This is a genomic window from Cohnella sp. 56 (genome assembly GCF_037963805.1).
GTDB lineage: Bacteria > Bacillota > Bacilli > Paenibacillales > Paenibacillaceae > Cohnella.
Genome location: NZ_JAZDQE010000005.1, coordinates 1 through 115,343, shown reverse-complemented (window position 1 = coordinate 115,343; position 115,343 = coordinate 1). Strand labels below are relative to the sequence as shown.

The following is a 115,343-nucleotide window of genomic DNA, read 5'->3' as shown; positions in this document are numbered from 1 at the left end:
ACCACGGACAGACGAACAGCCGTACCCCTGGCGCCGGCGAGGCGTGAGGGTACGGCTGTTGCGATGAATGTCGACTGTCGGCTAAGTGTCGTCCAGCGTGTACTTCTCCTGATGCGCCCTTATGCTGAACACCAGTCCGATGGAGATCATATTGAGCAAGAGCGAAGTGCCGCCATAGCTGACGAACGGCAGCGTGATGCCCGTGAGCGGCATCAGTCCGATCATCATGCCGATATTCTGGAAGATCTGGAATACGAGCATGGAGGCGATACCGATGATAATGAACGAGCCGCGAATGTCGATGCACTGGTAGGCGATAATAATCATCCGGTAAATGAATATAAAATACAGCAGCAGCAGAATCGCCGCGCCCTGAAAACCGAATTCCTCCCCGACGACCACGAAAATCGAATCCGAGTACGTATAGGGAATGAACTTGCGGTTTTTGGACTCGCCCTGCATGTAGCCGTCGCCTGCAAGCCCGCCGGAGCCGATCGCGATCTTGGCGTATTCGGTCTGGCGTCGGGCGTCATCCGATGCCTGCTCCGGATGAATGTAGGTGTTGATGCGTTCGTACCAGTGTGTCTTGTGATGGTCTACCAGATACGTCTTGATCTCTTCGTTGTAAGTATTGAACAGCGAGGCGAACAACACCAGGCCGCCCACGACTGCGGCGAGACCGATCAACACGTACGTATACCGCACATTGCCGATCCACAGCATTCCGAGCACGATAAAAACGTAGATCGTCGCATTCCCGAGGTCCGGCTGGATCATGACGAGCACAAACGGCACGAACGAAACCGCCGCGACCAGCAGCACATCCTTGCGCATGGACAACGGATCGCCTTGTCTGCGGCCCATCAGCCAGGCGACAGCCAGGATGAGGAAGATCTTCACGATCTCCGCAGGCTGGAACAGCATGCCACTCGTGCCGGGAATCTCGAACCAGCTCCTGGCTCCGTTGATCGGCGGCGCCAGGAAATAAACCGCAACGAGCAGCGCAAGACCGATTCCGTACCATACATACCAGGTTTTCAGCAGCAGCCGGTAATCGAACAGCGTGGCGAGTACGATCAGCACGAACCCCGCTCCGTAAAACACGATCTGCTGCATGTCCTTGCCCGAGTACCCGCCTTCGACATTTGTCGCGCTGCGCACCAGCAGCGCGCTGACCGCCATGAAGCCGAAAAGGCAGAGCAGCATAATTAAATCGATTTTTTTAAGTCGGTTAAGCAATTCAGATCAACCCATTCCGAGAAACTTGCGCATGCGCTTGAATACGCCCGCCTTCTCGTCCAGATGCATCAGCGGCACCGTCTCGCCGAGAATGCGGCGCGCGACGTTGCGGTAGGCCATCGCGGCCCGCGAGTTCGGATTCATGACCGTCGGCTCGCCCTGGTTCGCAGCCTTGATCACGTCCTCGTCGTCCGGCACGATCCCGATCAGGTCGATGGCCAGCACCTGGATAATATCATCGACCTCCAGCATGTCCCCGCTCTTCAGCAGGTTCGGGCGGATCCGGTTGATGACAAGCCTGGGCTGCGAGATGCTCGTCTTCTCCAGCAGTCCGATGACGCGGTCGGCGTCGCGGACGGCCGCATTCTCCGGCGTGGTCACCACGATGGCGTGATCGGCGCCGGCGATCGCATTGCGAAAGCCCTGCTCGATGCCGGCCGGACAATCGATGATTACATAATCGAAATCGGGCTTCAGCTCTTCGACGATCTTGCGCACCTGGTCCGGCGAGATGTCGTTCTTGTCCTTCGTCTGAGCGGCCGGCAGCATGTACAGCTCGTCGAACCGCTTGTCCTTGACGAGCGCTTGGTTCAGGCGGCAGCGGCCTTCGGCAACGTCGATCAGATCGTAGATGATCCGATTCTCGAGTCCCATGACGACGTCGAGATTGCGCAGTCCGATATCCGTATCGATCATGCATACCTTCTTGCCCATGAGCGCCAGGGCCGTGCCGACATTCGCGGATGTCGTCGTCTTGCCGACGCCGCCTTTGCCCGAAGTTACGACTATCGCCTCACCCATCGTTCTACACTCCTTTGGCCTGCAAGGCACGATTGCGATTGTGATGCAGATGAGCCATCTTGTCGATCTGCATATTGCCGTCTTGCAAATAAGCGTACTCCATCCAGGGTTCGCTGCTGGCCCATTCGTCGGGCGGCCTGCTGATGACCTCCGCGATGCGCAGCTGCGTCGGCTTCATGAGCGAAGCGGTAATGATGGCTTCGGTATGACCGGCGCAGCCGGCGTGGGCGACGCCCCGCAGCGCTCCCATAATATAAATATCTCCCGTACTCCGCACGGTGCCGCCGGGATTGACGTCGCCGAGCAGAAGCAGATGGCCCTCGTGCTCGAGCGTCTGGCCCGAACGGACCATGCCCGTAACCGTCTGCACCTTGTAGGCGCTGTAGTCGGCGGGACCGACCGGCACGGGATCGCTCTCGATCGACTGCACGACGAAGTTGCCCTGCTTGCGGATGATGCTGCGGATGCGTTCCTTGTCTTCCTCAGTGAGCTGCCTGGAGCCCAGCTTGATCTGTATGTGTACGATCGGGCCGGCGAGCTGCTGCTCGTGCCTCGCGAGCTTGGCTTCGAGCTCGTCCAGCAGCTCGTCCAGCTCGCAGGCATCGTCCAGCAAAAATACGAGCCCGTCCTTGATTCCCTTGATCGTCACTAGCGATTTGACATTCACGCCTCTCGTCCCTCCTACTGCTAACCAATTCGGCCGCGCCGGACCGAATTCCTGCCTGACGCGCAAGATGCGGACGCGATGCGTGCTGCCGTGCCGAGATCAGGCGCCTTCGGCCTCCTCGGCGGCCGAAGCGATATGCTTGACCAGGAACCGCCTCGCGGGCAAATACAGCGCCAGCGCGACCAGCATGTGCAGCAGCAGCGTAGGCAGCACCTGCCAGTAGAAAACAAAGGCGGCCCCGAGATGCGTCAATGAGAACAGCTTATAAACAAAATACGCCAGCATGTCCAGCAGGCCGCTGCCGATGCCCGTCAAGAGCAGCACGTATGCCAGCGTGTTCAGCCTGCGCTCGAAGGCAAGGCCGATCAGATAGCCGAGCAGCGCCATGCCGAAGGCGTAAGCACCGATCATATGCCCATAGAAAAGAAGGTCCTCCAGCAGACCGAAGCCGAGCCCGAACGAAAAAGCGCGGTGTCTGCCGCCCAGCAGCGCGACAAAAATCGTCATGATGAAGGGCAGATGAAGCAGCAGCCGGCCGCCCCAGGCCGTCGGAATCAGCCAGGGCACGACCGAGGTCTGGATCAACAGCAGGATCAGCGCGGCCACGACGGCCCGGTTCATTCTCAGCTTCGTCATGGCTTGTCCGGATCCGGCGTCATGACGACGAAGACTTCGTACAGATGATCGAACTTGGCCGCCGGGGCGATCGTCGCCGTGTGAGTGAGGCCGAAGTCGCCGACCTGGTTGCTCAGCACGGTGCCGATCACGAGTCCTTTGGGCAGCAGATTGCCTTGTCCGGAGGTGACGACGATGTCTCCTTCGGCCACGTTGGCATTCTCGTCGATCTTGCTCATCCGCATGACGCCGTTTTCCTTGTCGTAGTCGACGATGCCGAATACTTGCTGCTCCTTGCCCGATACGGTCGCGGATATCAGAATCGTATCCGAGGACGTGGAGTCCAGCTCGGTGATCGGCATCACGGTAGACGTGAACTCGGATACTTGGCTGACGAGGCCGACGAGGCCGTCTATCGTGACGACGGCCATGCGCGGCTTGACGCCGTCGCGCGAGCCTCTGTCGATCTTGATCGTCTTGTCGTACGGATTGGAGCCGCTTGCGATGACCTGCGCGATCGCATACTTGTAACTGTATAATTGCTTTTGCCGATCGGTGAACCCTAGCTCTTCCTTGTAGCGCCGGTTGTCGTTCTCGATGTCATTGTAACGAATCTGGTCCTGCGTATAGCGGGCGACCGTGCGGCGCAGCTCTTCGTTCTCCTTGTAGACGTCGGAAAGCCGGCCGAGGTCGCGGAAAAAGCCCGCGACCGCCCCGACCGGCCGATACAATGCGCCCTGCGCAGTCCCGAACGCGTCGTTCACGAAGCGTTCGGGCCAGGTCAAGCCGCTGCGGCGCAAGGTAAAGCCCATGATCGCGATAAAAAGGATCAAGCCGATCATGAGGATAAATAAACGTTTGGTCCCGAATAATTTAAAAATAACGATCACCTGCTTCTGGCATGCCGCCGCCTGGCGGAATCCGGCCTATCAACGGCCGCGAGAACCCTTGGTCTTGAACAGATGAATATTCTCGAGCGCTCTGCCCGTACCGATGGCGACGCAATCGAGCGGATTCTCCGCGACAATGACCGGCATGCCGGTCTCTCTGGCCAGCAGCTTGTCCAGATTGCGGAGCAGGCCGCCGCCGCCGGTCAGTACGATGCCGCGGTCCATGATGTCCGCCGACAGCTCGGGCGGGCACTTCTCGAGCGTGACCTTGACGGCGTCCACGATCGCGTTCACCGTGTCGGCGAGCGCTTCGGTGATCTCGTCCGACGTGATGGCGAGGGTCTTCGGGAGGCCCGACACCAGATCGCGGCCGCGGATCTCGATCGACTCCATCTTGTCGAGCGGCAGCGCCGAGCCGATCTCCATCTTGAGCTGCTCGCTCGTGCGCTCGCCGATCATCAGGTTGTACAGCCGCTTGATGTACTGCATGATCGCTTCGTCCATCTCGTCGCCCGCCACGCGGATCGAACGGCTCGTGACGATGCCGCCGAGCGAGATGACCGCGACCTCGGTCGTACCGCCGCCGATATCGACGACCATGCTGCCGGTCGGCTCCCAGACGGGCAGATCGGCGCCGATCGCCGCCGCGAACGGCTCTTCAATCGTGACGGCATCGCGTGCGCCGGCTTGCTTGGCGGCGTCTTCAACCGCGCGCTTCTCGACGGCGGTGATGCCGGAAGGCACGCATACCATCACATTGGGATGGCGGGGCGGAAAAGAGCGCTGCTTCTGGGCGCGGTTCAAAAAGTACTTGATCATCGTGGCAGTCGTGTCGAAGTCGGCGATGACGCCGTCCTTCATCGGCCTGATGGCGCGAATGTTGCCGGGGGTGCGCCCGATCATTTTTTTGGCGGCTTCGCCGACAGCTTCGATCTTTTTTGTATCGGTACGCAGGGCGACCACGGAAGGTTCCCTGACAACGATGCCTTTGCCTTTGACGTATACGAGTGTGTTAGCTGTACCCAGGTCGATACCCAGGTCCCGAGTGAATCCACCGAACATGCTTTGTAACCTCCTGTTGGGACAATCCTGTTTATTATATTACAAGGAGCCCAGTTCCTTCAAACTTACAAAGCGATTGTCACCGATTACCAAATGATCCAGCAGTTCAATGCCGATCAACTTGCCCGCTTCGGCCAGCCGTCCGGTGAGCGCGATATCCTCGCCGCTGGGCGTCGGATCGCCGCTCGGATGGTTGTGCGCGCAGATGATGGAGGCGCTGCTGCGGCGGATGGCGGCCCGGTATACTTCCCGCGGATGGACGATCGCCGCGCTGAGCGTGCCGACCGATAGCGTCTCCATGGCGATGACCTGGTTTTTGGTATCGAGAAAAAGGCAGACGAAGCGCTCCTCCCGCAGATGGCGCATCTCCTCCATCAGCAGCTCGGAAGCGTCCTGCGGACGGCTGATCCTCGGCATCTCCGGCAGTCGCGCGCGCGCCATCCGTCTGCCGAGCTCGATCGCCGCCTGCAGCTCGAGCGCCTTGACGCTGCCGATGCCCTTGATATGCGTCAGCTCGTCCCACGAGCGCTCGGCCAGCCGGCGCAGCCCGCCGCATTCGTTCAGAATCCGCTGCGCGAGATAGACTGCGGATTCGTTTTTTGTCCCCGTCCGCAGCAGGATGGCGAGCAGCTCGGCATGGCTGAGCGCGGCTGAGCCCCGGCTCTGCATCCGCTCGCGCGGTCTTTCGTTCTCCGGCATCTCCCGAAGCATATAGGCACGTTGTTCCATGTGGCCATTCCCTCTTCCCTACGCCCGCATCGGCTGCGGATATCGGCTTAAGGTCGTCCGGATGGACGCTACCCCGCAGCCTGGTCGCGGCTTGCGTGCGTCGGTCCGTGCGATCGATAGGGAAGCGCGGTCAGGGCAGCTCCAGGCCGAACGCCGCGAGCTGCTCCGCCAGCAGAGATACCGGCAGCCCGACGACGGTGAAGAAGTCTCCTTCGATGCGGTCTATGAGCGCCGCGCCGATCTCCTGGATGCCGTACGCGCCGGCCTTGTCCATAGGCTCCCCGCTGTCGACGTAACGGGCGATCTGGCCGTCCGTCAGCTGCCGCATGAACACGCGCGTCGAACGATGCGAGACGACGGCGCGTCCTGTCGCGGCCTCGATGCAGCATACGCCGGTATACACCTCGTGCCCGCGTCCCGACAGACGGCCGAGCATGGCCGCCGCATCCTGCTCGTCCCTCGGCTTGCCGAGCACGTCGCCGTCCAGCACGACGATCGTATCGCTGCCGACGACGATCGCGCCGCCGATTCCGGCTGCGCGGTCCAGCACGGCCGACGCCTTGCGGCGAGCCAGCTCCTCCACGATGCGCACCGGGTCCCAGTCGGCCGGCGTATCCTCGTCGACATGGCTGGGCATGATCTCGACCGGCAGTCCCAGCAGCCCGATCAGCTGCTGCCTGCGGGGCGAAGTCGAAGCAAGTACGAGCGTGGTCTTGCGGTCTTGCTTGGCGTTGTGCGGCATAGATGCTGTCTTCCTCTCGATTACATTTTGCGATAGATCCAGATCGCCAGCGCGATGCCGACGATGCTGAGCAGACTGACGTTCAGCGCGATATTGATATTATAGGTTAGGACGAGCAGATCGGCGGAAGGCGACCAATGCACCTTCACGGTCCGCGTGAGAAAATCCATGCCGGGGACGCTCTTCAGCCAGTTCGCGGCGAGCGCGCCGGCGATCATGCCCAGAAACACAAATAAAAGCAGTATCCATCCATTCTTTTTCACGCGCTCTACGTCTCCCGCCATTTTTTGACACTTGCTTCATTATTATACGTGGCTGACGCGGCAGGCACAATGGAAAGCGTAAAGACAGCCTCTCGAGGAGAGGCCGCCCGCGACAAAACTTCTAATCCCCGTCCTCGCCCAGCTCCTCCCGCAGCGTGCGGGCGATCAGCGCCGCCTTCATCGCGGACGTCTGTGCAGCCCGAAGCTTCGCGGGGGACGGCTCGGACTTGTAGCCGGATATTTGCTCCGCCGAGCTCTTGAGCTCGGCTGCGAGAGTGGCGGCCGCATCGCGGCGGCTGCCCGACCAGCCGTCCATGCCGGCGGTCGATTGTTCCCACTGCCGCTGCGCCGACTTGATATCTGCGGCGGCCTGTTCGCCGAGCGGCTTGCGTCCGCCCTGCGCCAGCAGCTTGGCCGATTCCCCGCCCAGCAGACGTCCGAGGCCGTCGCTTGCTTCGAGATAGGCCGCCCAGGATACCGCCGCAGCCGTCTGCGGCAAGTCGAGCGCCCTGTTGTCCAGCGCCTTGACGTAAAGCTCCGAATCGGTCAGCACCGCCGCCAGCTGCTCGGCATCGGCCTTGGTAGCCGCGATGCCTGCATACACGCGGAACCCGTCCGACGTATCCGTTGCGGCCGCAATGCCTTGGGCGGCAAGCTCCTTCACCGCCTCGTTCATGCTGTCCCCGTTCTGGAAGACGCCGTACTGCAGCAAGTAGCTGACGGACGAGGGGACCTTGGCATCGCGCACGGTGTCTGTCGTACCGCCTTGCGGCTCCTTGGCAGCCCCTTCCTTGGTCGCTGCGGTCGCGGTCGCCTTCGCCGCGCCGGCAGTGGACGGCGCGCCGCCTGCTCCGGCAGGCGATGCCGCAGGCGAAGGCGCGATGCTCCCTCCGGCCTGCACGGCCGCAGAGGACGTCGGATCGTCCCCGCCGCCCACCGGCAGGAGCGGCTCGCCCGTGAACAGCGCCAGCACGATATAGCCGAACAAGGCGCCTGTCACGATCGCGCCGGCGACCGACAGGAAGATGCGAAGCCATGACGGCCCCCCGCGGCGTCTCGTCTCGTATCCATGCCCGAACGAATCGTCGTCCGCTGCCTCCGCGCCTGGCCGAGCGCGATTGCCCATATCGTCATCGCGGCCGTAATGTCCGTATTCCCCGTAATCGTCATAGACATCTTCCGAAGGATAAGCGTCCGAAAAGGGGGCTGCGTCCCGCCCCGCGCCGTATTCCGGCAGCTCGCGCCGATCGCGAGGCGCCGGCGCAGCCGGAGGATAGCCGCCGGTTGATTTGCGGAAGCCCGCGACACGTTCGGCCGGTGCGGCGGTCCGAGGTGCGCGGTTGCGCGGCGCGGCGGTCAGCAGCGGAGCCGGCGCGGCCATTTGCGGTGCAGCTGGCGCCGCGATGCGCTCCGGGGCGGGCGGCGCATCCGCAGGAGCGGTCTGTCGAGCGGCGCGCGAAGCGGCCGGTCTGCCGGCCCGCTGGACCTCGGCGCCCGTCTCGGGGTCGTACGCAGTCCCTCGCGCCTTCCGGTCCGCCCTGATCGTTTTGTCGGGCTGAACGCGACCTGTCCCCGTCCCGTCCGTCCCGCGTATCATATCCTCGAGCGCCTCGACGTCGTCCTGGTAGGGACTCTGCCACGAATTGCGGGCATCGGGCGCGCCGGCATGCGAATTTGCATAGCCGTCCCGCTTGCCGGCCGGAGCCGGAACGGGACGCTCCCCCGCCAAGTGCGCGCTTTTTCCCGGCAGCCGGTACCCGCCCGCCACAGCGCCGACGGCAGCCCGATCGGGTTTTTGCGAGAATCCCCGCGGTCTGAAGACGGTATGCTTGTCCGCACTGACGGTCGCGGCGCCCCGGCCGTCCGTCGCAGTTCCGGACGATTGATTTTCAAGATGAGGCGCGTTATCGGTACTCCTGACTTCCCGTGGAAGATTGCCGTCGAATTTGAAGGTCATTCTGGCGGGTGGCTGCATCTCTCGCTTCTCTCCCTGCTTCGTAATCTATTAATTCGATTCTATGAGCGGGAGAGAGAAAATATGATTGCGGACGATTCAAAGAACAATGAATAAAGACCGTGCCCTCACATTCAAAACCGCGCCATGCAGCCTAGCGCTGCGCTAATATAAAAGAACCGCCAGGAAGCTTGCATCCCAGACGGTCCTTTGCCTTGCGATACAACCTTAAACGTGCCGCGCGACAGAACGCGAGAGCAGATTGCCGGCACGTCTTATTTCCCCGCGCGGTCGCGCAATATTTGGGCCAGCTCGTCGGCCGTCTTCCAGATATCGCCGGCGCCCATCGTCAGCACCAGATCGCCCGGCCGCACCCGCTCGGCGAGCAGGTCTCGCACCTGCTCGCGGGTCGGCACATAGGTGACGTTGGCATTGCTGTTCTCGGCGATCAGCTGTACGAGGCGGGAGGAGGTCACGCCCTCGATCTGCTTTTCTCCCGCAGGAGAGTAAATGTCGGTGATATATACTTCATCCGCCTCCGCGAACGCACGGCTGAACGCATCCAGCAGGAAAAACGTCCGCGTATACCGCTGCGGCTGGAAAACCGCAATGATCCGCTTGCCCGTGGCCTTCGCCGCCAGGATGGTCGCCTGAATCTCCGTCGGATGATGCGCATAATCGTCGATGACCAGCATATCGTCGACGTCCCCGAGCACCTGGAATCTTCGCTTCGCGCCTCTGAACTCGACGATCGAATCCGCAATCCGCTCGAACGGCACGCCGGCGCGCAGACAGACGACAACCGTCGCGAGCGCGTTGTATACGTTGTGCAATCCCGGTACGGACAAGCGAATGACGCCGAGCGCCGTGCCGTTCTCTTCGACGGTGAAGGCGGCCTGACGGTCGCCCAGCTCGATCGAGACGGCCTTGTAGTTCGCATCCGTATCGATGCCGAACGTGATGACGTCCGTGTCCGCGACCTGCGGCAGCAGCTCCTGCACGTTGGCGTCGTCCGCGCAGACGACGGCGCAGCCGCCAGAGCGCACCTGCTTCAGAAACTGCACATAGGCGGCCTTGAGCTTGCCGAAGTCGCCTTCGTAATTTTCCAGATGATCCGCCTCGATGTTCGTGACGACCGCCACCGCGGGCTCGTACTGGAGGAAGGAGCCGTCGCTCTCATCCGCTTCGGCTACGACATGCTCGCCTTTGCCGGCCTTCGCGTTCGTGCCGACGTTCACGATCTCTCCGCCGATGATGTAGGTCGGGTCCAGTCCCGACAGCTCCATCACGAGCGCGATCATGGAGGAGGTCGTCGTCTTGCCGTGCGCCCCGGCCACGGCGATGCCCGTGCGGCTGTTCAACAGACGTGCCAGCATCTGGGCGCGGTGAAGCGTCGGAATGTTCAGGCTCTCCGCCTCGACGCGCTCTACGTTGTCCCTCGCGAGCGCAGTCGAATAGACGACCAGGTCGGCGCCGCGCACATGGTCCTTCTCGTGTCCGATGTAGATCCGGGCGCCTTTGCTGGCCAGTTTGTCCGTTAATTCCTGACGGGCGACGTCCGATCCCGTCACTTGGTACCCCATCTCCAGCATCACTCTGGCAATGGCGCTCATCCCATAGCCGCCGATGCCGATAAAATGTACGTGCTCAGCCGTTGCCAACGACGCTTCACCAGCCTTTGTCAGATGTCTTGCGATCGACGAGCCAGGAACGGACGTCGGCGATCAGATATAGCGTGCCTGTGACGAGCGTCAGCGGCTCCGCCTCGGCATCAGCTGCCGCGAGGCTTTGTATCGTATCAAGCGCCCTGCGCCAATCCGGCTCCACGATGATGGTAGCCGGGCCGCCGGCCGCAAGGGCCGTATTCCGTGCGACCGACGCCAGCTCGTCTGCGGCCATCTTGCGATGATGGTCCGGTTCCGTAACGACAAGCGTGTTCACCATTGGTAGTATATGCCTTAAGGTGTCTTCATGATTCTTGTTCGGCATCATGGCGATCAGCACATTTAGCTTGCTATAGTTGTACAGGCTCCGGAGCGCCTCCGCCAGCGCGGCCATCCCTTCGGGATTGTGGGCGCCGTCCAGCAGAATGCGCGGCTCGCGGCTGACCAGCTCGAGACGGCCGGGCCAGAACGCGCTGCGCAGCCCCTCCCGCAGCTGCTCTTCGTCGACGATGAGCGCATAGTAGGTTCGGAGCACGTCGATCGTCATGAGGGCGGCGGACGCATTCATCAGCTGGTGCGGGCCGGCGAGGCCGAGCTCGAGATCGTCCAGTCTGCGGAACGTATCGGTAAACGAAAACGACTGCGACGCATCCCCCGCCGCTCCAGCCTCGTACGAAAATTGATCGCCCAGCTGATACAGCGTGGCCTTGCGCGCCGCAGCGGTCTCGCGCACGATGGCGGCCGCCTCCGGCTGCAGCACGGTCGAGACGACCGGCACGCCGGATTTGATGATGCCCGCCTTCTCCCTCGCAATATCGGAGATCGCAGGTCCGAGCAGGTCCATATGGTCATGCCCGACGTTCGTGATGACGCTGATGACCGGCGTGACGACATTGGTCACGTCGAGCCGGCCGCCAAGACCCGTCTCCCATACGACATAATCGGGGAACGTCACCGTCGCGTAATAAAGAATCGCCAGCGCGGTCGTCAGCTCAAAAGCCGTCAGCGGTCCCCACTCGGAAGACGCCAGCTCGTCGGACAGCGGCTTCAGCCGGTTCGCCAGACGCACGATCGCCTCCTCGGGCATCGCTTGGTTGTTGTAGTCGATCCGGTCGGCGAACGACGTCAGATAAGGCGAAGTAAACAAACCGACGTCGTAGCCGCTCTGGCGCAGTACGGATGCCAGCAGGGCGCATACCGAGCCCTTGCCGTTCGTGCCCGCGACGTGGATGAACCGGAGCCGCCGGTGCGGATGGCCGAGACGCTCGAGCAGCAGCTCCATCCGCTCGAGGCCCGGCTTGATGCCGACGACCGGGGCGAGCCCGGAGATCCAGGCGATCGCTTCGTCGGCCGTTTCAAACGCCTTGCCGGAGCCGCTGTCGCCGGCTGCAAGGTCATGATGATGATGGTGGGCGGTTTGATCTAGCGGTTCAGTCATGCCTGCACGGGCCTCCCATCAGCTCTTCAGTTCCTCGATCCGCGCCAGCACTTTGTCGCGCTTGTCGCGGTAGTCCGCGCCCTTGGCGCGCTCCTGCTCGACGACATGGGCCGGCGCCTTGGCGATATAGCCTTCGTTCGCCAGCTTCTTTTCCACGCGGTCGACTTCGGCGTTCAGCGATGCCAGCTCCTTGGTCAGACGCGCGATCTCCTGGCCGATGTCGATCAGACCCGCGATCGGCAGGTACAGCTCGACGCCCGTCACGATCGCGGTCATCGCCTTCTCCGGCGCCGCGAGCGCCGGATCGAGCGTGAGGCTGGACGTGTTGCAGAACCGGCGCAAGTATTCTTCGTTGCGCATCAAGATGCCTGCGGACGCTTCCGTCGTCGGCTTGGCGAGCAGCTCGATCTTTTTGCCCGGCGTCACGCCGACCTCTGCACGCACATTGCGGACCGCGCGGATCGCGTCCATGAGCAGGCCCATCTCCGCGACCGCATCCGGCGCTTCGAAGGCTGCGTCGTAGGACGGCCAGGAGGCGAGGACGATCGTCGCTCCGGCTTCGTGCGGCAGATGCTGCCAGATCTCCTCCGACAGATACGGCATGAACGGATGCAGCAGGCGAAGCGTGCGGTCGAGCACATAGGCGATGACCGATTGCGTGCTCTTCTTCGAGGCGGCGTCTTCGCCGTACAGCGTCAGCTTGGCGAATTCGATGTACCAGTCGCACAGATCGTCCCAGATGAAGTTGTAGAGCAAGCGGCCCGTCTCTCCGAACTCGTACGTCTCCATCAGGCGGGTCACGTCGCGGGCCGTCTCGTGGAACCGGTGCAAAATCCAGCGATCGGCCGTCGACAGGCTGCCGCTCAAGTCGATGTCTTCGACCTTGAAGCCTTCGAGGTTCATCAGCGCGAAGCGAGACGCATTCCAGATCTTGTTGGCGAAGTTGCGCGCCTGCTCGACCTTCTCCCAGCGGAAGCGCAGATCCTGGCCGGGCGTATTGCCCGTGGACAGCATGTAGCGCATCGCATCCGCGCCGTACTTTTCGATGACCTCGAACGGGTCGACCCCGTTGCCGAGCGACTTGGACATCTTGCGGCCTTCGGCGTCGCGGACGAGACCATGGATGAGCACGTCCTTGAACGGCACTTCTCCCGTAAACTCCAGGGCGGTAAAAATCATCCGGGCGACCCAGAAATAAATGATGTCGTAGCCCGTAACGAGCACATCCGTCGGGTAGAAGCGCTTCAGATCGTCCGTGCTGTCCGGCCAGCCGAGCGTCGAGAACGGCCACAGCGCGGAGCTGAACCACGTATCCAGCACGTCCTCGTCCTGCGTCCAGCCTTCGCCCTCGGGCGCCTCGACGCCAACGTAAATCTCGCCCGTGCCCTCTTGATACCATGCCGGAATCCGGTGTCCCCACCAGAGCTGGCGCGAGATGCACCAGTCGCGTACGTTCTCGATCCAGTGCAAATAAATCTTCTCGAAGCGGTCCGGCACGAAGTTCACGCCCTCGCCCGAACGCTGCGCATTAATGGCCGCTTCGGCGAGCGGCTTCATGGACACGAACCACTGCGTCGACAGGTAAGGCTCGACGACGGCGCCGCTGCGCTCGCTGTGGCCGACCTGGTGCACATGATCCTCGATGCGAATCAGCACGCCCTGCTCCTGCAGATCCTTGACGATGGCCTTGCGGCAATCGGCGCGGTCCATCCCCTCGTAGGGGCCGGCCTGGTCGTTCATCCGCCCGCTCTCGTCCATGACGATAATCTGCGGCAGATCGTGGCGTCCGCCGACCTCGAAGTCGTTCGGATCATGCGCGGGCGTGATCTTGACCGCGCCGCTGCCGAAGTCCTTGTCGACGTATTCGTCGCCGACGATCGGAATGTCGCGGCCTACGATCGGCAGACACAGCGTCTTGCCGATGAGGTGCTTGTAGCGCTCGTCCTCCGGATGAACCGCAACCGCCGTATCGCCCAGCATCGTCTCGGGACGCGTCGTCGCGACCGTCAGATGGCCGCTGCCGTCCGTGAGCGGATATTGCAGGTGATACAGGTGGCCGTTCACTTCCTTGTATTCGACCTCGATGTCGGAGAGCGCCGTCCTCGCAGCCGGATCCCAGTTGATGATCCGCTTGCCGCGGTAGATCAAGCCCTTGTCGTACAAGCGCTTGAACACCTCGCGCACCGACTTGGACAGGCCTTCGTCGAGCGTGAAGCGCTCGCGGGAGTAGTCGAGGCTAAGCCCCATCTTGGCCCACTGCTTGCGGATCGAGCCTGCATACTGCTCCTTCCAGTCCCAGACGCGCTCCAGGAACTTCTCGCGGCCCAGATCGTAGCGGGACACGCCCTCTTCGCGGAGCTTGGCCTCGACCTTGGACTGCGTGGCGATGCCCGCATGGTCGGTGCCGGGCACCCACAGCGCGTCGAAGCCCTGCATCCGCTTGAAGCGGATGAGAATGTCCTGCAGCGTCAGGTCGAGCGCATGCCCGATGTGCAGCATGCCCGTCACGTTCGGCGGCGGGATGACGATCGTATATTTAGGTGCGTCTGGCCGCAGGCCCGCCTTGAAGTAGCCTCCCGCCAGCCAAGCGTCATACCACTTCTGCTCGGCGCCTGTCGGATCGTACGTCGTAGGCAGCTCGAGGGGTTTGCTTTGATTCGTATCGCTCATTTTCGTTCACAACCTCCAAAAGGGACATGGATCGGACGCTTCGTTCAATGCTTAAAAAACACAAAAACCTCCCGCCGCAAAGGACGAAAGGTTGAACTTCCGTGGTACCACCTTCATTCCGCGGCTCCGGCACATGCGAAGCGGCGGCTCTTGAACGCAGGATAACGGCTGCTGCCGTCCCGATCTACGCAGTTGGTTCGAACGGGAGACTCCAGGGCGACTTCGGCAGCTTACTTCCTGCGGAACCTCGCAGCGCTGCTCATGCAGCGGTTCCGCTCTCTGAAGGGTAGGACTGCTTACTGATCCCTATCCGTGTCTTTATTTCCCTATCATACCTGTACGGTCACATGCAGTCAACCTGCCACGACCGTGCCGCGCTCTCGGCGGACCGACCCGGCGCTGCCGCCGGCGAGCCCCGGAGAAGCGATCCGGGCGCGCGCAATCCGCCGGCATTATATTACGGAGCATCTCGACCAGGACCTGACGCGAAGCGATCCGGGCGTGCGTGCGATCCGCCGGTTCGAGGACAACGGACAAAAACCTGCCGATTGGCATCCTTTCAAGTCCGCGCCCCGCCCCGGTGCGACTAAAGCTGCAAAACAGCAGGCTTTGAAACGCGATCCCCCTCCCGGGTTCGAAAATCGCGTCCAAAAGGATGCCGATTGGCAGGCATTTTAGCATTTCGGCTCGTCGCACGGCTTCAAGCATGCTGAAATGCAGGCTTTTATGCGACGGTCCTCAAAAAAGAGAAGGCGGAAAAATCCGCCTCCTCCGATGATGCGCCGTATCTTCAAGGAATGTACAGCACTTGCCCTTCGGCAAGATGGGCATCCGACAGTCTGTTGTACAACTGGAGCTCGCGCGTCTGCAGCTGGTATCGGCCTGCGATCGCATCGAGCGTATCCTCCCGCTGCACGATCGCCAGCTTGACCTTGCGGAACGATTGACCCGACTCCTGCGCGAGGAACAGCCGCGTCCATTCGAGCTCGTCGCCGGAGGCACGCTCCTTGTTCTCCGCCGGAGCGGCCAGCCTGGCTTCTTCGGCCGCCTGCAAGGCGGACTGGCGGATCGCGCCCTTGTCGCCCAGCTGCGACAGGATGCCCACCCCGAAGTCGGAGCCGGAGCCGTCGGCGCCCTTGCCGGATAGGCCGAGCTTCGGGCCGGTCTGCTCGGGCCGGTCGTATGCGTCGGGCGCCGATGCGGCGGGCTGGACTTCGGCAGCGGCAGGTCCGGCCTGGGGCGCGGCGCCATGCGAGTAGGCCGGCTCCGTCTGGGCGGGCTGCTGCGCCTCGCCTTGACTCTCCGCCGAAGCGGGCCATGCCGCCGGGATCGGGATCGCCGTGTCGTATACTTGCGGGTAGTCGGACGGCTGTGGCTGCTGCGAGACCGTCTCGGGCGGCTGTGGCTGCTGCGGCTGCTGTGAGACCATCTCGGCCGGCTGCACCGCTTCTTCTTCAAGACGCTGATAGGCGAGCAGCCGCTCCCAAGCCTCGGCCTCCTCCTGCCTGTCGCGCTCCGCAGCCTGCTGTCGCAGCAGCTCGGCCTGCTCCAGCGCACGCCATGCCTCCTGCTCCGCCCGCTCCCGCTCGGCCGCTTCGCGGGCCTGGGCTTCGGCCGCCCGCACCGCCTCCGCTCTCGCAGATTCGGCCAGCTGGCGCTCGAGTGCCTCGGCGGCGACCTGCGCGAGCTCCTGCTGCCGCAGCAGCGCCTCCTCGCGCGCACGCGCCTCGGCCTCGGCACGGACGCGCTGCTGCTCGTACCAGACCGGCGAGGCGGCAGCCTCGGACACCCTGCCCGGACCTGCGGCAGCCTGCGTCGGCGGCAGGTAGACCGGGCCGGGCTGCGAATAAGCGGGCGGTTGCTGCTGATCGCCGAAGGCTGCCGCACCCGAATTGTCGCCTGCCAATTGGTCGAAGCGGCTCGAAGCGGCCGCCCCGGCGTCGGCGGCTTCGGCATAGCCCGCTTCGCCCAGCGGAGGCAGGGCGGCGATCGGATCGGCCGCCTCCTGCGAGAATACGCGCTCGGGCGCCTCGTGCGCGACCGTGAAGCCGTCTTCGACCCATACCGGCGCTTCGCGCACTTCCGTCTGTACGCCCCGAAGTCCCAGCACGCCCGTCACGTTCAGCGATCTGTCCGTCAGCAGGTCGACGTCAAAGTGATCGATTTCCACATCCAGCTCCTCGATCTGCCTGACCCGGCTCAGCGGCAAAGAGATCTCCACCGGTATCCGATGCTCCAGCTTGCCGACGCCGCCCTCCGCATCGGCCGCTCTATACGTGCCGCTCAGCAGCAAATCCCCTCGCAGCAGGATGCTGTCCTCCTGCTCCGCCGCCTCGATGAGCGGCGACAGCTCGATCTCCTCCAGCGCTTCGATGGCCGGGGCATCGTCCGATAGCTGCACCCGCTCATAAATATCGAATCTAAGTCCGTTTGACGAATCCGTCACGACAGGTCTCCCCCTCTCGGCATAGAGTTCCCGCATCCATTAATCTCGCCCGGAAGCAGGCATTACTCCCTATCTATCTATATGCCTCAAAAAGGTGGGCATGCCTACGGACTTCGGGAATCCCGCCTTAAAACTTGGAAAGCGCCGTACGATGCGCCGCGATCGTCTCGTCGATGTCGGCCTCCGAGTGCGCGATGGAGAGGAACCAGCCCTCGAATTGGGAGGGAGGCAGGTTGACGCCCAGGTCGAGCATCCGGCCGAACAGCGTGCTGAAGCGCTCCGTATTGGACTGCTTGGCCGTCTCGAAGTTGATGACCTGCTTGTCCGTCAGAAACGGGCAGACCATCGAGCCGACGCGGTTGATCGTCATCGCGATGCCGTATTCCCGGGCATTGGCTTCAAGGCCGGCCTGCAGCCGCACCGCCAGCCGTTCGAGCCGCTGATACGCCGCCTCGTCGAGCAGGCTCAGCGTCGCGTAGCCCGCGGCCATCGCCAGCGGATTGCCGGACAGCGTACCCGCCTGGTAGATCGGGCCGACCGGCGCCATCCGCTCCATCAGTTCTCTGCGGCCGCCGTACGCGCCGACGGGGAGTCCGCCGCCGATGACTTTGCCGAGGCAGGTCAGGTCGGGCGTGATGCCGTACAGCCCTTGGGCGCAATTCAGATGCACGCGGAACCCCGTCATCACCTCGTCGAAAATAAGCAGGCTGCCGTACTGCAAGGTCACGTCTCTCAGCCCTTGGAGGAAGCCCGGCAGCGGCGGCACGACGCCCATATTGCCGGCGACCGGCTCAACGATGACGGCCGCGATCTCCTCGCCGTACCGCTCGAAGGCGAGCTTGACGGAAGCCAGGTCGTTGTATGGCACCGTAATCGTGTGGGAGGCGATGCTCTCGGGTACGCCCGGGCTGTCCGGGAGACCGAGCGTCGCTACACCCGAGCCGGCCTTGATGAGCAGGCTGTCCGCATGTCCGTGGTACGAGCCCTCGAACTTCAGAATCCGGCTGCGCCCGGTGTAGCCGCGGGCCAGGCGGATCGCGCTCATCGTCGCCTCGGTGCCGGAGTTGACCATGCGGACGACCTCGACCGACGGCACGCGGGCGCATACGAGCTCGGCCATCTCCGTCTCCAGCTCGGTCGGCGCGCCGAAGCTCGTTCCTTTTTCCGCCGTGGACTTGATCGCTTCGACGACGACAGGGTGAGCATGGCCCGCGATGAGCGGTCCCCACGACAACACATAATCGATATAGCTCTGTCCGTCGATGTCGGTGATCCGGCTGCCCTGGCCGCGCTCGATGACGACCGGCGTGAGCCCGACCGATTTGAACGCCCGGACGGGGCTGTTGACGCCGCCGGGAATCGAGCGCTTGGCCCGTTCGAAGGCGGCTTTGGACCTGGAATCCGTGCGATGCTGGCGAGTTTCGGACATATGACGACACATCCCTACTATCTAGATTGGAAAAGACTATGGTAGACTGAAGCATCATTGGTGTAATCGGAGGCATGACGATGATTCAATGGCTCAAGCAGGTGTCCTTGTTCGATAAATTAAACGACGCGCAGTTGGAGCAAATATTGCGGATCGCCCAAAGGCGCAGCTTCGCCGCGGGCAGCACGCTTTTCAAGGAAAAAGATCCGGGCGACATCTTCTACGTCGTGCTGAGCGGCTCGATCAAGCTGTTCACGCGAAGCGCAGGCGGCGACGAAAAGGTGCTGTCCGTCGTGGCCGCGGGCGACAGCTTCGGCGAGTTGTCCCTGCTGGACGGGCTGCCGCGCTCGGCGTCGGCGCAGACGCTTGAGCCGACGCTCGTGCTCGAGATTCCAAGCGCCGGCTTCATGAAGCTGCTGCAGGAGCACTTCGATATTACGAAGGGCATACTGGCCGAGCTCAGCCGACGCCTCAGGCAGACCAACGAGCATGTCAACGATCTGACATTTCTGGACGACCGCACGCGCGTCATGAAAAACCTGATTCAGCTGGCCAACCAGCACGGCAAGCGGGACGGCGTCTTCATCCGCATCCGCCTGGCGCTCAACTATGACGAGCTGGCCCAGATGGCGGGCGTGTCCAAGCAAGTGCTGTCCGACGTGCTGCGCGAGCTCGAGGCCAAAGGCGTCCTCGCATTTGGCCACAACGAATATACGCTCGACTTGACCAAGCTGCGGGGCTGACGGGATTAGCGCATAGCGGCCTTTTTGTCCGCTATTGCGCCAATCCCAGGCTCCGCGGCCGCACATAGCGGCCTTTTTGTCCGCTATCGCCTCGAGATGCGCTGCTGCTCACGCACATAGCGGACTTTTTGTCCGCTATTGCCTCGAGATGCGCCGCTGCCCACGCACATAGCGGACTTTTTGTCCGCTATCGCCCCGAGATGCGCCGCTGCTCACGCACATAGCGGACTTTTTGTCCGCTATCGCCCCGAGATGCGCCGCTGCTCCTGCACATAGCGGATTTTTTGTCCGCTATTGCCTCGAGAAGCGCTGCCGCTCACGCACATAGCGGACTTTTTGTCCGCTATCGCCCCGAGATGCGCCGCTGCTCACGCACATAGCGGACTTTTTTTCCGCTATCGCCTCGAGACGCGCCGCTGCTCACGCTCATAGCGGTCTTTTTGTCCGCTATTGCCCCGAGACGCGCCGCTGCTCCTGCACATAGCGGCCTTTTTGTCCGCTATTGCCTCGAGATGCGCCGCTGCTCACGCACATAGCGGATTTTTTGTCCGCTATTGCCTCGAGACGCGCCGCTGCTCACGCACATAGCGGACGTTTTGTCCGCTATCGCCCCGAGATGTGCCGCTGCTCACGCACGTAGCGGACTTTTTGTCCGCTATTGCCCCGAGATGCGCTGCTGCTCACGCACATAGCGGACTTTTTGTCCGCTATTGCCCCGAGATGCGCCGCTGCCCACGCATATAGCGGACTTTTTGTCCGCTATTGCCTCGAGATGCGCCGTCGCTCACGCACATAGCGGACTTTTTGTCCGCTATCCGCAGCATGCGCCTACGACCGGCCGCGCCTCGGCAGCCGGTGCGCGCCCGCGATCGCCCGCCGCTCCTACTGCTCGCTCAACCAGCGCGCCGCGTCTTTGGCATGGTACGTGATGATCATGTCCGCGCCGGCCCGCTTCATGCCGGTCAGCGTCTCCATCACAATCGCGCGCTCGTCGATCCACCCCTGCATAGCCGCCGCCTTCACCATCGCGTACTCCGCACTGACGTTGTACACGACGAGCGGCAGGTCGAACTTGTCCTTCAGCAGCCTCACGATATCCAGGTACGCCAGGCCGGGCTTGACCATCAGCATGTCCGCGCCCTCGCGCACGTCCGTCTCCGCTTCGCGCAGCGCCTCGCGCACATTGGCCGCGTCCATCTGGTACGTCTTGCGGTCCCCGAACTTCGGCGCCGACTGCGCCGCCTCGCGGAACGGGCCGTAATACGCCGACGAATACTTGACCGCATAGGACATGATCGGGATGTCCGTGAAGCCCGCTTCGTCCAGCCCGTCGCGGATCGCGCCGACGAAGCCGTCCATCATATTGGACGGCGCGATGATGTCCGCGCCCGCGCGCGCCTGGGATACGGCCGTGCGGACGAGCAGCGCGAGCGATTCGTCGTTGTCCACGACCGCGCCGCAATCGCCTTCGTGCACGACGCCGCAGTGCCCGTGATCCGTAAACTCGCACAGACAGGTGTCCGCGATGACGACCAGGTTCGGCGCGAGCCGCTTGATCCGGCGCGTCGCCTGCTGCACGATGCCGTCGTCCGCGTAGGCGCCTGTGCCGACGGCGTCCTTGGCCGCCGGTATGCCGAACAGCAGCACGGCCTGAATGCCGAGCGACACGATATCGTCGATCTCCTCGTCCAGCCGGTCGAGCGACAGGTTGAAGACGCCCGGCATCGAGGAGATCTCGGTCTTGACATTGTCGCCGTGGGCGACGAAGATCGGCATGATGAGATCGTGCACATGCAGACGCGTCTCCCGGACGAGATTGCGGATGCCGGCGGACCGGCGCAGGCGCCGATGGCGCGTGATGGAAGTGTTCATATATCGATCATACCTTTCTGTCGCTATATTCTAGACGCGAGACGCGGCGCGATACTTCGTCATCGCTTCGAGCAAGCTCTCGATCGTCGCTTCCTCCGCGGTCAGCGTCACCTGGAGCCCCAGCTCCTCCGCCGTGCGGGCGGTTATCGGCCCGATACATGCGACGACGCATCCCTGCAACTTCTCTGCCGGGCGGTCTATCCCTATACGCCGCAGCGCCTCCAGCAGATTGACGACGGTAGACGAGCTCGTAAATGTAATCGCGTGGATCTCCCCGTTCGCCAGCATCTCGGCGAGCGTGTCGTCCTCCTGGACGACCAGACGGTTCTCGTAGACGTCCAGTTCCACGGCTTCGACGCCCGCCTTGGTCAGCTCGGCCGGCAGCACCTCGCGGGCGAGATCGCCACGCGGCAGCAGCGCGCGCTGTCCCGGCGCCAGCTGACCGCCAAGGCTGTCCAGCAGCCCCTCGGCCTGATACTTGGCCGGGAGCGCCTCGGAGATGACGCCTCTGGCGAGCAGCGCCTCGGCGGTCTTGGGGCCGACCGCGGCGAAGCGCGCCTTCGCGAAGCGGCGAATGTCGGTACGCGTCTCTGCGAGCCATGCCCAGAAGTGCTCGACGCCGCTCACGCTCGTCAGAATCACCCAGTCGTAGCTCCCGGCTTCGGCGAGCGCCGCATGGATCCGCGCGATCTCAGCCGGCTGCTGCTGGCGAACCGTCTCGATCACGGGAAACACATAAGGCTCCCCGCCCAGATCGTCGATCCGCTCCGCCAGCTCGCTCGCCTGCGAACGGGCGCGCGTGACGAGCACGCGCCAGCCGAACAGCGGCTTCGACTCGATCCACTTCAGCGTCTCGCGCTGCCGTACGACTTCGCCGACGACGATGACGGCGGGCGGCTCGAAGCCGGCTGCGCGCACCTTTTCCTCAATATCGCCCAGCGTCCCTGTAAGAGTCGCCTGCTCGGCGCGTGTGCCCCATCTGACGAGCGCCACTGGCGTAGACGCCGGCCTGCCATGCTTCATGAGCTGCTCGCTGATATAACCGATCTTGGCGACGCCCATCAGGAACAGCAGCGTCCCCGTCGCGTTCGTCACCTTGTCCCACTGGATCGTACGATCCAGCTTGTCCGGGCTCTCATGACCGGTCACGATCGAAAAGGAAGATGCCATGTCGCGGTGCGTGACCGGGATGCCCGCATATGCAGGGACGGCGATGGCCGAGGTGATGCCGGGGACGATCTCGTACGGCACGCCATGCCTTTGCAGCAGCTCGGCCTCCTCGCCGACCCGCCCGAATACCGTCGGATCGCCGCCTTTCAGTCTGCATACGACCTTGCCTTCGAGCGCCAGATCGAGCAGCAGCCGATTGATCTCCTCCTGCTTCATCGTGTGGCGGTCCGGCCGCTTGCCGACGTAGATTCGCTCCGCGTCCGGCCGCGTCTCCTGCAGCAGCTGCGGGCCTGCCAATCGATCGTATACGACGACGTCGCAGCGCTGCAGCGCCTTGAGCCCGCGCACCGTGATAAGCTTCGGATCTCCCGGACCGGCGCCGACCAGATACACTTTTCCGCGATCCATCTATTCTCTCGCCTCCGCAAGAATCGTATCCGCGCCGCGGCCGAGCAGCGCCTCCGCTACCTCCCGGCCTACCAGCGCGGGATCGATGCCCGAAGCCGAAGCTTTGAGGAGCTTAACGCCGTCGGGCGAAGCCACCATGCCGGTCATCGAGACGACGGCATCGGGCAAGTCCGAGTCGACCGTCGCATAGGCCCCGATCGGGACCTGGCAGCCCCCGTTCAGCAGTCCGAGGAACACGCGCTCCGCCGCCACCGCACGCGCTGTGGCCGTATCGTTGAACAGCGTCAGCAGCGCACGGACCTCGTCGTCCGATACGCGGCATTCGATGGCCAATGCGCCCTGACCGACGGCGGGCAGGCAATCTTCAGGCTCGATAAAGGCGGTGATCCGGTCGCTCCATCCCATTCGGCGCAGCCCCGCCGCAGCCAGCACGATCGCATCAAGCCCCTCGGTCTCCAGCTTGCGCAGACGCGTATCGATGTTGCCGCGCAGCGATTCGATGCGCAGATCGGGTCTGCGCGCCTGCAGCTGCGCGGCCCGGCGCAGGCTGCTCGTGCCGACCCGTGCGCCCGGCGGCAGATCGCCGAGCGTGCTCGCAGTCAGATTCACGAGCGCGTCGCGCGGATCCTCCCGCTTCGGCACGCAGCCGATCATCAGCCCTTCGGGCAGCTCGAACGGCATGTCCTTCATACTGTGAATCGCCATATCGATCTCCCCGCCGAGCAGCGCTTCCTCGATCTCCTTGACGAACAACCCTTTGCCGCCGACCTTGGACAGGGTCACATCGACGATTCTGTCGCCCCGGGTCACAATCGGCACGACTTCGAACGCAAGCGCCAGGCCCGCTTCCTGTACCAATGTCTTCAACGCATCGATGGCCTGGCCGCTCTGCGTCATGGCCAGTGCGCTCTGCCTCGTTCCTACCTTGATCGTCCGCATGCTTTGAATTCCCCCAATGTATGCTTCCTTGCCGCCATTCCTCGAACGACAAATATTTATCATTGTCTCATATTCCGGAGCCGCACCCAAGCTGCCGGCAGCGCCGTCCTCCGCGGGTCAGGGCGTGTCCGCCCATTCTCGCAGCAGCCCCAGCAGGCGCTCGGCCTCCGGCGGCTCGGCATCGGACAGCCAAGCCTCGATCGCCCGATCGCTCACCGCCGCCCGGAGCAGCCGGCGGCGCTCCGACTTGTCCGCGACGCCGGCTTTGATCTCGGCGCGCACGGCGTCCAGCCTGCTCGTCAGGCCCGCATACTCGGGGCCGTAACGCGCCCTCAGCTCCTCCGCGATGCGGGATGCCAACGCCGGCCCTGCGCCGGACGCCGTGACTGCCAGCAGCAAGCCGCCTCTGCGTACGGATGCCGGCACGATGAAGCTGCCGCGCCCCGCATCCGAAGCCGAGTTCGCCGGTATGTTGCGAAGACGCGCTTCGTCGCAGATCCAATCGTTCAACTCGTCCTTGTCGGTCGCCGCGACGACGAGCAAGACGCCTTCGAGGTCTTCGGGCGCGAACGGCTTGGGCAGATGACGGATCGCGCCCGCTTCCTTCCATTCCGACAGCCTGGGCGATACGATCTCCGGACAGATCAGGCTCACCGACGCGCCTGCTTCGAGCAGACCGCCGACCCGCCGTTCCCCCACCGCACCTCCGCCGACGACGAGGCACGGCTTGCTTTCTACGGATATCATCATCGGATAATACCGCTTCATCGCGGTTCACTCCTCGTATTATAGCGATTAATGAAAGGAAGAGAGCGAATTGGCGAACAGGTCGAGGACAAGCAACAAATAGCCTAGCGAATTCCACAGAATGCAGCGTCCGGGGTCGTCCCTGCTCATCAAGCGGCGCAATAGATAGACGACATAGACGGCGCCGGCTACGAATGACAGCAGCACCTTCTCGTCCAGCAGCTCGCCGTAGCGGGCGTCCGCGATCAGCGCGGCAGTACCCGTCGACAGCGCCAGCAGGAGGAGAGGCACGCCGAACACGCCCGCGCGGAACGCATACCGATCGATCGTCTCCAGACTGGGCATACGGCTCATCAGCCTGCCCCACTTCTTTCTTTTCAACCGATAGTTTAAGAACAGGTACATGGCCCCGCACACCGCAGAGATCGTCAACAGCGCGAACGCCACGGTAATCAGGCTCACATGCAGCACGAGCAGCCGCCTGGCGACCTCCGAGGGCGCCAGGACGACCTCGCGCTGCGGCCGCTCCAGCAGGTTGAGGCCCAATACGGCGAATCCGACCGCGTTCACGAGGAGCACGAGCAGCTCCGCCCGCACCATCCGGTTGGCCGCGAACGATGCGGACACGAGCAGCCACGAGACGAAAAACGCGTAGTCGTGAATCGTCACCTCGGGAACGGCCAGACGGCGAATGAGCAAATCTGCGAGAAAGCCGGTTTGCAGGAGCCAGACAAAAACAAGCAGCCCTGTGCCGATCCGTCTCCCGCTCCGGTTGCCGTAGGCGGCATCGGATACGAAAAACAGCAGACTCAGGGCATATATATACATGATAGCATCTGTCAGCCAGCTATTGGTCAACATGGCTCCGCCTCCGCCTCTCCCCGGATCCGGCCGAGCCGGCGCTTGCGATCAACGAAGCGCGCCGGCCAACTGAGCCAAAAAAGAATGCGGCTCCGCAGGCGCAGAGACCGCCTGCTGGGAGGCAGCCGTCTCCCTGCTTGCAAGACGCGCCTTCTCCGCCTCTCGCGCCTCTTCCTTGAGGCGCTTGACCTCTTCCTCGAGCGCGAACAGCTGCACGAACAAGTCGAGCGACGCTTCGCTGCGCTTCTCGGCGGCCAGCTCCTTGACCCGAAGGATCGGATCGTGGATCATCTGCGTCAGCATGCTCTTGGTCAGCTTGCGGATGACCTTGACCTGGCGTTCGTCGAGCTCAGGCAGCTTGCGCAGCAGGCTGTCGAGCGTATCCTCGTGAATGCCGGCCGCCTTCTCCTGCAGGCCGCGGATGAGCGGACTCACGCCAAGCGTCGCGTACCACTGGCGGTACGACTCCATCTCGCTGTCGATCATCGCGTCGATCGCGACCGTCTCCTGCCTGCGCTTCTCCAGATTGCTCTCGACGATGCCTTCGAGATCGTCGATGTCGTACAGATAGACGCCGGACAGCTCCGCGCAGGCCGGATCGATGTCTCTGGGCACTGCGATGTCGATCAGGAACAGCGGACGCTTTTTCCGGTTCTTCATCGCCTGTACGACATCCTCGCGTCCGAGCACGAAGCGGCTGGCTCCCGTGCTGCTGATGACGATGTCGGCTTCGTGCAGCCGCCGCATCGCTTCGTCCATCGACATCGCCTTGCCGCCCATCTTGTCCGCGAGCTCTGCCGCGCGCGACAGCGTGCGGTTCACGACGTACACTTCCTTGGCGCCGCCGGCGGTCAGATGCTGTGCCGTGAGCTCGCTCATCTTGCCCGCGCCGAGGATCATGATCTTCTTGTCGTCGAAGCGGCCGAAGATCCGCTTGCCCAGCTCTACGGCCGCATAGCTGACGGATACCGCGCTCTCGCCGATCGACGTCTCGGTATGCGCCCGCTTGGCGACCGTGATCGCCTGCTGGAACAGGCGGTTGAACAGCGTGCCCGTGGCCTTGCGCTCGCGCGCGAGGAAGAACGCGTCCCGCACCTGACCGAGAATCTGCGTCTCGCCGATAACCATCGAATCGAGGCCGCAGGCGACGCGGAACAGATGACGATTGGCCTGATCGTCCTCGTACATGTACAGGTGGCGATTAAACGTCTCGCGCGGCAGCTTGAACCATTGCTCCATGAAGGAGCGGATATAATGCCCGCACAGCGTATGCCGGTCGACGACCGCGTACAGCTCTGTCCGGTTGCAGGTGGCGACGATGACGCATTCGAGTATGCCGGTCGTCTCCTTCAGCGCATCGAGCGCCAGCGGCAGCTGATCCTCCGGAATCGCAAAGCGTTCCCGAACTTCTACCGGGGCGGTCTTGTAGTTCAAGCCGACGACTATGAGATGCACGGGAATTCACCTGCCTTTTCCTTAAGGATGGACCGATCCAAGCCAGTAACAATAGGAGCAAGCGCAGCGGCTTGTCCTCAACTAGGACTTATTATAGCACAGCTATTATGGCGGACTTTGAACAATTATTGAAAATTGTGCGACATCCCGCGATTGCCAACGGTACCTATTGTCGACGCCAAAGACAAATTATATTCCTTGCACGCGCGCGGAAGCCGATTGCAATCATCCGAACGAATCGCATTTAAAAAGCCATGGGGACAAAGCCCCATGGCTAACATGCTTCATCATCGTCGTTAGGCTCTCTAACTCTCTTACACCAATTCGGCTTGTTTGATAGCTGGTTCTTCGACCTGCATCTCGCCGACGCCCCGAATGAGCTTCTTGGCGTAGGTGCTCTTAGGCTTGAGTACATTGACCATGTAGTCGATCGCGAGCTGCGGATCGACCGTCTCGCCGCAAGTATAGCAGTCGATCGCGGCAAAACCACGCTCAGGATACGTGTGAATGGAGAGATGGCTCTCCGACAGCATGACGAGAACCGTCGCGCCCTGCGGCTCGAATTGTTTGGCTTGAACCGAGAGAACGGTTGCTCCGCAAGCTTCGGCTGCCTCCACCATGTGCGATTGGAGAAGTTCAGCGCTGTTCAGAAGATCGAAGTCGACCCCCCAGGTATCAACCGCAACGTGCCGTCCGAAAGTAGAGTATTCCACTGTTCGGTTCCCCCTTCCTAGGAATAAAATGTGAAGCTGATTTCATCCGCTAGGACCTACGTCATTCACTTCTCGAGGGAATCTGCAGAACAATCGCATTCCATTCCTGAGTGAATCCTGGTTCCTATTGTTTTGTCAACGAGATTAAAAATAACATCTATCCGGGTGAAATGCAACTATTATTTTCATGCGAAATTCCGCACCCGCATATCAGGGGCCGAAAGCGCCCCGGCAACGAAAAACCCGCCGGAAATCGGCGGGCTGTCGGTTTCGAAATCCGTTATGATAGCTTAAGCTTCAAGCGCAAACAGCAGCCTGCTGTGATGCCGCAGCCGCTCGTCGATCGCCGCGATCCGCTCCGCGTCCGTCACCGAGTTGCGCAGGTCGAGCAGCTCGTTGACGGCGCTGCGCACGATCGCGATCTCCTCTTCGACCGAACACAGCTTGTAACGGGATTCCATCGCAGACAGTGCGCTCTCATGCTCGAATACGGTGCGGATCGCGTCGCCCTTGCATTCGACGATACGTACGACCTTGCCGCCTAAGTAATGATAAACCATCGTAAAACCTGGATAAATGCGATTGACGACGGCATCTCCCTTGAACGAGGACACCATCTTGCGCAGCGCGTCGGTGAGACCGGGCTGGACGACCCTGCAGGATAAAGTACAACGATAACTGCCGCCGCGGCGCTCAAACGTTAAGCGGATAGATTCACCGCCGGCTTCGTCTTCTAGAACCATCTCTTGGTTGCCGTTCTCCAGCACAAAGATCTGCTGGCGCAGCTGCTGCGTACCGCACAGGGTGGTTAAGCTTCGCATCTCGGCTTCTGTCAATGTCAGACTGGCGTTTACATACTCTGTGGCTACCCGCTTAGCCATAAAAATCTCCTCAATTCCATTTTGTTCACGAAGGTGATGATTCCTTGCCTTCTTAATTATACGACATCCGGCTCGATCTTATCTCTCGAAGAAAACCCGATTTAGCCGAAAAAAGCCGTAAAAATCGATTCCTCCCGGCATTGAACCGTGCAATTAACCGTTATCCTCGGTTTCCTGCCGTTCATGCTGCGATTCAGAAGGGGAAGCAATGGGAATACCCGCTGCGTGGGCGATAATGCGCCATAACTCATCTCTACCCTCTCCGGTCTCAGATGAAAACAAAACGAACGGTGCGCCCTTCGGCATCCCCAGCGTCTCGCGCATAATCCGGCCGTGCTTCGCCACCTGATTGCGGGAGAGCTTGTCCGACTTGGTGCCGACCACGCAGAGCGGAATATCGTAATGGGACAGCCATTCGTACATGGAAACATCGAGCGCCGTCGGCGGGTGCCGCAAATCGACCAGCTGAATGACGAGACGAAGCTCCTCGCGCTGGCGCAAATAACTCTCGATCATGCGGCCCCAAGCCTCGCGTTCGGACTTGGACACCTTGGCATAGCCGTAGCCGGGGACGTCGACGAAGTACATCTCGTCGTTGATCCGGTAATAATTGAGCTGCTGCGTCTTGCCGGGCTGCGAGCTGGTGCGGGCCAGGTTGCGCCTGAGCAGCAGGCGGTTGATCAGCGAGGACTTGCCCACGTTGGAACGGCCTGCCAGAGCGATCTCCGGCAAGCCGTCAACGGGATATTGCTTGGGTCCTACTGCGCTGATGATGAATTCGCTGGACTTGATCTTCATATAAGGCGGTACACTCCCGTCAATGCGTCCCCATCGGGGGAAGCTCTTCCCTGCCGCGCTCCGGCGGCAGCGCTACTTCGGCCGAGAGCGGCTCGCCCTCGCCGGGCAGGTCGCTCAGCTTGGTAGCCATCGCGTGTTCGAGCACTTCGTCCATATGCGCGACCGGAATGAAGGTCATCTCGGTGCGCACGCTGTCCGGGATGTCGCGCAGGTCGCGTTCGTTATCCTTGGGCAGCAGCACCGTCTTGATGCCGGCGCGGTGCGCGGCGAGCGACTTTTCCTTGAGCCCGCCGATCGGCAGCACCCTTCCGCGCAGCGTGATCTCGCCCGTCATGGCCACCTCGCGGTTGACCGGACGGTTCGTCAGCGCCGAGATCAAGGCTGTCGCGATCGTAATCCCCGCCGACGGACCGTCCTTCGGAATCGCGCCTTCGGGAATATGGATGTGAATATCGTTCTTCTCGTGGAACTGCGGATCGATGCCGAGCGCGATCGAGCGGCTGCGCGTATAGCTGAACGCGGCCTGCGCCGATTCCTTCATGACGTCGCCGAGCTTGCCGGTCAGCGTCAGCTTGCCCGAGCCTGGCATCACCGTCACCTCGATGACGAGCGTATCGCCGCCGACCTCCGTCCAGGCGAGACCCGTGACGGCGCCGATCTGATCCTCGAGCTCGGCCAAGCCGTAGCGGAACTTGGACGGGCCGAGGAATTCCTTGAGCTTGGCGGCGTCTACGACGACGGGCGCGGAGGCGGGATCGCCCACGATGATCTTCGCCGACTTGCGGCAGATCGCGGCGAGCTGCTGCTCCAGGTTGCGCACGCCGGATTCGCGCGTATAGCCCCGCACGAGCTGCATCAGCACATCCTCGTCGATCTGAAGCTGATCCTCCTCCAGGCCGTGATCGCGCTTTTGCTTGGGCAGCAGGTGGCGCGTCGCGATCTCGAGCTTCTCCAGCTCCGTGTAGCCCGGAATGTAGAGCACCTCCATCCGGTCGAGCAGCGGACGCGGGATCTGATGGGCGACGTTCGCCGTCGTCACGAACATGACGTTGGACAGGTCGAACGGCGTCTCGATATAGTGGTCGCTGAACGTGGCGTTCTGCTCCGGATCGAGCACCTCGAGCATCGCGGACGACGGATCGCCGCGGAAGTCGCTCGCCATCTTGTCGATCTCGTCAAGCAGGAACACCGGATTCATCGAACCGGCGGTGCGCATGCCCTGGATGATGCGGCCCGGCATCGCGCCGACGTAGGTGCGGCGATGGCCGCGGATCTCGGCCTCGTCGCGGACGCCGCCGAGCGAGATGCGCACGAACTCGCGGCCCAGCGATGCGGCGATCGAGCGCCCGAGCGACGTCTTGCCGACGCCCGGAGGTCCGACGAGGCAGAGGATCGGCCCCTTGAGCTTCTTGACGAGCTGCTGCACGGCCAGATACTCGAGCACGCGCTCCTTGGGCTTCTCGAGGCCGGAGTGGGCTTCCTCCAGAATCTGTTCGGCCTTGGACAGGTCGAGATGATCTTCGGTAAAGGTGTTCCAGGGGAGCGCCAGCAGCCACTCGATATAGTTGCGGATGACCGCGCCCTCGGCCGAAGAGGCCGGCATCTTCTCCAGGCGATCGATTTCCTTTTCGACCTTGTCGGCGATCTTCTCGGGAAGCTTCTTCTCCTCGAGCTGTCCGCGCAGCTCCTCAACCTCGCCCGCACGGCCTTCCTTCTCGCCGAGCTCCTTCTGGATCGCCTTCATCTGCTCGCGCAGATAGTATTCCTTTTGCGTCTTCTCCATTTGCTTCTTGACGCGCTGGCTGATCTTGCGTTCGAGCTCGAGCACCTCGCGCTCGTTGTTCAGGAAGTCGAGCAGCTTCTCCAGGCGGCTGCGCACCTCGACCGTCTCGAGAATCTCCTGCTTGTCCTTGATCTTGAGCGACAGATGGCTGGTGATGACGTCCGCCAGGCGGCCAGGCTCGTCGATGTCGGACACGGCGGCGAGCGTCTCGGGCGTGACCTTCTTGGATAAATTGATATAGTGCTCGAACTGGCTGAGTACCGCGCGCATGAGCGCATCCAGTTCGGAATCGTTCGAATCGGGCTCCGGGAGCTCCCGGGCGACGACTTCGTAGAAGCCGTCATTGGGCAAATACTGCTCGATCTCCGCGCGGACGACACCCTCGACCAGCACGCGGATCGTGCCGTTCGGCAGCTTCAGCATCTGCCTGACCTTGGCGATCGTGCCGACGCGATAAATATCCTCCTGCGTCGGTTCTTCGATATTGATCTCGGATTGCGAGCAGAGCAGAATCATGTGATCGTCGATCATGCATTGCTCGAGCGCCTTGATCGACTTCTCGCGGCCTACGTCCAGATGCAGTACCATGCTGGGGTAGACGAGCAGCCCGCGTAGCGGCAGCAAAGGCAGTGAACGGCTCTTCGTCTTGTTCGAAGCCATAAGGACGGCACCTCCTCAAGCCTAGCCGCAAGCGGCGTGGCCCGGTATGGTTAGGGCAGCCATTGCGTTGCTCACATTTCGGCGAACCCTTCAGTTATTGTATCATTAGTCATAGCCCGCCGCAAAAAACGGCCGCGGCAGTTCGTCCAGATCCTGGTTCGGTCAGGCATGCTGCACCTGTCGCACAGGTCGTACGGACGTCGTTCACGACAAAGCGCCGCCCCCAAGGACGGCGCTGAATCTGACCGACATCGGAAGTCAGACGCCGGCTCCGGGAGCCTGGCGTCCATCGCCGTGCAGCTGGGGACGCGCGCTGTCGGGCGCACCTGCAGGCGCCGGCGATCCTGCGTGCAGGATGGACAGCGGGGGCGCGGCATACGCCTCCGCGGACGGCTGTCTGTCCGCCGTCTCGGCATCGCCCGGCAGCTTGAGCGGGGCTTCGCCGAACACATGCATGAACACCTCCTCCACCGTCTCGACGGGTACGACCTTGACGCCCTCGAGCCCTTCGAAGATGATCTGCCAGTTTTCCTTCGGGATCAGCACCGTATTCGCGCCGGATTGGAAGGCGGCTTCGACCTTGGCGAGCACGCCGCCAACAGGCTTCACGCGCCCGTGGATGCTGATCTCGCCGGTCAGCGCAAGCTTGTTGTCGACCGGCTGCTCCGTGATGGCCGAGGCGATGGCCACCGCCATGGCGATGCCGGCGGACGGTCCGTCGATCGGCGTGCCGCCGGGGAAGTTGATGTGAAGATCGTAGTTCTCTGGCCGGAGTCCGAACAGACGCAGCACGGTCAGCACGTTTTCGACGGAGCCCTTGGCCATGCTCTTGCGGCGCAGCGTGCGCTGCCCGCCGCCGATCTCCTCCTCCTCGACGACACCGGTGATCGTGAAGCATCCTTTGCCGGGCAGCGCCCGGATGGCCGTCACCTCGATCTCGAGCAGCGCGCCCATGCTCGGGCCGAACACGGCAAGACCGTTGACGAGACCGACCTGAGGCCTGTCCGGCACCTTGCGGTCCGGGCGCGGCGGCAGCTGGCTGCTGTTCACGACCCACTCCAGATCGGAAGCGGCGATGCGCTGCCGGTTCTCGGAGAGCGCGAGTCCCGCCGCCAGCTGGATCATGTTCACGGCCTCGCGGCCGTTGGTGGCGTAGCGCTTGACGACCTCTATCGCTTCGGGATCGCCCGGCAAGCCGAGCTTCGCGATCGCGTTCTGCGCGATCTCCCCGATCTCGGCCGGCAGCAGCGGCCTGAAGTAGATCTCCATGCAGCGGCTCCGCAGCGCGGGCGGCAGTTCGCTCGGCGACCGGGTCGTCGCGCCGACGAGGCGGAAGTCCGCAGGCAGCCCGTTCTGGAATATATCATGAATATAGAGCGGAATATTCGGATCTTCCGCATGATAGTAGGCGCTCTCGAGATAAACCTTGCGGTCCTCCAGCACCTTGAGCAGCTTATTGATCTGGATCGGATGCAGCTCCCCGATCTCGTCGATGAACAGGATGCCGCCATGCGCCTTGGTGACCGCACCGGGCTTCGGCTGCGGAATACCCGCGACACCCATCGCGCCGGCGCCTTGATAGATCGGATCGTGCACCGAGCCGATCAGCGGATCGGCGATGCCGCGCTCGTCGAAGCGGGCGGTCGTGGCGTCGATCTCCGTGAACTTCGCCTCCAGACGGAACGGCGATGCCGGATTTTTCTTCGCTTCCTCCAGCACGACGCGCGCGGCGGCCGTCTTGCCGACGCCGGGCGGCCCGTACACGATGACATGCTGCGGATTGCCGCTGCACAGCGCGGCCTTCATGGCGCGCAGCCCTTCCCGCTGTCCGACGATGTCGCCCATCGAAGCCGGGCGCGTCTTCTCCGACAGCGGCTTGGTCAGCGATACGGACCGCAGCTTGCGCAGCTTATCCATCTCTTTGCGCGATTCCCGGTCGACCGCGGATTTATTCGTTTTCTGATTGCGGAGCAGATTCCAAAAGTAAATCCCGATTACGACGGCAAAAAAAACTTGAACGAGCATCAAAACGGTGCCCAGTGCCATAAACCTCATCCTCTCCTTGCGTCATGGATATCCATGTCTACTTCACCGGCAAACGCGCAGCATAATTTTTAGTATTGCCCGTTTGCAGCCGGATATAGTCATGCGAGGATGAGGTTGGCAGCTGGCGATTGCGGCTCGCGTCCGGTTGTTAGACGCCGGCGTGCGCACCTTGCGCCGCGCTCATGCCGTGAGCCATCTGCATGCACGCCTCCGCGCAATTAAAGCAAGCCTCCGCACAGCGCCGGCAGTGATCGTGCTCGTGCTTCGCGCACTGCTCGCCGCATCGCTGGCAAGCTTCGGCGCACAGCAAGCATAGTTCGCCCTGATAGCTGCTGCGAATCGTCATCGCCTGCGCCGTGAACGCACACAAGTCCGCACATTCGCGATCGAGACGGATGCAGTCGCGCATCATTGCAATATCCTTTTCTCTCAGACAAGCGTCATAGCACTCGTTGCACGCCATCGCGCACGCCAAGCATGCTTTGATGCAGACTTGCATTTGCTCGTCCAGCGTTACGTTCGCCATCTCGCATTCCTCCCTCTGTCAGGTAGGCGCTTGTGCGCACGCCTCCCCTTCTTTACCCGGGAGCGCCGGCATCTACACCTTGGTGTGGGGGTGATCCAACTACGTGTTGAGGTGACGGCTGGCGGAGTGCTGTCGTTGGGAAGCACATCGGCGCGTGCGGGAGACTTCGGTGGGTAATTGCTGTCAATGGAAAGTAGATCGGTGGCGTTGGCGCGGCACAACTGCGTGAATACGTCGAGCTTACGTGATGTGGGGGCTAAGATACACGATAGTATCGCACAATGGCGGCATAATCGCGGCTGAGCGGGCGAGATACACGGTAGAATCGTGCAACGGTGGCATAATCGTGGACGAGTGGGCGAGATACACGGTAGAATCGTGCAACGGTGGCATAATCGCGGACGACAGGGCGAGATACACGGTAGAATCGTGCAACGGCGGCATAATCGCGGACGAGCGGACGAGATACACGGCAGAATCGTGCAACGGCGGCAAAATCGCGGACGAGTGGGCGAGATACACGGCAGAATCGTGCAACGGCGGTAAAATCGCGGCTGAGCGGACGAGGTACACGGTAGAATCGTGCAACGGCGGCAAAATCGTGGACGAGCGGGCGAGATACACGATAGAATCGTGCGACAGCGGCAAAATCGTGGACGTGTGGGCGAGATACACGGCAGAATCGTGCAACGGCGGCAAAATCGCGGCTGAGCGGACGAGGTACACGGCAGAATCGTGCAACGGCGGCAAAATCGTGGACGAGCGGGCGAGATACACGATAGAATCGTGCGACAGCGGCAAAATCGTGGACGACAGGGCGAGATACACGGTAGAATCGTGCAACGGCGACAAAATCGCGGACGTGTGGGCGAGATCCACGGTAGAATCGTGCAACGGCGGTAAAATCGCGGCTGAGCGGGCGAGATACACGGCAGAATCGTGCAACGGCGGCAGAATCGCGGACGAGCGGGGTTCATAACAGCATGAAAAAAGCCCTCCCGTATGGAAGGGCTCTGCCGAGCATGTGAATTCAAGCTTGCGGAAGCGGCGTATCCGTCGGGTCTGCGTATCCGCCCGCGCCGTAAGTCGCATCGACCCACTGGCGGATTTGCAGATCGCTCATGCCTTCGGATTTTTTCTGGGCGGATTGCAACGCGATCTGCTGGCAGACGCCGCAGGTCGTGCCATGATCGTCCCAGATGACGCTGCCGTCCTCGCGGACGCCGGCGATGAAGCACGCCAGATTGCTCTTGTGGCCCGCGCTCTGACCGCAGCCGCAGTAGCAAGGGATGTATTGCAGCGTATCCTGGAGCTTGGAGGCCGCGATGTAGGCCAGCTTCACCTGGTCAGCCTCCTCGTCGAGGAAGCCGGGCAGCGCGTCGACGGATGCCGTCTCCTCGCGGAGGTCGCCATTGGGCGCATTCGTCGTATGCCCTGCATGCGAATCGCCGCTCGTCGCGTGCCCTGCATGCGCGGCGACCGAGCCGTCGGCATCCGAAGCGCTCCCGCCTTGACGGGTGCAGGCGGCCAGCACCAGCAGCAGCGCGCCTGCCATCAGCAGCCAGAAAAGCTTGGCTCTCATAGGGTGCCGGAGCCTGCGCCCACGCCTGCATCCGCTCCGGAGCTAGGCTTCGGCGCATGCTGCTTACGGCCGGGAATCTCGCCCGTCTCGCTATAGACGGCCGCGATATGATCAATCTCTTTTTTCAGCTCGCCGACAAGCTCGGCCTCCGGCACCTTGCGGATCATCTCGCCATAGCGGAACAGCATGCCTTCGCCGCGCGCGCCCGCGATACCGATATCCGCCTCGCGCGCTTCGCCCGGCCCGTTGACCGCGCAGCCGAGCACGGACACCTTGATCGGCACCTTCAGCTTGGACAAGTATTCTTCGACCTCGTTGGCGACGGCGAACAGATCGATGTCGAGCCGCCCGCATGTCGGACAAGAGATCAGCGTAGGCGCATCGGTAATCAGGCCGAACGTCTTCAGCAGCTCGCGCGCGACCTTGATCTCCTCGACCGGATCGGCGCTGAGCGAGATGCGCATCGTGTTGCCGATGCCCGCGTTCAGCAGCACGCCGAGTCCCGCAGCGCTCTTGACCGTGCCGGAGAACAGCGTGCCCGCCTCGGTGATGCCCAGGTGCAGCGGATACTTGATGACCTGCGCAGCCTTCGTGTAGGCTTCGATGGCCATCGGCACGTCGGATGCCTTGAGAGAGACGATAATATCGTGGAAGTCCAGCTCTTCGAGAATGCCGATATGGAACAGAGCGCTCTCTACCATCGCATCGGCAGTCGGATAACCGTACTTCTCGAGCAGATGGTTCTCCAGCGAACCGGCGTTGACGCCGATCCGGATCGGGATTCCTTTGTCCTTGCACGCCTTGACGACCGCCTCGACCTTCTCCCGGCGACCGATGTTGCCCGGGTTGATCCGGACCTTGTCGATGCCGTTCTCGATCGCGAGCAGCGCCAGCCGGTAATCAAAGTGAATGTCGGCGACGAGCGGGATGCTGATCTGTCGCTTGATCTCCTTGATCGCCGCAGCCGCTTCCTTGTTGTTCACCGTCACGCGCACGATCTGACAGCCGGCTTCCTCGAGACGCTTGATCTCGGCTACCGTCGCGGCCACGTCGGCCGTCTTCGTCGTGCACATACTCTGCAGGATGACCTGATTGTTGCCGCCGATCGTCAGATTGCCCACGCGGACCGGCACTGTATCCGTACGCAAGTACATAGTTCCCATTCTCCCTATATGGCATAAGACCACCCCGCCTCCGCACGACGAACGCGAGGGGGCGGGGTGGAACTTAAGCGGAATAAAGGCGCTTAGGCGCTCTCTTCTTTTTTCTTGGCCTTCTTGTTCGACAGCTCGGGCGCGATCTTGTCGCGCACGACCTTCTCGGTGATGACGCAGGAATTGACGTCGTCACGGGACGGCACTTCGTACATCACCTCGAGCATGATGCCCTCGATGATGGCGCGCAGACCGCGGGCGCCCGTGTTGCGCTTGATCGCTTCGCGCGCAATCTCCTCGAGCGCGCCTTGCTCGAACTCGAGCTTGACGTTGTCCATCTCGAGCAGCTTCTGGTACTGCTTGACGAGCGCATTCTTCGGTTCGGACAAAATGCGCACGAGCGCAGCCTCGTCGAGCGGCTCGAGCGAGGAGATGACCGGCAGACGGCCGACGAACTCGGGGATCAGGCCGAACTTCAGCAGGTCCTCGGGCTGCACGAGCGACAGATATTCGCCCGGCTTGAGTTCCTTCTGGCCTTCGAGCGCGGCGCTGAAGCCGATGACCTTCTTGCCGATCCGGCGCTTGATGATCTGTTCAAGACCGTCGAATGCGCCGCCGCACAGGAACAGAATGTTCGTCGTATCGATCTGGATGAACTCCTGGTGCGGATGCTTGCGGCCGCCCTGCGGAGGTACGGATGCGACCGTACCTTCGAGAATCTTCAGCAGCGCCTGCTGCACACCCTCGCCCGAGACGTCGCGGGTGATCGACGGGTTCTCGGATTTGCGCGCCACCTTGTCGATCTCATCGATGTAGATGATGCCGCGCTCTGCCTTTTCAACGTCATAGTCGGCAGCCTGGATCAGCTTGAGCAGGATATTCTCGACGTCCTCGCCCACATAGCCCGCTTCCGTCAAGGAAGTGGCGTCGGCGATCGCGAACGGCACGTTCAGAATCTTGGCCATCGTCTGCGCCAGCAGCGTCTTGCCCGAACCCGTCGGACCCACGAGCATGATGTTGCTCTTCTGCAGCTCGACGTCCTCGATCTTGCTCTGGGAGTTGATGCGCTTGTAGTGATTGTAGACGGCGACGGAGAGCGACTTCTTCGCTTGCTCCTGGCCGATGACATACTGGTCGAGAATGTTGCGGATCTCGATCGGCTTCGGAATATCCTTCAGATCAAGCTCTTCCTCGTGGCCGAGCTCCTCCTCTACGATCTCCGTGCACAGCTCGATACACTCGTCGCATATATAGACGCCCGGTCCGGCTACCAGCTTGCGAACCTGATCCTGCGACTTGCCGCAGAAGGAACACTTCAGCTGGCCCTTCTCGTCGTTAAACTTAAACATGGAATCACTCCTTATACGTTGGTCGGAGAAGAGATGACCTTGTCGATCAGCCCATAGGCTTGCGCCTCGTCGGCGCTCATGAAGTTGTCGCGGTCGGTGTCCCGCTCGATCTTCTCATATGGCTGGCCGGTCCGTTCTACGTAGATCTTGTTCAGCTTCTCCTTGGTTTTGACGATCCAATCAGCATGAATCTTGATATCGGAAGCCTGCCCGCGCACGCCGCCGAGCGGCTGGTGAATCATAATCTCGCTGTTCGGAAGCGCGAAGCGCTTGCCCGGCGCACCGGCCGTCAGCAGCAGGGAACCCATGCTCGCGGCCATGCCGACGCAGATCGTGCTCACGGGAGGCTTGATATACTGCATCGTATCGTAAATACCCATGCCGGCCGTCACCGAACCGCCGGGGGAATTAATGTAAAGATGGATGTCCTTCTCCGGGTCTTCAGCGGCAAGGAACAACAGTTGGGCCATGATGAGATTGGCGACATCGTCATCAATCGCACTGCCTAGAAATATGATTCTGTCCTTCAGCAACCGCGAGTAGATGTCATAAGACCGCTCTCCACGGTTGGTCTGTTCAACGACCATAGGGACCAATGCCATACGCGCCAACCTCTTTTCTGAAATGGACTTCAGCTTTGTCGGTAATATTCTAACATGTTCATACCCGAATGTCATGTCGGCGAACAAAGGGCGCCTCCGGCGCTTATGTAGGGTTAAAAATGAGGCACGTGACGATCACGTGCCCCATCTATATATGCCTGTCCTCCCCCGGGTCGGGGAACGGAATCGGCGATTATGCGGTCTTGCTGTTCTCCACCAGGAACTTGACGGCCTTGCGAACCTTGAGGTCCGCGTTCAGCGTGTCGATGTAGCCGTTGGAGCCGAAGATGGTGCGAAGCTCGTCAGCGGAGCGGTTGTACATCTTGGACAGATTGTCCAGCTCCTCGGACAGCTCCTCTTCGGAGATCTCCAGGTTCTCGGCGTTCGCGATCGCCTCGAGCACGAGATTGTTGCGGACACGCTTCTCGGCGTCGGCGCGCATCTGATCTCTCAGCGCGGATTCGTCCTGGCCGCTGAACTGGTAGTACAGCTCCAGCGTCATGCCTTGCATGCGAAGACGGCTCTCGAAGTCCTTCAGCATGCTGTCGACTTCGGTGTCGATCATCGCGGACGGAATCTCCAGCTCGGCGCCTTCGGCGGCCTTGTCGATAAGGGCGTTTTCCTTAGCGGCCTCGGCTTCCTTTTCCTTGCGCTCCTTCAGCTTACTCGACAGGTCGGCTTTGTATTCGTCGAACGTGTCGAACTCGCTGACGTCCTTCGCGAATTCGTCGTCCAGCGCCGGCAGGCTCTTGCGCTTGATCTCATGCAGCTTGACCTTGAAGACGACTTCCTTGCCGGCCAGGTTCTCGGCTTGATAGTTCTCCGGGAACGTGACGTTGATGTCCTTGTCCTCGGCGATGTTCAGGCCGACGACTTGCTCCTCGAAGCCCGGGATGAAGGAGCCGGAGCCCAGTTCGAGCGAATAGCGCTCGCCCTTGCCGCCTTCGAACGGCTCGCCGTCGAGGAAGCCTTCGAAATCGATGATCGTCGTGTCGCCGTTCTGCGCAGGGCCTTCGTCGACGACGACCAGCTCGGCATGGCGGTTCTGCAGACGCTCGAGCTCTGCCGCGATCTCTTCTTCCTTCACTTCGGAATCGGCGGCAGGCGCCTCAAGGCCCTTGTACTCGCCCAGCTGGACTTCGGGCTTCACGGTTACCTTGGCCTTGAACTTGAACGCTTGTCCCTTGCCGAACTGCTCAACATCCACTTCGGGACGGTCGACCGGCACGATGCCCGTCTGCTCGACGGCTTCGCCGTAAGCGCCCGGCAGCAGAATATCGATCGCATCCTGATACAGGCTCTCGATGCCGAAGCGGGATTCGAAAATCACGCGCGGTACTTTGCCCTTGCGGAAGCCGGGGACGTTTACCTTTTGAATGACTTTCTTAAACGCTTTGTCCAGTGCTTCGGCTACTTGAGCCTCGTCGATCTCAACTTCCAGAACGCCGACGTTCTTCTCTATTTTTTCCCATTTTGCTTGCATAATATTCAATCCCTCCGAAGACGTCTTGCCGCCATACGCGGCCGATTGACATAAACCATTCTATTATAGACTAATCCGGACCGGGAATTCAAGGCAAAAACACGCCTCTCACACCCTGTCCGCCCCGTAGTTCCGAAGCCAGCGAAGCGCCTGCTCGTAACGGAACCTCAACTCTCCCGTAATGCCGTATTGCTCGCGCGTCGACTCTTCGCCGGTTTGGCCATGGAGTTTTTCCAGCAAATACTGATGCAGAGCCGCCGCCCACAGGTCGGTAGCGCCGTCGTCCGCCTCCATCATCCACTTGAACACATTGGAGCCGTACGCCGCCTGCACGCACTCGCGCCACATCTCGTCCGCAAAGTAGGACAGCGCGGGATCCGACACCTCGGCCATCCGGCTCAGCCGCTCGAGCACCTCCAGCACGGCCGGCGGAAACTCCTCGAACGATAGCGGCGTCGCATCGATCTCCAATAACAGCTCCTCGCCGTCCCGCAGCACGGCCGCCGTATCCGTCGCCCCGAATCTGCGGAGCGTCTGCAGGGCGCGGAACTGTACGAGCGGATGACGCTCGCGCTCGGACAGCCACCGCCGCAGCGCGGCTTCGACTTCCGGACCGGGCAGATAAGCCAGCTGGCCGAGCGCCAGCAGCTGCTGCTCCGGGTCTTCGTCGCCGTCAAGAATCGAGATCAGGCGCCCGGCGTATTCCGGATCTTCGGCCGCCCGGTCGACGACCCGCTGCCTGAGCGCCGCCTCGACGTCGTCGTCGCCATCGTCTTCGTCAGCGCTGTTGTGCTCAGCCCCGAACGTCTGCGAGTTGTCCGCGAGCGCCTCCGGAAAAGCCGCCTCCAGCCATCCGAGCAGCGCCTGCCATTCGGTATGATAGCGTTCCGCTTCGCCGCCGCATTGCAGTAGGAAACCGAGCAGCCCCTTGGCTTCGCCGTAGCGCTCCGTCTCGAGCATCCGCGTCAATTGTATCTGATAGTAGTCCAAGGTCTTGGGGAACAAGACCAGATTGTCCTGCGTGAAGTCCGACACGCCGCGAACCCCTTCCTAACTCACTCTCTTGCCGCCCGCCGTACGCATCCCGGCCGATTCACCGAATTATATCATGAAGGCGGCTTAAATAAAAAAGCGGCGCGTTGCTTAAACCTGCCGAGCTGTGCTATTATACTACTGCTACGCGGGTGTAGTTCAATGGTAGAACGCCAGCTTCCCAAGCTTGAGGCGAGGGTTCGATTCCCTTCACCCGCTCCATGCGCATACGAATTCGAGGCCTTGCTTAGCAAGGCTTTTTCTGTTTTTATACGGCTATATTAAAATCACTACGTATCGACGATCCCGCTGCGCCGGGATACTGAATCGGCTCGGGAAGCTCCATACTGTTCGACGCCGCGTTGAATCAGGGGCAGGGAGGCACGGTCTCCAATACAGCCCTGCTTCGAATCTCTAAAGGCGCGACGCTTGAATCGTCGGAAGAGTGCGACTGCGTCGCGACCGTGACACTCGAGATCGATGCGAAGGCCGCGGCTTTGAATATTTTCCATCCCATCCGCTCGACGTCGTTTTCATGCTGGATGTCACTTCGAGCATGATATCCGGCGGCAGCACGAAGTTCGTGCAGGCCAAGCGGGCGATCGTGTCGACGATCAATCAGATGTGGGCCGTCAACCGCGATACGACCGTTACGATCATACCGTATGCTCGAACGGCATTTCAGCCGAATGCAAACGGGACAGGGCTATCGTACGACTATCCGGGCTCGCTGTTCACATGGAGGCGAAGCTCGGGTCTGCCGGGCTACTATATCGGACAAATTCTCGGTTACCGCAATCAGTCCAACGTCAGCGCCACCGCGCTCGAGACGTTCGAAGCCCAGACCGTGCCCCGTGCCGCCAGCGCACAGCTCGGTTTGTACAATTATTATAACTACTACAAGGTCCGATACAGCGATAGCATCCGCTGCGATCAGAGTAATTCCCGAAGATGAGGAATAAATAGGAGCTTCTTGATTGTTCAGGCATTTTACTTCAGTATTAAGTATAGATCAGGCGGGAAACATAAAATTCCCAGGCTTGAGACGAGGATTCGATTCCCCTCATCCGCTCTACCTATAGCGATCCGGGAGCCTCTGTATCCGCAGAGGCTTTTTTATTTCTGCGAAAAGTATAAGGGGGAAATGGAGATGCATATCAGACAGTCAGGCAGCGGGGACGCCGAGGCCGTATCGCGGCTCGTGCTGCTGGCGATCGGCGATATCGCCTGGCGGCTCACGGGCGGACGGACCGAAGAGGCGGTGCTCGCGGGACTCGCCGAGTACTATCGCAATCCCGGCAACCGATTCAGCGCCGAGCGCCATGCACTGCTCGCGGACGGAGACAACGAAGTGGCTGGCACGATTCTGTGCTACGGCGGGGGTGAGGCCGAGGCATTGTACGCGCCCGTCGCGCAGAAGCTGAGTGGCGCCGGCATTCACGGCGTCGTGCAGGAACGCGAGGCAGACACGGACGAGTATTACATCGACGCGCTGGCCGTGTTCCCGGCTTATCGCGGTCGCGGCTGCGCCAAGACGCTAATCGGCCACGCGGAGGCGGAGGCCGCTCGCCGGGGATATGGCAGGATCGGGCTGAACGTCGATGTCGACAAGGACCAAGCGTACGCCTTGTACGCGAGATTAGGCTTCGAGGAAGATAAGCGCATCGAAATCAACGGTCATCCGTTCAGGCATATGAGCAAGATGCTGGTGCTGCAGCCAACCGACGATTCGTAAAAATTTAAATTTGCTCTTGAGCGATGCTCCCCTTCTGTGGTAATATAATCAAGCTGTGTCCCAATAGCTCAGCTGGATAGAGCACACGCCTTCTAAGCGTGCGGTCGGGGGTTCGAATCCCTCTTGGGACGCATCTTATCGCGAATTTAACTATGATTGCTTAAAGACCGCATGTCCTTTGAAGAGGACACGCGGTCTTTTTTCGTACGCTCACCCATCGGCCGCTTCATCTATCTCTGGCAGTCCGCGCCCTGCCGGATTGATCCGCGCTCCACGCAAAAATCCCTCCGCGCTTCCCGATGGGAAACGCCGGAGGGCCGAATGCAGGCGGCGGGCGCTCAGAGCCCGCCCTGAAACGTCTTGCGGTAGCATCTGCGGCATACAGGCTTGTAATCGTCGTTGCCGCCGATCATAATCTGGTCGCCTTCGTTGACCGGGACGCCGTTCACCGAGCGGACGACCATCGTCGCCTTGCGGTCGCAGTGCCAGCAGATCGTCTTGATCTCTTCGATCTTGTCGGCATTGACGAGCAGGTTGTAGCTGCCTTCGAACAGCTCGTTGCGAAAATCGTTCTTGAGGCCGAACGCCATGACCGGGATGTCCAGCTCGTCGACGATGTAGGTGAGCTCCAGCACCTGCCGCTTGCTCAGGAATTGCGCCTCGTCCACAAGCACACAGTATATGCGCGGGCCGTCGCCGCTCTGCTCCTGCCGGACGCGCTCGAACAGATCGGTATCGCCGTGCACCGGAATCGCCGGACGGGTCATGCCCGTGCGCGAGCCGACGAGGTTTTCTCCGATGCGGGTATCGATGGCCGGCGTGAACAGCAGCACGCGTTTGCCCTGCTCCTCGTAGTTGTGGGCGACCTTGATGATTTCGATCGACTTGCCGCTGTTCATTGTGCCATACTTAAAGTACAAATGTGCCAAAGCCGTCTGCCTCCATGCTGCCGGAACATATCCGTTCATGCTGTTTTATGATCCATTATAACACCGATAGCCTGCGGTTGTGACGGCGATGTCCCAGTGTGCGAAGGTACCTGGAAAGGAGTTATTATCAATATGGGCTTGTGGCTCATCTACGCATTGCTCTCGGCCTTGGCCGCCGCACTGGTCGCGATATTCGGCAAGATCGGACTGCAAAACATCGACTCGAACGCCGCGACTGCGATGCGCTCCGTCATCATGGCGGTATTCATGCTCGGCGTCGTCGTCGTGCAGGGCAAATGGGCCGAGCTCGGTACGGTCTGGGGGCACAAAAAAGCGCTCTCGTTCGTCGCACTGAGCGGCGTAGCCGGAGCGGTATCCTGGATGTTCTATTTTCTCGCGCTCAAATACGGCAAGGTCGCGCAGGTCGGTCCGGTGGACAAGCTGAGCGTCGTCATCGCGGCGCTGCTGGCTTTCCTGTTCCTCGGCGAGAAAATCACGCTGCTGAACGGCATCGGCATCGGACTCATCACCGTCGGCGTCATTCTGACCGCGCTGAAGTAAGCCGCATGAACGCGAAGACGCCGGCGGGCGGCATAAGCCGCTCCCGGCGTCTCTTCATTATTATTTGTCCGCATACATCCACTCGTAATAAGCGATCATCGTCTCGGCGAGCGCGCGCCCATCCTGCGCGTATCCTGTCCTCGCGGTGCGGAACAAGGCGCCTCCCTCGTGCTCCTCGTACGCCGCGCCCAGCACGCCGTAGCCATCCGCCGCAGGTTCGTGCGACTGCTCGAACTCGATCATCCGCTCGCCGATGTCGCGCGTCTTCAGGTAGTCCATCGGCCGATCGGGCGTGAAGCCCTGCTCCTCAGCCCACTTCGCCAGATCCGGGAAGTAAGCCCCGATATTGGCGATCGCGCATCCCTGGCAGCCGCCTGCCGTATCGATCGTATCGAGGAACTGTCCGGCGTCGGACGGATGCTCCGCATGCATGCCGAACGAGCCGTTCGCGCCGACGCTGCCACGGACGCTCCATCCCTTCGGCGCCAGCATCATGAACCCGCGATCTTCATATCCGAGATTCATCCAGAATAGCGCCAGCTCCCCTGCCTGATCGGCAGGCACGACGACCGCTTGCGCAGCAAGCTCCGCCGCAGGGAGCAACGAGGGCGGACCGCCGCCCATATCCACGCCGTAATCCGTCGGGACGCCGATCAAGGGCAGCGTCACCTCCGCCCCGTCCGCACCCGCGAACGTGACCGTGCGCGCGGCTCCCTGCTCTGCCGCCGGCAAGGCCGGCGGCGATGCCGAAGCCTGCCCCGCCTCCGGAGCTTGCCCGGCGCTCTCCTGCCCCGGCGAGCCTGCAGCGGCCGTCGGACTCGCGCCTTCATCAGGCAGCAGCACCATGGATGCCGACCAAGCGCTGTCCACAGCCGTACGGGCATCTTCCTTCGCGCCGCAGGCCGACAGCCAGACCGGCGCCATGACGAGCAGCGCGGCGATCCCTATCCGCCGCGCTGTCCGATTGCCTCTCCACATCAATCCCATGCCGAATGCTCCCTTATTTTCCTATGATGGAAAATAAGACGAAAAGCATGGACGCCAAGTTGCACTCACCAGTCCTGATTCAACGATTGTGCGGCGTCGCAGGCGCGTTCTGCGCCGGATGGTTGCCTTCCGTAGACTTGATGACCGCCTCGGCGAATTCCTCTCCGCGCTCGGCATAGCTGTTCCCTTTGTTTTTCTTGCGTTTGCCCGACATTCGTTTTCCCCTCCTTCCGATACGGCTAACCCCTCTTTACAAATGTCGCTCGAGCGCCTCGCGCACTTCGCCGATCGCGGCGATCTGCCTGCCGAACACATGCCTGTCCTCACCCGCAGCATGATCCGGTCCGCTGAACATCAGCTCCGTGACGTCTGCGACAGCCGTGAAGGCGCCGCCCTCAGCGGCGTCGGCGGCCGGATCGGCATCCTCGCGCATGATGCGCACGAGCTGCAATCTGCCGTCCTCCTCTTTGCGGAAGTACGCGAGGAGCCGGGAGGCCCTGGGGTGATCGGTCAGCACCTCCACCTCGCCGTACAGCTGCGCGCCTCTTGCCAGCACTCTGCGAAAGGCGGCGTTCCTCACCGTCAACATGGCCGCATCCAACTCCTTTCGGGCGCCGTCCTTATTTTCCGCAAGGACAGACATTTTACTCGAAAATCCGCATACACATCCTTTGATTGGTTCTGCCCCATTCGCAGGCAGCCAGGCACATACAACGGGGAGGTTGCGATTAGCCATGTGCGGAATAACAGGCTGGATCGATTGGAATCGGGACTTGACGCAGCAGGCCGACGTGCTCGAGCGCATGACGGAGACGCTGGAGCTGCGCGGCCCCGATGCCTCTGGCACGTGGCTGTCCCGGCACTGCGCGTTCGGACACCGCCGCTTGTCCGTCATGGACCCGGAGAACGGCGCGCAGCCGATGGTGCGTCCGTCCAAGGAAGCGGAGGACCACGATTGCGTCCTCGTCTATAACGGAGAATTATACAATGCGCCCGAGCTCAAGCGGGAGCTGCAGGCGCTAGGCTACGTGTTCAAGACGAACTGCGATACCGAGGTGCTGCTGCAAGCATACGTGGAGTGGGGACCGGCATGCGTGGACCGGCTCAACGGCATCTTCGCGTTCGCCGTCTGGCATTCGCTCGAGCAGCGGCTGTTCATGGCGCGCGACAGACTCGGCGTCAAGCCGCTGTTCTACCGGCTGGAGGCGGGCCGGCTGCTGTTCGGCTCGGAGCCCAAGGCGATCCTGGCGCATCCGGACGTCGCGCCGGAGATCGACGGCGAAGGGCTCGCCGAGCTGTTCGTGCTCGGTCCGGCGCGGACGCCCGGTCACGGCGTCTGGCGCGGCATGTCCGAGCTGAAGCCCGGCCAGACGCTCTCCTACGACCGTGACGGCGCGCGCATACGGACGTACTGGCAGCTTGAGAGCCGGGAGCACGAAGACGACGAAGCCGCCACCGCTGCCCGCATCGGCGAGCTGCTGGCCGATACGCTCGAGCGCCAGCTCGCCTCCGACGTGCCCGTCTGTACGCTGCTGTCGGGCGGCCTCGACTCGAGCGCGCTGACCGCGCTGGCCGTCGCTTATTACGACCGCACGGGCCAGGGCAACGTCGATACGTACTCGGTCGACTATGTCGACAACGACAAGCACTTCAAGGCGCACGACTTCCAGCCCAACGCGGACGCGCCGTGGATCGCGCGTATGGTGGAGCATCTGCGGACGAACCATCATCCGATTCAGTTCGATACGCCCGAGCTCGCAGACGCGCTGGAGACTGCGGTGAGAGCCAAGGACTATCCCGGCATGGCCGACATCGACGCCTCCCTGTACTTGTTCTGCCGCGAGATCAAGAAGGGCGCGACCGTCGCCGTATCCGGCGAAGCCGCCGACGAAGTGTTCGGCGGCTACCCTTGGTTCCACCGCAAGGAAGCGCTCGAAGCCGGCACCTTCCCGTGGTCGCTGTCCGTCGAACTGCGCGAGAGCATCCTGTCGCCGGAGCTGCTGTCGGCGATCCGTCCGCAGCAATATGTGACCGACCGGTACGCCCAGGCCGTCGCTGAGGTGCCTGCGCTGCCTGGAGAGGACGAGAGCCAGCAGCTGATGCGCCGCATGTCCTACCTGAACATCACCCGCTTCATGCCGACGCTGCTCGACCGCAAGGACCGGATGAGCATGGCCGCCGGTCTCGAGGTGCGCGTGCCCTATTGCGATCATCGGCTCGTCGATTACGTATTCAACGTGCCGTGGCGCATCAAGCAGGCGGGCGACCGGGAGAAGGGCATTCTGCGCAAATCGCTCGAGGGCGTCCTGCCGCACGACGTGCTCTACCGCAAGAAGAGCCCTTATCCGAAAACGCACAACCCGAACTACCTCGCCGCCGTCAAGAACCGCCTGCTGGAGCGGCTCGACGATGCGTCGTCCCCGCTGCTGCAGCTGATCGACAGGCACAAAGTCCGGCAAATCGCCGAAACGGCGGACGCGAGCACCAACCTGCCCTGGTTCGGCCAGCTCATGAGCGGTCCGCAGCTGTTTGCCTATCTGCTGCAGGTCGACTACTGGCTCCGCGCATACAAGGTCCGCATCGTATAACCGTATTAAGCAGCGAGAGCAGGCCGCATCTCCGCGCTGGAGGTGCGGCCTGCTCTGGCGCAGTCATCCGAATCCGGGTCAGGCTTCCCGGCCGCCGGCGCCGCGGGTCGCCGGGAATACGATGCGGATCGTCGCGCCGATGCCCGGCCGGCTGCCGATCGAGACGCCGAACGCCTGGCCGTAATGCAGCTTGATGCGCTGATCGACATTGCGTACGCCGTAGCCGGCCTTCGACGTATCGTCCGCGGCGAATATCCGCCTGATCGTGTCGGCCCTGAAGCCGACGCCGTCGTCGATGATCCGGAACACCAGATTGCCCTGCTCGAGACGGCCGGTCAGCCGGATCGTGATCCGGTCTCCGCGCCATCCGTGCTCGAGGACGTTCTCGATGAACGGCTGCAGCGTGAGCTTGATCATGGAATACGGGGCGATCGCAGGGTCGATATCGTACAGGACGTCCATCAGCTCGCCGTTTTTGATTTTCTGAATATCGACATAGGCGCGCGCCTGCTCGAGCTCCTGCCAGACCGGGATGAAGTACTTGCCGTCGGAGAGCGACAGCCTGTAGAACGTCGCCAGATCGAGCACCATGCGGTGCAGCTTGTCCACCTCGCCGAACTTGGCCAGCCTGCTGATGGACGAGAGCGTATTATATAGGAAGTGCGGGTTGATCTGCGCCTGCAGCGAGACCAGCTCCGCCTCTTTTTTTTGCACATCCTTGACGTACACTTCCCGGATCAGGCTCCCGATGTTGTGTCCCATCTCGTTGAGCGCGCTCCCGATCTGCGTGAATTCGTCGTTGCCCTTGAAGTTGATGCGCTTGTGGAAGTCCCCCTCCTGGAACGCATCCGCGACGGAGACGATCTTCTGAACGCGTCTCGAAAAGTATCTGGACACGAAGATGGCGGCGAGCGCAAACGTAACGAAGCTGACCAGGCAGACAAAAATCGTAAGCCGGTGAACCTTGGCCGAGTTTTTCTCGATGATCGAATTGCTCACCAGCGCCTTGATCGTCCAGCCCGTATCGCCCGGGAAGGGATGCTCGATCAGCAAATGCTTGTCCAGCGGCGCAGGGTCCAGACGATCGCCTTCCTTCAGCGCCGTTTGCCCGGACAGACTGATGATGCGATCGCTCTCGTTGGTAATATACAAGGTTGAGCCGTTGCCGATCTTGCGGTAGTCCAGGCTCTGCAATATGTCGGACAGATGGATGCTGATCCGCAAAAAAGCGATCTCGCTGGGCTCGTAGCGGCTGTAATTCAAAATTCTCCTCAGAAACGAAATGCGGTGGTGCGCGATATCGTCCTCGATCTGCATCCATTGATGCGTCTCTCCGAAGCGCTCCTCCGGATAGTTCCAGTACCACGCCTTGTCCTCGATGCGCCCGATGTGATAAATATCGAACAGCCGCTTGTTGGACAGGAGCGGATCGAGCCCGCCGTAGTCGTTGTAGATCTCCTTGAATCTGTCGTTGTGAAGGTACAGGGAGATCCACACCTTGTTGCCCGTCGCGTTCAGCATCGTCTCGAGCCTCGGGATGATGTAGCTGCGCGTATTCTGGTAGGTGATGAAGCCTTCGTCGTAGTTGTACAAAATATCGGCCAGCGCATTGTCGAGATACAGCATATCCGAGATGCGCCGGATGTCTCCCAGCTGATAGGCGATATTGTCGCTCATCTGCCGAAGCGTGCCCTGGATCGCGGTGCGGGTCTGCTCCCTGACCGAGCCGACGAAGATCGAATTGGCCGCATAGCCGACGAGGAGAACCGGGATCATGATGAACGCCGCGTAGGACAGCATCAGCTTGTAGCCGAACGGGATATACGATTTGCCAGTAGACAGAGACGCGTTCAAGTTGGCTGCTCCTCCTGCGCGGGGCTTAGTGCTTTCTCCGGTATTCGAGCGGCGTCATGCCGGTCGTTTCTTTGAATTGGCGGCTAAAATAAGGGAGGTAGCGATAGCCCACCCGATCTGCAACCTCGTATATTTTGAGCTTTGTCGTCGTTAGCAGCTGCTGCGCCTTCTCCATGCGCAGATCCACGACGTACTCGCTGAAGTTGCGGGACGTCTCCTCCTTGAACAGCAGGCCCAGATAGTTCGGTGAAAAGGAAAACCGCTCCGCGACGTCCCGCAGCGTAATGTTCTCGTCCAGCCGGCTGCGGATATCTTCGACGACGCTCTGCACCAGCTTGCCGTTTTTGGAGTGACGCTTCGCCTGGATCGTCTCCGACAGCTCGAAGACGCGCCTGCGGAGCCAGGCGTGAATGTCGCCGATCGTCTCGAACTCGAGCAGAATCTCCAGATTTTTAAGCTCCAGACCGAGCAGCTTGTACAGATCCTCGTTCGCCGACCGCAGCTGCTCGTTCATCTTCATCAGCACGTACATGGCGAAGTGACGGATCGTAATGCGGGAGCCGTATTGGGACACCAGCTGAAATACATGGGACAGCTCGTCGTGAATCCGCACCAGATCGTACGCCGACACCGCCAGCATCATCGCTTCGAGATGCCGGTCGAGATCCCTCAGATCCTTCAGCTCGCTGCTGACGCTTGCCTCGTACGCCAATATCCGGTCCTTGCCGCGCAGCATCTTCTGATCGAGCGCCGCCAGCGCCTCTCCATAGGCATGCTGCAGCTCCGCGGAGCACGATGCCGAGACGCCCGTGCCGATCGTCAGCGTGAACGGGAGCGTCTGCCGTACGCCGGCCATGAACGGACCGAACAGCTCCTCCTCGCGCCGCGCGTTCGCGAGCACGGCACATCGCGTCTTCGACAGCTTGCAGATCTGATCGACGCCCCGCGCGTTCATGCCGCCGATCAGCAGCTTCTCCAGCTGACTGAGCGCGGCCTTGCGCGCCTCCGGCGCATACTGGCCCAGCTTCGATGCGTAGTCGTCGATCTCGACGACGTAGACGCGCAGCGGCCAGTCCCAGTCGTCCGTGCAAAATTGCCGGCGCAGCGCGGCGGAGTCCGCCGAATCCGGCTCGGATTCAAGCAGGCGCAGCAAATAGTCGTTTTTGGCGGCCGGTACGAGCTGACGGTACGTTTCTTCCTTTTCGTGCCGGGTCCGCTCCGAATCGAGCTCCCGCTTGACGTCCAGCAGCGCGCCGACCAGCTCCCGATCGTCCATCGGCTTGAGCACATAGCCGAACGCATTGAGCGACATCGCCTGCTTCGCATATTGGAAGTCCTGGTGGCCGCTGACGAAAATGACGCGCAGGTTCGCCCGCTTCTCCCTGGCGCGCTTCGCCAGCTCCAGCCCCGTCATGTTCGGCATGCGAATATCGCTGACCAGCACGTCCACGGGCTCGCGCTCGAGAATCTCCAGCGCCGCGAACCCGTTGTTCGCGGTACCGGCGACTTCCATGCCGAGGTCCCGCCAGGGAATGAACGTCTTCATGCCCTCCAGATCCAGAATATCGTCGTCCGCCAGCAAGATTCGGTACATCGTCCGCCGCCTCCGTTCTGTGAAAAAGGAGAGTATACCGTTAAGTATACTCTCCTGCCCTATAGCCTGGGAATGACGTTTATTCGCCCTTCATGATCTTCAGGTTGCGCTGCCATCTCTCGGTCTGGTAATCGAGGAACTTCTGGTAGCCTACCGCCATTGCATCGGAGTCCGCCTGGTCCATAATCTTGATTACTTCGTCGTCGCTCTTCGCGTACAGCGCTGCGGCGCGGGATTCTTTGTAAATATCTTCGACAGCCGTCTGCGCGATACCGGCATCGCTGTTTTTGGCCGGCATCAGGTTGGCATACTCGGTCGCATCCGCAGAGGACGGCCAGGTAATCTGGTACTGATACTTGAGCTGCCAACTGCGCTTGTCGTCGGGCAGCGTATCTTCATACTGCGCCTTGACCTTATCCTGGAATACCGTGTTGCCCACCCACTGCAGTTGGCCCGTGGTCGTCTGCAGCTCTGCGAGCCCCTTCGAGTCTTGCCAGTACGTATCCTTGAACACCGGTGTGATGCCGTCGGCCTGCACGCCTTCCCAGTACTTGCCGGGAGGGCCCCAGTGCAGCACGGACGTGCCTTCGGGACCGGTCATCCAGTCGAGCATCGCGAACACTTTCTCGGGATCTTTGGCCGACTTCGTGATGACGGCGACGTTCCAGCCGAGCGTCGCGTACGTGCCCGGATAGATCTTGCTCCGATCGAGACCCGGCTTCGCGATCGGCTTGATCATGAAGTAGCCGGCGTTCGGATCTTTTTCCTTGAGCTTCTCGTGGCCTTCCGGGGCGAATTCCGTCGGATTGCTGCATGCGTAGACGGCTACCTTGCCGTTCAGAATCTTCTCCTTGATCTGGTCGCGGGTCTGCGTCATCGCATCCTGCGACATCAAGCCTTCGCGGAACAGCTTGGCGGCGTACTGCATGGACTCGCGGTATACCGGGTCCTTGAAGATGGACGTCAGCTTGTCGCCCTGCGGATAGGAGCGGTTGCCGACCCAGCGGTTCAGCGCGCCCTCGCCGAATGCGGAGTACAGCACGTCGAGACCTTGGCCGTCGATCGTCTGGTCGGGCTCGAACGGCACGATCGCGTTGCCGTACTTCTCCTTGACGGACTTCAGGTAATTGTACAGATCGTCGGTCGTCTCAAGCTTCGGCGAGCCGAGCTCCTCGTAGATTTTTTTGTTGACGACATAGCCGGCATTGCCGATCGGCTTGTCCTTGTTCGTATACCAGTTCGGGAACTGGTACAGCTTTCCGTCCTCGGCACGCAGGAGGTTCGCCGTTTCTTTCATCAGATACGTTCTGAGATTCGGATACTTCTCCATGTATTCGTCGAGCGCGACGAGCATGCCGCCCTTGCGCAGCATCTCGTATTCCGCGGAGCCCCGGTCGAGCCAGATGACGTCCGGCAGTTCTTTGGTGGACATCATCGTCGTCAGCTTTTGCTTGGAGTTGTTGGCCGACGGGATGAAGTTCATCGTCAGCTTCTTGTTGTCCCTGATCCACTTGGACGACTCGTCCTCGCCCCAGGGCGGCGCGGCATACCAGTCATAGTGGCCGTAGAGCGACACGGTCAGCGGCTCGGAGCCGAATTCCCAGCCGGTCCCGGCAGGCGCCGAGGCGCTGCCCGAGCCAGTCGCGGCAGCGGACGGCGCAGGGGACGCCGATGCGGAGCCTTGAGCATTGTTGTTCTTGCTGCCGCCCGCGCAGCCGGCCAGAACGGTAGCCAGCACGAGCGCGCCGGCTGCGGAGCCCAGCCAAGCTTTTTTGATCTTCGACATTCTGTTAAAGCCCCTCTCTCCTAAATAATAATTGCATATATGGTTAAAGCGCAAAGCTTTATACCCTTCCATAAGGCGGCCCGCAAGCCGGGCACTACTCCTTGAGCGATCCGACCAGCACGCCCTTGACGAAAAAGCGCTGGAGGAACGGATAGACGAGGATGATCGGAATCGTGGCGACCATCATGATCGCGTTGGACAGCGACTTGCTCGTGACCTGCTGCATGCGGGCCATGGCGGCCACGGAGCCCGCATCGAGATTAGAGACGTTCTGGGACACGATGTTCGAATACAAAATCTGCCTGAGCACCGCCTGGATCGGGCGGAGCGCATCCGTCTGGATGTAGATCGCGGCGTAAAACCATTCGTTCCAGTGATAGATGGCCGTGAACAGCGACAGCGTGGCGAGCACCGGCCCCGACAGCGGCAGCACGATGCGGAAGTAAGTCTGCCAAGGTCCGCAGCCGTCGATCTTGGCCGCCTCCTGCAAGCCGTCGGGCAATCCTTTGAAAAATGTCCGGAAAATAATCATGTTCCACACATTGATCATCGAAGGAATGATGTACACGAGAAATTTGTCCATCAGATGCAGGTTGTTGATCAGAATGAAGGTCGGGATCAGCCCGCCGCCGAAATACATCGTGACGACGAAGAAGACCATGTAATATTTGCGCCCCATCAATCCCGGCACGGTCATGCCGTAGGCAAGCAGCGAGGTCGCGAAGATGGAGGTAAGCGTGCCGAGCACCGTCCGGGCGACGGAGATGCCGAAGGCGCCCAGCAGGTTGTCGTTTTTGAAGATGATGCGATAGTTCTCCCAAGTGAAGTCCCGCGGCCAGAAGGTCACGCCCCCCAGCGAGGTGTCCGAGCCCGTATTGAGCGAGATGACAAGCGCATTCCAGAACGGATAGAAGCAGGAGAATGCAAGCAGCGCGAGCGCTGTATAAATGAATATCGTAAATGACCGGTCGCCGAGCGATAGCCTATTCATGCAGTCCGATGCCTCCCGGGCGCGTAATGTCGATTACCATAGGCTGCTCCCCCAGCGCCGCGCGAGCCTGTTGGCCAGCACGAGCAGCACGACGTTGATGACGGCTTTGAACAGGCCGATCGCCGTGGCGAACGAGTACCGCATGTTCTCGATTCCGTTCCGGTAGACGTACGTATCGATGACGTCGGATACTTTCCAGAGGATCGGATTTTTGGACAGCAGGAGGATGTCTTCGAAGCCCGCATTGAGCAGATTGCCGATGGCGAGCACCAGGAAGATGACGACGACGGGCATGATGCCGGGCAGCGTGATCAGGAAGATGCGCTTGATCCGTCCCGCCCCGTCCATCTCGGCCGCCTCGTACAAATGCGGGTCGACGCCGGCGATGGCGGCGATGAAGACAATGGAGTTGAAGCCGATGTCCTTCCATACGTTCGTCGTGATCAGAATCGCCCAGAAGTATTCCTTGATCGACAGCCAGTTCAGGGGTCCGTCGATCGCACCCACCCGCTCGAGCGCGATATTGATGCTGCCGTTGTCGACGGACAGCATCGAGATGACGAGCCCGGTCACGATGACCCACGAGATGAAGAACGGCAAGTAGGTGATGCTCTGGACGAAGTTCTTGAAGTACCGGTTCTTGACCTCGTTCAGCATGAGCGCCAGGAAGATCGGCGCCGGGAAGCCGATCAGCAGCTTGAGCGACGAGATGACGATCGTATTGCGCATGATGCGGTTGAAGTCGGGGCTGTTGAAGAAATCCCGGAAATGCTGCAATCCGACCCATGGACTGGCATTCATGCCGACGAGCACGTTGTACTCTTTGAATGCCGTAATAATGCCGTACATCGGAAGGTAGCTGAAAATAAAGATGAGCACGAGTGCGGGCCATACCATCAATTGAATGTCCCACTGCCTGATAAATCTGACGACGACATTGCTGTTTTTGGTCAGCAATACGTCTTCCGTCCGCGTGGACATTTGCGCCACGATCACCCCTCCTGCTTGCCATGATGCTGTACCAATGACTTCATCTTACAGAGTTGCAAGCGCATTTAAAATTTGTAAATGCAACTAAAAATGATACATATCAATGGTGAAGGCTACAAAAAAACGCGCAAAAGCTGCGCTTTGTCCGGAGATGCCGAGATACCGGGCGCATGTCCGGCACACGGCAGTTTTCTCGCTTACGACGGGCGCTCGCTCCTGTAGCCGCGCGTTTCTCGCTTGCAGCACGGTCCGGCGTACTCGTCGCTTCTGTAGCGGTGGTTTTCTCGCTTGCAGCGGGCGCTCGCGCCTGTAGCCGCGCGTTTCTCGCTTGCAGCGCGTTCCTGCACACTCTCCGCTCCTGTAGCGGTGGTTTTCTCGCTTGCAGCACATCCTGACCTCGCCCAAAAGCTATATATTCTGGCGACGAAAAAAAACACCCGACGAACCGCGAAGGGTTCGTCGAGTGTCTCCAAGCAAAATCTATTCGTGCGCCCATCGGGCGCAGCTACGACAGAAGCATGCTAGCTCCGCTCCAGCTGCCGCAGCAGCTCCGCAAGCGCCTGCCCCCGGTGGCTGATCGCATTTTTGTCGGCAACGGACAGCTCCGCCATCGACCGGCCCTGCGCGGGCAGCCAGAACAGCGGGTCGTAGCCGAAGCCGCCTGCGCCCCGCGGGGCGCCCGTAACATAGCCTTCGACGGTCCCTTCGGCGCTCAGCGTATCGCCGCCCGGCTTGTAGATGACGAGGCAGCTGACGAAGCGGGCTGTGCTGAGCGGAGCGGGCACACCAGGCGCATCCGCCCCGGCCACGGATGCGCCGGCCGCCTCAAGCTCGCGGAGCAGCTTCGCGTTGTTGTCCGCGTCGCTCGCGCCTTCGCCCGCATAGCGGGCGGAGTACACCCCGGGCGCGCCGCCGAGCGCGTCGACGACGAGGCCCGAGTCGTCCGCCAGCGCGGGCAGGCCCGTCGCGTCGGATACGGCCTTCGCCTTGATCGTGGCGTTGGCCTCGAACGTATCGCCATCCTCGACGATGTCCGGGATGTCCCGTCCGCCCTCGTATTCGTTCAGGTCCGCGACCTGAACGCCGAGCGCGGCGAAGGCGGCTCTGAACTCCGCCGTCTTGCCCTTGTTGCGCGTCGCGATGAGCAGCGTGTCGCCCGCCGCGAGCCTCATGCGCGCACCGTCCCGATCCGGGCGCCCGCCTCGCCCAGCGTCTCGCGCTGCCGCTCGATCAGCTGCGCGATGCCCGACTCCGCGAGTCCGAGCATGCCGTCCAGCTCCGCACGGGAGAACGGCTGCTCCTCGCCCGTCCCCTGCACCTCGACGAATGCGCCTGCGCCCGTCATGACGACGTTCATGTCGACCTTGGCCTTGGAATCCTCGGCATAATTCAGGTCGAGCAGCGTCTCCCCGCCCAGCACGCCGACGCTGACGGAAGCCAGATAGTCCGTGAGCGGATACGTCGCGAACGCGTGCACTGCCGACAGCTTGTGAACGGCGAGCGCGAGCGCGATGAACGCGCCGGTGATCGAGGTTGTCCGCGTGCCGCCGTCCGCCTGCAGCACGTCGCAATCCAGCGTGATCGTGCGCTCGCCGAGCGCCTCGAGCTTGACGACGGAGCGGAGCGCCCGGCCGATCAGGCGCTGAATCTCCATCGTGCGCCCGACCTGCTTGCCCTTCACGGACTCCCGCTGGTTGCGCGAGTGCGTCGCGCGCGGCAGCATCGAATATTCCGCCGTCACCCAGCCTCTGCCCTGCCCCTTCATGAACGGCGGCACGCGCTCCTCTACCGTGGCCGTGACCAGCACCTTCGTATCGCCCATCTCGATCTGCACCGAGCCTTCGGCGTATTTATTCGGATTCAGCACGACGGTCAGCGGTCTGAGCTCGCCGCGCTCTCTTCCGTCCGATCTCAACATTTCCATTCCTCCTTGAACTCACGCCGACGGACATGCATCCTCCCGACAAATCCTACCCATTTTACCAGAGTGGCCGGCCAAAAGCATCTCCGATTGCCTGTATTCGGCATCTGCGCTGCCGGTGAGACGGCGGCAGGCAAGTCCGAATGGATTCCCAGAATCAGGGCAATCTAAGCGGAAAGGAAATGAAAGGGGACGGCGAGCTTGATTGAGCAAATTAAAGAAATGCTCGGCGATCCGGCGGATCTCGCGACGGATATGATGGACAACGGCTACGCCAGGCTGGAGATCGCGCTGTTCCCGGGCATGGTCGATTTGTTCCAGCTGAACGAGTACGTTCTCAAGCCCTTCACCTATCGGTTCGATCCGGATGAGTTCCGCCGCATGCTGCATTCGAGCAACTCCTTTTTCCGAGGTATCGCATCGGATCAATGGAGCGGGTACCTGCTCAAAGGGCATACGCTGATCGCCTATGAAGGCGAAGTGTACGTATATCGCGCGATTCGAATGCTGCAGATCACGCCAGAGGAGACGAAGGTCGAAGTATCGCTGCAGGGGCCGCAGGCGGCTTTTACGGAAAATCTCGACTTCAACATGATGCTGGTGCGCAATATGTACAATACGCCCGATCTGTCCGTCGAGGACTTCGATCCGAATAACTTGTCCAAATCCAAGCTCGCGCTGATCTACGACCGGACGAAACGCAACGAGACGACGCTGAAGGAAGTACGGCGGCGGCTCGAGCAAATCGACAAAGGCCTCCTCATGTCGGCGGGCCAGCTCTCCAAGCAGCTGTCGCACGCCAAGTATCGCCTGTTCCCGATCACGCAAATTACGGAGCGCCCGGATCGTCTGTGTACGCATCTGAACAAAGGCAAGCTCGCCGTCCTGCTGGACGGCAGCCGCTTCGCCGTGCTTCTCCCCGTCCATTTCTTCGACTTCATGTACGCCATGGACGATCTGTACGAGCCGACGTTTATGAGCCGCTTTCTGGTCGGTCTGCGCTATGTCGCGATGCTGCTGACACTCACGCTGCCCGCGCTTTATATCTCGATCGTGTCCTACAATCCGGAGGTGTTCAGAATTCAGCTGGCATTCACGATCGACGGCAGCCGCGCGGCCGTGCCCTATCCCTCGTTCATCGAGGTGCTGCTCATGCTGTTCATGATCGAAGCGCTTATCGAAGCCAGCCTGCGCCTGCCCCGGACAGTCGGCTCGACGGCGGCGACGGTGGGCGGGCTTATTTTGGGCCAAGCCGCCCAGCAGGCGGGGCTCGTGAGCAGCATCATGATTATCGTCACATCGGTCGTCGCAATCTCCAGCTTCGTCCTGCCCAACTCCACGTTCAGCTATTTCATCCGCATCCTGAAGTACGCGTTCGTCGCGATATCCGTCTTCGCCGGACTCGTCGGCGTCGTCGTCGCCCTGTTCGTAATGGTTGTGTACCTGTGCAATATGCGCAGCTTCGGCGAGCCCTATTTTGCGCTGTTCCAGAGCAAAGCGGGAAAGGCGAGCGGCAACAACTCATAACACGGGGAACAAGAGGGGGGAGAATCTTCGATGATTCGGTACTACTACTACCACGTCTTTTACGTCGGTATGATCAATATCATGGTGCTCGTCCCCTTTGTGCTGATCAACCATCGGTTCGGAGGGGCCGTATCGTCGTTCCCGCTCGCCATCGTATGCGGGACGCTGTACAGCTATATTACTTCGGCTTGCTTTCAGCGCTTCCCCGGCCTCGGACTACCCGAGATCTACAGACTGTTCATGCCTGTCTGGATCGCCAACATCCTGAATATCATCGGTGTCGTCACCTGGGCCAGCGCGGGCATCATCGTCCTGTTCTCCTATTCCAATACGATCGGCATCTTCTTCGATCCGGAGGCGAGCGCCTATCTCAACCTGGCGATCATGGCGCTCGCCTCGCTGTGGGCCGCGACGCGCTCATCGCGTTCGGTCCAGTTCACGCACGAGGTGCTCCTCATCGTGTGCACGCCGATCATCATCTGGATCTTGCTCAAGGCCCTGTTCAGCCCTTGGCTTAACTGGGACGCCATCCGGCTCGTCGCCACCGGGGGCATCCGCCAGCCGCCTTCCGCCATTTGCTTTTTTGCAGCCACCTTTGTGTTTTCCGGACATCTGAATATTACGCTGTTCAACCGTCTCAATCCGCGCGATCTCAAGTTTCGCTTTCGCTGGATGATTCCGATCGTCGGCACGTTTTTTCTGCTTGTGTCCTTCTTCGTGCCGATCGGCCTCCACGGCACCCAGGCCGTCGGCGATTACTTGTATGTATGGAGCGTGACGACGGACACGCTGATGATGAAGTACGGCTTCATTCAGCGCGTGCTTTACCTGTTTTTGCTGCTTTATACGTTTTTGTCGCTGCTGTTCGTCATGAACACCTGGCATACCGGCATGGAGTTTTTCAAAGCTTGCTTCAAAAAGTATCCGCCCGCGACGGACGAGGTCAACGTCCCGCGCATCAACTGGTGGATATGCTTGACGCTTACCTGCCTCACCTTCGCTTATGCATACTTTACCAATGACCTGGTCAACAAGCTGGCGGCGGAGATCTGGCTGGTCATGCGTTTTTTTGTCGAGACGGCGTTGGTTGTACTGATGCTTCTGTTCGTCTTCATGCAAAAAAAAGGGCTCCAGCGAAAACAAGCGCTGCAGCGACAAGGCGGTGATTAGCGATCATGAGCGCAAGAAGGCTGCTGTCCTGCGTCGCGGGCATCACGGCGCTGGTGATAGGCGGCTCGCTCCTCGGCGGCTGCCAGCTCAAAGACATAGACAAACGCTACTTCGTCGTCACGACCGGCTTCGATTACTCCGACAATCCGGCCAAGCCCTACCGGGTGACGCTCCGGCTGGCGCTGCCGTCCTCCAAGGTCGAGGAGGGCGGCGCGATGTCCATCGTCCAGACCGCGGATGCGCCGTCGATCGCGGAGGCGGTCCGCCACTTGAAGGCGACCGTGGACAAGGAGCTGGAGTTCGGACATTGCCGCGAATTCATATTCGGACGGGCGCTGATCGACAAGGACGGCTTCTACAACTCGATGCAGTGGCTGGCCCGCCGCCGCGACATTCAGAGCGTATCCAACCTTATGATCGGCGAACCGGACGCGCTCTCGGTGGCGAGTCTGAAGCCGAAGTCGGAACGTTATCCCGGCAACTCGCTTTTCCTGTCGTTCGGCAACGAAGGCACGGAGTCCGCCTATACGGTAACGACTTACTTGTTCGACTTGTACCGCAGAATGTACGAGACCGGCCTGGATCCGGCGCTGCCGATCGCCAGTATTTTGAAGGATGCCTACCAGATCGACCGTGCCGCGCTGCTGGATAAAAATAAAGCGCGTCTCTACCTGACTCCGGAAGAAACGCTGCTATTCAACATGACCGCCTTCGGTACGAACAATACGATCGTCACGCTGCCGCACGAGCCGCTAAATGTCGTGCTTGCCGTGACCCAGACGAACGCGAGGATCGATCTGACGAAGGGCAAGGACCCGGTCGCGATTCTCAAGGTCCGCGTCGAGGGCTTCCTCGAACAAAGCCCGCCCCATCTGCTCGAGCAGAACTGGGACGGGCTGGAACGAAAAATGGGCAAGCACTTCTCGGAGGAGGTCGAACAGCTGCTCATCAAAATCCGCGATGCGGGCGTCGATCCGTACGGCTTCGGGCTTCACTATCTGGCCGATCGCCACAATGCCAAAGGCAGCTGGGAACTGTGGACGAAGCAGCTGTATCCGCATATTCGGTTCGACGTGCGCACGGACGTGTCGATCCAAGGCTCCGGATTGATCCGCTAGCGGCGCGCCGGCTTAGCCGGCATACGCGTTAATATGCGCCGGACGCTCGACGGGCTGCTCGTAGGCTTCGTTGTTCGCATCCATCAGCTCGGTGCTGCCGTTGACGGACACTGCGACCTTCGGCGCGCCGGTCGCCTCCGTCAAGGTCAGCACCAGCCCCTCCATCGTCAGCGGCGACATCTGCTGACCGGCCGCCCAGCTCTGCTCCTTGAGCTTGACCTGCACGGTGTCCGACTTCAAGGTCAGATCGTCCACTGTCGTATCGGACAGCATGACGGCCTCCAGGCTCTGCGTATCCTGCGGCCCCTTGATCAGCTCGCCGAGCGCCGCCTTGGCGCGGTCGTTCTGACGCTGTACGAGACGGGTCACGGGGACAAAGTAGCCGTCTCCCTGCTCGGTCTTAGCGGAGAAATAAAGCGTGACGGCCATCGATTCGCTGGCCTTGACCTTGGGCGCCTGCTCGAGGTTGATGCCGATATTGCGCGTCAGCACGCCCGGCACCGGCACCCCGGAAGCCGGCAGCTCGGTCATCGCCTGTCCCGCGACGGTCAGATGCACCTTGTCGATGCCCGGCAGCTCCGTCATCGTCCATACGATCGCCTCGAGCGCGCGGCGCTCGTCCGATGCCGGGATGCCGGACAGCGGCTTCGCGAAGTCGACGGTCACGGTGCCGGATTCCGTATTTTTGACGACGGACGAGACGGTCGTTCCCTTCGGCAGCACCGGCGTGAAGCCCGGAGGCAGCTGTCCGGCCAGCTTGGAATCCGCCGTGAGCCAGGCCAGCGCTTCGATCTCGGGAGCGTCCTGCTTCTGTCCTTTCTCCATGGTAGACCTGTCCAGCGTCATCGGGGCGATGTAGCCTCTGCTGTCTTCCAGATAGACCGTCAGCCCGTCGGCGGCCGATGCGTTCCCGATCTGCGCCATCGTATCTTCGGCCGCCTGCAGCATTTGATTTTCCACGGCGGACGGAGGCGCGTCGATCTGTTCGGCGGCTTTGCGGTCCTGACCCGACCAGCTGCAGCCCGAGACCGCAATCGCCAGTCCTCCCGCCGCCAGCAGCTTCCACCATGACTTGCGATGATTGTTCGTTTTCATATTGGCGTTATCCTCCCGCAGGGGCGCCGCGCTTTATCGCTTCCCTCGTAATGTAGTACTATGTATACGAGCCCCCCGCAGAAATATGTACGGTTTGTCCGGGAGCGGCGAAGGAATATACTTTAGCGGTATCCGCAATACGAAAGCCGGTCATTCCTGTTCGGAACCGACAACAAAAGAGAGGGTGTTCGCCATGTCCAACCCGGCTAACTACCGGCTTAATAGCAAGGAAGTCGCCCAGGCGACCATGGAATGGCTCGGCAACCGCGGCGTCACGAAGGAGCAGATCGGCCAGCTCGTCATGCTGCTGCAAAAGGATTACTTCCCGGAATTGACGCTGGACGAATGCGTAGTCAACGTCGAAGCCGTGCTGTCCAAGCGCGAAGTCCAAAATGCGGTGCTGACGGGCATCCAGCTCGACATGCTCGCGGAGAAGGGCGAGCTGCTGCCGCCGCTGCAGGACATGATCTGGTACGACGAGGGGCTGTACGGCTGCGACGAGGTGCTGGCGCTGAGCATCGTCAACGTATACGGCAGCATCGGCCTCACGAACTTCGGCTACGTCGACAAGTTCAAGCCAGGCGTCCTGAAGAAGCTTAACGAAAAGAACGGCAAGGACGTCCACACGTTCCTCGACGATATCGTAGGCGCGATCGCCGCTTCGGCATCGAGCCGCATCGCCCACCGCAAGCAGGCGGAGCGCGAAGCCGTCATCGAAGCGCTGAGCGACGAGGACGCGACGAAGGACTGAAAAAAGGGACGGAGCGGCTCGTTATGCCGCTTCGTCCCTTTTTCGTTGGCCGATAGGTTACGGGTTGACCGCCGATCGCCCGCATGACCGCCGACTGTTGATCTACGTTCACAGTGGGCGCTGCTCACCCTTATCGGCGAGCGGGGCGATAATACGCGCGGCGGCAGCGAGCAACGCCGCCCGTCGCCGGCGTGCCTGTCCGGGCACCTTCCCGGTCGGGGACACGCCCGCCCGCCAACCGGCCGCGCGCATCCTCGCCCCCACCTTGATCGGGCGCGCCCTCTTCCGCCAGCCGCTCGAGCGCCCCCTCCTCCGCCAGCCGCTCCAGATGCGCGATCGTCTCGGCCATGGCGAAGCGGAGGTTGTGCGGATTGCCGACGATCCGCTCGCCGAACAGCGCGGCACACATCTCGTATGCGCTGAACCGCCCGTCCGCATCCGCCGCTGCCAGCTCCGCGCCGAGCGCCTCCATGCTCAAGAGCCGCCGCTCGTGATGGGCGATCAGCTCCTCGACTCTTTTCCCGTATGCGGCCAGCGGCTCCCGATGTCCGGGATAGGCAAGGTCGACCTCGTACGCCGCCATCGCCCGCAGACTCGCCATATAGGAGCCGAGCGGGTCGGGATCCCCTCCCGGCATCCAGCCGATATTGGGCGTGATGTCCGGCAGCACCTGGTCCCCGCACAGCATCAGACGCCGCTCCCGATCGTACAACGCGAGATGGCCAGGCGCATGCCCTTCGCCTCCGACCAGCTCCCAATCCGCCCCGCCGAAGGCCAGCTTGTCCCCCGGCCGCAGGAGACGGAGCCTTGCCGGATGCGGGAGCACCTGCCGCTTGACGCTGTCCAGATGGGCCCGTACGCCGTCGCTCTGCGTGGCGGGAAGCCCATGCTCGCGCAGGGCGTCCGCCAGCTCCCCGGAAAAAGTCTCTCCCTCGCCCCACAGCCGCTGTGCATACCGATGCGCCGTCTCCGACAGATATACTTCCGCGCCCGTCCGCTCCTGAAGCAGGCCCGCCAGCCCGTAATGATCCGGATGGTAATGCGTCAGCACGATCCGTCCGATATCCCGCCATGCGATGCCGAGCTCCGCCGCGAGCCGCTCCCAGGCCGCCTCCGCCTCGTCCGTCCGCAAGCCCGGATCGACGATCGTCCATCCCTCCTCGTCCTGCAGAAGATAGACATTCACCCATTTCAGCGCAAAAGGAAGCGGCAATCTAAACTGTATGATACCGCTCTCATGCCTGGTCCACAGGGGCAGCGCCTCTCTCATGTTGCCCGCCTCCCCAGCGTTCGTTTACTCCCAGTATAGTGTTTTTAGGCGCAGACGGCCAATCACCCATAGATAGATGTCCTCATATGATGGTGTATTCTCGCCTGCGTCCGGGAGGCGGTCCTCCGGGGCCGCTCGTGGCCGGACTGCGAGCACGTTGGAAGGAGCCGTCCACATGACTACCCCAAAGGTCGACGTCCGGGTCATAAGCTCAGGCATCATGGCCGACGACGTCCTGATGCTGGGGGATTCGGTGATGAAGGCAGCCAAAATCCCGGCCCAGCAGCAGCTTATTCTGCAATTCGGTTCCCTCCGCCAATCCGTCACCGTGGTCTCCGTCCCCAGATACGACGGCTTGCGCATCGGGCATGCGCTGGCGAGACGAATGGGCCTGGCTTCGGGCACGCCGCTGCGGCTGCAGTATCGCTCAGGCTCCCGTACCTTGTCGCTCGGACCGATCATCGGCGTGCTCGTCAGCCGGGACTATCCGAACCAGCCCGACAAGCCGTTCGGCAGCATCACGATGTTCTGCCGCGAACTGGTGACCGCCTGCCGCAGCCAAGGCGCCTTCGTGTACTTCTTCACGCCCGGCGGCATCGGAACCAAGAGCGGCGGGGTAGAGGGCTGGGTGTACCAGGACGGCTGGCAGCAGGCGACGCTGCCTGCGCCGGATGTCGTCAACAACCGGCTGACCTCGCGCAAGCTCGAGAACAAGTCGAGCGTCCAGCAGTTTCTGAGCGAGATCAAGCAGCGGTACGGAGCGCAAGTGTTCAACGAGAAGTTCCTGGACAAATCCGAAGTGTTCGAGGCGCTCAAGGGAGAGACCGCCGTACAGCGATATTTGCCCGAGTCGCACTCGCTGATGAGCTATACGACGCTCAGAAGCATGTGCGCGCGCTACGCCTCCGTCTTTCTCAAGCCGGTGCGGGGCAGTCTCGGCAAAGGTATCATCCGCCTGAGCCGCACGGGGCAGGATGGCTGGACGGCTTCGTTCACGACGGCGATGGGCACGAGGAAGCAGGTGTATCCGAACCTGGTGAAGCTGTTCTCGGCGATCAGCGGCAAGATGAAGACGGTCCGCTACCAGATCCAGCAGGGGCTGACGTTGATCGAGATCGGCGGCAGACCGGTCGACTTCCGCGCGCTGACGCAGAAGAACGCTTCGGGTAAATGGGTCGTCACCTCCATCGTGGCCAGAACTGCCGGCGGCCAGCATTATGTCTCCAATCTCGCCCGAGGCGGTACGCTGTCCACGGTGAAGGAAGCCGTAGCCAGATCCAACATGGCGCCCGGCGCCCGCAAGGACGCGTCCGCAAGACTGCACAAGGCCGCGCTCGATATCTCGCGTGGCGTCGATGAGCGCATCCATGCGCACTTCGGCGAGCTGGGCGTCGATCTGGCACTCGACACGTCGGGGCGGGTATGGCTGCTTGAGGTCAACTCGAAGCCGTCCAAGAACGACAATACGCCATTAACCGAGGGGAAAATCCGCCCTTCCGTGCGGATGATGATTCAATATGCGCGATACCTTGCAGGATTCTAAAGACACCGGGACCGTCGTCAGACGGCTGACGCGCGAGCGTGTGCGGAGCGCCCCGACGACGCTTCGCCCGCTGGGTATTCTGGTCAGCGAGAAAAGCGAATATGCGGCAAAAGGGACGGCCGCGCCGTTCGCCGAAGCGGAGTACGTCCGCCGGCTCGCGGCCGCCGCGCCCCGGCATGGGCTGCAGGCGCATGCGTTCGACCCGGCGAGCTGGGACGCGGATACGAACACAGTCAAAGGCTGGCGCTGGACGGCTGGCGGCTGGCTGCAGGAGACCGTGCCGGCTCCCGCCCTGCTGTACGACCGGCTGTGGCCGGACGGCCCCGGGGCCCGCGAGCGCAGCATGGCCGGTCTGCGGGCCATGCGCGAGCGCGGCGGCTTCAAGCTGTTGAACGGGAGCCTGCCGGGCAAGACCGCAGTCCTCCGCGCGCTGTCGCGCTGGCCGGACATCCGGCCGCTGCTGCCGCCTTCGGCCGCGTACCGGGGCATCGCCTCGCTGTCCGCCTGGGTCAGGTCGCAGGGCGGCGCCTTCCTGAAGCCGTCCGGCGGCTCCCAGGGCAAGGGCGCGCTCGCGATCTCCGCAGCGGCGGACGGCTGCTGGACGCTGAGCGGCCGCGATACCGCCGGGCGGCTGCTGCGTCCGAGACGGCTGCCTCGGCCAGACGCGGTCCGCATCGTCCGGGAATGGATCGGCGGCCGCACGTACCTGATGCAGCCGCTGCTCGATCTGCGGGGCGCCGGCGGCGAGCCGTTTGACCTGCGCGCGCTCATGCAGAAAGACGGGGGCGGGACGTGGCGGTTGACGGGCGTCGCGGTCCGCACGGGCGCTCCCGAATCCGTGACGGCCAATCTGCACGGAGGCGGCGTAGCCAGACCGCCGGAGCCTTATCTGGCGGGCTTGTTCGGGGAGCGCGCCGCCGCTCGTCTGCTCGCGTCGGTGCGCGCCGCTTGCGACAGCGTCGTCGCCCGCCTCGAGCAGTTGTACGGCCGCTTCGCCGAGCTCGGCCTCGACTACGGCATCGACCGCGCGGGCCGGATCTGGTTCCTCGAAGCGAATACGAAGCCCGGCAGAGCATCCATGGCCGAAGCCGGCGGAGATGCGAAGTCGGATGCGATCAACAATCCATTGGCCTATGCGCGTTACATCCTGCTTGTATCTTCTGGGAGGGTATGTCATGAGTTTGACCTTGTGCAACGTTCACTTCACGCAGCAGGCGGAGAAGGTCATATGGCTGTCCAGCCCGCTCGCCAAGACGCTGAATATCGACGGCCGCAAGACGATTAACGTCAAGCTGGGCCGCGATGTCCAGCCGGCCGTCCTGAAAACCGTAAAACGCAAAGGCCATCACGTCTATCTGTCCGCGGGCCTCAGACGATCCGTCCGCATCCCGAAGTCGGGCCACGTTTATCTGGCCGGCGCGGACGGCGACGAGATCCAGCTCGGACCGCTCATCGGGGTGCTCACGGACGGCAATCGCTCCCCGTCCGCCCCCTTCGGTCCCCGGACCGGGTTCGTCAAGCAGCTGCTCGCGGTCGGTCAGAAGAAGGCCTATTTTTTCGCCTTCACGCCCCGGGACATCAATTGGCAGCAGGAGACGGTGCACGGCTGGTTCCTGGACGGCGGCGGCGGCTGGGTCCGCCGTGTCGTACCGCTGCCGGACGTCGTGTACAATCGCCTGCCGAGCAGGCGGGCGGAGGTCGGCTCCTATATCACCTCGCTGCGCGAGCGGTTCGTCAGAAGGCGGATTCCCTTTTTCAACTGGAGCTTCTTCAACAAGTCCGACGTATACAGCCTGCTCGACAATGACCCGGAGGCGCTGGCCCATCTGCCGGAATCCATCAACAACCCGACGTCCGACAAGATCAAGGAGATGCTCGAAAAGCATCACTTCCTCTACTACAAGCCAACGGGCGGCAGTCTCGGCATGGGCATCTACAGGCTGACCTACCATCCGAAGCGCGGCTACTTCGTGCGGTATCGCAGAGGCACGAGCAATGTGCTGCTGCGGTTCACGAACTTCCCGGGTCTGATGAAGATGCTGAGATCCCGCCACGGCGCGCGCCTGTCCGGCTACGTCGTCCAGCAGGGAATTCGGCTGATCGAGATCGACCACTGCCCGATCGACTTCCGGTTCCATATGCACAAGGACGGCAGCAACCGCTGGGTCGTGGCGGGCATCGGCGCCAAGAAGGCGGGACGGGGCAGCGTGACGACCCATGTCAAAAACGGCGGACAGCTGATGACGCCCGAGCAGGCGCTCAGCCGCACGTTCGGCGACCGCGCGTCCACGGTGCTGCAGGATGCCAAAAACGCGGCCGTCAAGCTGTCCGAGGCGATCGAGCGCAATTACAGCCACACGCTCGGCGAGCTCGGCCTCGACATCGGCATCGACAAGGACGGCGAGATCTGGATGTTCGAGGCGAATGCGAAGCCGGGCCGGTCGATCTTCAAGCATCCCGCGCTCAAGGATCAGGGCAAGGCGTCGCTCGAATATATTCTCGACCACTGTCTCTACCTCAGCAAATTCCGCAGGAAGGATGAGTCCTGATGCTACGAAAAGCCGCTGCCGATCCGGCCCTGCTCGCGCGCGCTCCTACAGACGCGATCGTGCAGGCGCAGGAGCGGCCGGTACTCGCGATCTTGACGATCGACGACGACCTGCAGCTGTTCAGAGGCAACCGCCAGAACTTCGCCGACTTGCTGAAGACCGGCGAGGATCAGGGCTTTCTCGCCTATGTGGCGACCGTCCGCCATCTGAAGCTCGACGCGCCGCGCGTGCAAGGCTTCACTTATAACGCCGCGAAGGATGTCTGGATCAAGTCGTGGTTCCCCCGCCCCACGATCGTGTACAACCGCATCCCGCAGCGCGAGGACGAGAGGCTGCCTTGGGTGCGCAAGAAGCTGGCCCGAATCGCCTCACAGCCGGACATGGCTTTGTTCAACCGCCGTTTTTTCAACAAATGGTCGCTGTTCAAATGGCTGAGCGCCTACAAGAGCACGCGCGGCTACGTCCCCGAGACGAAGCGGCTGACCGAGCAGCGTGTGCTGTCGGGCATGCTGAAGCGCCATCCGCTCGTCTATCTGAAGCCGGTCAGGGGCAAGGCCGGCGTCGGCATCATGACGGTGAAGCTCTCGCCCGAGAAAAACCTCCCGTACCGTCTCCAGGTACAGGACGAAAAAGGCAGCAGCACGTATCATTGCGCGACGATCGGACGGCTGTGGACCCGGGTGCGGGCGAATGCTCCGTCTGAATCGGAGCCCTATATCGCTCAGCGGGGTATTCCGCTCGCGAAGGTGAACGGACGCCCGTTCGACCTGCGCGCGCTCGTACAAAAAAACGCGGAGGGCGTATGGGAACTGACCGGCATCGGCGCGCGTATGGCGGGCATGTCGAGCATCACGACGCATGTGCCGCGGGGCGGGAGCATCGAGGATCCCGAGCGGCTGCTCGTCGCCGTCTTCGGCCAGGAGAAGGCCCAGCAGGTGTTCGCCAATGCGCGCCACGCCGTACTCACGCTGGCTTCCCGGATCGAGCGCGCCTCGCGCAGCCGGATGTTCGAGATGTCGATGGATCTGGGCGTCGACGAGCAGGGCAACCTCTGGTTTTTCGAGGCCAACTCGAAGCCGATGAAGTTCGACGAGCCGCATATTCGCAAAAAATCGCTGGAGCGCATCTTCCAGTACGGCCATTATCTCCATCGGCGGAGGCAGCAGGAACGCAGGTAAAGTTGGCTTGATCCGGGACCGGAGGTGAAAAGTGTGGCGGCTCAGCCGACGCTCGGCATATTGACGCTGTATCTGAACGACCGCAAGACGCTGGAGGAAAAACCGGTCTATGCGAAAATGACCGCGATCGGGCGCAAGCTCGGATTGTCCGTGTTCGTCTTCACGCCCGACGACGTGGACGAATCGGACGACCGAATCCATGCGATGTTCTACGATTCGGCTGCCCGCACCTGGGAACGGAGATGGGTGCGGTTCCCGCAGCTGATCTACGACCGCTGCCGGATCCAGCGCAGCTCGAGATTCGACCGCCTGCTCGCCTTCAGACGGAAGTACGGCCATCTCACGTTCCTTAACCGTCCGCTGCGCAACAAATGGACGATATACCGGACGCTGAGCAAGGTGCCGGCGTTCGAGTCTCACCTGCCCGCTACGCGGATTTTCGAAGCGCCCCAGGATGTGCAGACGATGCTGCGCAAGCATTCCCTGGTCTACGTCAAGCCGATCAACGGCACCGGCGGGCGGGGCATTCTGCGGGTCGAGCGAATGAAGGACGGCAGCTATGCCGTCCAGGGCCGCGACCACAGCCGGCGGATCGTCTCGCCAAGACGCGTGCCCAAGGACCAGCTGCCCGCAGTGCTGCGATCCTGGGACAAACGCGGCGACCGGTATATCGTGCAGCAGGGCCTTCATATCCGGCTGCCAAGCGGGCGAGTGCACGATTATCGGATGCTCGTGCAGAAAAACGGCGAAGGCGAGTGGACGGTCACCGGCTGCGCCGGCCGTGTCGGCCCGCCCCGCAGCATCACGAGCAACCTGCACGGGGGCGGGCGAGCCGTGCCGATGTCGACGCTGCTGCGCGAGTGGATCGGCGGCGAAGAGCGGATCAGCCAGATCCGGCGCACGGCGGAGACGCTCGGCGTCGGCGTAGCGCGGCATCTCGAGCGCACCTACGGGGCGCTGTGCGAGCTCGCGCTGGATCTGGCGATCGACCGCGACGGCCGCGTCTGGCTGCTTGAGGTCAATCCGAAGCCGGCGCGCGAGGTGTTCATCCAGGCGGGCGAGCGCGACGTCTACCGGACGGCGCTGTCGCGGCCGCTCGAATACGCGCTGTGGCTGCACCGCCAGCGGCGGCTGGCGCGCACCGGCAAGAGCCGGATGCCCGCCGCCAGCGCGGGCGCCGGCTTCGCTGCGAGATCGCCGCTGAGCGGCAGCGCGCCAGCGGAGTTCGGCGCGGCCGACTAGCGGCGGCTGACGGCGATCGCACGGGCCGGGTCGTGCCTCTCGAGTCGATAGGCCGCTGCATTCCTAGCGCCATCGCCTGCCCTACGAGAGGCGATCCGATCCTTGCGGCCGCCATCGGCTCCATCGCCTTCACTACGAGAGGCGATCCGATCCTTGCGGCCGCCATCGGACCCATCGCCTTCACTACGAGAGGCGATCCGATCCTTGCGGCCGCCATCGACTCCATCGCCTTCACTACGAGAGGCGATGCGCACAGTTTACCGTCCGCCGCCGGCATCATAGCAAAGGGAGCAAGCGTATCGCACGCTTGCTCCCTTCATTCATGTCAGCCGACCAGCTCGAGCAGCTCCGCGAAGCTGGCGATACGTACGTCCGCACCGTCCAGCTCGCCCTCGCGGCGGAATCCCGCGTAGTCGCAGCCGACGGTGAACAGTCCGTTCGCTTGACCGGCCTCCACGTCCGAATGGCGGTCGCCCACCATCCAGGCCGTCTTGACACCGCTGTTTGCCAGCAGCAATTTTACCAGATCGACCTTGGAGCGCGTCTCGTACTCTCCGGCGCTGTAGAAGCCCTCGAACAGCCCGCCGATGCCCCGCAGCCGCGGCACATCCTTCACGTACGCTTCGAGTCCGTTGCTGGCGACGAATAGCCGCACGCCCCGCGCCTTCAGCTCGCCGAGCACCTCGGGCACCCCTGCGTACAGGTCGCCCCTGCCGTTCTCCAGCTCCTCGAGCTCATATTGCAGGAGCAGCTCGTTCGCCCGGTCCTGGGCGGCCTGCGAGCCATCGGGCATCACCTGCTGCCAGATATGCTCCAGCAGCATGCCGAGCGAACCCAAGAGACGCTCGACCGGCGGCTCCGGCGCCAAGTACAAGCCTTCCTCGCGCAAGGTCGCGAATACGCGGCGATGCACTTCTTCGAGCAGCGTTTCCGTACGGAACAATGTCCCGTCCAGGTCAAACAGCATGGCTTCTGGCAATTCGTACCGTTTCATATTAGGGGACTCCTTGATGTTTTTAATACATCATAACGGAGCGTGCCCCCTCCCGCAACCTCAGAGCCTCTCGTCGAAGCTATCGTCTTTGACTGCGGTTTGGGCGCGGAGCCGACGCTTTTTCGCATGCCAGAACTTAATCCATAGCGCTCGTTGCTCGTCCCGGTACAGCCTGATCCCGATCAACTTCAGCGGCGTCCATATTTCATTAAAATAGTAATATGGCATTCGTGCTCCACCCCTTACATGATTTCCAAATTAAATTAGTATAATTGTACCATTTTTAATAGATAAAACAATGACAATAGTAATAGGACCGACCGCCTTTTTTAAGGCAATCGGCCCAATCCGTTTGTTTTCGCAGGTTAATATACTTTTTTCTGCTCCCGATCCGCCTTGATGATCTCGACCGCCTCCCGGAAGCGCAAGGAATGCACGATCTCGCGCTCGCGGAGAAACTTCAGGCTGTCCTGGATGTCGACGTCATCGGTCATATCGATCAGCCACTGATACGTCGCCCGCGCTTTTTCCTCCGCAGCGATATCTTCATACAAATCGGCCAGCGGATCTCCCTTGGCCGCTATGTAGGTAGCCGTCCAAGGCACGCCGCCGGCATTCTCGTAAAACAGCGCGCCGTCGTGGTTGGCGAAGTGCGGTCCGAGACCGGCCGCCTCGAGCTGCTCGACCGACGCGTCCTTGGTCAGCTTGTAGATCATCGTGGCAATCATCTCAAGGTGGGCAAATTCCTCGGTGCCGATATCCGTCAGCAACCCGATGACCTTGTCGGGAATCGAATACCGCTGGTTCAGGTATCGCAGCGCAGCGGAGAGCTCACCGTCCGCGCCGCCGTATTGCTCGGACAAGTACCTGGCCATCCGAATATCGCATTTGCCGACTTTGACGGGATACTGCAGCTTTTTCTCATAAACCCACATATCGCGCCCCCTCTCCTACACTTGCCAAGGCCAAGGCGTATCGTTCCACTGCCAGGGATAGCGGCTGAAGCTGTTGCCGAATCCCATCTGCGGCCCGTACTGCTGCTCGAACGAAGCCATCAGCTGCCGGCGTATCTGAGCGAGCTGGTTGAACTGCTGCAGCGCCTGCATGTCGGCGGGATGCGTATCGAGGAAGAGCGTCAGCTCGACCAGCGCGAAGTCGACTCTCTGAATTTCCAGCAGATCCCGCTTGTAGGCCTCGCCTCCGCGCATGGGCGGATGCTGGGCATACGCCGACTCGCCGCTTCGGCTCAAGCCGTCATCTCTGTCCGCCAATGCGATCAGCCTCCTTTGCGGTTGCAGCGCGACGTATACGGACTGTACAGCGCAGGCCACAGCGTTCCTTTTAACAGCGCTTCGTCCAGAGGGAATTGGGGCAGGCCGGACGGCTGAAAATAAATATACTGATTGGGCGGCACGATATACCGCTTGACCGCAACGGGCGGACACGGATCGTCGGGGCTGGCATAAGGGCGCCACTCCCTCCACTGGTTGTCATACACGCGAATTCCTCCTTCGGCGTGACCGTACGGCGAACTGATATAGCCTATGCGCCCGTGCGCGCAATCTGAACATCGCTTATGGATAAATATGGATGCGCTTGTCCGCAAAAAAAGCCTCGCGCCGGGTGAGCGGCGGAGGCTTCGGTCAGTAATCGTTCGTGCGGCTTAAGACGGTGCTGCTACAGCTTGATCTTCAGATTAATCAATCCGACCTTGCGGGCGGCCATGTACACGATGACGACGACGGGTCCGAGGAACACGCCGATGATCCCGACCAGCTCGAAGCCGACGTACAGGCTGATCAGCGCAGGCAGCGCGCCGATGCCGACCGCGTCGCCGAGCACCTTGGGCTCCACGATCCGGCGGACGACGGTAATGACGAGGAACAGGATGATGAGCCCCACGCCCGTGAACGTGTCCCCAGTCAGAATCATATACGCTGCCCAAGGCACCAGCACCGAGCCCGTCCCCAGAATCGGGAGGATGTCGACGGCGACGATGAGAAGCGCGATCGCCAGCGGATACCCCGTCCCGATAATGAGCAGTCCGACGAAGGAGATGACGTACGTCATCAGACTGAGCACGAATTGGGCACGCAGGAAACCGAAGATCGACTTGCGCAGATTCTCCATTACCTGTGCGACCTGGCTCCGCGATTCCTCGGCGAAGATGGACAGGAACGAGTTCATCATCGTAGGCAGGCTCAGGCTGAACAGGTAGACGGCGACGAAAAATACGATCAATACGACGAAGAAGCTCGGAATGCCGGCGGCAAAGCCGACGAGCGGCTTGGAGATCGAGGTTGCGAGCCCGGACAGCCAGTCGGTCAGCTTGTCGGTGACGCTCTCCAGGTTGATGGTCAGATCTTTGTCGTTCGACCCGTTATAAGAAGCGCTGGCCTTCTCCAACGCATCCTGAATGTAATGGTTGGCGTTCTTCAGATAACCGGGCAGATTGCTCCAGAAGGAGGTCAGCTCGTCGAAAATTTTCAGGCCGATCAGCCCCATGAGCCCTAGCAGTACGATGGTGAACAGCGTGCTGGACACGGTCGACGCCGCCAGCCGGTTCATTTTGAGCCGGGTCATGAACACGCGGTTGAGCGGCTCGAGAAAAATGACGACGATGAGGGCCAGCAGGAAAGGAGCGCCTACGGTAAAGAGCAAATAAAGAAAGCCCAGCCCCAGAACCATGAGCAAAACTGTGCGCAGCGGCATTCATTCACACCTTTCGAAGTTCGAGATCGTAGCAGCGAGCGGGCGGCTAGTATTCGTATCCGTCCGGCGGCGGGTCGGTCTGCTCCGCCATATCCGATTGTTTATACCGATAGATATGTACGCGCTGGACTCTTAGACGTTCCAATTCGGCGATCTCGAATACGTAGCCCTGCTCCACGATCCTGCTGCCTACCTCGACGTTGCCGTCGAGGCTTTTGAACAGCCAGCCGCCGATGGAGTCGACCTCGTCTTCTTCGATCTCGATGCCGAACATGTCGTTGATGTCTTCGATCAGCATGCGGCCCTCCAGCGACGTGACGTCGCCCTTGATCTCCACGCTCGGCGGCTCGTCGTCGAATTCGTCCTGCATCTCGCCGACGATCTCCTCGAGGATCATCTCGGCCGTCAGCATGCCCGCCGTGCCGCCGTATTCGTCGATCACGATCGCGAGCTGCGACTTGTGGCGCTGCATCAGCTTGAGCACGCGGCTGATCTCCATCGACTCGGGCACGCTCAGGATCGGTCGCAAGTATGCGCGAATATCCTGCTCCTCGTCGGGATCGGCGGTGAGGACGTCCGTAATATGAACGAAGCCGATAATCTGGTCCTTGTCCTCCTCGCCGACCGGATACCGCGTATGCTTGACCCGGTAAGCCAGCTTCATATTCTCCTCGAACGACACATTGGCGAACATGCAGTCCATGTCCGTGCGCGGCAGCATGACCTCTCTGGCCACTCGTTCCGAGAACTCGAACACGTTGTCGAACAGCGTCATCTCTTCTTTGTCGATGATGCCGCTCTTGGCGCTCTCGTTCATGAGGATGCGAATCTCCTCTTCGGTATGCGCCGCGTCGTGCTCGCTCGCCGGCTTCACGCCGATCATGCGCAGCAGCAGGTTGGCCGCATTGTTGAGCAGCCAGATGACCGGCAGGAACAGCCTGTAAAAAAACAGAAGCGGGATCGACAGCCAGAGCGACACGCCCTCGGACTTCTGGATGGCGAGCGACTTGGGCGCCAGCTCACCCAGCACGATATGCAGAAAAGTGATGACGCTGAAGGCGATAATATACGAGATCGTATGAATCGTCGTCTCGTTGGTCACGCCGTATTGATGCAGCAGCGGAATGACGATCAGGTCGGCAATCGCCGGTTCGCCCGTCCAGCCGAGGCCGAGCGAGGCCAGCGTGATCCCCAGCTGCGTGGCCGACAAATATACGTCGAGCTTGCGATTGACCTTCAGCGCGTACTTCGCCCGGACATTGCCTTCGTTCGACAGCTGCGTGAGACGAGATTGGCGCACCTTGACCAGCGCGAACTCGGCTGCGACGAAGAAGCCGTTCAGCAGCACGAGGAACAGGACGAGTACGGCATGCCAGAAGATCGAGCCCCACAACAATTCGGTATTCAAGCAGCTTCAGCTTCCTTTCATTCGGATCCAAGTGGCAGGCGCTGCGGATTGTGCAAAGATGACTGCGGCCGAGCGCGTCAGATCGCGGCGCTGCGGCTCGTGAAGTCGACGTCCCTGTAATACATGTCGGTCACCAGCAGATTCGGACCGCAGCAGCCGGCCGCGGGGCAGTGGCAATTCAAGCTCCGCTGCATCGGATGCTCCTGCCAGCGGGCGAACACATCGTCCAGCAGCTCCGTCTTGACGTTGCCGAACGGCGGCACGGACGCGAAGTCCGTCACGTACACGTCGCCGCTGAACAGGTTGACGTTGACGCGGTTGCGGCCGTCCGGATCGTTGCGCACGGTGACGTTCGGCTCCGCGGCCAGCCTGCGCAGCAGCCCCCGCTCACGGTCATCGTCGCTGCACGCATAGAAGGGCAGCGTGCCGAACAGCATCCACATGTCGCGCCTGCGGACGTCAAGCAGCGCTTCGACGGCTTCGAGCATTTGCAGCTTCGTGATGACAGGCAGGCCGGAGGCAAAGGAGCTCGGGTACATCGGATGAACCTCGTGCCTGACGCAGCCCATCTGTTCGATCAGGCGATGGATTTCCTTCATCTTCGTATAGGTACGATAGTTGATCATCGACTCCGCCGAGACGAACAGTCCGCCCGCGGCGAGCCGCCGGGCGTTGTCCATCATCCGCTCGTACATGCGGCCGGTCGTGCTCCTGCCGATCTCGCGCCCGGTGCGCGCGAACCCGACCCGATGGAAGTCGTCGGCCTCCGTATAATTGAAGGAAATATGCATGACGTCCAGGTGGGGCGCGATCAGCTCGTAGCGTCCGTAGTCGAGCGTCACATTGGAATTCAGCTGCGTGCGGATGCCGCGGGAGCGCGCGTACTTCAGCAGCGGGATCAGCACCTGCTTCACGGTGTCCATGCTGTAGGTCGGTTCGCCGCCGGTGAGGCTGATCGTCTCCAGATGCTCGACCTCGTCGAGCCGTCGGAGCATCAGGTCGAGCGGCAGCATCGGGGCCTCGGTCATCGTCAGGCTGTCTCCGACCGCGCAGTGCTCGCAGCGCATGTTGCACAGATGGGTGACCGTAAATTCAACGCTCGTGAGCGTGTGCTTGCCGTAGGCCTGCAGCGACCGGATCGGATCCCAAGGATCGTACGCGGGCGACAGCGGCGTCAAGCCGGCGGGCGGCGCGAAGGGCGCGCCCGAAGCGGCGTCTGTAGAGCCAATCATCGGTCATACTCCCTGTCTTGTCGTAATGTATTGTTATTGTAATGGTTATCCGGCGGCTAAAGCAAACCAGAGCCCTCGAAGCGCGCTCCGCTCCAAGGGCTCTGGCCGTTCGTTATGTGGCGACGCCTGCCGCGGAGTCGTGGGTCAGTACCCGCGAGATCATGACCGACAGATGCTTGGACAAGTCCATGTCGTACGGCGAAGCAAGCTCCTCGCCGCCTTCGTTGGTCAGGATGCGGATGATCGGACGATGCAGCGTCGCCGTATTCACGTCTACGATCACGCCGCTCTGGCCGCTCGACAGCTTGACCGTCATGCCGACGGGATAGATCGCGACCTTGTCGCGGAACAGACTCAGCATATCCGTGTCGTAGAGCGTATCGCTGCCCGCATACAGCAGCTCGACGGCTTGATGAGGGAGCATGGCGTTGCGGTATACCCGATGGCTGGTCATCGCGTCGTACGAATCGACGATGCCGATCCACTTGGCGTATTCGTGTATCTCCTGGCCGCGAATGCCCCGGGGATAGCCCGATCCGTCGAGACGTTCGTGGTGCTGAAATGCGCAGTGGGCGACGACGAGCGGCAGATTGGGCTCGTCCTTGAGCAGCTGGAAGCCCTGGTCCGTATGCCGCTTCATCTCCTCGAACTCTTGCTTGGACAGCGCGCCCGGCTTAAGCAGCACGTCGAGCGGGATCCGGGACTTGCCGACATCGTGCAGCAGCGAGCCGAGCCCGAGCGTCATCAGCTCGTCGCGGCTGTAGCCGCGCGCGATGCCGAGCAGCGAGGTATAGACGCAGACGTTGAGCGAGTGCAGGTACAGATAATGATCCACGCTCTGCATATTCATAAGCATGATCATCGCGTCGCGGTTGCTGTACAGATCGTCCAATATCGTCTGCATCGTTTCCCGCACAGCTTTCCCTACATACGGATATGGGCCGCGCCTCGAACTGTCCGCCATGTCGCGAAAAACGCTTTTTACAGTAAGCAATGCGCGCCGCTGCGTCTCCTCGCTGATCAGCTCCGGGATCTCGATGCCCTCCGTCTTGGCATCCTGAATATACACGTAGTGAATTCCCATGCTGCTCAGACGATTCAGCAGGCCTTGCGTCAGCTCGACTCCTTCTGCCAACAGCACGATGCCATCTTCGGAGAATATCCTCTTTCCCAGCCTCATCCCGGGGAGGCAAGCTGTCACTGGCATCAAGCGCATAGTTCTTCAATTCCCTCCTCGTCCCGCGGATGTATGCAGTTGTTCCCTGCCTATATCATCGGAACCTTCTTATGATAATGTAAGAGATTTAATGCGCGCTGACAAGATATTCCCTCCTAAATTCGACAGTGTATGCCACACTTCTACCTAACAAACGCAAAAAGATCCGCTAATTCGCCATCATGGCTGTATTAGCGGATCTTGGCAGACGGCTCGGCGGCCGATCTGGTATTGCTACAGCGCCGCCGCAGTCGCGCCGCCGGTCCATCTGGGGCGGATGCAATCCGCTACGGCGCGCTCGTCGCCGAGCGCGTCTGCCAGCAAATCCCGTATGAATTCGGGCAAATGATAACGCAGCACGCGGCCTTGCTTGAGGTCCACGTAGCCGACGCCGAAGGTAAACATATCGAGCGTTCCGACCCTGTACTCGCGGCGGTCGTCAAGCGCCTCGCCGTTCACCGTCACGCTGCGGATGCGGGCATAGGGCTGCGCCGACGGATCGAACACGACCTCCGCGCCGTCCGTACACAGCCGGCCGAGCGTCTTGCCCCTGAAGCCGAAGCCATGGAACTCGAGATTGACGAACTCGGGCAGCAGACTCTCCTCGAAGGCTTGCCTCAGCTGAGCGCCGGTCAGCACCGTCAGGCAAGGATTGATCGGCGACGGACAGATGGCATGAATCCGCTCGCGGGTCACACTGCCTGCCGCGAGGCCGTCCAGCAGCTGGCCGGCGTTGGTGAGTCCGATCTCGGCGCCTGTCACGCGGCGCAGCGCACCCGCCAGCAGCGTGCCGAGCGGGCTCTCGCTCGCCGCATCGCCGCCCAGCGGCGCGGCAAGCGTCGCGACGACCGCTCCCATCGACTGCCGGGCCGACTGCCGCGCCGCTGACACGATCGCCGCCGTCTCCGCATCCTCGGCCCGCCCCTCGGTCGGCACCGTATGTCCGCCGACGGACAGCCTGCCGTCTCCTTCGCCCCGCCCGATCTCCACGACGCCGACATACCGGCCGAACTTGCCTGCCGCGCATATGGCCGTGCCCGCGACGTCGAGCGGCGTCTCGAGGAGATGATGCGTGTGCGCGCCCAGAATCACGTCGATGCCGGGTACGGTCGCGGCCAGTCGTTCGTCCTGCCTGATGCCCAGGTGCGAGAGTGCGATCACGACATCCGCATGCGCCCGCAGCTCGGCGACGCAGTCCGCCGCCGCCTCGAACGGGTCGGACGCCTGCCAGCCCAGCAGATCGTAGTAATCCGTATACGGAGCCGTCAATCCGAACAAACCGACGTTCAGCCCGCCCCGGCGCAGCGTCAGCGTCCGCCTCATCCAGCCGGGAGGCCGGCCGGTGGCGGCCAGCGCCATGTTGGCGCAGACGACGGGAAAGGGCGCGCCCGCGAACAGCCGGTCCAGCTGCTCCAGCGTATAGGTCAGCCCTTCATTGTTGCCCAGCGTCACGGCATCGTAGCCCAGCGCCTCGATCAGCGATCTGTTGACCGCTGCGTCCGTACCCTCGGTCTCCAAGCGGACGCGGTCCAGATGATCGCCGCAGTCCACGAGGAGCAGTTGCTCCGCCGGCACGGTTCGACGTACTTCCTTTATATAATCCGCCGCTCTGGCGGCTTCCTCGAAGTGGCTGTGGATATCGTTCGTATGAAGCAAGACCAGCTTGCCGCTTGGCACGGATGACCGCCCTCCTTACCCTCCGATTTGCGACATCCGCCGCTCGGTCGGCACATGCGACTGCGACGTGCCCGCGAGCAATGCCGCCATCTCGTGATTCTCCGGCTTGATGCGCATCGCCTTCGCGAACAGCTCGCGCATCGCCTCGGGCGAGCCCAGCGCCGGGCGGACGCTCAGCTCGTCGACCCAGTACAGGCAGGGCTTCAGGTCGCCCTCCGCCGTCAGGCGGAGCCTGTTGCAGCTCGCGCAGAAGTGATTGCTGACCGGATGGATCAATCCGAAGGAACCCGGCGCGCCCGCGATCCGGTAGTTCTCGGACGGACCGTTGCCCGCAGGGCCGTCGGGCAGCGGCGCATACGCAATCCCGAGACGCTCGGCCTCCTCCAGGACGCGGGCCAGCGGCAGATAGCGCTCCCGCCACCCCGCATCGTCATGGCCGATCGGCATATATTCGATGAAGCGGACGTGAACCGGACGTTCCTCCGTCAGACGCAGGAACCGCCCGATCTCATCCTCGTTTATACCTTTCAACAGTACGCAATTGAGCTTGATCGGCGTCAGTCCCGCCGCTGCCGCCGCCTCGATGCCTTCGAGCACCTTGTCGAGCCGGCCTCTGCGGGCGATGAACTTGAAGCGGGCGCCGTCGAGCGTATCCAGGCTGATATTCACCCTGTCGAGCCCGGCATGCTTGAGCTCGGCCGCCTGGGCGCCTAGCAGGAGGCCGTTGGTCGTCAGCGAGATCTCCTCGATGCCGCGAATCGCCTTGAGCCGGTCGATGAGTCCCGCGATGCCCGGTCTGACGAGCGGCTCGCCTCCCGTAATCCTCAGCTTCGAGATGCCGAATCCGGCTGCCGCCGTCGCAACCTCGACGATCTGATCGTACGTAAGCAGCCGGTCTTGCGCCATGAATTGCATGCCTTCCTCGGGCATGCAGTAAAGACAGCGCAGGTTGCAGCGGTCGGTGACGGAGATGCGCAGGTACGTATGCTTGCGATTGTAGCGGTCTGTCAATTCCGTCAATTTGCGTCGCCTCCTTTGCGCGGCTTTGCGGCTTCCGTGATCCGTCAAGCACATGGCTATAGCATAACATTTTCAAGGTCGTTATGGTATGCTTGGACTGAATGCCCCTTGGCGAATCGTATGGAAAGCGGTGCATATTCATGACTTCGACTCCAACCTATCGATGGAAAATATATTTGTTCGCCGGCCTCGCCGAACGGCTCGGGACGCGCGAGCTGGAGGCAGATTATGCGGAGGACAGACTCGTCGCCGGCGAGCTCAAGCGCAGACTGGCTGCCGCCTATCCCGGCCAGGCCGACCTGATCGCGGTGTCGTTCTTCGCGCAAAATCAAGCCTTCGCACCCGACGATGCCGAGCTGTGCCGCGAGGACGAGCTCGCGCTGCTGCCCCCCGTATCGGGCGGCTCGGGCGAAGGGGAGGCCGAGGCGGAGGACGCCGCTCCGGCCATCGCCCGCTACGCGGTGACGGCGCAGCCGCTCGTCCCGCAGGACGTGCTCGCCCTCGTCGGCCATCCCGACCACGGCGCCGCGCTGCTGTTCGTCGGCACGACGCGCGAGATGACGGCGGGCCAGCGCACGCTGACGCTGGATTACGAGGCGTACGAGCCGATGGCGCTCGCCGCGCTGGCCCGGATCGGCGACGAGATCGAGAGCCGTTGGCCCGGCACGCTGTGCGCGATCCATCACCGCATCGGCCGGGTCGACGTCGGCGAGACGAGCGTGCTCATCGCCATCTCATCGCCGCACCGCGCGGGCGGCTACGAGGCGAGCCGGTATGCGATCGAGCGGCTCAAGCAGACCGTGCCGATCTGGAAGCGCGAGCTGTACGAGGACGGGTCCGAGTGGAAGGGCCATCAGACCGGACCGTGGGACCCGCTGGCCGGGCTGCCGGAGGAGCCGTCATGACCGCCTCCGGCGGCGAGGAGCGCACCGTGGATATCGGCCGCTACGCGCGCCAGACCCGGTTCGCGGCGTTCGGCCCCGCGGGCCAACAGCGCTTGGCCGACGCGACCGTCGCCATCGTCGGGGTCGGCGCGCTCGGCTGCGTCTCCGCCAACCATCTGGCCCGCGCGGGGGTGGGACGCCTCATCCTGATCGACAGGGATATCGTCGAGCTCACCAACCTCCAGCGGCAGCTTCTGTACGACGAGTCGGATGCCGCCGGAGGGATGCCCAAGGCGCTCGCCGCCGCCCGCCGGCTCGCGACGATCAACAGCGGCGTCGCCTGTGAGCCCTGCGTCGTGGATCTGAACGCCGGCAACATCGAGACGCTGCTCGCCAGCGCGGATCTGGCGCTGGACGGGACCGACAGCTTCGGCATCCGCTACCTGTTGAACGAATGGAGCGTCAAGCATGCGAAGCCCTGGATCTACGGCGCCGCAGTCGGCGCTTCGGGCATGACGATGACGATCCGTCCCGGCAGCGACGGTCCCTGCCTGCGCTGCCTGTTCCCGCAGCCGCCGGGCAGCGGCTCGCTGGACACCTGCGAGACGGCCGGCGTGCTGGCGCCGATCGTCGATCTGATCGCCTCGGTCCAGGCGATGGAGGCGATCAAGCTGCTCGGGGGCTATGAGGAGGCGCTCCACGGCTCTATGCTGCAGACCGATCTGTGGCATGTGGGTTGGCAGCAGCTGCGGATCGCGGGCGCGCGCAGGCCGGATTGTCCGGTATGCGGCCAGCGCCGCTTCGAGCTGCTGGACGGCGAAGGCGCCGAGCCGCTGACCGCCTCGCTCTGCGGGCGCATGGCGGTGCAGGTGTCTCCCGCTGCCGGCGGACCGGCGCTCGAGCTGGACCGGCTGGCGGCGCGCTGGTCTTCCTTGGGCAGCGTCGAGCTGCACGCCTATTTGCTGCGTCTGCGCCGTGACGACGGGCTCGCATTCACGCTGTTCCCGGACGGACGGGCATTGGTGTCCGGCACCGACGATCCGATGCGGGCGCGGCGCGTCTATGCGGAGCTGCTCGGAGAATAAACGGCCGGCTGCAACAATCGCACATTTCGACAAAAAACACATTGCATGCTTTCTTTATACTTGGTAACATATGGTTGTAAGCGGTTGTCATTGGCGACGCCGCTGATCATCATATGGCGGGGTGCGCGATGCGAGTTCACATTTCCGATTTGCAGGCAGGCGATCAAATCTCCCGTGACATTTTCAACGAATACGGTCTGCACGTATTGTCCAGCGGCGCCATATTGAACGATCAGGAATTATCCCGCTTGTATCAGCACCGGATCGACTACGTGGATATCGAGCGCCGTATTCCTTCCTCGTTCGAGGCTGCCGAGACCGGCGCGGACCTGCTCCATCCCGAGCTGCAGTTCAAGTTCGAGGACGCCGTCGCGGGATGCGAGGCGCTGTTCAAGCAAGCGCTTGCAGAAGGCAAAATCCGCGAACAGGACGCCAAGGAGAGCTTCCAGCCGCTCGTGGAGCATTTTCGCGAGGAGAACGACGTCGTGTCTCTGATGCTGAACCTGCACACCCAGGACGAATATACATACCAGCACTCGGTTCAGGTCGGCATGCTTAGTTTTTATATGGCCAAGTGGCTCGCCTGGAACGACGAAGACCAGATACGCGCCGGCATGGCCGGGTTCCTGCACGATATCGGCAAGAGCTATCTGCCCGAATCGATATTGAAAAAGAAAGGCCGCCTGACCGACGAAGAATTCGAAGAAGTCAAAAAGCATCCGCTGTACAGCTATCAGATACTGTCCGAATCGTATCCCGACTCCAAGATCGCGGCGGCTGCGCTGCAGCATCACGAACGACGGAACGGTACAGGCTATCCGAAGCAGCTGAGCGAAGCGTCGATCGAACCGATGTCCCGCGTCGTCGCGATCGCCGATATATACAGCGCCATGAGCTCCGATCGCATTTATCAGAAAAAGCGGGATCTGCTCTGCGTGCTGAAGGAATTGTACAGGCTCAGCTTCAACGAATTGGACGCGGAGATGACGCTGACGTTCATCAACCGGATGATTCCGAACTTTATCGGCAAGCGCGCCCTGTTATCCGACGGCAGATGGGGCACGATCATCATGACTTATCCGACTGATCCCTTCAGGCCCCTCGTTCATATCGACGACGAATTTATCGATCTGTCGGCCCAGCGTACCCTCGAGATCGAGCAGATTGCGCTTTAGACGGCGCGCATCATAAAAGCCCCGAGCCTTAGTCGGCCGGGGCTTTTACGATGCGCGCCGCGAAGACGGATCAGAGCAGTCGTTTGGCGTAGAGGAACGTTTCCTGCCAATATTCCTTGTTGATATCGGTGATCTGTACGCCATCCTCCGGCTTCGGGCTCGAATGAATCATATTGCCGCCGCCCATATAGATGCCTACGTGGCCGACCGTCTTGTCCGTCTTGAAGCGCCCCGGCACATAGAAGAACAGCAGATCCCCCGCTTGCAGATCGTTTCTGCCGACCGATCGTCCCTGCTCGGCCTGATCCCTCGCGGTGCGCGGCAGCTCGATTCCTTTTTTGGCAAATAAAAAACGGACGAACGAGGAGCAGTCGAAGGTACCTGTATCTTCATAGCTGCCGGTTCCGAAGTCGTATTTTACGCCTAAGTATTTTTTGGCCTGCTGAATAATATCCGATGCATCGCCGCCGACAGCCGCGATCCGCAGTCGTCCCGCAGCGCCGCTGTTCGAAGAAGACGTCGCCGAATCCCCGAAGCTCAGTCCGGCTCCGCCCGCGCCCGCCGTATGATCAACGGCTCTGGGCAGCAGCGATATGCTCCTGCTCCCGTTCGTGCGCATCGTGAGCTCTTGGCCGAACAGCATGCTCAGCGCGGATACGGGCACATACAGCCGATTGCTGTCCTTGACAGCCGGCGCAGGCATGCGCAGCGCCTTGCTGTCCCGCAGCGCGAGACTGTCCGCCGTGCGGAACCGCCATCTCGCATCGTTGTCCCCGATGCCGAAGCTGCCGTCCGCCAGCCAGCGTCCGGTATAGCCGGCCGCACTCGCCACATCCCCGAGCGATACATAGCCGGTATTGTGAATGCCCCGTATGCGGATGACGCTGCTCTGCGCTTCATTGTTCGCCTGCGTCTGCTCGTTTGTCTTGACTCTGACAGGCGCATACCGCTCACTGAGATTGGCCGTGTCGCCGGGATTTTTGACACATCCCGTTCCTCCCAGCATGATCGCCGCAGCCGCGACGCCCCCAACCGTTTTTAACAACAACCGATTTTGCATCGTGCTTCCATCTCCTCCGAGAATCCGTATGGATGTCTCGTATTAAGATGGATAGCGGACGCTGGAATTATGCTGGCCGGAGGCAGTCAGAATGCGTCAGTAACATATTTCCCAGAGGACCGTCGAAGCGTCCGTATTCGAAGTCGATCTGATCGTAAACGAACCGGCGGCGACTCGATCGATATACAACGCCCCGCCAGTCCCTCCCGGAGCTGTAACCGTCAGTTTAATCTTCGGGTTCGTAGCTCTGTAGGTACCATTATTCGATACATAAACATAGCTCGAATTCACCGTAGCAACCCCTGATTTGAGGGTGGCCAGTCCCCGGTGCGAAGCGTAGTCGGTGTCAAAATGATTGTCGTCCATAGCCGGATGCGGCACCGAGCCGGTCGTAATTGAATATACGAGCGCTACGGCCGCGTAGCCGGAAAACAAATTGTGCGTCAGCCGCAAATGCCGCAAGCGCTCCCTCTCGTCGTAAACGGCCCGCGCTTGGACTATATACGGCTGGCGCTGTGCGTCGTAATAAAACCGACTTGCTGTTACCGTAAAATCCATGACGGGAAATGCCGAGGAGTGTCCATAAGTAATCGCTCCGTTATTGCCTCCGTTGCGGTTAAAGGTACAGTTGCTAACAACCGTCCCGACGGCGATGATCGCGCTATTGGCGTTATCCTCAAAGTCCGCATTCGTTATCCGGCACATTTCCGCCGTACTGTTGATTCCATACCGTCGGTTATTAGAATATTGCCCGCCATCGATCATAACCGTACGGATTTGTTTTACCTTATCTTCATCTTCGCCGAACAGACTGGAGATTTTAACGCCGTCATTTTGGGACCTGAACGCAGCGCAGTTTATCAGCCGGGTCGGCCCGTCATTGCGGATTTGAAAGCCATTGTCGCCGGAATCGTAAGCTGCGCAATTGACATAAGTAATTCCGCTGCCCGTATCATGCGCATCGAACCCCGATAAAGTGCTATTCGTGGAAACACAGTCGGAAATCAAAATCTCATGCGGCTCGCCATAATCGGCATTGGTATCCTGCCAAACCACACTTGTCGCATGTCTGCATTTTTCGAATAGGCTATCCTTAATTTTAATCTGCTGGCATGCGCCGGTTAAGCTCACGCCGTACCAGCCGATCTCGTTTGCTCGCAGGCGATCGACGACCACATCTACGGAGTTTCTGATCACCACTGCGCCCGCGCCCTCCATGTCCGCTCCGCCTACATCCCGACTGCCGATGAAGCAAGCATCGAATATGCGCACATTCATACAGAAATTCATCGCGATGCCGCGCCAAAACTTCGTCTTAAATCCATATTGGCCGATTCGGAGACCATGAATTTCTACATTTTCGACAAAAGCGCCGAGCTTGCCGACGTCGCTGCGATCGGCCACTTTAAAATCGTACTGCAAGCTTTGATTAATCGTAATCGTGTTCCCGACGATCTTCTCTATCCGGCGAATCTCCGCTGTCAGATTCCCGAACGTATTGACTCCCGCAAGCACCGCATTCGAACGTATATAAATCCAGTCTCCGGCCAGCAGTCCCTCAGTGGAAGCCACGTTTATCGCGACATCGCCCATGAAGCTATCGGCGGTTAAAGATGTGTAGTCGGCAGGGAAGTTGCCGCGCAGCATAAAAATTTCAGTGTTCGATACATCCGGCACGATTACCGCTCTTTTAGAGAAAACCACTTTCGTATGGGAAGGTATGCTGAAGCCGCTCCCCTCATAGATGCCGTCCGGGAAGTATAATGTCGACATACCGGACGCGGAGTTGAGCTTGCTGATGGCATTTTTGATATCGGTTTTGGTATACCCGCTAACGACAATCTCTCCATCCGCCATATGCGTTCCTCTCCTTCGTAATTCAATCCTCATTTCCCGCTTAATGAAGAGAAAACCCAGAGCCGATGCCCTGGGTCGCTGATTCTATAATTCGCGCTTGGTTGATTTTAAGTCTCCGGAACAACTTCCTCAGGTGGCGGATACGGCGGGCGGCCGCCTGTTCTTACATTTACAATGGTCTTATCCGACTGCGTCTGACGCTGCAATTGCAGTTGGGCTTGGTGCTGTGCCAAAATATGGGCTTGCAGCTGCGCAAACAACTGGAGCTGCATTTGCTGCTGCGCCTGTTCCTGGTTTTGCATCTGCGATTGCAGCTGGCTTTGCAGCTCAAGCTGAGCTTGGGCCTGCTCTTGAAGCTGCGACTGAACCTGTGCCTGGAACTGCAGCTGGGACTGCATCTGTGTCTGCAACTGAGACTGCACTTGTGCTTGAAATTGGAGCTGTGCTTGCAGCTGCGCCTGGACTTGTCTTTGCAATTGCCGAACCGTTTGAATAATGCTCACGCCAACAATCCTGGGGCCAGGTTTTCTGCGGCAACTTTTTATGCACACCCGCTTGCGCTGCGCCACACCCATACAAGCACTCCTTATTGAACGATCTTTCGTACACCTATGGATATGACCAGAACTGAAGTTTCGGACGAGGCATATGACAGGGGGTGTTAGCACAAATCGGAGGTGGCTCGAACTAACGGCTTCGCCGTTTGTCGGACGACCGCGAGGAGTCGTGATCGGAGACGATCCGCACGTTGAACAATGACTGACTGGGGACGATCCTGCAAACGTGCAGGGCAGCCCTGTAGCGGAAGCGATTCGCAGGCTGCTGCCGCGCAAAAACGCAGGGTGGAGTGCTCCATCAGCCACAATTCGTCCGATCACTGACGTCTCATAAAAAAGAAGGCGAACATAAAAGTTCGCCTTCTGCAGAGGGAGCGGCCGCACGGAAAATTAACCGATACTGCCTTCCATTTCAAACTTGATGAGTCGATTCATCTCGACCGCGTACTCCATCGGCAGTTCCTTGGTGAACGGCTCGATGAAGCCCATGACGATCATCTGGGTAGCTTCGGCTTCGGAGAGGCCGCGGCTCATCAGGTAGAAGAGCTGGTCTTCGGATACCTTGGAGACGGTCGCTTCGTGCTCGAGCGTGACGTTGTCGTTGAAGATCTCGTTGTACGGGATCGTGTCGCTCGTCGACAGGTTGTCGAGGATAAGCGTATCGCACTTGATGTTCGCCTTGGCGCCTTCGGCGTTGCGGCCGAAGGAGGCGAGACCGCGGTACGTCACCTTGCCGCCGTGCTTGGAGATCGACTTGGAGACGATCGTGGACGTCGTGTCCGGCGCCAAGTGGATCATCTTCGCGCCCGCGTCCTGGTGCTGGCCCTTGCCGGCGACGGCGATCGAGAGCACCATGCCGCGCGCGCCGCGGCCCTTGAGGATGACAGCCGGGTACTTCATCGTCAGCTTGGAGCCGATATTGCCGTCGACCCACTCCATCGTCGCGTTCTCTTCGGCGACGGCGCGCTTGGTGACGAGGTTGTAAATGTTCGGCGCCCAGTTCTGGATTGTCGTGTAGCGGACGCGCGCGTCTTTCTTGACGATGATCTCGACGACGGCGCTATGCAGCGAGTTGGTGCTGTAGACGGGCGCCGTGCAGCCTTCGACGTAGTGTACGAAGCTGCCTTCGTCCGCGATGATGAGTGTGCGCTCGAACTGGCCCATGTTCTCCGAGTTGATGCGGAAGTAGGCTTGCAGCGGGATCTCGCACTTGACGCCCTTCGGCACGTAGATGAAGCTGCCGCCGGACCATACGGCGCTGTTCAGCGCGGCGAACTTGTTGTCCGCAGCAGGTACGACAGTCGAGAAGTATTCCTTGAAAATCTCCGGATGCTCGCGCAGCGCCGTGTCGGTGTCGGTGAAGATGACGCCTTGGGCTTCGAGATCGGCCTGCATCGAGTGATACACGACTTCGGACTCGTACTGGGCCGAGACGCCGGCCAGGAACTTCTGCTCCGCCTCGGGAATGCCCAGCTTGTCGAACGTCGCCTTGATCTCCTCCGGCACTTCTTCCCATGTCTTGCCTTGCTTCTCCGACGGCTTGACGTAGTACTGGATATCGTTGAAGTCCAGTCCGTCCATGTCGCCGCCCCAACGCGGCATCGCCATCTTGTTGAACTGCTCCAGCGATTTGAGACGGAAGTTCAGCATCCACTCCGGCTCGCCCTTCATCTCCGAGATCGTGCGGACGATCTCCGGGGTCAGGCCTTTGCCGGATTGGAATACGGCCTTGTGCTCGTCGCGGAAACCGTATTGGTACTCTTCCATTTCGGGCATTTGCTTCGCCATGACGATTGTCCCTCCTTCATAGTGATCTTGCTGTATGTGCAACTCAAGCTTACTGCTCGACGTTTTCTTCGACCTTGCCCTGCCCGTCATGCTCGACGCCCTTGCGCAGCGCGTTCCAGGCAAGCGTGGCGCACTTGATGCGCGCCGGGAACTTGCCGACGCCGGACAATGCGTCGATATCCTCGTACTCCTCGAACTCGACCTGTTCGCCCTTCATCAGCGACGAGAACTTGCCGGCTAGCGCCAGCGCCTCCTCGGTCGACTTGCCCTTGACCGCGTCCGTCATCATCGAGGCGGAGGACATGCTGATCGAGCAGCCCTCGCCGGTGAAGCGCGCGTTCTTGACGACGCCGTCCTCGATGTGCAGCTGCAGCGAGATGCGGTCGCCGCAGGTCGGGTTGTTCAGGTTGACGGTGACGGATTCGTCGTCCAGCGTCCCGCGGTTGCGCGGGTTTTTGTAGTGATCCATGATGACGCGGCGGTATAAATCGTCCAACTGGCTCATAACTGGAAAAACTCCTTTGTCTTGACCAGCGCGTCCACCAGCCGGTCGACGTCTTCTTCGGTGTTGTACAGGTAAAAGCTCGCTCTCGCCGTCGCGCTCACCTTGAGCCAGCGCATGAGCGGCTGACAGCAGTGATGGCCCGCGCGGATGGCGATGCCCTCGGTGTCGAGTACGGTCGCCACGTCATGCGGATGCACGTCGCCCAGGTTGAACGTGACGAGCCCGGAGCGGCTGCCGCGCGGGCCGTAGATCGAGATCCCCTCGATCTCCGACAAGCGGCCGTACGCGTACCTGGACAGCTCCCTGCCGTGGCGGTCGATCTCGTCGAGTCCGATCGACTCCAGGAAGTCGATCGCCGCGCCGAGCCCGACCGCGCCGGCGATGATCGGCGTGCCGCCCTCGAACTTCCAGGGCAGCTCCTTCCACGACGAATCGTACAGATCGACGAAGTCGATCATCTCGCCGCCGAATTCGACCGGCTCCATCTTCTCGAGCAGCGCCGTCTTGCCGTAGAGCGCGCCGATGCCGGTCGGACCGCACATCTTGTGGCCGGAGAACGCATAGAAATCTACGTCGAGCTCCCGCACGTCGACCTTCATATGCGGCGAGCTCTGCGCGCCGTCGACGACCATGACCGCGCCGTGCCTGTGTGCGATCTCGGCGATCTGCTTGACCGGATGAACCGTGCCCATCACGTTGGACACATAGGCGATCGATACGATCCGGGTGCGCTCGGTAATCGTCGCCTCGACGTCCGCGAGCGTCAGCGTGCCGTCCTCCTGGAGCGGAATAAACTTCAGCGTCGCCCCCGTCGCCTTGGCGGCCTGCTGCCAGGGAATCAGGTTGCTGTGATGCTCGGACTGCGTGACGACGATCTCGTCGCCCTCGCGCAGCTGCTGCCGGGCATAGCCGCCGGCCACCATATTGAGGCCGGTCGTCGTGCCCCGCGTAAAAATGATCTCGCGCGTCGAAGCGGCGTTCAGGAACCGTGCGACCTTTTCCCGGGCACCCTCGTAGGCGTCGGTCGCGCGCGAGCCGAGCGTGTGCACGCCGCGGTGAACGTTGGCGTTGTCGTGCTCGTAATACCGCTTCACCGCTTCGATGACGCTGCGGGGCTTCTGCGAGGTCGCGGCGTTGTCGAGATAGACGAGCGGGTGCCCGTTGATCTCCTGATCCAGAATCGGGAATTCGCTTCTTAAAGCGCGAGCGTCCATATTAGCCCAACTTCCTCTCTAACGTGCGCTGCAGCTGCTCGCGGACGCTCTCCAGCGGAATCTCGGATACGACCGGATCGAGGAAGCCGTAGATGATCAGGCGCTCCGCTTCCGTCTTGGAGATGCCGCGCGACATCAGATAGTGCACCTGCTCCGCATTGACCTGGCCTACGCTCGCCGCGTGGCCGGCTTTGACGTCGTCTTCGTCGATCAGCAGGATCGGGTTCGCGTCGCCGCGCGCCTTCGGGCTCAGCATGAGCACCTTCTCGGTCTGCTGGCCGTTGGCGCGGGTCGCGCCCTTCTCGATCTTGGTCACGCCGTTGATGACGGCGGTGCCTTCTTCCTTCATGACGGCGCGCGTGATCATGTCGCTCTCCGTGGAGAGCCCGAAGTGCACGGCGCCCGTCGTCAGGCTCATGCGCTGCTTGCCGGTGCCGACGGTGATGATCTTGGCGTCCGACGTGGAGCCGTTGCCCTTCAGGATCGTCTTGGTGTCGGACAGGATGTTGCCGTCCTGCAGCTCGCCGACGATCCATTCGATGCGCGCGTCCTGATCCAGCACGGCGCGGCGGTAGGAGATATCGACCGCGCTCGTCTCAAGGCTGTGCACGGCCGCATAGCGGACCTGGCTGCCGGCCTTGGCGAACACTTCGACGGCTCCGTTCAGCACGAGCGGAGCGCCGCCGTCGCCGAGCGCCGTCGACGTGTTCTCGACGATCGTCACGCGGCTGTTGGCATCGGCGACGACGAGCACATGCGGCGCGAACGTCGCTTCGGCGTCGTCGGCGAACAGCAGCGCCTGGATCGGCTCGTCGATCTCGATGCCGCGCGGCACGTACAGGAAGACGCCGCCGTTCCACAGCGCCGCGTGCAGCGCCGCGAGCTTGTGCTCATCCGGCGTGTACGCCGTCATCAGATGCTGACGCAGCAGTTCCTCGTGGCTGCGCGCGGCCTCCTCGAGGCTCGTCAGCACGACGCCCTTGGCCTTCAGCTCATCGGACAGATGCGTGTAGACGACGGAGGAGTTGTGCTGCACGATCAGCGCGGAGCCGGCTTCGGCGGGCAGCAGCTTGGCGAGCGCTTCGGGCAGCTGCGCGGTCGATTCGACTGCGGCGCCCGGACGGTCCGAGCCGTATACGTCCAGCGGCCAGCGCTGAATCGGGGTCTTCTCCGGCTTGGGCAATTCGAGCTTGGATGCCAGCTCGCCGGCATTCTCGCGCCAGGCGACGAGCCAGGCGGGTTCGTTCTTGCTGCGGGCGATGCCCGCAGCGGCTTCGCGGCCAAAAGAGGCGGTCGGCGTACTCATCGTTGTATGACCTCCCTTATCCTCTTAGGCTTGGCCGACCGTCTCGTCGACGATGCCCAGTTCTTCTTTGATCCATTCGTAGCCTTCGGCTTCGAGACGCTCGGCCAGCTCGGGACCGCCCGACTTGACGATGCGTCCCTGCATCATGACGTGGACGTGATCAGGCTTGATATAGTTCAGCAGGCGCTGATAGTGGGTGATGATCAGGAAGCTGCGATCTTCGGAACGCATCGCGTTGACGCCTGCGGCGACGATCTTCAGCGCATCGATATCGAGGCCCGAATCGATCTCGTCGAGAATGACGAGCTTCGGCTCGAGCAGCATCATCTGCAGGATCTCGTTGCGCTTCTTTTCCCCGCCGGAGAAGCCTTCGTTCAAGTAGCGGTGCATGAACTCGGGGTTCATCTCCAGCTCCTTCATCTTCGCTTCCATCTGGCGGACGAACTTGATCAGGGAGATCTCGTTGCCTTCGCCGCGACGCGCGTTGATCGCGCTGCGCAGGAAGTCGGCATTGGTCACGCCCGTGATCTCGCTCGGGTATTGCATCGCCAGGAACAAGCCCGCCAGCGCGCGCTCGTCGACGCCCATCTCCAGCACGTCTTCGCCGTTCAGCAGCACCTGGCCTTCGGTTACTTCATATTTAGGATGGCCCATGATCGAGGAGGCAAGCGTACTCTTGCCTGTGCCGTTCGGGCCCATGATCGCGTGCACTTCGCCGGCTTTGATCGTCAGATCGAAGCCCTTCAAAATTTCCTTGCCTTCGATTTCCGACTTCAAGCCCTTGATTTCGAACAGATTGGACATTGTTTTCCCTCCAGGATATACGGACGCCAAGTGGGGATGACCCCTTCTCAAGCAACCTGCGGTCGCCACTTAAGATCCATTTCTTATTTATAACTATTCTAAAGTGATTCTCAGTGATTCTCAACCACCATTTTATGAAAATGTCATGAAAAATGCAAACCGGGTCAAGCCTTGACAGGGCCGACCCGAGCCTGATTATGAGGCGGACAGCGCCTCCCGGACGGCCTGGACCTGCGCCTCGAACGCTGCGTCGTCAAGCGCCGGACGCGCGCCCGCGGTCGAGATCGCCTCCTCCAGCCGTATCCAGGATTTGCAGCCGCCGTACCGCTCGCTGTCCGGAATGACCGCCGGCTGCTCCATCACGTACACGCGCAACAGGAGCACATGCAGCGGCTTCGTTTTTTTCCACTTCAACCGTTCCTCGGCATAATGCTCCGTCCACAGATGATAGGGTGCGAGCTTCGCGAGCGTCTCGCTGTCCGTCACCTCGATATCCTCTGCCACCCGTGCGAACGAACTGACAGTCACTTGGTGCGGCGTCTCGCCGGACGCGGCGATCGTATCGGCGACGCTCGGACTCGCCTCCGGCTTGATCAGATGCTCCCGCTGATGCTCGTAGGACGGGAACAGAAAAAACGAATCGCTCTCCAGCCGGAACTCCTTCGTCTCCTCCGCGATGCCGCCCTTGCGCAGCACCATAATCTGCTTGCCCGCCTCCAGCGCCTTGATCGCCACCGCCCACTCGCGCAGCGCTATCTGCTCCACCATGCGCAACTCGCCTCCTGTCGAATTCTGCTCTCCCTATTATAGCATGCGGGAGTCGGAAGCCAAGGAAGGCGGCGGATCAGCGGGGAATGTCGACGACAGTCTCAAGTCCGGGATAAAGGAAAGGCACTGTCGGCTGCGTCACAAACGTCAAGGGTGCGCCCGGGTCCAGCGGGCCGAGTGTCCGCGTGCGCTCCGCCAAACCGGGCATCTCCTCGATCTGAGGCATCCACGGCAGGTACACCCCTTTCTCGTCGAGTACGCCGAAGTTGAGCTGGTCGCCGGGATTGGAGCCGACCGTCCGGTAACGAATGACGGTTCGGTCCGCCAAGTACCGGACGTCGCTGATCTCGATATATCCCGCCTCGCCTTGCGGCAGCTTCAGCGGATGCGCCTTCGTCGGCGCCTCGGTCATGACGGTCCTGATCTCCCGATCATGATTTTTCCAATAATTCGGGTCGATATACGCCACCTTGATCGTTAGCTGCCGCGCGTCCTTGGGCACAGCTTGCGCATAGACCGGATATTCCGCCGCTTCCCCGCCTGAAGTGCTGATCGGTGCGAACATTCGCAGAATCCTGTCCTTGTCATCCACTAATTGAAGGATCGCCAAGTACTTCGACGGGCTCGTCTGTCCCGATGAGAAGGTGTATTTGAATTTAAATCGCGTAGAAAGGGGAGTGAACGTCATGTCGCCGATTTCCAGCAATCCCTCGCTGTTGTAGACACGTTTATTCGAATCCAAGGTGCTTGCGGTCCGATCCATCTTGACCGGCAGCTTGAAGCTCCAGGCCCCGAATGCGCCCGTCAGCTTCGTAAACGATATGTCCAATTTAAATTCAGGCGGGCGATAGGACGTCATCGGTACGAGAAGCGTTCCTTCGTAAATATTCGGCTTCGTTAATTTACCTGTACCGATCGGAAAGAACGTATTCGCATCCCGCATGCTGATGATCTCCATCCCGTCGGCTCTCATGACCAGCGAGGAGGTGCCCGTCTGCCAATCGATCGGATGCTGCGAGCGAATCCGGTAGTCGACCGCCAGGATGAGTCCGTCGTACTTCACCTGCTCGATCGTCAGCTTGATCCCGTGATCCGTGACACTCATCGCCTTGCCCTCGCCGCGCAGCGCGGCCCCGACGACGGACAGCCTGTTCAATCCGTCCGCCACCCACGGCAAGCGCGCCGCCATCGTCAGCGCCAGCACGATCAAGACAAGGGAAGCCGCCACATAGCCGAAGCGCCTGCGCCGGGCCAGCCGCTGCATGCCGCGTCGGTCCGGCAGCGACTGCAGCGTCTCTTCGATCCTCGACAGGACGAGCGGCGGCGCCTCTGCGCCGGCTCGACGCTCCTGTCCCGCCAGGCGCAGCATGTCGTTCATATCAGCAGCGTTCATAGCCGACATCCCCCTCCTCATCGCCTTCGCCAAGCCAGGCGGCGAGCTGCTTCCTGGCCCGGTGAAGACGCGACTTGACCGTACCCGCCGGCACCTCCGTCAGCTCCGCGATGCGCTCGAGCGGCAGATCGGCCCAATAGTGCAGCCGGACCGTTGTCTGCAGCGGCTCCTCAAGCCGCTCTACCGCAGCCTGCAAATCCAGGTCCGGCATCCGCTGCGGGCGTCCCGCCTCCCCTTCGTAGGCTTGCGGGAGCGCGACCGGCAGCACGCGCCGCTTGATCCGCCCGCATTCGCGAATGAGTATCCGCATGCACCAAGTCTTGAAAAAGGCAGGCTCGCGCAGCTTGCCCATGCCGCGGTAAGCCTGCAAAATCGCCTCTTGTATCGCGTCCGCGCAGTCGGCGTCGCTGTGCAGAAGCGTCCGCGCCATGCGGTACATCTCCCCGCTCATCGCCCTGACCAGTCGGGCGAACGCCTCCCGATCGCCGTCTGCGGCGAGCCGCACGTCGGTATCCCAAGCCAGCTCCGTCATGTCGTTTCCCCTGCCTCCCGGTCTCTCTGTACCGTTAGAGGTCGCATTCCGCCGTTCGGTTCACGATTTCCGGCAAAAAAAAGGCGGATGCTACTCCGTCCGCTCCATCGCTTCCTCCTCGCGCTGCCGGCCGCGTCGGGCGACCTTGTCCGCATAGGCCGCTTCGATGACAGCCTTCTTCACGTTGTCCACGACGGCGCTGTTGAACACGCTGGGCACGATGTACTCGCTGCTCAGCTGCTCGTCCGTGACGACGGCGGCGATCGCCTTGGCGGCGGCCAGCTTCATGCCCTCCGTGATGCGGGACGCGCGGCAGTCGAGCGCTCCGCGGAATATGCCCGGGAAGCACAGCACGTTGTTGATCTGGTTCGGATAATCGCTGCGACCGGTCCCGATGACGGCGGCGATGCCCTGGATCAGCTCGGGACGGATCTCCGGCTCCGGATTCGCCATCGCGAATACGATCGGATCGGCTGCCATCGACCGGACCTGGTCCGCCTGGAGCACGCCGGGGCCGGAGACGCCGATGAAGACGTCCGCGCCCGCGAGCGCCTCGGTCAGCCCGCCCCGGCGGCCCTCCGGATTCGTATGCTGCGCGCACCATTGCCAGGCCGGGTTCGCATATTCGCGATCGCCGGTCAGGATGCCTTCCCGGTCGACGGCGATGACGGTCGGCACGCCGGCGGAATGGAGCATGCGCACGATCGACATGCCGGCCGCTCCGATGCCGCAGACGACGACGCGCAGCGATTCCATGCGCTTGCCCACGATCTTGAGCGCGTTCATGAGCGCGGCGATGAGCACGACAGCCGTGCCGTGCTGGTCGTCGTGGAATACAGGAATATCGAGCAGCTCCTGCAGCCGCCGCTCGATCTCGAAGCAGCGCGGCGAGGAGATGTCCTCGAGGTTGATGCCGCCGAATCCGGGCGCCATGCTGCGCACGATCTCGACGATCGCGTCTGCGTCCTGCGTGTCGAGGCAGATCGGGAACGCATCGACGTCCGCCAGCTCCTTGAACAGCATCGCCTTGCCCTCCATCACCGGCATGGCGGCGGCAGGGCCGATATTGCCGAGCCCGAGCACGGCGCTGCCGTCGCTGACGACGGCAACCGTGTTGCGCTTGATCGTCAGCGAGAATGCGGAGGCGGGGTCGTCGTGAATCGCCATGCACACCTTGGCGACGCCGGGCGTGTATACGCGCGACAGGTCGTCCCGCGTGCGGATCTTGATGCGCGGCGCGACCTCGAGCTTGCCGCCCAGATGCAGCAGCAGCGTCTGGTCGGAGATGTTGACGATGCGCACGCCGTCGACGCCGCGGATGGCGGCGGCGATCGCATCCTCGCCCGCGTCGCTGCGAATCGTCAGGTCGCGAATGCTCTTCTGGCCGGGACGGATGACGTCGATCGCGACGATATCGCCGCCCGCCGCGCCGACCGCCGTGGCGATCGAGCCGAATACCGCGCGGTCCGTGTCCATTTCCAGTCGTACGATCAGATTGGAGCCGTTCATGAAGAATCCCTCCTGTTAATATCCAGCTTGACCTAAACATAACACGACCGCCAGGCGAGCTCCAAGCGGCGGTCATCCAGCTTCTGTTCGGGCGCTTATTCTTCCCTTATAATAGTAACCGGATCAAGACGGTCAGCATTCGCCATGCAGCGCGAATTGTTCTATACTGACATGTAGATCGTCCGCCCTGCGGCGGACAAGCCGCGTCTATTACCGGAGGTGCCCTGTTCATGAGTAACTATCATCCGCTGAGCGAAGCGGAAGCGATCGAGATTGCCCGCACATTTACGGAAGTATTCCCGAGCGGAGAGCAGCTCGTCTCGCGCGAGATCGGAGACGGCAACCTGAATCTCGTGTTCCATATCACGCAGCCCGCCACCGGACGCAGCCTTATCGTCAAGCAGGCGCTGCCCTATGCCAAGGTCATCGGCGAATCGTGGCCGCTCAGCCTGGACCGGGCCCGGATCGAGGGAGAATCGCTGATCAAGCAGGGCGAGCTGGCTCCGGGTCTCGTGCCGGTCGTATACCGCTCCGACGCCGAGATGGCGATCACCGTCATGGAAGACTTGAGCGATCATGTCATTATGCGCAGAGGCTTGATCGAGGGCGGCACCTATCCGGACTTCGCGGAGCATCTCGCCGAATTCCTGTCCCGCACGCTGTTCTTCACGTCCGATCTGGGCATGAACCAGCAGGACAAGAAGGTGCTGCTCGGCCGCTTCATCAATCCCGACCTGTGCAAGATTACAGAGGACTTCATCTTCAGCTTCCCGTATTACGATGCGGAATCCAACAATATCGAGGCGCATCTGCGCGATGCGGCCGAGTCGGTATGGCGCGATCAGGAGCTGCTGCTCGAGGCCGCCAAGCTTCGCGAGAAATTCCTGACTCAGGCGCAGGCGCTGCTGCACGGCGATCTGCACACGGGCAGCATCTTCGTCACGCCGCAGTCGACCAAGGTCATCGACCCCGAGTTCGCCTACTACGGTCCGATGGGCTTCGATATCGGCGCGCCGATCGCGAACCTGCTGCTGAACTATGCCTCGCAGGAGCACTGGAGCGCGGACGAGGCCTCGCGCCGCGATCGCAGAGCCTACCTGCTCGAGACGATCACCGAGCTGTGGACGCGGTTCGACCGCAAGTTCCGCGCGCTCTGGGAGGTGCACGGCACGGACCGCCTCCTGGGCTCGCCCGGCTACCGGGACGACTACATGCTGCGGCTGCTCCAGGATACGATCGGCTTCGCCGGCGCCAAGGCGCTCCGCCGCGTATACGGTCTGGCCCAGGTCGCCGACATCGCGACGATCCCGGATCGCGCGGCCCGCGAGCGCGCCCAGCGTCTCGCGCTGAATATCGCCCGCAATCTGATCGTCTCCGGCCGGCACGCGTCGTCGATCGAGGATCTCATCAAGATCGCAGAGACTGCGACGAGCGGACGCAGCTGACAGCGGGAATTTACTTCAATGTGAGGAGTTGGATCGATTGAACGACAATCACAACACGGCGGCGCCGCTGCAGGGCGTACTGGAGCCGCTCCGCTGGAACGAAGGCGTGCTGGAGCTGCTGGATCAGCGGCAGCTGCCCGAGCATATCGTATATCTGAAGCTGACCACCGCCCAGGAGGTATGGGACGCGATCCGGGAGCTGGCCGTCCGCGGCGCGCCGGCGATCGGCATCGCCGCCGCCTTCGGCGTCGTGCTCGGCGTGCAGCACTTCCCCGGTCCGCCGACCGCGCTGGCGGACGAGGTGCTCCGCCACGCCGCGCATCTGGCGACGTCCAGGCCGACGGCCGTGAACCTGTTCTGGGCGCTCGATCGCATGAAGGAGCGCGCCAAGGCGCTGGCCGTCACCGGGATCACGACGCGCGAAGCCGTCGATGCGCTGCTCGATGAGGCCAAGCAGATTCAAGCCAAGGATATCGAGACGAATCGCCGGATCGGCGAGCATGCGCTGACGCTGTTCAAGGACGGCATGGGCGTGCTCACCCACTGCAACGCCGGCGGCCTAGCCACCTCGAAGTACGGCACGGCGCTCGCGCCGTTCTATCTGGCGCTGGAGCAGGGCGTGACGCTCAAAGTGTATGCGGACGAGACCCGTCCCGTCCTGCAGGGCGCGCGGCTGACCGCATTCGAGCTGCAGCAGGCCGGCGTCGACGTCACCCTGATCACCGACAACATGGCGGCCCATGTCATGTCCAAGGGCTGGGTACAGGCCGTCATCGTCGGCACGGACCGGGTAGCGGCGAACGGCGACGTGGCGAACAAGATCGGCACGTACGGGGTAGCTGTGCTCGCCAAGGCGCACAACATTCCGTTCTATGTCGCCTGCCCGCTGTCCACGATCGACCTCGCCACGCCGACCGGCGACGCCATCCCGATCGAGGAGCGGCATCCCGACGAGGTCACGCTTGGCTTCGGCAAGCGAACGGCGCCCGAAGGCGTCAAAGTTTACAACCCCGCGTTCGACGTGACGCCGGGCGAGCTCGTATCCGCCATCATCACGGAGAAGGGCATCGTCACCGCGCCGTATAAGAGCGGACTCCGCAGGCTGTTCGACGAATAGCATCACATGCGTTGAGCCCCGCTCATGAAAACGGGATGAAGGAGGCCAGGCCTCCTTCATCCCGTTTTTTTAATTGGCGCCACCGGCCAGCAGAGGACCGACAATAAATCGCTCCACCGTCCGATCCAGTTCCTCGCGCGTATACAGCCCTTTGTTGTTGCTGTAGTGCAAACATATTTTCTCCAGCAGTCCGATGATTCCGACGGCGGCCAGATCATGCGGAAGCGGATCGAGCCATTGCTCCTCGGTGCCTTGTCTCAGCACGGAGGCGATAAAATCGACGTATGCCCGCCTCTTCGTCTCGATCCGCGCCAGCACGTCCGCTTCGATGCCGTTCGACAGCTCGTTGGAGATGAGATGGACAAGCGGGCTGTATTCGAGGAAGAGCTCGACCTGCTTGCGAACGATGATCCGCATCTGCTCCCCGACCGGCGTATCATCCTCCAGCGCTTCTTGAATCGTATCCGTCATCTGTGCGAACCCGTCTACGACCAACGTCTCGAACAGCTCCGCTTTTCCTTTGAAATGATAATAGAGCGTTCCCTTCGCGACGTCCGCTTCCCGCGCGATATCGTCCATGCTGGTGCGGTGGTAGCCCATTTCGGAAAAAAGCTTCATCGCAGCCGCAGCTACTTTTTGTTTGCTCAATCGCGTTCGCCCCTGTTCCTGCCGATAATCGCAAGACTGCGCGGTCCGTCTGCCGTCGGCGGTATCTCCAGAAGACCCGCGTCGGATCCTTCAATCTTAAGTATCTTAAACGAATCGGCGGGCGGCGACAAGAACACGGACTCGCGCCGGATATGCCGGATGTCCGGCAAGTAGATCTGCGTCGGCTGTCCGATGCGGGCGTCCTCGTCCCAGCTCATCTGAAAGGAACCGAACAGCGGCTCATAGCGATATTGCAGCAGCCGGCCGGCGACGGCCGCCGGGTAGCCGCGGCACACCCCGACGAACGACGAATGCCGGTCCATGGCCGGCGTATAGTCCCAGTAGGTGTCCCCGCACAGCAGCCGCTCCATAAGGCGCTGTATATGTACGGCGGCATGCCCCGAATCTTGCGAGCCGTAGTACGCCCCCCACTCTCCGACCAACATCGGCATGTCGAGCCGATCGCGCGTCCCCTCGTGACAGTCGAAGATGAACGTCACCCGCCCGTCGTTCGCCGCGAATGCGCTGTCCGTATCCGTGACGATGTCGTAAGCATGCGGAGCATAAATCTGGTTCGCATCCCGCTTGCCGGCGGCATCCGTCACCGGCTCGATCGCGCTCGGCATGCCCATGTTCGAGAAATAATCGGCCTCCAGGAACAGGATGCCGCTCGGGTCGGATTCGCGGATGGCCGATGCGGCCTTGCGGTACATCTGCGACAGCATGGACCGGTCGAATCGCTGCAGGGACGGCGCCATGGCCTGGGCGACCCGCCCAAGAACGGCCGGATCCTCGAGCCAGCGTGTCGCCGCTTCGTTCGCGCTCGGATCGAGCCAGGCGGCTTGCAGCTCGGCAACGGAAAGCGGGGGCTCTCCCGTACGCTCTTCGACAATCCGCGCATACTCGGCGAACATCGCTTCGGTCGCCGCAATCGCGTCCGATCCGGGGAACGGCTCGTTCATCAGATCGTATCCGATCACGTTCGACTCTCCCCCCAGCTTCTCCGCCACATAACGCCAGGCCGCGACGTAGCGGTCCTGAATGCCGATGCAGCCCGGACCAACCTCGTTGTTCCAGAAGTGGTCGAACGCTTTCTGCACGGCACCGCTGAACAGATAGCCGTCGCTCCACTTTTCCGAGGCCGCGAACGTCTCCCCAGCCGTCACAGTCGCCCACGCCGGAGCGCCGTCGCCGAATGAGGAGCTGTACAGATCCTGATGCATGTCGAGAAATACGCGCAATTCGTGCTTGGCGGCCAGGCGGATCAATCGTCGCAGCTCTTCCACGTACGACTCGGCGTACGATCCCGGCTCAGGCTCCAAGCCGTCCCAGATGATACCCAGCCGGACGACGTTCATCCCCCAGCGCCTCAGCTTGGCAAAATCCCCGTCTCCCCAATCGCCGATATACGCGCGACTCTTGTCCTTGCACACCATATTGACGCCATGAAGCAAAACTTCCCTACCCGCCGAATCGATCAAACGCTTGCCCTGAACGTGGATTCGCATTGTTAATCGCCCCTTTTTTGTACTGACCAGTCAGTTCAAATGTTAGAGAGAATCTGCGAATCTGTCAACATTAACAAGGATGCCGCAGCATGAGCAAACAACTGCAGCCATCGGGGCCTAAGCTAAAATAAGGATGCCGCACATCGTTATCCCGGGCCACAGTCCGATTTTCGAGCAAATAAGAATGCCGCACATCGTTATCCCGGGTCACAGTCCGATCTTCGAGCAAATAAGGATGCCGCACATCGTTATCCCGGGCCACAGTCCGATTTTCGAGCAAATAAGAATGCCGCACATCGTTATTCCGGGCCACAGTCCGATCTTCGAGCAAATAAGGATGCCGCACATCGTTATCCCGGGCCACAGTCCGATTTTCGAGCAAATAAGGATGTCGCACATCGTTATTCCAGGCCACAGGCCGATTTTCGAGCAAATAAGAATGCCGCACATCGTTATCCCGGGCCACAGTCCGATTTTCGAGCAAATAAGGATGCCGCACATCGTTATCCCAGGTCACGGTCCGATTTTCGAGCAAATAAGAATGCCGCACATCGTTATCCCGGGCCACAGGCCGATCTTCGAGCAAATAAGGATGTCGCACATCGTTATCCCGGGTCTCGCCCACAACATATTGAAAAAAGCCTGTGACCTGCGGCTCCATGGGGGAGCTCGCAATATCACAGGCTATACAGGGGCGACGATCAGGGGCGGCTCGCGGACATCGCCGCCATCCGTGCAACGGCTGCGCGCCCTTGCATGCCGGGCACGATGCCGGCGCGCTCGGCTTCATGCGTGACCGATTCGAGCGGCGCGTCCAGCAGCTGCTCCAGCGTCTTGACGCCGACGGCTCTGCCGGCCAGAATGCCTCTGTCCTTCAGCTTGTCGTTCAGCAGCCCGACGTCCAGCGCGCCGCACATGATGTATCCGTCGCCGGCCGTCACGGCGAGGAGCGTCGTCTTCGGGAGCAGCACCTCGACGCCCAGCGCCGTATATCCGTCAATATCGATCGGTACGAGCTTCATCACCTTGATCACCTCCAGCGGACATGGGGTGGCAAGCAACAGGACTCCCAAGTACAACATATGCGCCCTGTGACCTATACGGCTATAGACTAGTACCTAAATAAATACTATGGATACCGCATCATTCATGATATATTATTCCTATTAAAGCAATGCGTCAGATATACAGCTACAAGTAGATAGGAGGCATCTTATGACTAAAGCTTCAGGAAGCAGCCCAGAACAATCCTATCTATTCTCTGTGGAGATCATGGTCCGCGGCCATACCAATGGAGAAGCGCTGGAAAAGCTGCTGAAGCCGTTGAACGCCGCAGGCTATGCCGACTTCCGCATTCAATCCGGCATCGCGCTCGGCGATGCGATTCAGAAGGAACTGGCCGCAGCGAAGTCCAAGCATCAGGTGCTCACCGATGCGCTGGACGCCCGAATTCGCAACTATATCAAGACCTCCCGCCTGATCCGCGTCACGGTGAACAAGCCCAAAGGCGAGAAGTTCAGCGTGCCGTGCCGGGTTGTGAATTTTGATCCGGACAATGAGCTGCTGACCGTCTATCATGTGGACGAGAAGAGCGTGTACTCCTTCCGGCTGAACGAGATCGACGACTTTGCGGAATAACGGTCGGCAACCGTGCAAGCGCTACAACAACGACGACAACGCCGCAGCCCCTAGAGGGCTGCGGCGTTGTCGTCGTTGCCGGACAGCGTCAGACCGTGGCCGCGCTGCAGCAGCAGTCCGACCTCCTCGGCCGGGAGCGGCGGACTCCCATAGTAGCCCTGCATCTCGTCGCAGGCATGCTGCTGAAGGAACAGCACCTGGGCCTCGGTCTCGACGCCTTCAGCGATGACGCCGATCTGCAGATTGTGCGCCATGGCGATAATCGCGGCCACAATCGCCCGGTCGTTCGGATCCTGATGAATATCTCTGACGAACGAGCGGTCGATTTTCAAATAATCGATAGGCAGTCTTTTAAGATAGTTGAACGAGCTGTAGCCCGTCCCGAAGTCGTCCACGCTGATGCCGACCCCCAGATCGCTGAGCGACTCCAGAATGGTCGTGGCGCGTTCGACATCCATCGCGATGCTCTCCGTAATCTCCAGCTTGAGATAGGCGGGCGCAAGCTTCGTCTCGTCGAGAATCTCGGCGATCCGGCCGACCAGATTGGGCTGCGCGAACTGCCTGATCGACAGATTGACGGCGATCGGGTAGGCGGGCAGGCCGGCACGCTGCCAAGCCCGGTTCTGCCGGCAAGCCTCGAGCAGCACCCAATCCCCGAGCTCGACAATCAGCCCGCTCTCCTCGGCCGCGGCGATGAACTGGGAAGGAGGCACCAAGCCACGCTCCGGATGCTGCCATCTGACCAGCGCCTCGAAGCCGACCAGCGCGCCGCTGCGAAGATCGTATTGAGGCTGATAATACAGCAGGAACTGCTGGCGGCCGATCGCTTCCATCAGCTCATGCTGCAGCGTCAGCTTGTTGAGCGCCGTGTTCTCGAAGGATGCGTCGTAAAGAAGACAGCCGTTGCGGCCGTTTTCCTTCAACCTGTGGAGCGCCGTATCCGCCCGCTTGAGCAGCGCATCCGCGTCGGCGCCTTCCCCGTCCCATGTCGCGAGACCGACGCTGATCGTCACATGAAGCGTGACGCCGCCGAGTTCGAACGGCGCTTCGAATTGCTTCATCAAACCTCTGATCTGCACCAGCGCCTCGTCGTCGTGCTCGAAGTCCGCGAACAGTCCGATAAACTCGTCGCCCTCGGCGCGTGCGATGTTCTCCGTATCGGGGAACCATCTGGTCAGTCGCTCCGCAATCTGGAGCAGCAGCATATCGCCGTAGTCCCGTCCGTAGGAGGCATTGACGAGCTTGAACCGGTCGATGTCCATATACCAGACGGCGGTACGGCTCCCGGTCCGCGCCGCGGCTGCGAGCCGTTCGCCCAGACGATTCATGAAGTAGCGGCGGTTCGGCAACCCTGTCATATCGTCGTAATAGGCCATATAGCGGATGCGCTCTATCGAGCGCTTGTGATCGCTATTGTCCTGCGTGAATACGGCGATCCCCGCGACGACGCCTCCGCGCAGGTAAGGGCTCGTCTCGACATGCGCTTCGATGGCGGCGCCGTCCGCGCGCAGCAGCTTGATATCCGCCGAGCAGTGCTCCCCGCCCAGCGTCCGCGCGAAGATGTCGGCGGCTTGACCGGCGGAATCCGTATGCATGATCTCGCGAAAGTGAAGGCCGAACACCTGCTCGGCCCTCGTCCCGAGCAGAGGGAGCAGCTGCCTGCTGATGCTCTCGACGATGCCGCTGCGGTTGATGATCGTCAGCGAGATGGGGCTCTGCTCCAGCAGGTTCATCCAATCGGCCTGAACGGCATCGGCAATCGCCCGCGCGCGCAGCCGCTCCCGGCGCAGCAGCCCGTACCCGACAGCCCAGGCGATAAGCACCACACCTGTGCATATGGCGAACGTGAGCGCTGCTGCATGGTTCCAATGGTTCATTACGCGGCCCCTTTCGCATGGAAGATGGTACGTGAGTGGCTTGCTATAAGTATTATTATAGTGCAAACCTACCATTCGCACATCATTATTCCAAATGAGAGCGTGCCAAACGTCAAAAAAGACGGCAAGAGCCGTCTTGGGTCATGATGCGCGGCCGCCTCTGAACGCTGCCAAGGCCAGGCATGTCCAGCCTGCCAGGAACGCTACGCCGCCGAGCGGGGTGATCGCGCCCAGCCAATCTATGCCGCTGAGCGCCAGTATATACAGACTGCCTGAGAAAATCACCGTGCCGATAAGCAGCAATCTGGCCGACCAGCGCGTCAGCTTGGCCGACGGCAGCCGATCGGACAGCAGCGCGATCAGCAAGATGCCGAGGCCGTGGTACATCTGATAGCGCACGCCGGTCTCGAAGACTTCCAGGTAATGATCCGACAGCGTGTCCTTGAGCCCATGCGCGCCGAACGCGCCGAAGGCGACGGCAAGACCGGCGATGACTGCGCCGATGCCGGCATATTTGGTTTGCATAATAAATTCCCTCCGTATGATTAAAGTCGATGGAACGAGCGGGGACGGCTGCGCGTCACGGCTCGATCCTGAGCTTGCCGGTCGAGACGTCCTCCAGCACGATCCGCGCCTCGCGCGGACTGCCGGCTTCGTCCTGAAGACGAAGCGGCGGCGTGCGGCCCGCGCGGATCAGCTCGGCGACCAGCCGGTCGTCCAGCGTCGCCCCGTAGCTGTCCCGCCAGATAACGAAGCCGCAGCCGGATTTGTATTCGCTGCAGCCGTAGCCTTTGCGGCCCATGAAGATCGAACCGGCGCAGCCGGGCCGCGGGCACTTGGCGATCGTGGCCGGCCTCGGCGGCGCGGCGGCCGAGACCGCAGCGCCCGGCGCCGTGCGCGTGCCGCCGGCACGGCCCGGCCCGGCCGCAGGCGCCGCTGCGGGCGCTGCGGAACCGTTCGCAGCGGCGCCTGCGGCGCGCCTCGAACGTCCCGCTCCGGCTCCTGCAGCGTCCGCCGCCTGCGCCCGCTTGGCGCCCGCGCGCTTGCCCGTTCCCCGGGCCGCGGCCGCGGATTCGCCGCCGCCCGCCGCCGTCGCCGCGCGCTTGCCGCTGCCGCGCCGGCCTTCGGCGTCCTCGCCCGCGCCGGACGCTGCGCCGCCCTTGGCCCGCCCGCGTCCGCGCGCTGCCGCCGGCTCCGGCCGCGCGAACGCCTCCTTCGCCGCCGGCGGCTGGACGCGCACCTTGTCGACGATCAGGCGCGTGAACTTCTGCACGTTGGCCATGAACACATCGGCCGACGCTTGTCCGCGCGAGATCTCGGCGAGCCGCCGCTCCCACTGCCCCGTCATCTCCGGCGAGGCCAGCAGCTCGACCCCCGCACCGCGAATCAGCCGGATCGCCGAGCGGCCCTTTGGCGTGATGACGATGCGCTTGCCCTGCATCTCCACGTAGCCGACCTGCTTCAGCCGCTCGATCGTCGCCGCGCGGGTGGCCGGCGTGCCGAGGCCAGAGTCCTTCATCGCGTCGCGCAGCTCCTCGTCCTCGATCTGCTTGCCCGCGCTCTCCATCGCCTTCAGCAGCGTGCCCTCGGTGTACGGCTTGGGCGGCTGCGTCTCCTTTTCCTTGGCCTCGGATTCGACGCACTGCACCGGCGCCTCCGCCTGCAGCGAGAAGTCCCCGCTCGTCTCCACCTCTTCGCCGCGCCCCTCCTCGGCGTCATCATCCTTGCCGGACGCGGGCGCATCCGCCTTGCCCTTCTTCGCGCCGCCTCCAGATGCGGTGCCGCCGCCGGACGCGTCGTCGTACACGACCTTCCAGCCCTTGGCGATCATCTGCTTGACGGTCGTCTTGAACGTCTCGCCCGCTACCTCCGTGAGCACCGTGTGCACCTTGAACTCCGCCGGCGGATAGAAGTGCGAGACGAAGCGCCGCACGATCATATCGTACAGCTTGCGCTCGTCGGGCGCGAGCGCCCCCGCCTTCTTGGCCGTCGGCATGATCGCATGGTGGTCCTCGACCTTGGCCGGGTTGCAGACGCCGCGATTGCCCGTATGGACAAGCCGCTTGCTGCCGCCGGCCGCGATCGCTTCGTATTCCGTGCCGCGCAGCGCATCCAGCGCCTTGTGCATCTCGGGAATATTCTCGTTGTTCACATAGTTCGAGTTGGTTCTCGGGTACGTAATGACCTTGTGCTTCTCGTACAGCGCCTGCGCGACGTCAAGCGTCTTCTTGGCGGAAAAGCCGAGCTTGCCGTTGGCCTCGCGCTGCAGCAAGGTCAGATCGTACAGTCGCCACGGATACTCCTTCGTATCCTTCACCTCGTAGCTCGCGAGCCGGCCTTCCTTTCCCCGAACCTTGTCCGCAATCGCCTTCGCCTTGTCCGCATCCGTAATGCGGTCGCCCTGCCACAAGCCCCGGTACTCGGTCTCGCCCTGGACGAACTGCGCGGACACCTCGTAGAACTTGAGCGAGTCGAACGCTTCGATCGTGACCTGGCGGTCGTAAATGAGCGCGAGCACCGGCGTCTGCACCCGGCCCACGGACAGCAGCTCGTTGTGCCGTGTCGTGAAGGCGCGCGAGCCGTTCATGCCGATCAGCCAATCCGCCTCGCTGCGCGCCCGCGCCGCCCGCGTGAGATTGTCGTATTCGGCCCCTTCCTTGAGCTCCGCAAACCCTTTGCGGATCGTCTCGGCCGTCAGGTCGGAGATCCACAGCCGCTTGACCGGCTGGGACAATCCGAGATGGCGCTGGATCAAGGAAAAAATATGCTGGCCCTCTCGCCCCGCGTCGCATGCGTTGACGAGCCGGTCGCAGCGCTTGGCAAGGTCGCGGATCGTCTCCAGCTGGTCCTTGGTCCGGGGATTGGGCAGCAGCTTGAAGTGCTCCGGGATGATCGGCAGATCGCCGAGCCGCCACTTCTTGTACTTGTCGTCGTACAGGTCGGGCTCGGCCAGCCCGATCAGGTGACCTATCGCCCAGGTGATAATATATTGCTCTCCCTCAAGATAGGCGCGTCTGTTCTGAGCCTTCGGCTCGATGACGGCGGCGATATTGCGGCCCATGTCAGGCTTCTCCGCGATGACCAGCGTCTTCAACTGCGCTCTTCCTCTCTATCGCAAAATGAACCCCCGGCTGACAGAGGGCCGTCGGCCGGGGGCGTTCTTCGCCACGATAACGCTTGCTACAGAAATCATACCACGCCTGCGCGGATTCGCGCCAGAGGACGATTAGCCGGCCTGACGGAACGCACGGCCTCGGCAAGCCGACAAGCGTTCCAACGCGGTTACTTCGGCATCACAATCTCCATCTGCACCGACTGAACGTATCCGTTGACGCGCAGCAGCGCGCCTCCGATCGTCTTCTGATACGATACCGCCTTGCCCGCTCTTCGCGCTTCGATCGCGGATACGAATTCGGCGTTAGCCGCTTTGGCGGCGGCAGGGTCGTCGTAGATCAGATTCAGCGCCAGCCGAATCCCGGGACCCGCCCGGCCGAGCTTCTTCTTGTCGATGGCTGCGCTCAGGTAAAACGATCCGTCCGACGCGCTATAGCTCCAATCGAAATAAACGTCGTCGCTGCCGATATCGTCGATCAACATCGTTTTCCTGAACGTCTTCTCCTTCAGATCTTCGTTCTCGTAGTATGACAGCGTCCCCGCGGCAGCGTCCGTCGTGCCGGGATAGTCTTGCTGGCGCTCGCGCAGCGCGTCGTACACCTTCTTCATCCGCCAGCTGTCGAAGACGAACACAAGGTCGTCATACCCGGGCAGCGGCACGAGCGAGACCGGATGCGCGGACAGATCGACCTGCGGCGCGGCCCGCAGGCTCGCATCCGCGAGCAGCAGGCAGATCTTGGCCGCCTCGGCCCGGGTAATGAACGACTTCGGATGAAAATAGCCTGCCGCGTCGCCGTTCATGATGCCGAGCACGGCGACGTCGCCGACGTACTCTGCAAGATACCCGTCGGCCTTGCCAAAGTCCTTCAGCAGCTGCGGCCCGGCAATCATCGCATACGCCCGAATGACATGCGTGTGAAAATAGGAATCGAGCCCTGCCAATATGCGAGCGGCCCGTTCTCGTGTAATCGGCTTGTCGTAGCTGCCTTTGAACTCGTCTCCGAGGACGATGCCGAGATTGCGCGCCGTATTGACGTAATGCTCGTACCAAGGCTTGCCTTGCTCGAAGCTGTCCGTCCCTTCGCTTAGCCGCATCCGGTTCCACCATGGCACGAGGGCCAGCTGCGAATCGCTCCACCAGGGAAACCCGGCTTCGTCGTCCGTCAGCGACATGAGCGTCATCTTGATGAATTGCGCGGCCGTGACCGGGTCGCCCGGCTTAAAGCTGCCGTCCGGCATGCCGGACAAATAGCCCTTCGCGGCGCCTGCGAGGATCGGCGCGTATGCCCAGTGCGTCTTGGGGACATCGCGGAACGCCGCGGGCGCAGACCCCTGATCGCCTTCGGCGCCGGCAGCGGATGCGACTGCCGCGAACAGGACGGCGATGCTCGCCGCTCCCGAAGCCCATGCTTTTTTTCTCAAACGATTGCACTCCTCCGTTTTAACTTCAGGTTCGCCTCCTTGTATCATCGGCTTCGTTCCGTCGCAATTGAATGCCGTCGTCTTCGCCGCAACACGGCATGCCATAGTAAATATTTACGGCAAAAAATATCCCATCTCCGCCAAGACTTCGATTATGATGAGAGCGAGGATAACGCGTAAGGAGAGGTCAGGCATGTACAAGGTCATCCTCGTCGACGACGAGGCCGTCGTCCGCGACGGCTTGAAAAATACGATCGATTGGGCAAAGCACGGCTTCGAGCTCGTCGGCGACTATGCGAGCGGGCGCGAAGCCTGGGATGCGATCGGCGAAGCGAGGCCCGACCTGGTCATCTCCGACATCAGCATGCCCTTCATGGACGGTCTCGAGCTGACGGGACTTATCGCCGCGAATTACCCTTATATCAAAGTGCTGATCCTGACGGGCTACGATCAGTTCGAATACGCGCAGCAGGCCATCCGGCTCAAGGTGTCCGACTTCATCCTGAAGCCGATCACGGCGGCGGAGATCCGGGAGCTGCTGGACAAGGTGCGCCGGGAGATGGACCTGGAGACCGAGCGGCGGGAGGATCTCAGCCGCCTGCGCAGCCAGCTGAACCAGAGCCTGCCGCTGCTGCGGGAGCGGTTCCTCGAGCGTCTCGTCGCGCTCGGCCTGTCCCGGCCCGAGATCGACGAGCGATTCGCTTACTTCGGCCTCCCTGCCGCCACGGGGCCGTATCTGGTTATGGCTGCGGACATCGACGACTTCGGAGATCGCGATACGCATTACAGCGACGCGCACGACGCCGAGTTTCTGCGGTTCGCCGCGTTTAATATTTTCGAAGAGACGGTCCAGAACAGAAGCGACGTCCTGCTGTTCCGCACGCGGGAGGAACGCATGGTCGCGATTCTGTACGGGCATGAGGACGAGAGCAGCTTGTACGAGCAGGCATTCGGCATCGCCGAGGAGCTCCGGCATCATGTGGACAAGTTCCTGAAGTTCACGCTGACCGTCGGCGTCGGGAGGTGCTGCGCCTCGGCGGAGCAGCTGCCGCTGTCCTACCGCGGCGCGCTGTCCGCGCTGGACTACCGTTTCCTGCTGGGCAAGAATCGCGTGCTCGGCATCGCCGACCTCGAGGGCGAGACGGCAGCGGCGCCGCCGCAGGACGGGTGGCGCCGTCTGGCCGCTTCGGTACGGACTGGCTCCGCCGACGAGGCCCATGCCTTGATTGAGGACACCGTGCGCGAGCTCAAGACGTCGCGGCTGCCGATCGAGGCTTGTTTTCTCCACATGCAGAAGCTCGTGCTCACGCTGATGGACGCCGCGCAGGAGATGGGCATATCCGACGAATCCGGCGAATCCGGCGGGCAGGCGGCCTGGCCGCCTTGGCTGACAGACATCTACAGCTTCAAGACGCTCGACGAGATCGAGATATGGCTCAAGAGCATCGTCGTCGCCATGGCCGATGCGGCCGCGAGCAGCCGCAACCGGTACAGCCGCGAGCAGATCGCCAAAGCAACCGATTATATCGAGGCCCACTACGCCAGCGACAAGCTGACCTTGCAGGAGATATGCCGCCACGTCCTGATGAGCACGAGCTACTTCAGCCAGATGTTCAAGCAGCATACGGGCGAGACGTTTGTGGAGTATCTGACGCGCGTGCGGGTGGACAAGGCCAAGACGCTGCTGCGGACGACGGCGCTCAAGTTTTACGAGATCGCGGGACAGGTCGGGTATGCGGACCCGAACTACTTCAGCCTGCTGTTCAAAAAGCATACGGGACTGACGCCCCGGGACTACCGCGACCGGTCGGCCGGAGAGGAGCCGCGCTGACATGGTTCGCAAATTCAGGACGTTCCTGCCGGTATTTCCGCTCAAGAGCATCCAGTCGAGCATCGCGGTCGCCTTCTCCTGCCTGATCCTGGTGACGATCGCCGTCACGACCTTGATCAGCTATCGGCTGTCCGCCGGCGCCGTCCGGTACAACTCCGAGAACTATATCGAGGAGATCATCAAGCAGGTCAACACGAATATCCAATCGTACGTGGACAATATGGAGAACATCTCGCTGCTCGCCATGACGAGCAAGGATGTCAAATATTACATTACGAGCGACAGCTTCATAACCGAGGAAGAGCGCAGGCCGTACGAAAAACGCATCTCGGATCTGTTCCAATCGATCCTGTACACGCGCGGCGACATCGCCTCGATCATGGTGTTCGGCTACAATGGGCGATACGTCAGCGACCGGCGCATCACTACGCTCAATCCGAACGCGCCGCCCGAGCGGCAATCGTGGTATATCGGCGCGCAGCAGGCGGGCGGCAAGTCCGTCATCTCGGCGCCGCATGTGCAGAACATCATCCGCAACGAATACCGGTGGGTCGTGTCGCTCTCCCGCGAGCTCAAAAATACGGACGGGATTACGGCCGACGGCATCTTTCTCGTGGACCTGAACTTAAGCGTCGTGAGCGACCTGTGCAGGCAGATCGATCTCGGCAAAAAGGGATACGTATTCATCGTCGATCCGGAAGGCAACATCGTCTATCATCCGCAGCAGCAGCTCATCTATAGCAATCTGCGGAGCGAACGGATCCAGGACGTCCTGCACGCGAAAAGCGGCACCTCCTTCGCCGTGAGCGACGAGGACGGCCGGCGCTTCTACTCGGTGCAGGATACGAATATCGGCTGGAAAATCGTCGGCGTCGCCTATGCGGGCGACTTGATCGGCTACAAGAGCACACTGCGCAATTCGCTGCTCATCTCTCTCCTCGGCATCGCGGTCGCGCTCCTGATCTCGGTCGCCCTCTCGCACCGCCTGTCGCGGCCGATCCGCAACCTGCAGCGCAGCATGCGGCTCGTGGAGAAAGGCAACTTCGAGGTCAAGGCGCCGGTCCAGCAGATGGACGAGATCGGGCAGCTCAGCCGCACGTTCAACATGATGGTCGGTCAAATTAAAAATTTGATGGACGAGGTGATCTCCACCCAGGAGAACAAGCGCAAAAGCGAGCTGGCCCTGCTGCAATCCCAGATCAACCCGCACTTCCTGTACAATACGCTGGATTCGATCGTCTGGATGGCCGAGCAGAAGCAGCATGAGGAGGTCGTGCTGATGACGTCGGCGCTCGCCCGACTGTTCCGCGCGAGCATCACGAAGGACCAGGAGCTCGTCCCGATCCGCGTGGAGCTGGAGCATATACGCAACTATATGCTGATTCAGAAGATGCGGTACGCCAGCCAGCTGACCTACCGGATCGAGTTCGAGGACGCCATCCTGCCCTACAGGACGCTCAAGATTTTGCTGCAGCCGTTCGTGGAGAACGCGATCTATCACGGCATCCGCAACAAGCCCGAGGGCGGCACGATCGTCATCCGGGGCAAGGAACAGGGCGATGCGATCGTATTCGAGGTCGAGGATGACGGGGTCGGCATGACGGACGAGGCGATCGAGAAAATATGGAGTCCCGTTCCTATGGATGCCGGCTTCGCCAAAGGAATCGGCATCGGCAATGTGAACGAGCGGATTCGCCTGTTCTTCGGTCCTTCGTATGGCATCTCGATCCGCAGCGAGCTGGAGGAAGGCACCTGCATCACCATTAAAATACCGAAGGTGAGCGGCTAGCTCGCTCATCGGCCGGGGAGACATCCGATTCATGCGCAATCATCGATATACCGTGGCGCTGACGCTGCTGCTGGCGGCAGTCGTCGTATGCGCCGGCCTCTATATCAAGCTCTATTACTCTACAGCGGGGGAGGACCGGTCCGTCCTCGTCATCCTCAAGTCCAGCAACGCGCGCTCGAGCTTCTGGCAGACCGTCAGCGCAGGCGCCGCGGCTGCGGCGAAGGAAGCGGGCGCCTCGATCGAGATCGAAGGTCCGCTGCAGGAGACTGACGCGGATACGCAGGTCCGCCTGCTCGAGGAGGCGCTCGCGCGCAAGCCGTCGGCCGTCGTGATCGCGCCCGTCGACGACGAGCGCGTCGCGACGGCGGTGCGCAAGCTGCGCGACGCCGACATCCGCGTCGTCGCCATCGACATGCCGCTGGCGACCGGCAAGGCGCCGGTGTCGGTGCTGAACAATCACCGCGAGGCCGGCAGGCAGGCGGGAGAGCTGGCCGCGCAGCTCGCGGACGGCGGCCATCCGAGCGTCGCGATCGTCAGCAACTTTGCGGGCTCGCGCGTGTCCGCCGAACGCGAAGCCGGCGTCAAGGAAGCGGTCGGCCAGTACGCCGGCGGGGCGACGCAGGTGTACTACAGCGAAGACTCGGAGGATCGGGCGTACGCGATCATGAAGGCGGTGCTCGGCATGCCGGAGCCGCCAGGCACGGTCGTCGCGCTGAACGAGATTGCGGCGCTCGGCGCCGCGCGCGCTATCGAGGAGGCCGGCGACCGGCGGATCAAGCTGATCGGCTTCGACAGCTCCGTCTACGAGATCCGGCTGCTCGAGGACGGCGTCATGAGCGCGCTCATCGTGCAGAAGCCGTTCAACATGGGCTATCTCGGCGTGAAGGCCGCCCTCCGGCGCACCGAGCCCAAGGGAGCGGACCGGGTCACGTACACGGACTCGATCGTCGTCACCAAGGCGAATATGTACACGCCGGAAAACCAGAAGCTGCTGTTCCCGTTCGACGGGGGCGGGAACTGATGCGGCTCGGGCTCCGCGCGGCCGGGTTCGCGTCAGATGCGCGGCGGAATCGGGCGAGAGCGCAGCGCGAGGCCGGATTTGGGCGGGATACACGGTAGAATCGTGTATCTGCGCCGCGCGAGGCCGGATTCGAGCGAGTTATACGGTAGAATCGTGTATCTGCGCTGCGCGGGGCCGGATTCGGGCGAGATACACGGTAGAATCGTGTAACAGTGTTGCTCAGGGGCGGAGCCGAGCGAGATGCACGGTAAAATCGTGTATCTGCGACTCTCGGAGCCCGGAATCGCCCGAGTTACACGGTAGAATCGTGTATATTCTCCTAGGCCCCCTAATCCAATTGGAGTCCCATCCCACAATGATTTAAACTGGGGATAAGGGAGATGATCGGGATGGGCGGTAAGAAGTGGAAAGAAGAAGTGCGCATTAGAATCGTCAAAGAAGCGCT

100 protein-coding genes, 2 tRNA genes and 1 other annotated feature are annotated in these 115,343 nt (G+C 61.6%); of the genes, 26 read left to right on the top strand and 76 right to left on the bottom strand.

Annotated features, from left to right (window positions below; translation table 11 throughout):
* Positions 1 to 81 precede the first annotated feature (81 nt).
* The 15 genes from VQ071_RS11185 to hemL form a co-directional block, all read right to left on the bottom strand.
* Positions 82 to 1,239 carry an FtsW/RodA/SpoVE family cell cycle protein gene (locus tag VQ071_RS11185; protein ID WP_340514083.1) on the bottom strand — a complete coding sequence of 386 codons (1,158 nt, stop codon included), beginning with the start codon at positions 1,237 to 1,239 and terminating at the stop codon, positions 82 to 84.
* Between the two features lie 6 nt (positions 1,240 to 1,245).
* A complete protein-coding gene (gene minD / locus VQ071_RS11180; RefSeq protein ID WP_340514082.1) occupies positions 1,246 to 2,040 on the bottom strand; it encodes a septum site-determining protein MinD in 795 nt (264 codons plus the stop codon).
* A gap of 4 nt (positions 2,041 to 2,044) precedes the next feature.
* Entirely contained in the window at positions 2,045 to 2,707 is a 663-nt protein-coding gene (gene minC, locus VQ071_RS11175; protein ID WP_340514081.1) for a septum site-determining protein MinC, read from the bottom strand.
* 99 nt (positions 2,708 to 2,806) lie between these two features.
* Positions 2,807 to 3,343, bottom strand: coding sequence for a rod shape-determining protein MreD (gene mreD / locus VQ071_RS11170; protein WP_340514080.1), 537 nt, complete (start codon positions 3,341 to 3,343; stop codon positions 2,807 to 2,809).
* Positions 3,340 to 4,164, bottom strand: coding sequence for a rod shape-determining protein MreC (mreC, locus tag VQ071_RS11165; RefSeq protein WP_340514079.1), 825 nt, complete (start codon positions 4,162 to 4,164; stop codon positions 3,340 to 3,342). Before mreC ends, mreD begins: the two co-directional genes overlap by 4 nt.
* A gap of 87 nt (positions 4,165 to 4,251) precedes the next feature.
* Positions 4,252 to 5,274, bottom strand: coding sequence for a rod shape-determining protein (locus tag VQ071_RS11160; RefSeq protein WP_340514078.1), 1,023 nt, complete (start codon positions 5,272 to 5,274; stop codon positions 4,252 to 4,254).
* Between the two features lie 39 nt (positions 5,275 to 5,313).
* Positions 5,314 to 6,003 (bottom strand): RadC family protein, encoded by a 690-nt coding sequence (gene radC / locus VQ071_RS11155; protein ID WP_340514077.1) that lies wholly within the window; start codon positions 6,001 to 6,003, stop codon positions 5,314 to 5,316.
* Between the two features lie 130 nt (positions 6,004 to 6,133).
* Complete coding sequence (locus VQ071_RS11150; RefSeq protein ID WP_340514076.1) at positions 6,134 to 6,745, bottom strand: Maf family protein; 612 nt, start codon at positions 6,743 to 6,745, stop codon at positions 6,134 to 6,136.
* Positions 6,746 to 6,765: 20 nt separating this feature from the next.
* Positions 6,766 to 7,008, bottom strand: coding sequence for a DUF4321 domain-containing protein (locus VQ071_RS11145; RefSeq protein ID WP_340514075.1), 243 nt, complete (start codon positions 7,006 to 7,008; stop codon positions 6,766 to 6,768).
* A 121-nt stretch (positions 7,009 to 7,129) separates the two neighbouring features.
* A complete protein-coding gene (locus VQ071_RS11140; protein ID WP_340514074.1) occupies positions 7,130 to 8,983 on the bottom strand; it encodes an SPOR domain-containing protein in 1,854 nt (617 codons plus the stop codon).
* A 254-nt stretch (positions 8,984 to 9,237) separates the two neighbouring features.
* The gene (gene murC / locus VQ071_RS11135; protein WP_340514073.1) at positions 9,238 to 10,623 is read right to left on the bottom strand and encodes a UDP-N-acetylmuramate--L-alanine ligase; all 1,386 of its coding nucleotides are present in this window, start codon (positions 10,621 to 10,623) and stop codon (positions 9,238 to 9,240) included.
* A gap of 7 nt (positions 10,624 to 10,630) precedes the next feature.
* On the bottom strand, positions 10,631 to 12,064 hold the full coding sequence (locus VQ071_RS11130) for a bifunctional folylpolyglutamate synthase/dihydrofolate synthase (protein ID WP_340514072.1): 1,434 nt from the start codon (positions 12,062 to 12,064) through the stop codon (positions 10,631 to 10,633).
* Positions 12,065 to 12,082: 18 nt separating this feature from the next.
* A complete protein-coding gene (locus VQ071_RS11125; protein ID WP_340514071.1) occupies positions 12,083 to 14,734 on the bottom strand; it encodes a valine--tRNA ligase in 2,652 nt (883 codons plus the stop codon).
* Positions 14,735 to 14,810: 76 nt separating this feature from the next.
* Positions 14,811 to 15,056, bottom strand: a binding site (T-box leader).
* Positions 15,057 to 15,524: 468 nt separating this feature from the next.
* Positions 15,525 to 17,180: a LysM peptidoglycan-binding domain-containing protein gene (locus VQ071_RS11120; RefSeq protein ID WP_340514070.1), complete on the bottom strand. Its 1,656-nt coding sequence runs from the start codon at positions 17,178 to 17,180 to the stop codon at positions 15,525 to 15,527.
* A 127-nt stretch (positions 17,181 to 17,307) separates the two neighbouring features.
* Positions 17,308 to 18,609 carry a glutamate-1-semialdehyde 2,1-aminomutase gene (gene hemL / locus VQ071_RS11115; protein ID WP_340514069.1) on the bottom strand — a complete coding sequence of 434 codons (1,302 nt, stop codon included), beginning with the start codon at positions 18,607 to 18,609 and terminating at the stop codon, positions 17,308 to 17,310.
* A gap of 80 nt (positions 18,610 to 18,689) precedes the next feature.
* Between hemL and VQ071_RS11110 the strand changes: the two genes are divergently transcribed.
* On the top strand, positions 18,690 to 19,352 hold the full coding sequence (locus VQ071_RS11110) for a Crp/Fnr family transcriptional regulator (RefSeq protein ID WP_340514068.1): 663 nt from the start codon (positions 18,690 to 18,692) through the stop codon (positions 19,350 to 19,352).
* Positions 19,353 to 20,234: 882 nt separating this feature from the next.
* On the opposite strand, the gene hemB is transcribed toward VQ071_RS11110, so the two are convergent.
* The 12 genes from hemB to VQ071_RS11050 all read right to left on the bottom strand — a co-directional run bounded on the left by hemB (position 20,235) and on the right by VQ071_RS11050 (position 34,211).
* Positions 20,235 to 21,224, bottom strand: coding sequence for a porphobilinogen synthase (gene hemB / locus VQ071_RS11105; protein WP_340514067.1), 990 nt, complete (start codon positions 21,222 to 21,224; stop codon positions 20,235 to 20,237).
* 30 nt (positions 21,225 to 21,254) lie between these two features.
* Entirely contained in the window at positions 21,255 to 22,802 is a 1,548-nt protein-coding gene (cobA, locus tag VQ071_RS11100; RefSeq protein WP_340514066.1) for a uroporphyrinogen-III C-methyltransferase, read from the bottom strand.
* Positions 22,803 to 23,741: a hydroxymethylbilane synthase gene (hemC, locus tag VQ071_RS11095; RefSeq protein ID WP_340514065.1), complete on the bottom strand. Its 939-nt coding sequence runs from the start codon at positions 23,739 to 23,741 to the stop codon at positions 22,803 to 22,805.
* 117 nt (positions 23,742 to 23,858) lie between these two features.
* Positions 23,859 to 24,509: a precorrin-2 dehydrogenase/sirohydrochlorin ferrochelatase family protein gene (locus tag VQ071_RS11090; protein WP_340514064.1), complete on the bottom strand. Its 651-nt coding sequence runs from the start codon at positions 24,507 to 24,509 to the stop codon at positions 23,859 to 23,861.
* A 27-nt stretch (positions 24,510 to 24,536) separates the two neighbouring features.
* Positions 24,537 to 25,349 (bottom strand): cytochrome c biogenesis protein CcsA, encoded by an 813-nt coding sequence (ccsA, locus tag VQ071_RS11085; RefSeq protein WP_340514063.1) that lies wholly within the window; start codon positions 25,347 to 25,349, stop codon positions 24,537 to 24,539.
* Positions 25,350 to 25,397: 48 nt separating this feature from the next.
* Positions 25,398 to 26,804, bottom strand: a complete 1,407-nt coding sequence (gene hemA / locus VQ071_RS11080) for a glutamyl-tRNA reductase (protein ID WP_340514062.1) — start codon at positions 26,802 to 26,804, stop codon at positions 25,398 to 25,400.
* 314 nt (positions 26,805 to 27,118) lie between these two features.
* The gene (speD, locus tag VQ071_RS11075) at positions 27,119 to 27,517 is read right to left on the bottom strand and encodes an adenosylmethionine decarboxylase (RefSeq protein WP_271752818.1); all 399 of its coding nucleotides are present in this window, start codon (positions 27,515 to 27,517) and stop codon (positions 27,119 to 27,121) included.
* A 290-nt stretch (positions 27,518 to 27,807) separates the two neighbouring features.
* Positions 27,808 to 28,398: a non-ribosomal peptide synthetase module gene (locus VQ071_RS11070; protein ID WP_340514061.1), complete on the bottom strand. Its 591-nt coding sequence runs from the start codon at positions 28,396 to 28,398 to the stop codon at positions 27,808 to 27,810.
* Positions 28,399 to 28,551: 153 nt separating this feature from the next.
* Entirely contained in the window at positions 28,552 to 29,196 is a 645-nt protein-coding gene (gene yihA, locus VQ071_RS11065; protein ID WP_340514060.1) for a ribosome biogenesis GTP-binding protein YihA/YsxC, read from the bottom strand.
* Positions 29,197 to 29,215: 19 nt separating this feature from the next.
* Entirely contained in the window at positions 29,216 to 31,639 is a 2,424-nt protein-coding gene (gene lon / locus VQ071_RS11060; protein WP_340514059.1) for an endopeptidase La, read from the bottom strand.
* Positions 31,640 to 31,897: 258 nt separating this feature from the next.
* On the bottom strand, positions 31,898 to 33,685 hold the full coding sequence (lonB, locus tag VQ071_RS11055; protein ID WP_340514058.1) for an ATP-dependent protease LonB: 1,788 nt from the start codon (positions 33,683 to 33,685) through the stop codon (positions 31,898 to 31,900).
* A gap of 148 nt (positions 33,686 to 33,833) precedes the next feature.
* Positions 33,834 to 34,211, bottom strand: coding sequence for a four-helix bundle copper-binding protein (locus tag VQ071_RS11050; protein ID WP_340514057.1), 378 nt, complete (start codon positions 34,209 to 34,211; stop codon positions 33,834 to 33,836).
* Positions 34,212 to 34,557: 346 nt separating this feature from the next.
* Here VQ071_RS11050 and VQ071_RS11045 point away from each other — a divergent pair, with 346 nt between their 5' ends.
* Positions 34,558 to 35,190, top strand: a complete 633-nt coding sequence (locus VQ071_RS11045; protein ID WP_340514056.1) for a hypothetical protein — start codon at positions 34,558 to 34,560, stop codon at positions 35,188 to 35,190.
* A gap of 51 nt (positions 35,191 to 35,241) precedes the next feature.
* Here VQ071_RS11045 and VQ071_RS11040 read toward each other — a convergent pair whose 3' ends face one another.
* The 6 genes from VQ071_RS11040 to VQ071_RS11015 all read right to left on the bottom strand — a co-directional run bounded on the left by VQ071_RS11040 (position 35,242) and on the right by VQ071_RS11015 (position 41,416).
* Positions 35,242 to 35,793 carry a PCYCGC motif-containing (lipo)protein gene (locus VQ071_RS11040; protein ID WP_340514055.1) on the bottom strand — a complete coding sequence of 184 codons (552 nt, stop codon included), beginning with the start codon at positions 35,791 to 35,793 and terminating at the stop codon, positions 35,242 to 35,244.
* Complete coding sequence (gene ispG, locus VQ071_RS11035; protein WP_340514054.1) at positions 35,790 to 36,947, bottom strand: flavodoxin-dependent (E)-4-hydroxy-3-methylbut-2-enyl-diphosphate synthase; 1,158 nt, start codon at positions 36,945 to 36,947, stop codon at positions 35,790 to 35,792. The genes VQ071_RS11040 and ispG overlap by 4 nt, the downstream gene beginning before the upstream one ends.
* A 92-nt stretch (positions 36,948 to 37,039) precedes the next feature.
* Positions 37,040 to 38,296: an ATP-dependent protease ATP-binding subunit ClpX gene (clpX, locus tag VQ071_RS11030; protein ID WP_340514053.1), complete on the bottom strand. Its 1,257-nt coding sequence runs from the start codon at positions 38,294 to 38,296 to the stop codon at positions 37,040 to 37,042.
* A gap of 11 nt (positions 38,297 to 38,307) precedes the next feature.
* Positions 38,308 to 38,898: an ATP-dependent Clp endopeptidase proteolytic subunit ClpP gene (clpP, locus tag VQ071_RS11025; RefSeq protein ID WP_271752810.1), complete on the bottom strand. Its 591-nt coding sequence runs from the start codon at positions 38,896 to 38,898 to the stop codon at positions 38,308 to 38,310.
* Positions 38,899 to 39,091: 193 nt separating this feature from the next.
* Positions 39,092 to 40,381 (bottom strand): trigger factor, encoded by a 1,290-nt coding sequence (tig, locus tag VQ071_RS11020; RefSeq protein WP_340514052.1) that lies wholly within the window; start codon positions 40,379 to 40,381, stop codon positions 39,092 to 39,094.
* A gap of 108 nt (positions 40,382 to 40,489) precedes the next feature.
* A complete protein-coding gene (locus tag VQ071_RS11015) occupies positions 40,490 to 41,416 on the bottom strand; it encodes a HEAT repeat domain-containing protein (protein ID WP_340514051.1) in 927 nt (308 codons plus the stop codon).
* A gap of 145 nt (positions 41,417 to 41,561) precedes the next feature.
* Between VQ071_RS11015 and VQ071_RS11010 the strand changes: the two genes are divergently transcribed.
* From VQ071_RS11010 to VQ071_RS10995, 4 genes are all read left to right on the top strand, one after another.
* A tRNA-Gly gene (locus tag VQ071_RS11010) sits at positions 41,562 to 41,635 on the top strand.
* A 313-nt stretch (positions 41,636 to 41,948) separates the two neighbouring features.
* Complete coding sequence (locus VQ071_RS11005; RefSeq protein WP_340514050.1) at positions 41,949 to 42,368, top strand: hypothetical protein; 420 nt, start codon at positions 41,949 to 41,951, stop codon at positions 42,366 to 42,368.
* 195 nt (positions 42,369 to 42,563) lie between these two features.
* On the top strand, positions 42,564 to 43,148 hold the full coding sequence (locus VQ071_RS11000; RefSeq protein WP_340514049.1) for a GNAT family N-acetyltransferase: 585 nt from the start codon (positions 42,564 to 42,566) through the stop codon (positions 43,146 to 43,148).
* A gap of 57 nt (positions 43,149 to 43,205) precedes the next feature.
* Positions 43,206 to 43,279: transfer RNA gene (locus tag VQ071_RS10995), tRNA-Arg, on the top strand.
* Between the two features lie 207 nt (positions 43,280 to 43,486).
* On the opposite strand, the gene VQ071_RS10990 is transcribed toward VQ071_RS10995, so the two are convergent.
* Positions 43,487 to 44,077: a thymidine kinase gene (locus VQ071_RS10990; RefSeq protein ID WP_340514048.1), complete on the bottom strand. Its 591-nt coding sequence runs from the start codon at positions 44,075 to 44,077 to the stop codon at positions 43,487 to 43,489.
* Between the two features lie 132 nt (positions 44,078 to 44,209).
* Here VQ071_RS10990 and VQ071_RS10985 point away from each other — a divergent pair, with 132 nt between their 5' ends.
* A complete protein-coding gene (locus tag VQ071_RS10985; RefSeq protein ID WP_340514047.1) occupies positions 44,210 to 44,638 on the top strand; it encodes an EamA family transporter in 429 nt (142 codons plus the stop codon).
* Between the two features lie 60 nt (positions 44,639 to 44,698).
* On the opposite strand, the gene VQ071_RS10980 is transcribed toward VQ071_RS10985, so the two are convergent.
* From VQ071_RS10980 to VQ071_RS10970, 3 genes are all read right to left on the bottom strand, one after another.
* Positions 44,699 to 45,625 carry a DUF4850 domain-containing protein gene (locus VQ071_RS10980; protein ID WP_340514046.1) on the bottom strand — a complete coding sequence of 309 codons (927 nt, stop codon included), beginning with the start codon at positions 45,623 to 45,625 and terminating at the stop codon, positions 44,699 to 44,701.
* 79 nt (positions 45,626 to 45,704) lie between these two features.
* Positions 45,705 to 45,839, bottom strand: a complete 135-nt coding sequence (locus tag VQ071_RS10975) for a hypothetical protein (RefSeq protein WP_340514045.1) — start codon at positions 45,837 to 45,839, stop codon at positions 45,705 to 45,707.
* 36 nt (positions 45,840 to 45,875) lie between these two features.
* Positions 45,876 to 46,214: a hypothetical protein gene (locus VQ071_RS10970; RefSeq protein WP_340514044.1), complete on the bottom strand. Its 339-nt coding sequence runs from the start codon at positions 46,212 to 46,214 to the stop codon at positions 45,876 to 45,878.
* 145 nt (positions 46,215 to 46,359) lie between these two features.
* Between VQ071_RS10970 and asnB the strand changes: the two genes are divergently transcribed.
* A complete protein-coding gene (asnB, locus tag VQ071_RS10965; RefSeq protein WP_340514043.1) occupies positions 46,360 to 48,213 on the top strand; it encodes an asparagine synthase (glutamine-hydrolyzing) in 1,854 nt (617 codons plus the stop codon).
* A gap of 78 nt (positions 48,214 to 48,291) precedes the next feature.
* Here the strand turns inward: asnB and VQ071_RS10960 are convergent, their stop codons facing one another.
* The 7 genes from VQ071_RS10960 to rph all read right to left on the bottom strand — a co-directional run bounded on the left by VQ071_RS10960 (position 48,292) and on the right by rph (position 57,346).
* A complete protein-coding gene (locus VQ071_RS10960) occupies positions 48,292 to 50,067 on the bottom strand; it encodes a cache domain-containing sensor histidine kinase (protein ID WP_340514042.1) in 1,776 nt (591 codons plus the stop codon).
* A 25-nt stretch (positions 50,068 to 50,092) separates the two neighbouring features.
* Positions 50,093 to 51,661 carry a response regulator gene (locus tag VQ071_RS10955; protein ID WP_340514041.1) on the bottom strand — a complete coding sequence of 523 codons (1,569 nt, stop codon included), beginning with the start codon at positions 51,659 to 51,661 and terminating at the stop codon, positions 50,093 to 50,095.
* A gap of 79 nt (positions 51,662 to 51,740) precedes the next feature.
* Positions 51,741 to 53,447 carry an ABC transporter substrate-binding protein gene (locus tag VQ071_RS10950; RefSeq protein ID WP_340514040.1) on the bottom strand — a complete coding sequence of 569 codons (1,707 nt, stop codon included), beginning with the start codon at positions 53,445 to 53,447 and terminating at the stop codon, positions 51,741 to 51,743.
* Between the two features lie 94 nt (positions 53,448 to 53,541).
* On the bottom strand, positions 53,542 to 54,438 hold the full coding sequence (locus VQ071_RS10945) for a carbohydrate ABC transporter permease (protein ID WP_340514039.1): 897 nt from the start codon (positions 54,436 to 54,438) through the stop codon (positions 53,542 to 53,544).
* A gap of 33 nt (positions 54,439 to 54,471) precedes the next feature.
* Positions 54,472 to 55,419: an ABC transporter permease gene (locus VQ071_RS10940; protein ID WP_340514358.1), complete on the bottom strand. Its 948-nt coding sequence runs from the start codon at positions 55,417 to 55,419 to the stop codon at positions 54,472 to 54,474.
* 530 nt (positions 55,420 to 55,949) lie between these two features.
* Positions 55,950 to 56,600 (bottom strand): RdgB/HAM1 family non-canonical purine NTP pyrophosphatase, encoded by a 651-nt coding sequence (gene rdgB / locus VQ071_RS10935; protein ID WP_340514038.1) that lies wholly within the window; start codon positions 56,598 to 56,600, stop codon positions 55,950 to 55,952.
* Positions 56,597 to 57,346, bottom strand: a complete 750-nt coding sequence (rph, locus tag VQ071_RS10930) for a ribonuclease PH (RefSeq protein ID WP_340514037.1) — start codon at positions 57,344 to 57,346, stop codon at positions 56,597 to 56,599. The genes rdgB and rph overlap by 4 nt, the downstream gene beginning before the upstream one ends.
* Positions 57,347 to 57,550: 204 nt before the next feature.
* On the opposite strand from rph, the gene VQ071_RS10925 reads away from it, so the two are divergent.
* From VQ071_RS10925 to VQ071_RS10915, 3 genes are read left to right on the top strand one after another with little or no spacing between them, the layout of a single operon-like run.
* The gene (locus VQ071_RS10925) at positions 57,551 to 58,876 is read left to right on the top strand and encodes a spore germination protein (RefSeq protein ID WP_340514036.1); all 1,326 of its coding nucleotides are present in this window, start codon (positions 57,551 to 57,553) and stop codon (positions 58,874 to 58,876) included.
* A gap of 30 nt (positions 58,877 to 58,906) precedes the next feature.
* A complete protein-coding gene (locus VQ071_RS10920) occupies positions 58,907 to 60,046 on the top strand; it encodes a hypothetical protein (protein WP_340514035.1) in 1,140 nt (379 codons plus the stop codon).
* Between the two features lie 5 nt (positions 60,047 to 60,051).
* Positions 60,052 to 61,164 (top strand): Ger(x)C family spore germination protein, encoded by a 1,113-nt coding sequence (locus tag VQ071_RS10915; RefSeq protein ID WP_340514034.1) that lies wholly within the window; start codon positions 60,052 to 60,054, stop codon positions 61,162 to 61,164.
* A gap of 12 nt (positions 61,165 to 61,176) precedes the next feature.
* Here VQ071_RS10915 and VQ071_RS10910 read toward each other — a convergent pair whose 3' ends face one another.
* Positions 61,177 to 62,259, bottom strand: a complete 1,083-nt coding sequence (locus VQ071_RS10910; RefSeq protein WP_340514033.1) for a GerMN domain-containing protein — start codon at positions 62,257 to 62,259, stop codon at positions 61,177 to 61,179.
* 193 nt (positions 62,260 to 62,452) lie between these two features.
* Here VQ071_RS10910 and VQ071_RS10905 point away from each other — a divergent pair, with 193 nt between their 5' ends.
* Entirely contained in the window at positions 62,453 to 63,010 is a 558-nt protein-coding gene (locus tag VQ071_RS10905) for a phosphatidylglycerophosphatase A family protein (protein ID WP_340514032.1), read from the top strand.
* A gap of 130 nt (positions 63,011 to 63,140) precedes the next feature.
* Here the strand turns inward: VQ071_RS10905 and VQ071_RS10900 are convergent, their stop codons facing one another.
* Positions 63,141 to 64,280: an MBL fold metallo-hydrolase gene (locus VQ071_RS10900; RefSeq protein ID WP_340514031.1), complete on the bottom strand. Its 1,140-nt coding sequence runs from the start codon at positions 64,278 to 64,280 to the stop codon at positions 63,141 to 63,143.
* A 175-nt stretch (positions 64,281 to 64,455) separates the two neighbouring features.
* On the opposite strand from VQ071_RS10900, the gene VQ071_RS10895 reads away from it, so the two are divergent.
* Genes VQ071_RS10895 through VQ071_RS10875 form a run of 5 tightly spaced genes read left to right on the top strand, consistent with a single transcriptional unit; the run spans position 64,456 to position 70,792 of the window.
* Complete coding sequence (locus VQ071_RS10895) at positions 64,456 to 65,823, top strand: YheC/YheD family endospore coat-associated protein (RefSeq protein ID WP_340514030.1); 1,368 nt, start codon at positions 64,456 to 64,458, stop codon at positions 65,821 to 65,823.
* On the top strand, positions 65,798 to 67,108 hold the full coding sequence (locus tag VQ071_RS10890) for a YheC/YheD family endospore coat-associated protein (protein ID WP_340514029.1): 1,311 nt from the start codon (positions 65,798 to 65,800) through the stop codon (positions 67,106 to 67,108). The genes VQ071_RS10895 and VQ071_RS10890 overlap by 26 nt, the downstream gene beginning before the upstream one ends.
* A complete protein-coding gene (locus tag VQ071_RS10885) occupies positions 66,999 to 68,372 on the top strand; it encodes a YheC/YheD family endospore coat-associated protein (protein ID WP_340514028.1) in 1,374 nt (457 codons plus the stop codon). Before VQ071_RS10890 ends, VQ071_RS10885 begins: the two co-directional genes overlap by 110 nt.
* On the top strand, positions 68,372 to 69,550 hold the full coding sequence (locus VQ071_RS10880; protein WP_340514027.1) for a YheC/YheD family endospore coat-associated protein: 1,179 nt from the start codon (positions 68,372 to 68,374) through the stop codon (positions 69,548 to 69,550). Before VQ071_RS10885 ends, VQ071_RS10880 begins: the two co-directional genes overlap by 1 nt.
* 33 nt (positions 69,551 to 69,583) lie before the next feature.
* Complete coding sequence (locus VQ071_RS10875) at positions 69,584 to 70,792, top strand: YheC/YheD family endospore coat-associated protein (protein ID WP_340514026.1); 1,209 nt, start codon at positions 69,584 to 69,586, stop codon at positions 70,790 to 70,792.
* Here the strand turns inward: VQ071_RS10875 and VQ071_RS10870 are convergent.
* The 11 genes from VQ071_RS10870 to moaA all read right to left on the bottom strand — a co-directional run bounded on the left by VQ071_RS10870 (position 70,789) and on the right by moaA (position 81,051).
* Positions 70,789 to 71,046, bottom strand: coding sequence for a hypothetical protein (locus tag VQ071_RS10870; RefSeq protein ID WP_340514025.1), 258 nt, complete (start codon positions 71,044 to 71,046; stop codon positions 70,789 to 70,791). The two genes, VQ071_RS10875 and VQ071_RS10870, sit on opposite strands and share 4 nt — an antisense overlap.
* 71 nt (positions 71,047 to 71,117) lie before the next feature.
* Positions 71,118 to 71,786, bottom strand: coding sequence for an HAD family hydrolase (locus VQ071_RS10865; RefSeq protein WP_340514024.1), 669 nt, complete (start codon positions 71,784 to 71,786; stop codon positions 71,118 to 71,120).
* Positions 71,787 to 72,151: 365 nt separating this feature from the next.
* Positions 72,152 to 72,721, bottom strand: coding sequence for a manganese catalase family protein (locus VQ071_RS10860; RefSeq protein WP_340514023.1), 570 nt, complete (start codon positions 72,719 to 72,721; stop codon positions 72,152 to 72,154).
* 15 nt (positions 72,722 to 72,736) lie between these two features.
* The gene (locus VQ071_RS10855; RefSeq protein WP_340514357.1) at positions 72,737 to 72,994 is read right to left on the bottom strand and encodes a spore coat protein CotJB; all 258 of its coding nucleotides are present in this window, start codon (positions 72,992 to 72,994) and stop codon (positions 72,737 to 72,739) included.
* A gap of 68 nt (positions 72,995 to 73,062) precedes the next feature.
* A complete protein-coding gene (locus tag VQ071_RS10850) occupies positions 73,063 to 73,284 on the bottom strand; it encodes a spore coat associated protein CotJA (protein ID WP_340514022.1) in 222 nt (73 codons plus the stop codon).
* A 179-nt stretch (positions 73,285 to 73,463) separates the two neighbouring features.
* Positions 73,464 to 74,498 (bottom strand): sporulation integral membrane protein YtvI, encoded by a 1,035-nt coding sequence (gene ytvI, locus VQ071_RS10845; RefSeq protein WP_340514021.1) that lies wholly within the window; start codon positions 74,496 to 74,498, stop codon positions 73,464 to 73,466.
* A gap of 46 nt (positions 74,499 to 74,544) precedes the next feature.
* Positions 74,545 to 75,906: a hemolysin family protein gene (locus tag VQ071_RS10840; RefSeq protein ID WP_340514020.1), complete on the bottom strand. Its 1,362-nt coding sequence runs from the start codon at positions 75,904 to 75,906 to the stop codon at positions 74,545 to 74,547.
* Positions 75,907 to 75,983: 77 nt separating this feature from the next.
* Positions 75,984 to 77,138: a radical SAM/CxCxxxxC motif protein YfkAB gene (gene yfkAB, locus VQ071_RS10835; protein ID WP_340514019.1), complete on the bottom strand. Its 1,155-nt coding sequence runs from the start codon at positions 77,136 to 77,138 to the stop codon at positions 75,984 to 75,986.
* A gap of 112 nt (positions 77,139 to 77,250) precedes the next feature.
* A complete protein-coding gene (locus VQ071_RS10830; RefSeq protein ID WP_340514018.1) occupies positions 77,251 to 78,279 on the bottom strand; it encodes an HD-GYP domain-containing protein in 1,029 nt (342 codons plus the stop codon).
* 309 nt (positions 78,280 to 78,588) lie between these two features.
* The gene (locus tag VQ071_RS10825; RefSeq protein ID WP_340514017.1) at positions 78,589 to 80,031 is read right to left on the bottom strand and encodes a bifunctional metallophosphatase/5'-nucleotidase; all 1,443 of its coding nucleotides are present in this window, start codon (positions 80,029 to 80,031) and stop codon (positions 78,589 to 78,591) included.
* A 15-nt stretch (positions 80,032 to 80,046) separates the two neighbouring features.
* On the bottom strand, positions 80,047 to 81,051 hold the full coding sequence (gene moaA, locus VQ071_RS10820) for a GTP 3',8-cyclase MoaA (protein WP_340514016.1): 1,005 nt from the start codon (positions 81,049 to 81,051) through the stop codon (positions 80,047 to 80,049).
* A 140-nt stretch (positions 81,052 to 81,191) separates the two neighbouring features.
* Here moaA and VQ071_RS10815 point away from each other — a divergent pair, with 140 nt between their 5' ends.
* The 3 genes from VQ071_RS10815 (at position 81,192) to VQ071_RS10805 (ending at position 84,195) form a co-directional block, all read left to right on the top strand.
* Positions 81,192 to 81,956, top strand: a complete 765-nt coding sequence (locus VQ071_RS10815; RefSeq protein WP_340514015.1) for a molybdenum cofactor biosynthesis protein — start codon at positions 81,192 to 81,194, stop codon at positions 81,954 to 81,956.
* On the top strand, positions 81,953 to 83,020 hold the full coding sequence (locus tag VQ071_RS10810) for a ThiF family adenylyltransferase (protein ID WP_340514014.1): 1,068 nt from the start codon (positions 81,953 to 81,955) through the stop codon (positions 83,018 to 83,020). The genes VQ071_RS10815 and VQ071_RS10810 overlap by 4 nt, the downstream gene beginning before the upstream one ends.
* A 128-nt stretch (positions 83,021 to 83,148) precedes the next feature.
* Entirely contained in the window at positions 83,149 to 84,195 is a 1,047-nt protein-coding gene (locus tag VQ071_RS10805) for an HD-GYP domain-containing protein (RefSeq protein ID WP_340514013.1), read from the top strand.
* A 70-nt stretch (positions 84,196 to 84,265) separates the two neighbouring features.
* Here the strand turns inward: VQ071_RS10805 and VQ071_RS10800 are convergent, their stop codons facing one another.
* The 12 genes from VQ071_RS10800 to VQ071_RS10745 form a co-directional block, all read right to left on the bottom strand.
* Complete coding sequence (locus tag VQ071_RS10800; RefSeq protein WP_340514012.1) at positions 84,266 to 85,255, bottom strand: C40 family peptidase; 990 nt, start codon at positions 85,253 to 85,255, stop codon at positions 84,266 to 84,268.
* A 96-nt stretch (positions 85,256 to 85,351) separates the two neighbouring features.
* The gene (locus tag VQ071_RS10795) at positions 85,352 to 87,112 is read right to left on the bottom strand and encodes a right-handed parallel beta-helix repeat-containing protein (RefSeq protein ID WP_340514011.1); all 1,761 of its coding nucleotides are present in this window, start codon (positions 87,110 to 87,112) and stop codon (positions 85,352 to 85,354) included.
* Between the two features lie 107 nt (positions 87,113 to 87,219).
* Positions 87,220 to 87,687, bottom strand: a complete 468-nt coding sequence (locus VQ071_RS10790; RefSeq protein WP_340514010.1) for a hypothetical protein — start codon at positions 87,685 to 87,687, stop codon at positions 87,220 to 87,222.
* A gap of 372 nt (positions 87,688 to 88,059) precedes the next feature.
* On the bottom strand, positions 88,060 to 89,457 hold the full coding sequence (gene sufB / locus VQ071_RS10785; protein ID WP_340514009.1) for a Fe-S cluster assembly protein SufB: 1,398 nt from the start codon (positions 89,455 to 89,457) through the stop codon (positions 88,060 to 88,062).
* Positions 89,458 to 89,506: 49 nt separating this feature from the next.
* Positions 89,507 to 89,962, bottom strand: coding sequence for a Fe-S cluster assembly sulfur transfer protein SufU (gene sufU / locus VQ071_RS10780; RefSeq protein WP_340514008.1), 456 nt, complete (start codon positions 89,960 to 89,962; stop codon positions 89,507 to 89,509).
* Positions 89,959 to 91,176 (bottom strand): cysteine desulfurase, encoded by a 1,218-nt coding sequence (locus VQ071_RS10775; RefSeq protein WP_340514007.1) that lies wholly within the window; start codon positions 91,174 to 91,176, stop codon positions 89,959 to 89,961. The genes sufU and VQ071_RS10775 overlap by 4 nt, the downstream gene beginning before the upstream one ends.
* A 1-nt stretch (position 91,177) precedes the next feature.
* Positions 91,178 to 92,482 (bottom strand): Fe-S cluster assembly protein SufD, encoded by a 1,305-nt coding sequence (sufD, locus tag VQ071_RS10770; RefSeq protein WP_340514006.1) that lies wholly within the window; start codon positions 92,480 to 92,482, stop codon positions 91,178 to 91,180.
* Positions 92,483 to 92,506: 24 nt separating this feature from the next.
* Positions 92,507 to 93,286: a Fe-S cluster assembly ATPase SufC gene (sufC, locus tag VQ071_RS10765; RefSeq protein ID WP_340514005.1), complete on the bottom strand. Its 780-nt coding sequence runs from the start codon at positions 93,284 to 93,286 to the stop codon at positions 92,507 to 92,509.
* A 195-nt stretch (positions 93,287 to 93,481) separates the two neighbouring features.
* Positions 93,482 to 94,054, bottom strand: a complete 573-nt coding sequence (locus tag VQ071_RS10760) for a DUF1802 family protein (RefSeq protein WP_340514004.1) — start codon at positions 94,052 to 94,054, stop codon at positions 93,482 to 93,484.
* 76 nt (positions 94,055 to 94,130) lie between these two features.
* A complete protein-coding gene (locus VQ071_RS10755) occupies positions 94,131 to 95,447 on the bottom strand; it encodes a DUF4179 domain-containing protein (RefSeq protein WP_340514003.1) in 1,317 nt (438 codons plus the stop codon).
* Positions 95,434 to 95,979, bottom strand: a complete 546-nt coding sequence (locus VQ071_RS10750) for a sigma-70 family RNA polymerase sigma factor (protein WP_340514002.1) — start codon at positions 95,977 to 95,979, stop codon at positions 95,434 to 95,436. The genes VQ071_RS10755 and VQ071_RS10750 overlap by 14 nt, the downstream gene beginning before the upstream one ends.
* 90 nt (positions 95,980 to 96,069) lie before the next feature.
* Complete coding sequence (locus tag VQ071_RS10745; protein WP_340514001.1) at positions 96,070 to 97,488, bottom strand: NAD-dependent malic enzyme; 1,419 nt, start codon at positions 97,486 to 97,488, stop codon at positions 96,070 to 96,072.
* Between the two features lie 230 nt (positions 97,489 to 97,718).
* Between VQ071_RS10745 and mtnK the strand changes: the two genes are divergently transcribed.
* Entirely contained in the window at positions 97,719 to 98,933 is a 1,215-nt protein-coding gene (mtnK, locus tag VQ071_RS10740) for an S-methyl-5-thioribose kinase (protein ID WP_340514000.1), read from the top strand.
* 37 nt (positions 98,934 to 98,970) lie between these two features.
* Positions 98,971 to 100,050 carry an S-methyl-5-thioribose-1-phosphate isomerase gene (gene mtnA / locus VQ071_RS10735; RefSeq protein ID WP_445293282.1) on the top strand — a complete coding sequence of 360 codons (1,080 nt, stop codon included), beginning with the start codon at positions 98,971 to 98,973 and terminating at the stop codon, positions 100,048 to 100,050.
* A gap of 69 nt (positions 100,051 to 100,119) precedes the next feature.
* On the opposite strand, the gene VQ071_RS10730 is transcribed toward mtnA, so the two are convergent.
* The 3 genes from VQ071_RS10730 to VQ071_RS10720 all read right to left on the bottom strand — a co-directional run bounded on the left by VQ071_RS10730 (position 100,120) and on the right by VQ071_RS10720 (position 103,231).
* Positions 100,120 to 100,698: a TetR/AcrR family transcriptional regulator gene (locus VQ071_RS10730; RefSeq protein ID WP_340513999.1), complete on the bottom strand. Its 579-nt coding sequence runs from the start codon at positions 100,696 to 100,698 to the stop codon at positions 100,120 to 100,122.
* Positions 100,695 to 102,206, bottom strand: coding sequence for a cellulase family glycosylhydrolase (locus tag VQ071_RS10725; protein ID WP_340513998.1), 1,512 nt, complete (start codon positions 102,204 to 102,206; stop codon positions 100,695 to 100,697). Before VQ071_RS10725 ends, VQ071_RS10730 begins: the two co-directional genes overlap by 4 nt.
* 701 nt (positions 102,207 to 102,907) lie before the next feature.
* Complete coding sequence (locus VQ071_RS10720) at positions 102,908 to 103,231, bottom strand: YunC family protein (RefSeq protein ID WP_340513997.1); 324 nt, start codon at positions 103,229 to 103,231, stop codon at positions 102,908 to 102,910.
* Positions 103,232 to 103,421: 190 nt separating this feature from the next.
* Between VQ071_RS10720 and VQ071_RS10715 the strand changes: the two genes are divergently transcribed.
* The gene (locus VQ071_RS10715; protein WP_340513996.1) at positions 103,422 to 103,844 is read left to right on the top strand and encodes a hypothetical protein; all 423 of its coding nucleotides are present in this window, start codon (positions 103,422 to 103,424) and stop codon (positions 103,842 to 103,844) included.
* A 50-nt stretch (positions 103,845 to 103,894) separates the two neighbouring features.
* Here the strand turns inward: VQ071_RS10715 and VQ071_RS10710 are convergent, their stop codons facing one another.
* The 4 genes from VQ071_RS10710 to VQ071_RS10695 all read right to left on the bottom strand — a co-directional run bounded on the left by VQ071_RS10710 (position 103,895) and on the right by VQ071_RS10695 (position 110,257).
* Positions 103,895 to 105,721 (bottom strand): putative bifunctional diguanylate cyclase/phosphodiesterase, encoded by a 1,827-nt coding sequence (locus VQ071_RS10710; RefSeq protein WP_340513995.1) that lies wholly within the window; start codon positions 105,719 to 105,721, stop codon positions 103,895 to 103,897.
* Positions 105,722 to 105,862: 141 nt separating this feature from the next.
* A complete protein-coding gene (locus tag VQ071_RS10705) occupies positions 105,863 to 106,246 on the bottom strand; it encodes a DUF423 domain-containing protein (protein ID WP_340513994.1) in 384 nt (127 codons plus the stop codon).
* A 55-nt stretch (positions 106,247 to 106,301) separates the two neighbouring features.
* A complete protein-coding gene (locus tag VQ071_RS10700) occupies positions 106,302 to 108,815 on the bottom strand; it encodes a type IA DNA topoisomerase (protein WP_340513993.1) in 2,514 nt (837 codons plus the stop codon).
* Positions 108,816 to 109,003: 188 nt separating this feature from the next.
* Positions 109,004 to 110,257 (bottom strand): S-layer homology domain-containing protein, encoded by a 1,254-nt coding sequence (locus tag VQ071_RS10695; RefSeq protein ID WP_340513992.1) that lies wholly within the window; start codon positions 110,255 to 110,257, stop codon positions 109,004 to 109,006.
* A gap of 193 nt (positions 110,258 to 110,450) precedes the next feature.
* Between VQ071_RS10695 and VQ071_RS10690 the strand changes: the two genes are divergently transcribed.
* From VQ071_RS10690 to VQ071_RS10680, 3 genes are read left to right on the top strand one after another with little or no spacing between them, the layout of a single operon-like run.
* On the top strand, positions 110,451 to 112,088 hold the full coding sequence (locus VQ071_RS10690) for a response regulator transcription factor (protein WP_340513991.1): 1,638 nt from the start codon (positions 110,451 to 110,453) through the stop codon (positions 112,086 to 112,088).
* 1 nt (position 112,089) lies between these two features.
* Positions 112,090 to 113,877 carry a sensor histidine kinase gene (locus VQ071_RS10685; protein ID WP_340513990.1) on the top strand — a complete coding sequence of 596 codons (1,788 nt, stop codon included), beginning with the start codon at positions 112,090 to 112,092 and terminating at the stop codon, positions 113,875 to 113,877.
* A gap of 31 nt (positions 113,878 to 113,908) precedes the next feature.
* A complete protein-coding gene (locus tag VQ071_RS10680; protein WP_340513989.1) occupies positions 113,909 to 114,898 on the top strand; it encodes a substrate-binding domain-containing protein in 990 nt (329 codons plus the stop codon).
* Positions 114,899 to 115,343: the final 445 nt, after the last annotated feature.

Excerpts from the sequence above, each read along its gene's own strand:
- VQ071_RS10905 (WP_340514032.1), top strand. The coding sequence starts at position 62,453 with ATGTCCAACCCGGCTAACTACCGGCTTAATAGCAAGGAAGTCGCCCAG.
- VQ071_RS10800 (WP_340514012.1), bottom strand. The coding sequence starts at position 85,255 with ATGCAAAATCGGTTGTTGTTAAAAACGGTTGGGGGCGTCGCGGCTGCG.
- VQ071_RS10865 (WP_340514024.1), bottom strand. The coding sequence starts at position 71,786 with ATGAAACGGTACGAATTGCCAGAAGCCATGCTGTTTGACCTGGACGGG.
- VQ071_RS11005 (WP_340514050.1), top strand. The coding sequence starts at position 41,949 with ATGCTGGATGTCACTTCGAGCATGATATCCGGCGGCAGCACGAAGTTC.
- VQ071_RS10685 (WP_340513990.1), top strand. The coding sequence starts at position 112,090 with ATGGTTCGCAAATTCAGGACGTTCCTGCCGGTATTTCCGCTCAAGAGC.
- VQ071_RS10910 (WP_340514033.1), bottom strand. The coding sequence starts at position 62,259 with ATGAAAACGAACAATCATCGCAAGTCATGGTGGAAGCTGCTGGCGGCG.
- VQ071_RS10855 (WP_340514357.1), bottom strand. The coding sequence starts at position 72,994 with ATGCGCGGAGGCGAGGCCTACAAGCGGGATCTGCTGGAAATTCAGAGA.
- VQ071_RS10710 (WP_340513995.1), bottom strand. The coding sequence starts at position 105,721 with ATGAACCATTGGAACCATGCAGCAGCGCTCACGTTCGCCATATGCACA.
- mtnK (WP_340514000.1), top strand. The coding sequence starts at position 97,719 with ATGAGTAACTATCATCCGCTGAGCGAAGCGGAAGCGATCGAGATTGCC.
- VQ071_RS11040 (WP_340514055.1), bottom strand. The coding sequence starts at position 35,793 with ATGAGAGCCAAGCTTTTCTGGCTGCTGATGGCAGGCGCGCTGCTGCTG.
- VQ071_RS11110 (WP_340514068.1), top strand. The coding sequence starts at position 18,690 with ATGATTCAATGGCTCAAGCAGGTGTCCTTGTTCGATAAATTAAACGAC.
- VQ071_RS10790 (WP_340514010.1), bottom strand. The coding sequence starts at position 87,687 with ATGGGTGTGGCGCAGCGCAAGCGGGTGTGCATAAAAAGTTGCCGCAGA.
- ispG (WP_340514054.1), bottom strand. The coding sequence starts at position 36,947 with ATGTACTTGCGTACGGATACAGTGCCGGTCCGCGTGGGCAATCTGACG.
- VQ071_RS11140 (WP_340514074.1), bottom strand. The coding sequence starts at position 8,983 with ATGCAGCCACCCGCCAGAATGACCTTCAAATTCGACGGCAATCTTCCA.
- VQ071_RS10810 (WP_340514014.1), top strand. The coding sequence starts at position 81,953 with ATGACCGCCTCCGGCGGCGAGGAGCGCACCGTGGATATCGGCCGCTAC.
- clpX (WP_340514053.1), bottom strand. The coding sequence starts at position 38,296 with ATGTTTAAGTTTAACGACGAGAAGGGCCAGCTGAAGTGTTCCTTCTGC.
- VQ071_RS10860 (WP_340514023.1), bottom strand. The coding sequence starts at position 72,721 with ATGTGGGTTTATGAGAAAAAGCTGCAGTATCCCGTCAAAGTCGGCAAA.
- VQ071_RS10900 (WP_340514031.1), bottom strand. The coding sequence starts at position 64,280 with ATGAGAGAGGCGCTGCCCCTGTGGACCAGGCATGAGAGCGGTATCATA.
- VQ071_RS10895 (WP_340514030.1), top strand. The coding sequence starts at position 64,456 with ATGACTACCCCAAAGGTCGACGTCCGGGTCATAAGCTCAGGCATCATG.
- VQ071_RS10915 (WP_340514034.1), top strand. The coding sequence starts at position 60,052 with ATGAGCGCAAGAAGGCTGCTGTCCTGCGTCGCGGGCATCACGGCGCTG.
- ytvI (WP_340514021.1), bottom strand. The coding sequence starts at position 74,498 with ATGCCGCTGCGCACAGTTTTGCTCATGGTTCTGGGGCTGGGCTTTCTT.
- VQ071_RS10815 (WP_340514015.1), top strand. The coding sequence starts at position 81,192 with ATGACTTCGACTCCAACCTATCGATGGAAAATATATTTGTTCGCCGGC.
- cobA (WP_340514066.1), bottom strand. The coding sequence starts at position 22,802 with ATGGATCGCGGAAAAGTGTATCTGGTCGGCGCCGGTCCGGGAGATCCG.
- sufB (WP_340514009.1), bottom strand. The coding sequence starts at position 89,457 with ATGGCGAAGCAAATGCCCGAAATGGAAGAGTACCAATACGGTTTCCGC.
- mreC (WP_340514079.1), bottom strand. The coding sequence starts at position 4,164 with ATGATCGGCTTGATCCTTTTTATCGCGATCATGGGCTTTACCTTGCGC.
- VQ071_RS10950 (WP_340514040.1), bottom strand. The coding sequence starts at position 53,447 with ATGTCGAAGATCAAAAAAGCTTGGCTGGGCTCCGCAGCCGGCGCGCTC.
- VQ071_RS10795 (WP_340514011.1), bottom strand. The coding sequence starts at position 87,112 with ATGGCGGATGGAGAGATTGTCGTTAGCGGGTATACCAAAACCGATATC.
- lon (WP_340514059.1), bottom strand. The coding sequence starts at position 31,639 with ATGGCTTCGAACAAGACGAAGAGCCGTTCACTGCCTTTGCTGCCGCTA.
- rph (WP_340514037.1), bottom strand. The coding sequence starts at position 57,346 with ATGTTGAGATCGGACGGAAGAGAGCGCGGCGAGCTCAGACCGCTGACC.
- minD (WP_340514082.1), bottom strand. The coding sequence starts at position 2,040 with ATGGGTGAGGCGATAGTCGTAACTTCGGGCAAAGGCGGCGTCGGCAAG.
- VQ071_RS10975 (WP_340514045.1), bottom strand. The coding sequence starts at position 45,839 with ATGTCGGGCAAACGCAAGAAAAACAAAGGGAACAGCTATGCCGAGCGC.
- asnB (WP_340514043.1), top strand. The coding sequence starts at position 46,360 with ATGTGCGGAATAACAGGCTGGATCGATTGGAATCGGGACTTGACGCAG.
- VQ071_RS10885 (WP_340514028.1), top strand. The coding sequence starts at position 66,999 with ATGAGTTTGACCTTGTGCAACGTTCACTTCACGCAGCAGGCGGAGAAG.
- VQ071_RS10880 (WP_340514027.1), top strand. The coding sequence starts at position 68,372 with ATGCTACGAAAAGCCGCTGCCGATCCGGCCCTGCTCGCGCGCGCTCCT.
- VQ071_RS10945 (WP_340514039.1), bottom strand. The coding sequence starts at position 54,438 with ATGAATAGGCTATCGCTCGGCGACCGGTCATTTACGATATTCATTTAT.
- VQ071_RS11050 (WP_340514057.1), bottom strand. The coding sequence starts at position 34,211 with ATGGCGAACGTAACGCTGGACGAGCAAATGCAAGTCTGCATCAAAGCA.
- VQ071_RS11125 (WP_340514071.1), bottom strand. The coding sequence starts at position 14,734 with ATGAGCGATACGAATCAAAGCAAACCCCTCGAGCTGCCTACGACGTAC.
- VQ071_RS10750 (WP_340514002.1), bottom strand. The coding sequence starts at position 95,979 with ATGACGGAGCTGGCTTGGGATACCGACGTGCGGCTCGCCGCAGACGGC.
- VQ071_RS10690 (WP_340513991.1), top strand. The coding sequence starts at position 110,451 with ATGTACAAGGTCATCCTCGTCGACGACGAGGCCGTCGTCCGCGACGGC.
- VQ071_RS10970 (WP_340514044.1), bottom strand. The coding sequence starts at position 46,214 with ATGTTGACGGTGAGGAACGCCGCCTTTCGCAGAGTGCTGGCAAGAGGC.
- yfkAB (WP_340514019.1), bottom strand. The coding sequence starts at position 77,138 with ATGATTGGCTCTACAGACGCCGCTTCGGGCGCGCCCTTCGCGCCGCCC.
- VQ071_RS10725 (WP_340513998.1), bottom strand. The coding sequence starts at position 102,206 with ATGCGAATCCACGTTCAGGGCAAGCGTTTGATCGATTCGGCGGGTAGG.
- VQ071_RS10890 (WP_340514029.1), top strand. The coding sequence starts at position 65,798 with ATGCGCGATACCTTGCAGGATTCTAAAGACACCGGGACCGTCGTCAGA.
- sufU (WP_340514008.1), bottom strand. The coding sequence starts at position 89,962 with ATGAGCCAGTTGGACGATTTATACCGCCGCGTCATCATGGATCACTAC.
- VQ071_RS11130 (WP_340514072.1), bottom strand. The coding sequence starts at position 12,064 with ATGACTGAACCGCTAGATCAAACCGCCCACCATCATCATCATGACCTT.
- VQ071_RS10705 (WP_340513994.1), bottom strand. The coding sequence starts at position 106,246 with ATGCAAACCAAATATGCCGGCATCGGCGCAGTCATCGCCGGTCTTGCC.
- VQ071_RS11000 (WP_340514049.1), top strand. The coding sequence starts at position 42,564 with ATGCATATCAGACAGTCAGGCAGCGGGGACGCCGAGGCCGTATCGCGG.
- sufD (WP_340514006.1), bottom strand. The coding sequence starts at position 92,482 with ATGAGTACGCCGACCGCCTCTTTTGGCCGCGAAGCCGCTGCGGGCATC.
- VQ071_RS10940 (WP_340514358.1), bottom strand. The coding sequence starts at position 55,419 with ATGTCCACGCGGACGGAAGACGTATTGCTGACCAAAAACAGCAATGTC.
- rdgB (WP_340514038.1), bottom strand. The coding sequence starts at position 56,600 with ATGAGGCTCGCGGCGGGCGACACGCTGCTCATCGCGACGCGCAACAAG.
- ccsA (WP_340514063.1), bottom strand. The coding sequence starts at position 25,349 with ATGTTGACCAATAGCTGGCTGACAGATGCTATCATGTATATATATGCC.
- VQ071_RS10715 (WP_340513996.1), top strand. The coding sequence starts at position 103,422 with ATGACTAAAGCTTCAGGAAGCAGCCCAGAACAATCCTATCTATTCTCT.
- sufC (WP_340514005.1), bottom strand. The coding sequence starts at position 93,286 with ATGTCCAATCTGTTCGAAATCAAGGGCTTGAAGTCGGAAATCGAAGGC.
- VQ071_RS10920 (WP_340514035.1), top strand. The coding sequence starts at position 58,907 with ATGATTCGGTACTACTACTACCACGTCTTTTACGTCGGTATGATCAAT.
- VQ071_RS11070 (WP_340514061.1), bottom strand. The coding sequence starts at position 28,398 with ATGGCTAAGCGGGTAGCCACAGAGTATGTAAACGCCAGTCTGACATTG.
- VQ071_RS10985 (WP_340514047.1), top strand. The coding sequence starts at position 44,210 with ATGGGCTTGTGGCTCATCTACGCATTGCTCTCGGCCTTGGCCGCCGCA.
- hemC (WP_340514065.1), bottom strand. The coding sequence starts at position 23,741 with ATGCGGACGATCAAGGTAGGAACGAGGCAGAGCGCACTGGCCATGACG.
- yihA (WP_340514060.1), bottom strand. The coding sequence starts at position 29,196 with ATGAAGATCAAGTCCAGCGAATTCATCATCAGCGCAGTAGGACCCAAG.
- VQ071_RS11150 (WP_340514076.1), bottom strand. The coding sequence starts at position 6,745 with ATGCCGCACAACGCCAAGCAAGACCGCAAGACCACGCTCGTACTTGCT.
- clpP (WP_271752810.1), bottom strand. The coding sequence starts at position 38,898 with ATGGCATTGGTCCCTATGGTCGTTGAACAGACCAACCGTGGAGAGCGG.
- VQ071_RS11090 (WP_340514064.1), bottom strand. The coding sequence starts at position 24,509 with ATGAAGCGGTATTATCCGATGATGATATCCGTAGAAAGCAAGCCGTGC.
- mreD (WP_340514080.1), bottom strand. The coding sequence starts at position 3,343 with ATGACGAAGCTGAGAATGAACCGGGCCGTCGTGGCCGCGCTGATCCTG.
- VQ071_RS10745 (WP_340514001.1), bottom strand. The coding sequence starts at position 97,488 with ATGAACGGCTCCAATCTGATCGTACGACTGGAAATGGACACGGACCGC.
- VQ071_RS10955 (WP_340514041.1), bottom strand. The coding sequence starts at position 51,661 with ATGTACCGAATCTTGCTGGCGGACGACGATATTCTGGATCTGGAGGGC.
- VQ071_RS10680 (WP_340513989.1), top strand. The coding sequence starts at position 113,909 with ATGCGCAATCATCGATATACCGTGGCGCTGACGCTGCTGCTGGCGGCA.
- VQ071_RS10760 (WP_340514004.1), bottom strand. The coding sequence starts at position 94,054 with ATGGTGGAGCAGATAGCGCTGCGCGAGTGGGCGGTGGCGATCAAGGCG.
- VQ071_RS10980 (WP_340514046.1), bottom strand. The coding sequence starts at position 45,625 with ATGGGATTGATGTGGAGAGGCAATCGGACAGCGCGGCGGATAGGGATC.
- radC (WP_340514077.1), bottom strand. The coding sequence starts at position 6,003 with ATGGAACAACGTGCCTATATGCTTCGGGAGATGCCGGAGAACGAAAGA.
- VQ071_RS10755 (WP_340514003.1), bottom strand. The coding sequence starts at position 95,447 with ATGAACGCTGCTGATATGAACGACATGCTGCGCCTGGCGGGACAGGAG.
- hemB (WP_340514067.1), bottom strand. The coding sequence starts at position 21,224 with ATGAACACTTCCATCACGCGCCATCGGCGCCTGCGCCGGTCCGCCGGC.
- tig (WP_340514052.1), bottom strand. The coding sequence starts at position 40,381 with ATGCAAGCAAAATGGGAAAAAATAGAGAAGAACGTCGGCGTTCTGGAA.
- VQ071_RS10775 (WP_340514007.1), bottom strand. The coding sequence starts at position 91,176 with ATGGACGCTCGCGCTTTAAGAAGCGAATTCCCGATTCTGGATCAGGAG.
- VQ071_RS10805 (WP_340514013.1), top strand. The coding sequence starts at position 83,149 with ATGCGAGTTCACATTTCCGATTTGCAGGCAGGCGATCAAATCTCCCGT.
- VQ071_RS11160 (WP_340514078.1), bottom strand. The coding sequence starts at position 5,274 with ATGTTCGGTGGATTCACTCGGGACCTGGGTATCGACCTGGGTACAGCT.
- lonB (WP_340514058.1), bottom strand. The coding sequence starts at position 33,685 with ATGGCACTGGGCACCGTTTTGATGCTCGTTCAAGTTTTTTTTGCCGTC.
- hemL (WP_340514069.1), bottom strand. The coding sequence starts at position 18,609 with ATGTCCGAAACTCGCCAGCATCGCACGGATTCCAGGTCCAAAGCCGCC.